Source organism: Streptomyces mobaraensis (assembly GCF_020099395.1).
In the GTDB taxonomy this organism is placed as follows: domain Bacteria; phylum Actinomycetota; class Actinomycetes; order Streptomycetales; family Streptomycetaceae; genus Streptomyces.
This window is the reverse complement of sequence record NZ_CP083590.1, coordinates 4,220,817-4,331,573: the sequence shown is the minus strand read 5'-3', so window position 1 is coordinate 4,331,573 and position 110,757 is coordinate 4,220,817. Positions and strand designations below refer to the sequence as shown.

General features: G+C 72.0%; 114 protein-coding genes and 1 pseudogene (1 of these 115 cut by a window edge). 39 read left to right on the top strand and 76 right to left on the bottom strand.

Features of this window, described 5'->3' with window-relative positions:
* Positions 1-41 precede the first annotated feature (41 nt).
* From K7I03_RS18995 to K7I03_RS18975, 5 genes are all read left to right on the top strand, one after another.
* Positions 42-404 (top strand): cupin domain-containing protein, encoded by a 363-nt coding sequence (locus tag K7I03_RS18995; RefSeq protein ID WP_185942545.1) that lies wholly within the window; start codon positions 42-44, stop codon positions 402-404.
* Positions 405-1,034: 630 nt separating this feature from the next.
* The gene (locus K7I03_RS18990; RefSeq protein ID WP_185942544.1) at positions 1,035-3,965 is read left to right on the top strand and encodes an AfsR/SARP family transcriptional regulator; all 2,931 of its coding nucleotides are present in this window, start codon (positions 1,035-1,037) and stop codon (positions 3,963-3,965) included.
* Between the two features lie 235 nt (positions 3,966-4,200).
* Positions 4,201-4,368, top strand: a complete 168-nt coding sequence (locus K7I03_RS18985; protein WP_185942543.1) for a hypothetical protein — start codon at positions 4,201-4,203, stop codon at positions 4,366-4,368.
* Between the two features lie 287 nt (positions 4,369-4,655).
* The gene (locus K7I03_RS18980) at positions 4,656-4,853 is read left to right on the top strand and encodes a hypothetical protein (protein WP_185942542.1); all 198 of its coding nucleotides are present in this window, start codon (positions 4,656-4,658) and stop codon (positions 4,851-4,853) included.
* A 678-nt stretch (positions 4,854-5,531) separates the two neighbouring features.
* Positions 5,532-5,882, top strand: a complete 351-nt coding sequence (locus K7I03_RS18975; protein WP_224347114.1) for a hypothetical protein — start codon at positions 5,532-5,534, stop codon at positions 5,880-5,882.
* Positions 5,883-6,103: 221 nt separating this feature from the next.
* Here the strand turns inward: K7I03_RS18975 and K7I03_RS18970 are convergent, their stop codons facing one another.
* The 3 genes from K7I03_RS18970 to K7I03_RS18960 all read right to left on the bottom strand — a co-directional run bounded on the left by K7I03_RS18970 (position 6,104) and on the right by K7I03_RS18960 (position 13,873).
* Entirely contained in the window at positions 6,104-9,355 is a 3,252-nt protein-coding gene (locus K7I03_RS18970) for an AfsR/SARP family transcriptional regulator (protein ID WP_185942535.1), read from the bottom strand.
* Between the two features lie 932 nt (positions 9,356-10,287).
* Entirely contained in the window at positions 10,288-12,750 is a 2,463-nt protein-coding gene (locus tag K7I03_RS18965) for an outer membrane protein assembly factor BamB family protein (RefSeq protein ID WP_185942534.1), read from the bottom strand.
* A 271-nt stretch (positions 12,751-13,021) separates the two neighbouring features.
* A complete protein-coding gene (locus K7I03_RS18960; RefSeq protein ID WP_185942533.1) occupies positions 13,022-13,873 on the bottom strand; it encodes a VOC family protein in 852 nt (283 codons plus the stop codon).
* A 440-nt stretch (positions 13,874-14,313) separates the two neighbouring features.
* On the opposite strand from K7I03_RS18960, the gene K7I03_RS18955 reads away from it, so the two are divergent.
* Entirely contained in the window at positions 14,314-14,961 is a 648-nt protein-coding gene (locus tag K7I03_RS18955) for a TetR family transcriptional regulator (protein ID WP_185942532.1), read from the top strand.
* A gap of 110 nt (positions 14,962-15,071) precedes the next feature.
* On the opposite strand, the gene K7I03_RS18950 is transcribed toward K7I03_RS18955, so the two are convergent.
* Together K7I03_RS18950 and K7I03_RS18945 are read right to left on the bottom strand one after the other, a co-directional pair.
* Entirely contained in the window at positions 15,072-16,256 is a 1,185-nt protein-coding gene (locus K7I03_RS18950) for a hypothetical protein (RefSeq protein ID WP_185942531.1), read from the bottom strand.
* Between the two features lie 489 nt (positions 16,257-16,745).
* Positions 16,746-17,309 carry an ATP-binding protein gene (locus tag K7I03_RS18945; protein ID WP_185942530.1) on the bottom strand — a complete coding sequence of 188 codons (564 nt, stop codon included), beginning with the start codon at positions 17,307-17,309 and terminating at the stop codon, positions 16,746-16,748.
* A gap of 305 nt (positions 17,310-17,614) precedes the next feature.
* Between K7I03_RS18945 and K7I03_RS18940 the strand changes: the two genes are divergently transcribed.
* The gene (locus K7I03_RS18940) at positions 17,615-17,899 is read left to right on the top strand and encodes a hypothetical protein (protein WP_185942529.1); all 285 of its coding nucleotides are present in this window, start codon (positions 17,615-17,617) and stop codon (positions 17,897-17,899) included.
* Here the strand turns inward: K7I03_RS18940 and K7I03_RS18935 are convergent.
* Positions 17,890-20,349: a protein kinase gene (locus tag K7I03_RS18935; RefSeq protein WP_185942528.1), complete on the bottom strand. Its 2,460-nt coding sequence runs from the start codon at positions 20,347-20,349 to the stop codon at positions 17,890-17,892. The genes K7I03_RS18940 and K7I03_RS18935 overlap by 10 nt on opposite strands.
* Before the next feature lie 828 nt (positions 20,350-21,177).
* Positions 21,178-22,072: pseudogene (locus tag K7I03_RS18930) on the bottom strand (serine/threonine-protein kinase); the annotation flags it as partial.
* A 114-nt stretch (positions 22,073-22,186) separates the two neighbouring features.
* Between K7I03_RS18930 and K7I03_RS18925 the strand changes: the two are divergent.
* Positions 22,187-23,323: a serine hydrolase domain-containing protein gene (locus K7I03_RS18925; protein ID WP_185942526.1), complete on the top strand. Its 1,137-nt coding sequence runs from the start codon at positions 22,187-22,189 to the stop codon at positions 23,321-23,323.
* Positions 23,324-23,336: 13 nt separating this feature from the next.
* Here the strand turns inward: K7I03_RS18925 and K7I03_RS18920 are convergent, their stop codons facing one another.
* On the bottom strand, positions 23,337-25,046 hold the full coding sequence (locus K7I03_RS18920) for a glycerol-3-phosphate dehydrogenase/oxidase (protein ID WP_185942525.1): 1,710 nt from the start codon (positions 25,044-25,046) through the stop codon (positions 23,337-23,339).
* A gap of 355 nt (positions 25,047-25,401) precedes the next feature.
* On the opposite strand from K7I03_RS18920, the gene K7I03_RS18915 reads away from it, so the two are divergent.
* A complete protein-coding gene (locus K7I03_RS18915) occupies positions 25,402-26,670 on the top strand; it encodes a nucleotide sugar dehydrogenase (protein ID WP_185942524.1) in 1,269 nt (422 codons plus the stop codon).
* A 189-nt stretch (positions 26,671-26,859) separates the two neighbouring features.
* Here the strand turns inward: K7I03_RS18915 and K7I03_RS18910 are convergent, their stop codons facing one another.
* From K7I03_RS18910 to K7I03_RS18890, 5 genes are all read right to left on the bottom strand, one after another.
* Positions 26,860-28,008, bottom strand: a complete 1,149-nt coding sequence (locus K7I03_RS18910; protein ID WP_185942523.1) for a rod shape-determining protein — start codon at positions 28,006-28,008, stop codon at positions 26,860-26,862.
* A gap of 138 nt (positions 28,009-28,146) precedes the next feature.
* Entirely contained in the window at positions 28,147-29,274 is a 1,128-nt protein-coding gene (locus tag K7I03_RS18905) for a GuaB3 family IMP dehydrogenase-related protein (protein WP_004955655.1), read from the bottom strand.
* A gap of 156 nt (positions 29,275-29,430) precedes the next feature.
* Positions 29,431-30,933, bottom strand: coding sequence for an IMP dehydrogenase (guaB, locus tag K7I03_RS18900; protein ID WP_185942522.1), 1,503 nt, complete (start codon positions 30,931-30,933; stop codon positions 29,431-29,433).
* A 198-nt stretch (positions 30,934-31,131) separates the two neighbouring features.
* Entirely contained in the window at positions 31,132-31,830 is a 699-nt protein-coding gene (locus K7I03_RS18895; protein WP_221902907.1) for a sigma-70 family RNA polymerase sigma factor, read from the bottom strand.
* Positions 31,831-32,308: 478 nt separating this feature from the next.
* A complete protein-coding gene (locus K7I03_RS18890) occupies positions 32,309-32,920 on the bottom strand; it encodes a response regulator transcription factor (protein WP_003948568.1) in 612 nt (203 codons plus the stop codon).
* Positions 32,921-33,364: 444 nt separating this feature from the next.
* Here K7I03_RS18890 and K7I03_RS18885 point away from each other — a divergent pair, with 444 nt between their 5' ends.
* The gene (locus tag K7I03_RS18885; protein WP_185942521.1) at positions 33,365-33,685 is read left to right on the top strand and encodes a WhiB family transcriptional regulator; all 321 of its coding nucleotides are present in this window, start codon (positions 33,365-33,367) and stop codon (positions 33,683-33,685) included.
* Between the two features lie 121 nt (positions 33,686-33,806).
* Here K7I03_RS18885 and K7I03_RS18880 read toward each other — a convergent pair whose 3' ends face one another.
* Entirely contained in the window at positions 33,807-34,742 is a 936-nt protein-coding gene (locus tag K7I03_RS18880; protein ID WP_185942520.1) for a LysR family transcriptional regulator, read from the bottom strand.
* A gap of 117 nt (positions 34,743-34,859) precedes the next feature.
* Between K7I03_RS18880 and K7I03_RS18875 the strand changes: the two genes are divergently transcribed.
* Positions 34,860-35,564, top strand: coding sequence for an MOSC domain-containing protein (locus K7I03_RS18875; RefSeq protein WP_185942519.1), 705 nt, complete (start codon positions 34,860-34,862; stop codon positions 35,562-35,564).
* 47 nt (positions 35,565-35,611) lie between these two features.
* Positions 35,612-36,385, top strand: coding sequence for an SDR family NAD(P)-dependent oxidoreductase (locus tag K7I03_RS18870; protein WP_185942518.1), 774 nt, complete (start codon positions 35,612-35,614; stop codon positions 36,383-36,385).
* A gap of 94 nt (positions 36,386-36,479) precedes the next feature.
* Here K7I03_RS18870 and groL read toward each other — a convergent pair whose 3' ends face one another.
* The 3 genes from groL to K7I03_RS18855 all read right to left on the bottom strand — a co-directional run bounded on the left by groL (position 36,480) and on the right by K7I03_RS18855 (position 39,736).
* Positions 36,480-38,105 carry a chaperonin GroEL gene (gene groL / locus K7I03_RS18865; RefSeq protein ID WP_185942517.1) on the bottom strand — a complete coding sequence of 542 codons (1,626 nt, stop codon included), beginning with the start codon at positions 38,103-38,105 and terminating at the stop codon, positions 36,480-36,482.
* Positions 38,106-38,224: 119 nt separating this feature from the next.
* The gene (gene groES / locus K7I03_RS18860) at positions 38,225-38,533 is read right to left on the bottom strand and encodes a co-chaperone GroES (RefSeq protein ID WP_004955293.1); all 309 of its coding nucleotides are present in this window, start codon (positions 38,531-38,533) and stop codon (positions 38,225-38,227) included.
* 315 nt (positions 38,534-38,848) lie between these two features.
* Positions 38,849-39,736, bottom strand: a complete 888-nt coding sequence (locus K7I03_RS18855) for a polysaccharide deacetylase family protein (RefSeq protein ID WP_185942516.1) — start codon at positions 39,734-39,736, stop codon at positions 38,849-38,851.
* A 78-nt stretch (positions 39,737-39,814) separates the two neighbouring features.
* On the opposite strand from K7I03_RS18855, the gene K7I03_RS18850 reads away from it, so the two are divergent.
* Positions 39,815-41,038: a class I SAM-dependent methyltransferase gene (locus K7I03_RS18850; protein ID WP_185942515.1), complete on the top strand. Its 1,224-nt coding sequence runs from the start codon at positions 39,815-39,817 to the stop codon at positions 41,036-41,038.
* A gap of 45 nt (positions 41,039-41,083) precedes the next feature.
* A complete protein-coding gene (locus K7I03_RS18845) occupies positions 41,084-41,731 on the top strand; it encodes a Uma2 family endonuclease (RefSeq protein WP_185942514.1) in 648 nt (215 codons plus the stop codon).
* Between the two features lie 30 nt (positions 41,732-41,761).
* On the opposite strand, the gene K7I03_RS18840 is transcribed toward K7I03_RS18845, so the two are convergent.
* The 5 genes from K7I03_RS18840 to tsaB form a co-directional block, all read right to left on the bottom strand.
* Entirely contained in the window at positions 41,762-41,923 is a 162-nt protein-coding gene (locus K7I03_RS18840; RefSeq protein ID WP_185942513.1) for a hypothetical protein, read from the bottom strand.
* Between the two features lie 64 nt (positions 41,924-41,987).
* Complete coding sequence (locus K7I03_RS18835) at positions 41,988-42,527, bottom strand: hypothetical protein (protein WP_185942512.1); 540 nt, start codon at positions 42,525-42,527, stop codon at positions 41,988-41,990.
* Positions 42,528-42,656: 129 nt separating this feature from the next.
* Positions 42,657-43,802: a tRNA (adenosine(37)-N6)-threonylcarbamoyltransferase complex transferase subunit TsaD gene (tsaD, locus tag K7I03_RS18830; RefSeq protein WP_185942539.1), complete on the bottom strand. Its 1,146-nt coding sequence runs from the start codon at positions 43,800-43,802 to the stop codon at positions 42,657-42,659.
* Entirely contained in the window at positions 43,795-44,310 is a 516-nt protein-coding gene (rimI, locus tag K7I03_RS18825) for a ribosomal protein S18-alanine N-acetyltransferase (RefSeq protein WP_185942538.1), read from the bottom strand. The genes tsaD and rimI overlap by 8 nt, the downstream gene beginning before the upstream one ends.
* Before the next feature lie 65 nt (positions 44,311-44,375).
* Positions 44,376-45,053: a tRNA (adenosine(37)-N6)-threonylcarbamoyltransferase complex dimerization subunit type 1 TsaB gene (gene tsaB, locus K7I03_RS18820; RefSeq protein WP_185942511.1), complete on the bottom strand. Its 678-nt coding sequence runs from the start codon at positions 45,051-45,053 to the stop codon at positions 44,376-44,378.
* A 178-nt stretch (positions 45,054-45,231) separates the two neighbouring features.
* Between tsaB and K7I03_RS18815 the strand changes: the two genes are divergently transcribed.
* Positions 45,232-45,816, top strand: a complete 585-nt coding sequence (locus tag K7I03_RS18815; protein ID WP_185942510.1) for a hypothetical protein — start codon at positions 45,232-45,234, stop codon at positions 45,814-45,816.
* 63 nt (positions 45,817-45,879) lie between these two features.
* Here the strand turns inward: K7I03_RS18815 and K7I03_RS18810 are convergent, their stop codons facing one another.
* Both K7I03_RS18810 and K7I03_RS18805 read right to left on the bottom strand, forming a co-directional pair.
* A complete protein-coding gene (locus K7I03_RS18810; protein WP_185942541.1) occupies positions 45,880-46,125 on the bottom strand; it encodes a hypothetical protein in 246 nt (81 codons plus the stop codon).
* A 74-nt stretch (positions 46,126-46,199) separates the two neighbouring features.
* Positions 46,200-47,120, bottom strand: a complete 921-nt coding sequence (locus K7I03_RS18805; protein ID WP_185942509.1) for an AraC family transcriptional regulator — start codon at positions 47,118-47,120, stop codon at positions 46,200-46,202.
* Between the two features lie 105 nt (positions 47,121-47,225).
* Between K7I03_RS18805 and K7I03_RS18800 the strand changes: the two genes are divergently transcribed.
* Positions 47,226-48,095: an NmrA family NAD(P)-binding protein gene (locus K7I03_RS18800; protein ID WP_224347113.1), complete on the top strand. Its 870-nt coding sequence runs from the start codon at positions 47,226-47,228 to the stop codon at positions 48,093-48,095.
* 3 nt (positions 48,096-48,098) lie between these two features.
* Here the strand turns inward: K7I03_RS18800 and tsaE are convergent, their stop codons facing one another.
* From tsaE to alr, 3 genes are all read right to left on the bottom strand, one after another.
* Positions 48,099-48,659 (bottom strand): tRNA (adenosine(37)-N6)-threonylcarbamoyltransferase complex ATPase subunit type 1 TsaE, encoded by a 561-nt coding sequence (gene tsaE / locus K7I03_RS18795; RefSeq protein WP_185942508.1) that lies wholly within the window; start codon positions 48,657-48,659, stop codon positions 48,099-48,101.
* 404 nt (positions 48,660-49,063) lie between these two features.
* Entirely contained in the window at positions 49,064-50,281 is a 1,218-nt protein-coding gene (locus K7I03_RS18790; RefSeq protein WP_224347112.1) for an alpha/beta fold hydrolase, read from the bottom strand.
* Positions 50,278-51,468 (bottom strand): alanine racemase, encoded by a 1,191-nt coding sequence (gene alr / locus K7I03_RS18785; RefSeq protein WP_185942507.1) that lies wholly within the window; start codon positions 51,466-51,468, stop codon positions 50,278-50,280. Before alr ends, K7I03_RS18790 begins: the two co-directional genes overlap by 4 nt.
* A gap of 207 nt (positions 51,469-51,675) precedes the next feature.
* Here alr and K7I03_RS18780 point away from each other — a divergent pair, with 207 nt between their 5' ends.
* The 3 genes from K7I03_RS18780 to K7I03_RS18770 all read left to right on the top strand — a co-directional run bounded on the left by K7I03_RS18780 (position 51,676) and on the right by K7I03_RS18770 (position 54,096).
* Positions 51,676-53,118: an NAD(P)H-hydrate dehydratase gene (locus K7I03_RS18780; protein WP_224347111.1), complete on the top strand. Its 1,443-nt coding sequence runs from the start codon at positions 51,676-51,678 to the stop codon at positions 53,116-53,118.
* A gap of 95 nt (positions 53,119-53,213) precedes the next feature.
* Positions 53,214-53,804, top strand: a complete 591-nt coding sequence (locus K7I03_RS18775) for a Uma2 family endonuclease (RefSeq protein ID WP_185942505.1) — start codon at positions 53,214-53,216, stop codon at positions 53,802-53,804.
* A gap of 31 nt (positions 53,805-53,835) precedes the next feature.
* The gene (locus K7I03_RS18770; RefSeq protein WP_185942504.1) at positions 53,836-54,096 is read left to right on the top strand and encodes a hypothetical protein; all 261 of its coding nucleotides are present in this window, start codon (positions 53,836-53,838) and stop codon (positions 54,094-54,096) included.
* Between the two features lie 21 nt (positions 54,097-54,117).
* Here the strand turns inward: K7I03_RS18770 and K7I03_RS18765 are convergent, their stop codons facing one another.
* The 5 genes from K7I03_RS18765 to K7I03_RS18745 all read right to left on the bottom strand — a co-directional run bounded on the left by K7I03_RS18765 (position 54,118) and on the right by K7I03_RS18745 (position 60,750).
* Entirely contained in the window at positions 54,118-57,402 is a 3,285-nt protein-coding gene (locus K7I03_RS18765; RefSeq protein ID WP_224347110.1) for an NACHT domain-containing protein, read from the bottom strand.
* Between the two features lie 330 nt (positions 57,403-57,732).
* Positions 57,733-58,143: a RidA family protein gene (locus K7I03_RS18760; RefSeq protein ID WP_398857488.1), complete on the bottom strand. Its 411-nt coding sequence runs from the start codon at positions 58,141-58,143 to the stop codon at positions 57,733-57,735.
* A gap of 50 nt (positions 58,144-58,193) precedes the next feature.
* Positions 58,194-58,562, bottom strand: a complete 369-nt coding sequence (locus tag K7I03_RS18755; protein WP_185942501.1) for a holo-ACP synthase — start codon at positions 58,560-58,562, stop codon at positions 58,194-58,196.
* Positions 58,559-60,406 (bottom strand): glutamine--fructose-6-phosphate transaminase (isomerizing), encoded by a 1,848-nt coding sequence (glmS, locus tag K7I03_RS18750; protein WP_185942500.1) that lies wholly within the window; start codon positions 60,404-60,406, stop codon positions 58,559-58,561. Before glmS ends, K7I03_RS18755 begins: the two co-directional genes overlap by 4 nt.
* Positions 60,407-60,462: 56 nt before the next feature.
* Positions 60,463-60,750: a hypothetical protein gene (locus K7I03_RS18745; protein WP_185942540.1), complete on the bottom strand. Its 288-nt coding sequence runs from the start codon at positions 60,748-60,750 to the stop codon at positions 60,463-60,465.
* A gap of 232 nt (positions 60,751-60,982) precedes the next feature.
* Between K7I03_RS18745 and coaA the strand changes: the two genes are divergently transcribed.
* The gene (gene coaA / locus K7I03_RS18740) at positions 60,983-61,990 is read left to right on the top strand and encodes a type I pantothenate kinase (protein ID WP_260630205.1); all 1,008 of its coding nucleotides are present in this window, start codon (positions 60,983-60,985) and stop codon (positions 61,988-61,990) included.
* Between the two features lie 151 nt (positions 61,991-62,141).
* Here the strand turns inward: coaA and glmM are convergent, their stop codons facing one another.
* The 4 genes from glmM to K7I03_RS18720 all read right to left on the bottom strand — a co-directional run bounded on the left by glmM (position 62,142) and on the right by K7I03_RS18720 (position 66,788).
* Positions 62,142-63,500, bottom strand: a complete 1,359-nt coding sequence (gene glmM, locus K7I03_RS18735; RefSeq protein ID WP_185942498.1) for a phosphoglucosamine mutase — start codon at positions 63,498-63,500, stop codon at positions 62,142-62,144.
* Between the two features lie 324 nt (positions 63,501-63,824).
* Positions 63,825-64,328, bottom strand: coding sequence for a 30S ribosomal protein S9 (rpsI, locus tag K7I03_RS18730; protein WP_004951313.1), 504 nt, complete (start codon positions 64,326-64,328; stop codon positions 63,825-63,827).
* A gap of 39 nt (positions 64,329-64,367) precedes the next feature.
* Entirely contained in the window at positions 64,368-64,814 is a 447-nt protein-coding gene (rplM, locus tag K7I03_RS18725; RefSeq protein WP_004951311.1) for a 50S ribosomal protein L13, read from the bottom strand.
* A gap of 354 nt (positions 64,815-65,168) precedes the next feature.
* Positions 65,169-66,788 (bottom strand): ABC-F family ATP-binding cassette domain-containing protein, encoded by a 1,620-nt coding sequence (locus K7I03_RS18720; RefSeq protein ID WP_185942497.1) that lies wholly within the window; start codon positions 66,786-66,788, stop codon positions 65,169-65,171.
* A 75-nt stretch (positions 66,789-66,863) separates the two neighbouring features.
* On the opposite strand from K7I03_RS18720, the gene K7I03_RS18715 reads away from it, so the two are divergent.
* A complete protein-coding gene (locus tag K7I03_RS18715) occupies positions 66,864-67,703 on the top strand; it encodes a hypothetical protein (RefSeq protein WP_185942496.1) in 840 nt (279 codons plus the stop codon).
* A 282-nt stretch (positions 67,704-67,985) separates the two neighbouring features.
* Here the strand turns inward: K7I03_RS18715 and K7I03_RS18710 are convergent, their stop codons facing one another.
* A complete protein-coding gene (locus K7I03_RS18710) occupies positions 67,986-68,861 on the bottom strand; it encodes a hypothetical protein (protein ID WP_224347109.1) in 876 nt (291 codons plus the stop codon).
* 478 nt (positions 68,862-69,339) lie between these two features.
* Here K7I03_RS18710 and K7I03_RS18705 point away from each other — a divergent pair, with 478 nt between their 5' ends.
* Positions 69,340-71,445, top strand: coding sequence for a glycosyltransferase (locus tag K7I03_RS18705; protein ID WP_185943970.1), 2,106 nt, complete (start codon positions 69,340-69,342; stop codon positions 71,443-71,445).
* Positions 71,446-71,449: 4 nt separating this feature from the next.
* Here the strand turns inward: K7I03_RS18705 and truA are convergent, their stop codons facing one another.
* From truA to rpsJ, 31 genes are all read right to left on the bottom strand, one after another.
* Positions 71,450-72,310, bottom strand: a complete 861-nt coding sequence (gene truA, locus K7I03_RS18700; protein WP_185943969.1) for a tRNA pseudouridine(38-40) synthase TruA — start codon at positions 72,308-72,310, stop codon at positions 71,450-71,452.
* 76 nt (positions 72,311-72,386) lie between these two features.
* Positions 72,387-72,854 (bottom strand): 50S ribosomal protein L17, encoded by a 468-nt coding sequence (gene rplQ, locus K7I03_RS18695; protein WP_004946630.1) that lies wholly within the window; start codon positions 72,852-72,854, stop codon positions 72,387-72,389.
* Between the two features lie 177 nt (positions 72,855-73,031).
* Positions 73,032-74,054 (bottom strand): DNA-directed RNA polymerase subunit alpha, encoded by a 1,023-nt coding sequence (locus K7I03_RS18690; RefSeq protein WP_004946635.1) that lies wholly within the window; start codon positions 74,052-74,054, stop codon positions 73,032-73,034.
* A gap of 115 nt (positions 74,055-74,169) precedes the next feature.
* Positions 74,170-74,574 (bottom strand): 30S ribosomal protein S11, encoded by a 405-nt coding sequence (gene rpsK / locus K7I03_RS18685; RefSeq protein ID WP_003948617.1) that lies wholly within the window; start codon positions 74,572-74,574, stop codon positions 74,170-74,172.
* Positions 74,575-74,641: 67 nt separating this feature from the next.
* On the bottom strand, positions 74,642-75,022 hold the full coding sequence (gene rpsM / locus K7I03_RS18680) for a 30S ribosomal protein S13 (protein WP_004946638.1): 381 nt from the start codon (positions 75,020-75,022) through the stop codon (positions 74,642-74,644).
* 203 nt (positions 75,023-75,225) lie between these two features.
* On the bottom strand, positions 75,226-75,339 hold the full coding sequence (rpmJ, locus tag K7I03_RS18675) for a 50S ribosomal protein L36 (RefSeq protein ID WP_003956441.1): 114 nt from the start codon (positions 75,337-75,339) through the stop codon (positions 75,226-75,228).
* A gap of 60 nt (positions 75,340-75,399) precedes the next feature.
* The gene (gene infA / locus K7I03_RS18670) at positions 75,400-75,621 is read right to left on the bottom strand and encodes a translation initiation factor IF-1 (protein WP_003956442.1); all 222 of its coding nucleotides are present in this window, start codon (positions 75,619-75,621) and stop codon (positions 75,400-75,402) included.
* 600 nt (positions 75,622-76,221) lie between these two features.
* Positions 76,222-77,061 carry a type I methionyl aminopeptidase gene (map, locus tag K7I03_RS18665; protein WP_185943968.1) on the bottom strand — a complete coding sequence of 280 codons (840 nt, stop codon included), beginning with the start codon at positions 77,059-77,061 and terminating at the stop codon, positions 76,222-76,224.
* A gap of 126 nt (positions 77,062-77,187) precedes the next feature.
* Positions 77,188-77,847 (bottom strand): adenylate kinase, encoded by a 660-nt coding sequence (locus tag K7I03_RS18660; protein WP_185943967.1) that lies wholly within the window; start codon positions 77,845-77,847, stop codon positions 77,188-77,190.
* On the bottom strand, positions 77,847-79,163 hold the full coding sequence (gene secY, locus K7I03_RS18655; protein WP_185943966.1) for a preprotein translocase subunit SecY: 1,317 nt from the start codon (positions 79,161-79,163) through the stop codon (positions 77,847-77,849). The genes K7I03_RS18660 and secY overlap by 1 nt, the downstream gene beginning before the upstream one ends.
* A 223-nt stretch (positions 79,164-79,386) precedes the next feature.
* Complete coding sequence (rplO, locus tag K7I03_RS18650) at positions 79,387-79,842, bottom strand: 50S ribosomal protein L15 (RefSeq protein ID WP_185943965.1); 456 nt, start codon at positions 79,840-79,842, stop codon at positions 79,387-79,389.
* Position 79,843: 1 nt separating this feature from the next.
* The gene (rpmD, locus tag K7I03_RS18645) at positions 79,844-80,026 is read right to left on the bottom strand and encodes a 50S ribosomal protein L30 (protein WP_004946653.1); all 183 of its coding nucleotides are present in this window, start codon (positions 80,024-80,026) and stop codon (positions 79,844-79,846) included.
* Complete coding sequence (gene rpsE, locus K7I03_RS18640) at positions 80,026-80,628, bottom strand: 30S ribosomal protein S5 (RefSeq protein ID WP_004946659.1); 603 nt, start codon at positions 80,626-80,628, stop codon at positions 80,026-80,028. Before rpsE ends, rpmD begins: the two co-directional genes overlap by 1 nt.
* Before the next feature lie 46 nt (positions 80,629-80,674).
* On the bottom strand, positions 80,675-81,058 hold the full coding sequence (gene rplR / locus K7I03_RS18635; protein ID WP_004946663.1) for a 50S ribosomal protein L18: 384 nt from the start codon (positions 81,056-81,058) through the stop codon (positions 80,675-80,677).
* Positions 81,059-81,061: 3 nt separating this feature from the next.
* Positions 81,062-81,601, bottom strand: a complete 540-nt coding sequence (gene rplF, locus K7I03_RS18630) for a 50S ribosomal protein L6 (protein WP_004946665.1) — start codon at positions 81,599-81,601, stop codon at positions 81,062-81,064.
* A 22-nt stretch (positions 81,602-81,623) separates the two neighbouring features.
* Complete coding sequence (gene rpsH / locus K7I03_RS18625) at positions 81,624-82,022, bottom strand: 30S ribosomal protein S8 (protein WP_004946667.1); 399 nt, start codon at positions 82,020-82,022, stop codon at positions 81,624-81,626.
* A gap of 245 nt (positions 82,023-82,267) precedes the next feature.
* A complete protein-coding gene (locus K7I03_RS18620) occupies positions 82,268-82,453 on the bottom strand; it encodes a type Z 30S ribosomal protein S14 (RefSeq protein ID WP_004946670.1) in 186 nt (61 codons plus the stop codon).
* Between the two features lie 5 nt (positions 82,454-82,458).
* Positions 82,459-83,019, bottom strand: coding sequence for a 50S ribosomal protein L5 (gene rplE, locus K7I03_RS18615; protein WP_171169724.1), 561 nt, complete (start codon positions 83,017-83,019; stop codon positions 82,459-82,461).
* Entirely contained in the window at positions 83,019-83,342 is a 324-nt protein-coding gene (gene rplX, locus K7I03_RS18610) for a 50S ribosomal protein L24 (protein WP_185943964.1), read from the bottom strand. Before rplX ends, rplE begins: the two co-directional genes overlap by 1 nt.
* 2 nt (positions 83,343-83,344) lie before the next feature.
* Positions 83,345-83,713 carry a 50S ribosomal protein L14 gene (gene rplN / locus K7I03_RS18605; protein ID WP_004946682.1) on the bottom strand — a complete coding sequence of 123 codons (369 nt, stop codon included), beginning with the start codon at positions 83,711-83,713 and terminating at the stop codon, positions 83,345-83,347.
* 102 nt (positions 83,714-83,815) lie between these two features.
* On the bottom strand, positions 83,816-84,097 hold the full coding sequence (gene rpsQ, locus K7I03_RS18600) for a 30S ribosomal protein S17 (protein WP_004950457.1): 282 nt from the start codon (positions 84,095-84,097) through the stop codon (positions 83,816-83,818).
* On the bottom strand, positions 84,097-84,321 hold the full coding sequence (gene rpmC, locus K7I03_RS18595; protein ID WP_030368408.1) for a 50S ribosomal protein L29: 225 nt from the start codon (positions 84,319-84,321) through the stop codon (positions 84,097-84,099). The genes rpsQ and rpmC overlap by 1 nt, the downstream gene beginning before the upstream one ends.
* The gene (gene rplP, locus K7I03_RS18590; RefSeq protein ID WP_106677952.1) at positions 84,321-84,740 is read right to left on the bottom strand and encodes a 50S ribosomal protein L16; all 420 of its coding nucleotides are present in this window, start codon (positions 84,738-84,740) and stop codon (positions 84,321-84,323) included. Before rplP ends, rpmC begins: the two co-directional genes overlap by 1 nt.
* 5 nt (positions 84,741-84,745) lie before the next feature.
* Positions 84,746-85,564, bottom strand: coding sequence for a 30S ribosomal protein S3 (gene rpsC, locus K7I03_RS18585; protein WP_071964543.1), 819 nt, complete (start codon positions 85,562-85,564; stop codon positions 84,746-84,748).
* Positions 85,564-85,911, bottom strand: coding sequence for a 50S ribosomal protein L22 (gene rplV / locus K7I03_RS18580; protein WP_004950444.1), 348 nt, complete (start codon positions 85,909-85,911; stop codon positions 85,564-85,566). The genes rpsC and rplV overlap by 1 nt, the downstream gene beginning before the upstream one ends.
* Before the next feature lie 42 nt (positions 85,912-85,953).
* Positions 85,954-86,235, bottom strand: a complete 282-nt coding sequence (rpsS, locus tag K7I03_RS18575) for a 30S ribosomal protein S19 (RefSeq protein WP_004950443.1) — start codon at positions 86,233-86,235, stop codon at positions 85,954-85,956.
* 12 nt (positions 86,236-86,247) lie between these two features.
* Positions 86,248-87,084, bottom strand: coding sequence for a 50S ribosomal protein L2 (gene rplB / locus K7I03_RS18570; RefSeq protein ID WP_004950440.1), 837 nt, complete (start codon positions 87,082-87,084; stop codon positions 86,248-86,250).
* Positions 87,085-87,123: 39 nt separating this feature from the next.
* Positions 87,124-87,447: a 50S ribosomal protein L23 gene (rplW, locus tag K7I03_RS18565; protein WP_058046827.1), complete on the bottom strand. Its 324-nt coding sequence runs from the start codon at positions 87,445-87,447 to the stop codon at positions 87,124-87,126.
* Complete coding sequence (gene rplD / locus K7I03_RS18560; protein WP_185943963.1) at positions 87,447-88,091, bottom strand: 50S ribosomal protein L4; 645 nt, start codon at positions 88,089-88,091, stop codon at positions 87,447-87,449. The genes rplW and rplD overlap by 1 nt, the downstream gene beginning before the upstream one ends.
* A gap of 8 nt (positions 88,092-88,099) precedes the next feature.
* Complete coding sequence (rplC, locus tag K7I03_RS18555; RefSeq protein ID WP_185943962.1) at positions 88,100-88,744, bottom strand: 50S ribosomal protein L3; 645 nt, start codon at positions 88,742-88,744, stop codon at positions 88,100-88,102.
* A gap of 13 nt (positions 88,745-88,757) precedes the next feature.
* On the bottom strand, positions 88,758-89,066 hold the full coding sequence (gene rpsJ, locus K7I03_RS18550) for a 30S ribosomal protein S10 (RefSeq protein ID WP_003948644.1): 309 nt from the start codon (positions 89,064-89,066) through the stop codon (positions 88,758-88,760).
* A 684-nt stretch (positions 89,067-89,750) separates the two neighbouring features.
* On the opposite strand from rpsJ, the gene K7I03_RS18545 reads away from it, so the two are divergent.
* Entirely contained in the window at positions 89,751-91,841 is a 2,091-nt protein-coding gene (locus K7I03_RS18545; RefSeq protein ID WP_185943961.1) for a PIG-L family deacetylase, read from the top strand.
* Positions 91,842-92,182: 341 nt separating this feature from the next.
* Positions 92,183-94,849 carry a helix-turn-helix transcriptional regulator gene (locus K7I03_RS33835; protein ID WP_185943960.1) on the top strand — a complete coding sequence of 889 codons (2,667 nt, stop codon included), beginning with the start codon at positions 92,183-92,185 and terminating at the stop codon, positions 94,847-94,849.
* Positions 94,850-94,941: 92 nt separating this feature from the next.
* On the opposite strand, the gene tuf is transcribed toward K7I03_RS33835, so the two are convergent.
* The 5 genes from tuf to K7I03_RS18510 form a co-directional block, all read right to left on the bottom strand.
* On the bottom strand, positions 94,942-96,135 hold the full coding sequence (tuf, locus tag K7I03_RS18530; protein ID WP_185943959.1) for an elongation factor Tu: 1,194 nt from the start codon (positions 96,133-96,135) through the stop codon (positions 94,942-94,944).
* 198 nt (positions 96,136-96,333) lie between these two features.
* Complete coding sequence (fusA, locus tag K7I03_RS18525) at positions 96,334-98,457, bottom strand: elongation factor G (RefSeq protein WP_185943958.1); 2,124 nt, start codon at positions 98,455-98,457, stop codon at positions 96,334-96,336.
* Positions 98,458-98,496: 39 nt separating this feature from the next.
* Positions 98,497-98,967: a 30S ribosomal protein S7 gene (gene rpsG, locus K7I03_RS18520; RefSeq protein WP_004950419.1), complete on the bottom strand. Its 471-nt coding sequence runs from the start codon at positions 98,965-98,967 to the stop codon at positions 98,497-98,499.
* Positions 98,968-98,969: 2 nt separating this feature from the next.
* Positions 98,970-99,341, bottom strand: a complete 372-nt coding sequence (rpsL, locus tag K7I03_RS18515) for a 30S ribosomal protein S12 (protein WP_003948652.1) — start codon at positions 99,339-99,341, stop codon at positions 98,970-98,972.
* Positions 99,342-99,749: 408 nt separating this feature from the next.
* Positions 99,750-100,211, bottom strand: a complete 462-nt coding sequence (locus K7I03_RS18510) for a helix-turn-helix domain-containing protein (protein WP_185943957.1) — start codon at positions 100,209-100,211, stop codon at positions 99,750-99,752.
* A gap of 270 nt (positions 100,212-100,481) precedes the next feature.
* On the opposite strand from K7I03_RS18510, the gene K7I03_RS18505 reads away from it, so the two are divergent.
* Positions 100,482-101,096, top strand: coding sequence for a hypothetical protein (locus K7I03_RS18505; protein ID WP_185943956.1), 615 nt, complete (start codon positions 100,482-100,484; stop codon positions 101,094-101,096).
* The gene (locus K7I03_RS18500) at positions 101,093-101,296 is read left to right on the top strand and encodes a hypothetical protein (RefSeq protein WP_224347108.1); all 204 of its coding nucleotides are present in this window, start codon (positions 101,093-101,095) and stop codon (positions 101,294-101,296) included. Before K7I03_RS18505 ends, K7I03_RS18500 begins: the two co-directional genes overlap by 4 nt.
* A 78-nt stretch (positions 101,297-101,374) precedes the next feature.
* Here K7I03_RS18500 and K7I03_RS18495 read toward each other — a convergent pair whose 3' ends face one another.
* Positions 101,375-101,632, bottom strand: a complete 258-nt coding sequence (locus K7I03_RS18495) for a hypothetical protein (protein WP_185943955.1) — start codon at positions 101,630-101,632, stop codon at positions 101,375-101,377.
* 218 nt (positions 101,633-101,850) lie between these two features.
* Here K7I03_RS18495 and K7I03_RS18490 point away from each other — a divergent pair, with 218 nt between their 5' ends.
* Entirely contained in the window at positions 101,851-102,528 is a 678-nt protein-coding gene (locus K7I03_RS18490) for a hypothetical protein (protein ID WP_185943954.1), read from the top strand.
* On the opposite strand, the gene K7I03_RS18485 is transcribed toward K7I03_RS18490, so the two are convergent.
* Together K7I03_RS18485 and K7I03_RS18480 are read right to left on the bottom strand one after the other, a co-directional pair.
* On the bottom strand, positions 102,509-102,718 hold the full coding sequence (locus K7I03_RS18485; RefSeq protein ID WP_185943953.1) for a DUF397 domain-containing protein: 210 nt from the start codon (positions 102,716-102,718) through the stop codon (positions 102,509-102,511). The two genes, K7I03_RS18490 and K7I03_RS18485, sit on opposite strands and share 20 nt — an antisense overlap.
* A complete protein-coding gene (locus K7I03_RS18480; RefSeq protein ID WP_185943952.1) occupies positions 102,702-103,550 on the bottom strand; it encodes a helix-turn-helix domain-containing protein in 849 nt (282 codons plus the stop codon). Before K7I03_RS18480 ends, K7I03_RS18485 begins: the two co-directional genes overlap by 17 nt.
* Before the next feature lie 115 nt (positions 103,551-103,665).
* Between K7I03_RS18480 and K7I03_RS18475 the strand changes: the two genes are divergently transcribed.
* The 12 genes from K7I03_RS18475 to K7I03_RS18420 all read left to right on the top strand — a co-directional run.
* Entirely contained in the window at positions 103,666-103,860 is a 195-nt protein-coding gene (locus tag K7I03_RS18475) for a hypothetical protein (protein WP_185943951.1), read from the top strand.
* The gene (locus tag K7I03_RS18470) at positions 103,857-104,147 is read left to right on the top strand and encodes a DUF6255 family natural product biosynthesis protein (RefSeq protein WP_185943950.1); all 291 of its coding nucleotides are present in this window, start codon (positions 103,857-103,859) and stop codon (positions 104,145-104,147) included. Before K7I03_RS18475 ends, K7I03_RS18470 begins: the two co-directional genes overlap by 4 nt.
* Positions 104,144-104,731 (top strand): methyltransferase domain-containing protein, encoded by a 588-nt coding sequence (locus tag K7I03_RS18465; RefSeq protein ID WP_185943949.1) that lies wholly within the window; start codon positions 104,144-104,146, stop codon positions 104,729-104,731. Before K7I03_RS18470 ends, K7I03_RS18465 begins: the two co-directional genes overlap by 4 nt.
* A gap of 140 nt (positions 104,732-104,871) precedes the next feature.
* Positions 104,872-105,276 carry a hypothetical protein gene (locus K7I03_RS18460; RefSeq protein WP_185943948.1) on the top strand — a complete coding sequence of 135 codons (405 nt, stop codon included), beginning with the start codon at positions 104,872-104,874 and terminating at the stop codon, positions 105,274-105,276.
* A 78-nt stretch (positions 105,277-105,354) separates the two neighbouring features.
* On the top strand, positions 105,355-105,939 hold the full coding sequence (locus K7I03_RS18455; protein ID WP_185943947.1) for a phage tail tube protein: 585 nt from the start codon (positions 105,355-105,357) through the stop codon (positions 105,937-105,939).
* Positions 105,940-106,017: 78 nt separating this feature from the next.
* Positions 106,018-106,308 carry a hypothetical protein gene (locus tag K7I03_RS18450; RefSeq protein ID WP_185943946.1) on the top strand — a complete coding sequence of 97 codons (291 nt, stop codon included), beginning with the start codon at positions 106,018-106,020 and terminating at the stop codon, positions 106,306-106,308.
* Between the two features lie 65 nt (positions 106,309-106,373).
* Positions 106,374-106,709, top strand: a complete 336-nt coding sequence (locus K7I03_RS18445) for a hypothetical protein (RefSeq protein WP_185943945.1) — start codon at positions 106,374-106,376, stop codon at positions 106,707-106,709.
* A gap of 40 nt (positions 106,710-106,749) precedes the next feature.
* Positions 106,750-107,352, top strand: a complete 603-nt coding sequence (locus tag K7I03_RS18440) for a hypothetical protein (protein WP_185943944.1) — start codon at positions 106,750-106,752, stop codon at positions 107,350-107,352.
* 18 nt (positions 107,353-107,370) lie between these two features.
* Positions 107,371-108,441, top strand: a complete 1,071-nt coding sequence (locus K7I03_RS18435; protein WP_185943943.1) for a phage tail protein — start codon at positions 107,371-107,373, stop codon at positions 108,439-108,441.
* 43 nt (positions 108,442-108,484) lie between these two features.
* The gene (locus K7I03_RS18430) at positions 108,485-109,627 is read left to right on the top strand and encodes a phage tail tape measure protein (RefSeq protein WP_185943942.1); all 1,143 of its coding nucleotides are present in this window, start codon (positions 108,485-108,487) and stop codon (positions 109,625-109,627) included.
* Between the two features lie 15 nt (positions 109,628-109,642).
* Positions 109,643-110,581 carry a phage distal tail protein gene (locus tag K7I03_RS18425; protein ID WP_185943941.1) on the top strand — a complete coding sequence of 313 codons (939 nt, stop codon included), beginning with the start codon at positions 109,643-109,645 and terminating at the stop codon, positions 110,579-110,581.
* 41 nt (positions 110,582-110,622) lie between these two features.
* Positions 110,623-110,757, top strand: partial view of a hypothetical protein gene (locus K7I03_RS18420; RefSeq protein WP_185943940.1) — the 5' end (the start) only. Its footprint extends 981 nt past the window's final position; only the first 135 of its 1,116 coding nucleotides appear in the window; it begins with the start codon at positions 110,623-110,625; the stop codon falls past the right edge of the window.

Genomic DNA, 110,757 nt, shown 5'->3' with positions numbered 1-110,757 from the left:
CCGGCCGGACACCCGAGGACCGACGAACCGAGGAGAGCGCCATGGCCGGTCTCATGCGGAAGAGTTTCGACGCCCCGGAGGAAGTCCGGCCGTTCGAGGACGGCAAGGGGCGGCTGGAGCTGGTGAGCCTGAGCACCGGACCGGTGGGCCGGGCGACGTTCGAGCCGGGGTGGCGCTGGTCCGCGCACGTCGGGCCGATCGCCGGCACCGACAGCTGCCAGGCCGCGCACACGTCGTACGTCGTCTCGGGCCGGATCAGGGTCGTGATGGACGACGGGCAGGAGGAGGAGTTCGGCCCCGGTGATGTGATGTCCTGCCCGCCCGGGCATGACGCCTGGGTCGTGGGCGACGAGGCGTGCGTGATCGTCGACTGGCAGGGGTTCACGGACTACGCGAAGCGGTGAGGCCGGGTGGCCGTCCCGGGCAGCGCCGGCCGGTGACGCGGGACGGCCACCCCGGACCGTGACGCGGGACGGCCACGCCCGACGGTGACGCGGGACGGCCACGCCCGACGGTGACGCGGGGCGACGACGAACCAGTCCTCCCCCCTCCCCCACCTGCCCCACCCACCCCCTGCGACTCTCGTCACCCTCCGGGCCCGGCCCCCTGGAGCATCGGACGGCGACATCCGGCCGTACGCCGCGTCCCACGGAAGCCCCCGCAACCGCCGCCCACCACCGGAGGGACCCCCGCCCGGCCCCCGGACCCCCGCGCCACGCCAGCACCGGCCCCGGCCCGCCGGCCACCCGACACCCCTCTCCCTGCGGGCAGTTGAGGAGACCGGCCCGCCCACATCCCCTGTTCACGTCGCTGCGGGCCCATGCCCCACCCCCCCGTACCCCCGCCCGCCGGAGCGGCGGCCCGGCGGACTCCGTGCCTCCGTCGGAGCGCCGCGCGGCCCCCGGACTCCCCCCGCCGGGGCCCGTCCACAGCGTTTGAAGGCCCTGTGGAGAGGGCCGGACCGGTGCTGACGCCGGGGCCCCGGACAGGGCAGACTGGCCGGTGCCACCGAGCAGGACGAGCAGGGGGTCACGATGGCCGGCGACACAGGGCACGGACAGCGACTGCGCTTCGCCGTGCTCGGGCCCGTCCGCGCCTGGCGCGGCGGCGAGGAACTGCGGACCGGTTCGCCCCAGCAACGGGCCCTGCTCGCCGCGCTGCTGCTGCGCGGTGGCCGGACGGCCACGGCGGCGGAGCTCGTGGACGCGCTGTGGGGCGACGACCCCCCGCACGCGGCACTCGCCGCGCTGCGCACCTACGCGTCCCGGCTCCGCAAGGCGTTCGGGCCGGACGCGGACGTGCTGGCCAGCGAGGCGGGCGGGTACGCGCTGCGGGCCGGCGTCGGCTGCCTGGACATCGACACCGCGGAACGCCTCGCCGCCGAGGCGGAGAAGGCCCGCGCCGCGGGCAACGGCACCCGGGCCAGGGCGCTCATCACGGAGGCGCTGGCCGTCTGGGACGGCGAGCCGCTCGCGCACGTCCCCGGCCCGTACGCCGACACCCAGCGCGCCCGCCTGGAGGAGTGGCGGCTCGGCCTGGTGGAGACCCGGCTCGACCTGGACCTGGAGCTCGGCCACCACGCGGAGGCGGTCTCGGAGCTCACCGCGCTGACCGCCGCGCACCCGCTGCGCGAGCGGCTGCGCGAACTGCTGATGCTGGCCCTGTACCGCAGCGGCCGGCAGGCCGAGGCGCTGGCCGTGTACACCGACACCCGGCGGCTGCTCGACGACGAACTGGGCGTCGAGCCGTGCGCCGAGCTCTCCGAGCTCCAGCAGCGCATCCTGCGCGGCGACGCCGACCTCGCCCCCCACCCCTCCGGCGACCGCGCCGGCAGTGGCCTGTCCTTCGTCCGCCCCGCCCAGCTCCCGGCCACCGTCCCCGACTTCACCGGCCGGGACGCGTTCGTCCAGGAGCTCAGCCACCAACTGGCGACCGCCGAGGGCCGGGTGATGGCGGTGTCCGCGGTGGCGGGCATCGGGGGCGTCGGCAAGACGACGCTCGCCGTGCACGTCGCGCACGCCGCCCGCGAGCACTTCCCCGACGGCCAGCTCTACGTCGACCTCCAGGGCACCGGGCCCGTCGTCGCCGAACCCGAGGCCGTCCTCGGCGCGTTCCTGCGCGCCCTCGGCGTCGCCGACTCTGCGATACCCGAGGGCCTCCAGGAACGCTCCGCCCTCTTCCGCTCCACCCTCGACGGCCGCCGCGTCCTCGCCCTCCTCGACAACGCGCGCGACGCCGCCCAGGTCCGCCCGCTGCTCCCGGGCACGGAGGGCTGCGCGGCCCTCGTCACCAGCCGCACCCGCATGGTCGACCTGGCCGGCGCCCACCTGGTGGACCTGGACGTGATGAGCCCCGAGGAGGCCCTCGTCCTCTTCACCCGCATCGTCGGCACCGAACGCGTCGCCGCCGAGCGCGACGCGGCCATGGACACCGTCGCCGCCTGCGGCTTCCTGCCGCTCGCCATCCGCATCGCGGCGTCCCGCCTCGCCGCCCGCCGCACCTGGACGGTCTCCGTCCTCGCCCGCAAGCTCGGCGACGAACGCCGCCGCCTCGACGAACTCCGCGCCGGCGACCTCGCCGTCAAGGCCACCTTCGAACTCGGCTACGGCCAGCTCGAACCGGCCCAGGCCCGCGCCTTCCGCCTGCTCGGCCTCCCCGACGGCCCGGACATCTCCCTCCCGGCCGCCGCGGCCGTCCTCGACCTCGACGTCGACACCACGGAAGAACTCCTGGAAACCCTCGTCGACGCCTCCCTCCTCGAATCCGCCGCCCCCGGCCGCTACCGCTTCCACGACCTCCTCCGCCTCTACGCCCGCTCCTGCGCCGAACGCGACGAACAGCCCCCGGCGGAACGGGAGGCGGCGATGTCGCGCCTGCTGGACTTCTACCTGTCGACGGCGGCGGGGGTGTACGTGCTGGAGCGGCCGGGGGACCAGCTGCTGAAGAACATCACGCCGACCACCCACCAGGGATTAACGTTCACGGACCGGGCCGCCGGCGCGGACTGGCTCTACGCGGAGGCGCCCTGCATGCTGGCGTGCGTCCGGCAGCACGCCCAGGACACCGGCGAGCCCCTGCGCAAGGCCGTCGATCTGCTGCTCGCGACGAACGACCTCACGGAGTCCGGCGCGTACTCCCGCCTGTACGCGAACGCGGCGGACGACATGCTGGCCGCGGCGCGGAGGGTCGGGGACTCCCGGGCGGAGGGGCGGGCCCGGACCGTGCTCGCCAACGTCCACAGCCTCTCCGGCCGGTTCTCCCAGGCGGACCAACAAGCCGCTGAGGCGCTTCGGCTGGCGCGGGAAAGCGGTGACATCCTTCCGCGGTGCATCGCGGCGAACATCCGCGCCATCGTCGCTATTTACCAGCAGCGCTATGGGGACGCGGAGACGTACTGCGAGCAGGCACTGGCCTCGTTCCGTGCGGACGGCAACCGTCCTGGTGAGGTCAGCGCGCTCAGCAACCTCTCACGCGTCCACGGCGAGACCGGACGGTCGGAGACCGCGGTCCGCCTCGCGGAACAGAGCCTGGCCATCTACCGTGAACTGCAGGTTTCCTGGCGGCTTGCCAACGGCCACTACGCCTACGGCATGGCACTCCGCGCCGCGCAGCGGCACGAGGACGCTTTGGCCCAGTTCGTCGAGGCGTTGTCTATCTTCCGGCAGAACCGGCAGCGGATGTGGGAGGGATGGAGCCTCGCGCGGATGGCGGAGGCATTCCACACCCTGGGCGACCACGCTCGCGGCGCCGCCCACGCCGAACAGGCCCTCGTCCGGTTGCGCGGCATCGGCGGCGAGTGGCGCCGGGGAGGCATCCTCACCGTGCTCGGCCACTGCCTCGACCGTCTTGGTCAGCGCGGTCGCGCGCGGGCCTGCTGGGCGGAGGCCCTACGGACGTTCGAGCAGTTGGGCAACGAAGGGGAGGCGGCGGAGGTACGCCGGCTGCTGGAGATGGCGCACACCTGACCCGGGGTACGCGCAAAGGCGTCATGTGCACGTTCATCGATCGTTTATCGCCAGGTGTCACTCTCATGGTTATCGATCCGTCGCGTCGGGGGGCAGGCGGGTCGCGGTGATGCATCGCCCACCGGGGTGCCCGATCCCGGTGTGCCCGTCCGGCGGTCCTCGGGGGAATCGCCGGACGGGTTTCTCCACCCCGTCGTATCGCACGACTCGCACCGTCCCACAGAGGTGAACGACCATGAGCGAAGAGAACAAGCTCGATCCCATTCCGCCCATTTCCCAGGACGGTTCGGTGGTGAGCGCCGTACCCGGCGTCGCCACCGCGCCGACCAAGCCCAAGGTCAAGAAGCTCGGGGACACACCCACGAGCCCTGACGACCATCACGCGGGCTCCGAGCCGGTCTGAGCATCGGACCGGCTGATCGGTTCGCAGGTGGGCGGGGGTTCCTGACACGTCAGGACCCCGTCCACCGATCCCGGCGGAACCCCAAGGCGCGGGGGAACAGGGGGCTTCGCCGAATGTTCGACAGCTCGGGGCCGGCAGCGGCGGCGGGGAGGGGGAGCCGCCGATGCCGGCCCTGTCCATGCCTACGGGCGGCCGGGACGAGGCCGGGATTTCGGCGCGTCCAGACACGGCCGTACCGCGGGATGCACCGACAACCCACCTCCGTATCCCGAGCAAGAGGAGTCCCCATGGGCCCGACCACCGACCGCGCCAAGAAGACGCTGGTAGCCCTTGCGATCGCCGGGGCGGCCACGGTCCTCGCGATCACGCCCGCCGCCGCCGACCTGCACGCCGGCAGCACGCCGACCTTGCAGAGCGCCGCCGCGTCGCCGCTCGGCGGCGCCGCCGACCACACCACCGGCGCGGACGACCACCACGTGTCATAGGCGTCTGACGGGCCTTCGGCCCACGACAAGGAGCTCCCCCGGCGCAACGGCCGAGGGAGCCCCTGGCCATGCCACGGCCTCCGCGTCATGCGTCGTCACCCGGCAGTCCGATACGGACGCCGCTCCCGGGTGTCAGGGAGCACGGTGGCCGCTCCCGCTTACGCCACACACCATCCGGCCCGCGCTGCCGGCCCGAGGCCCGCGTGGTGATCATCCCCACCGACCCCCGGCCGCACCCGGCCCTCCGGCCCACCAGACCGCACTCCGCCACTCCGCATCGCCACCCCCGATTCGCCGAAGCCGCCGGACCCGGCACGACGTCGTCGCGCCGGTGGCCGCCCATGCCGAACGCGCCTGTTGACGGCAGGCGGGAGCGTTGACGGCAGGGAGACCGGTCCGTTCCTGCTGACCAGTGCCTCCATTCTCATGGAAACCACTGACAACGGCCCCCTCGTAAGCCGAAGGCCGAGGCGCGGCCAGTGGGCCAATGCGCGCCACCTTCCCTACGGCCCGGCGCCTCCGCGATCGCCGTTCCGGTGCCGCCTGTTACCAACAACAACCGTCCTCAGGCCGGGAGTTGAGCCGTGACCGCTGGCTTTCCCTCTGCGTCTCTGCCAAGTTCGAACGCATCAGGTGCATCTGAGAACACCGCAGTCACACGCTTCTCAAGGGATACCCATGTCGCACAACAAACTCGGCCGCACGAAGAAAGCGTTCATCGTCCTCGGGATCGTCGGCGCGACCGCCGCCCTCGGCGCCGGTTCGGCTCTCGCGAGCGACCACACCGGCCGCGACGTCCGCATCGCCTCGGCCGCCCCGGTGGATGACCACGGCACGGTGGCCCCCGTCGACGACCACGGCACCGTCCCGCCCGTCGACGACCACGGCACCGTCCCGCCCGTCGACGACCACGGCACCGTCGCCCCGGTGGATGACCACGGCACGGTGGCCCCCGTCGACGACCACGGCACCGTCCCGCCCGTCGACGACCACGGCACCGTCACCCCGGCCGGCGGCCACAAGAGCTGACCCGGCACACCCGCTCACTACACAGCGGCGTGGCCCACCACGTTCTCATGGTGGGCCACGCCCCGTTCCCGGCCCGTCAGGGCCTCCGCCCGCCGAGCCGCGGGCGCGCGGACGGCGCCAAGGTGGCCGGCCGCGCGGATGCCGCCGCCCACGGCGGTCGGCTGCGGAAGGAGCCCCTCCGCACCGGCGCCGCGCTCGGGGAGCGTCGGGGACCGGACCCGTCACTCCCCCGTACCTGGACGCCCGATCGCATCGTGCAAGCCCTGCAGTTTCCGGTTCGTCACCGATGCCGCCTCGGTACGGCAGGCACGCGCCCGGTCGAAGTGCCCCACCTGTTCCAGGGCGTCGGCCAGGAGGAAAAGCAGTTCCCCTTCGACGCGGTCCGCACCCAGGGACCGCACCAGAGACAGCGCCGGTTCGGCGTGGCGCATGGCCTGAGCGGGCGACCCGTCGGCGAGGTGGACCTGGGCGAGCCGCCAGTGGGCCCATGCCTGCCAGCGTATTTGCCGGCAGTCCCGGAATATCTCCAGAGCATGGGTGAAGTCCCGGGCCGCCGCCCGGTACCGGCCGAGTCCCGCCAGGGCACGGCCGCGCGTGTAAAGGCTGTTCGCCCGGCGCCACGAGGAGCTTCCCGGCTCGCTGTGAATGGCCAGGGCTTGCTCGGCGAGATTCAGCGCGCGGGCGTCGTCTCCGCCTTTCGCATACGTCATCGCGAGATTGTTGAGCGCGCTCGCCTCACCGGGGCGGTCCCCTTGCTCCCGGAACGCCTTCAGGGCCGCCGTGAACCATCGCGTGGATTCGTCCAGGGCGCCTTGGTAATTGCTGATGATGCCCCGCACGTTCGCCCCATGGGACCGGGTCAGCATGTCGTTCTGCGGGAGGGACGATTCGAGGTACCGGTCGGCGTGTTCCACCGCCGCGACAAGGTCCCCCGCGACGGACAGATGGAGCGCCAGCGCCAGGCGCACCCGCCCCTCGGCGAAAGCGTCCTGCTCTTTCAGGGCGGCCTTGAGGACCGCCATGGCCGCTTCCAGGTAAGCACGCTGCCCGGGCCCGGATCCGGAGATGTCCCGAGCCGTGTACAGCAGGTCGGCCGCTCTTCGCAGAGTGGATCCCCGGGCCACCGACCGTACGCACGCCAGGATGCAGTCCGTCTCCGTGACGAGCCATTCGGCCGCGGCCGTCAGGTCGGCGGGCGCGGAGTCGGGCACCGGAGCCGGGGCGACATGGTCCGCCAGGCGGTCGCCCGGCCGCCCCAGCAGGTACACGTGCAGGGCCATGCCCTGGTAGAAGTCCAGCAGGCGGGAGCGGGCCGCGGTGCGCTCCGCGGCCGTCTCGTCCTGCTCGGCACGGGTCCGGGCGTACAGCCGTACCAGGTCGTGGAAGTGGAACCGGCCCGTCGTGACGGACACCAGGAGGGACGCGTCCACGAGGGACTCCAGTACGCGTTCCGCGCCGTGTGGCCGCAGTCCCAGTAGGGCCGCGGCCGCGTCGAGGGAGATGTCCGGTCCTTCGGCCAGGGCGAGGAGGCGGAAGGCACGGGCCTGGGCCGGTTCGAGGTGGCCGTATCCCATGCGGAAGGCCGCGGTCACCGTCAGGTTTCCCACGTGCAGTTCGTCCAGCCGGCGGTTTTCGTCGCGCAGGCGGCGGGCGAGGGTGCCGATGTCCCAGCAGGAACGGGCCACCAGCCGTGAGGCGGCGATGCGCAGGGCGAGCGGCAGCCGGCCGCAGGCCGCCACCACCTCTCGCGCGGCGTCGCGCTCCGCCGCCGCCCGCTCCTCGCCGACGATGCGCGCGAAGAGGTCGAACGCCTCGTCATGTGGCATGAGGTCCAGGTCGACGAGGTGCGCGTCCTCCAGGTCGACGAGCCGGGCACGGCTGGTCACGAGCACCGCGCTCTTCTCGGCCCCCGGCAGCAGCGGCCGTACCTGGGCGGCGTCCCGCGCGTTGTCGAGCAGGACCAGGACGCGGCGCCGGGCCAGCAGGGACCGGTAGAGCGCCGCCCTCTCGTCCGTTCCGCCGGGGACGGCCGCGTCGGGCATCCCCAGGGTGCGGAGGAAGGCCCCGAGCACCGTGTGGGGATCCGCCGGCTCGTTCCCGGCGCCGCGGAGGTCGGCGTGCAGCTGCCCGTCGGGAAAGCACTCGCGTACACCCCGCGCGGCGTACAGCGCCAGGGCCGTCTTCCCTACGCCTCCCACGCCGGAGACGGCGCACAAGCCGGGCCCGTCCGCGGTGGTCAGACGTGCTCTGATCTCGGCCGCCACCGACTCCCGGCCGGTGAAGTGCGCGGTGACCGCCGGGAGTTGCTCCGGCTTCACGATGGGTACGACGTCCACGGACCCCCTGGATCCGGCACCGGCCTGCTGGGGACCGGCGGTGAGCAGGCGGCGATGCAGCTCTGCCAGCCTCGGCCCTGGTTCGACGCCCAGTTCCCCGAGGAGGAGGCGCCGGGCGTCGGTGAAGACCGCCAGCGCTTCGCGTCGGCGACCGCTGCGATGGAGGGCGAGCATCAAGAGCTCGCGGAACCGCTCGCGGTAGGGGTGCTCGGCCACGAGGAGCGTCAGTTCGGAGACGGTGTCGGCGCATTGGCCCGACTCGACGTCCAGCTCCAGGCGGGACTCCAGGAGGGTGAGCCTCCACTCCTCCAGCCGTGCGCGCTGCGCCGCGGCGTACGGTCCCGGCACACCCGCCAGCGTCTCGCCGGTCCATAAGGACAGCGCGTCGGCGAACAGTGCGCGCGCCTCGCCCGGTACTCCGGCGTGAAACGCGCGCTGGGCCGCGACGGCCGCCTCCTCGGCGCGGTGGAGGTCGACGAGCCCGCGCCGGACGGGCAGCGAGTAGCCGCCCGAGTCGCTGAGCAGCACCGACCTGCCGCCCAGTGTCTTGCGCAGCCCCGATGCGTGGGTGCGGAGGGCCGCGACGGCGGACGGAGGAGCGTGTGCTCCCCAGAGATCACCGACGAGCTCCGCCGGGGTGGCGCTGCGTCCCTCGCGCAGGAGGAGCGCGGCCAGCAGGGCGCACCGCTGCGGCGGGCCGACGGGCGCCCACTCGGCGCCCCGGCGGTGCCGGACCGGGCCGAGTACCGCCAGCAGGGGTCCGTCGTCCCGACCGGTCCCGCTTCCGGTCCCGGTCCCGCCGGCCGCGGGCTTCGCCGACGAACCGTACGGCACGGCCGCCGTCACCGCGTTGTCGCCTTTCACGGCCGCCGCGTGCAGTGCTCGCGCTCTTCGCCACAGGCGGTCCTTCGCGCGGGCATCGGGCACCACGTCGTCGAGCACCTTCCGCAGGAGCGGAAGCGGAACCGTCCGTGCCCCGGAACGGTATTCGCTCCAGGCCGTCTTGCCGGCCGCGTACCGGGCGGCCAGCTGACGTACCGTCATACCCTCGGTGACGCTCCGCAGCAGTGCGGCGAGTTCGTTGGCTTCCGCGCTCCTTCCCTTCGGACCTTCCTGCGGGCGCCCGGCCTTTGCCACCTTCCGCCTCCCTGGGGGCGACTGTCCTGGGGCACCTCTGCATTGTCCGTCAATCGAGCAGCGTTGACATGCGAACGAGCACATTCGTACTGGCGGACAAACGCCGGTCCGGCGAGAGTCCTGTCCGGCCGTCCACCGGCCGCAGAAAGGAGTTACGCCGTGCGGCATTCCGCAGCACACTTCCCGATCGGCGCCGCGGTCTTCGCCATTCTGCCCACCCTCTGTTCGAGGGCGAGTGGAGGCCGGCGCCGTCGTCTCAGGACGCTGCGCCGGGCCCCCAGGTGGTTATGAACCGCACCGTACTACCGGGCCGTTGTCGTCGCCTTCCCGTATTGGCCGGCGATCCCGGCCTCGTGCGCCGTGAGAAACCGGACGCCGCTCACCGGTCGGCCGAAAACCCCACGTGCTCGTCACCGCCGCTACCGCGTACGGCGTCGCACCGCACGGCATTCGTCGTCATGCCGTTCCACCGCATCATGCTGCCTCCGCTCTTGGTTGCAGGCCGGGCCCATACCGCCCGCATCCGCCCACACTGAAGTCGCCTGTCCGCGCAGGCGCGAGAAGGGGATGTGAAGCGTCGGCCCGGAATCCGAATGGCCAGTACCCCCATCATGAGGGCCACCACTGACATCCGTCTTCTCTATTACGCCGAGCCGGAAGGACGCCTATGGAACGAATCCGTCACGGCACACGGTTTCACGGGGCATAACGATGGAGCCCCCGGAGAACACCGGTACCGGGACGGCGCGCCGGCATCACGCCCGGTTCACGCGGGCGGCACTCGGCACGCCACCACTTCCCCGTGGCCTGCCGGGCGCCGGAGTGCGGCGGGACCGCCGCCGGCCGACGTGGCACCGCAGTGAGCCGACGGCGGGTGGGGCGGCCCCTACGGAGGAGGCGACCCCACCCGCCGGAAACAGGACGGCAGCGCCTTACCGCCGCGCCTGCCCCGTCCCCTTCGCCGCGTCCAGGGCGTAGACGCAGCGGTCCTTGCTGCAGGCGTAGACCACGCCGCCCGAGGCCAGGGGGGTGCCCGTGATCTCTCCTCCCGTGGCGAGCTTCCAGCGGAGTTGGCCGCCGGTGGCGTCGAGGGCGTAGAGGCAGTGGTCGGCGGAGCCGAAGTGGACGCGGCCGTCGGCCACGACGGGGGAGCCGACGATGTCGCCGCCGGCGGCGAAGCGCCAGCGGGGGGTGCCGGTGACGGCGTCGAGGGTGTAGAGGGCCCCGCCGCTGCCGAGGTGGACGAGGCCGTTGGAGACGAGGACGGGCTCGCTGGACTGGCGGGCCTCGGTGGCGATGCGCCAGCGTTCCTGGCCGCCGGCGGCGTCGAGGGCGTAGACGGTGCCGAGGTAGTCGGCCGCGTAGACGCCGCCGTTGCCGACGGCGGGCGGGCTGAGGAAGACCGCGGGGGCCTCGAAGCGCCAGCGGACGTCGCCGCGGGCGGTGTCGATGGCGAGCAGGCGGGTGCCGGCGGCGACGTAGACGACGCCGTCGGGGGCGGCGTGCAGCCGGACGGGGACGCCGCCGCAGGAGCCGGTGTCGCCGACGGGGTAGCTCCAGCGCTCGGTGCCGGAGCGGGCGTCGAGGGCGCGCAGGCGGGCGTCGGACCAGAGGAAGACCGTGCCGTCCTGGACGACCGGGCCGCAGTCGGGGGTCTCGAAGTCGGTCTGGAGGCCGGAGGTCTCCCAGAGGAGTTCGCCGGTGGCCGCCTCCCACGCCTGGGCGCCGCCGCCGCGGGTGCCGGTGACGACCGTGCCGCGGTCGACGCCGAGCGAGTACACCCAGCCGTCGGTGGACAGCCGCCAGCGCTCGCCGCCGTCGGCGGCGTCGAGGGCGTAGAGCGTCGGGCCGTCGGAGGCGTGTATGCGGCCGTCGGCGACGGCCATCGCCCAGGCGACGTCGCGCGTCTTGAACTGCCGCCGCCCGCTGGCCACATCGAGCGCGTGCACCTCGAAGGAGGTGACGTACACCAGGTCGCCGGCGACGACGGGCGTGCCCCAGACGTCGTTGGACATCCGGAACCGCCACGGCCGCCAACGGGCCGGGTCCACCGTCGCGTTGGGGACCGGGTCGGCCGCCGCGGGGGCCGCGGTGCCGCCGGGCGGGCGGACCCAGCCGGTGGCGGTGCCGGCGGCCGAGGGCGCGTACGGCTCGCGGGCGTCGGCGACGCGCGGGCCGGGGCCGATCGGCAGCTGCGCGCCGGAGAGCCGTACCGAGCCGTCGTCGGCGTAGGCGGGCGCGGGCGCGGCGGCGTGCCGGCCCTGCGCCGGGGCCGGGAGGGGCGCGGACACGGGGGCGGAGGCCACGGCCGACGCGCCGCGCGGGTCGGGCGCGCCCGCGGGCCGGCCGTGGTGCGGGCCCGTCGCCCGGGCGTCGCTCCAGCTCGGCGGCTGGGCGGCGCGGGAGGGGTCGTACGGGGGCTCGGCCGGGGGCCGCGCCGGGGGCGGCGGGACGGCGGAACGGCCGGAGCGGCCCCGCGCGGGGGCCGCGGCGGGCCGCTGCCCGGCCCGGCGCCGCTCGATGAGCGAGACGGCGTCGGGCGGCAGCCAGGCGGACGCCGTGCCGCTGTCGTCGCCCCCGCCGGACGCGAAGAGGTGCGGGCCGAGCTGGGCCTGGAGGTCGGCCGGGCTGGGCCGGTGCTCGGCCGCCATCTGCATGCAGGAGTCGATGAGCGGGCGCAGCTCGTCGGGCAGGCCGGAGAGGTCCGGGCCCTCGCGCAGCAGCATGAAGACCGTCTCGACCGGGTTGGCGCCGTGGAAGGGCGCGTGGCCGGTGGCGGCGAAGACGAGGGTGGAGCCGAGCGAGAAGACGTCGCTGGCGCCGGTGACGCTGCGGGAGTCCCTGGCCTGCTCGGGGGACATGTACGCGGGCGTGCCGACGGCCACGTTGGTCATGGTCAGCCGGGTGTTGGAGACGCCGGAGGCGATGCCGAAGTCGATGACGCGCGGCCCGTCCTCGACCACCAGCACGTTCGACGGCTTGAGGTCGCGGTGGACGAGCCCGGCGCCGTGGATCGACTGGAGCGCCTCGGCGATGCCGGCCGCCAGCCAGCGCACCGCCTGGGCCGGGAGCGGCCCGCACTCGTTGATGATCTCTTCGAGGGAGGGCGCGGGGACGTACGCGGTGGCCAGCCAGGGCACGGCGGCCCGCGGGTCGGCGTCCACGACGGCGGCCGTGTAGAAGCCGCTGACCGCCCGGGCCGCTTCCACCTCACGGGTGAAGCGGACGCGGAAGAGCTGGTCCTCGGCCAGTTCCGTACGGACCGTCTTGATCGCGACCCGTCGGCCCGACGCCGAGCGGGCGAGATAGACCAGTCCCATGCCGCCGGCGCCGAGCCGGCCGAGCACCTCGAACGGGCCGATCCGTCTCGGGTCGTGCTGTGTGAGCTGCTCCAACTGGCCTGCCACCTCCCCGTGGGGGCTCGAAAGGATTGTTCCGGCCCCGTGCAGCGTCTCACCGCGAATTATCCCGGGGTACGCCCCCTGATTCTCCCTGGCCCGGGCGGTGGTTGCGAACCCGGGTCGTGCTTCGGCGTGTCCATGCCGAAAGCGGAAGTTCCGCCCCCGCGCGGGTGGCCTTTCCCAGCCGTCACAGGGGGCTGTTCCGCCTCTCCGCGCACAGGAGCACCAAGCGTTCAGGGCGGCTTACCGGCGGGCGGCGCGCCCCTCAGCCCTCCCCCGGCCGCGCCGGATCGACGACCGCGAAATCCGCCCCCTGATCGTCGGTCAGCACCGCGAACCGCCCGTACGCCGAGTCCCGCGCCTCGCGCCGGATCCGGCCGCCCAGCCGCCGCGCCGCGCGGCACGCCTCGTCGCAGTCGGCGACGACGAAGTAGACGAGGAAGTGGGCGGGCATCGCCGCCGGGAAGGACGCCTCGTCCATGACGGCCCGCCCGCCGACCGCGTGCTCCGGCGCCAGCGGCTCCCCGGCGGGCGTCCAGACGGCGTAGTCGAACCCCGCAGCCTCACCCGCATCCCCCGGCTCCCCCGGCTCACCTGACTCCCCCGACTCCCCCAGGTCGTGCGCCGTGAGCCCGAAGACCCGTTCGTAGAAGGCGTCGACGGCCGCCGGCTCGCGCGTGTACACCTCCGCCCAGCCGTAGGCCCCGGGGGTGCCGCGCTTGCCGAACCCCCGGTGGGCGGCGGCCTGCCAGACGCCGAACACGGCCCCGCCCGGGTCCGCGGCGAGCAGCAGCGTGCCGTACGGGCCCGCCTGGGCCGGTCCGGTGACGACCTGTCCGCCCTCCGCCCGGATCCGCTCGGCGGTGGCCTCGGCGTCGGGCGAGGAGAAGTAGACGCACCAGGCCGTGGGCATCCGCCCGTCCGGCTTGGGCGCGAGGGCCGCGACCTCCGCGCCCTCGTGCAGGGCCCGCGCGTACGGCCCCGCCTCCGGGTCGCCCTCCTCGAAGGTCCAGCCGAAGAGCCCGCCGTAGAAGCGCTTGCCCGCCTCGACGTCGGGCAGGGTCACGTCCGCCCAGCACGGCGTGGTCCGCGGGGCTCCGTCCGTCGCTGCGCCCATGGCGCCCGCTCCCTTCCCTCCGCACCGCACCGGTCCGCCCGCGCGGGCCGGATGGCCGGGCGGGGTGTCGCACCGGCCACGGTAGCGACGGACGCCCGGTCCCGCGCGGCCGCCGACGGAGCCCGTACCGCGTTCCCCCCGCCGCCCCCCGTACGGACCAGCGGGGCCCCGGCGAGCCACCGGACGGGCCCGTACGGCCCCGGAACCGGACCTCGGCACCCCCCGTCCCGACCTCCCGCGCGGCCCCCGCCGCACCGGGCCGGGCGGTCGGATCCACGACTTGTCGATAAGACAATTCACCGGTACGGGCCAATCCCCGACCACCCGGAAATTGGCCCTCCGAAACGCCTCTGACCTGCTTATCCACCCCTATTCACACCCCCGCCCCCATTTGCATGCGACCGAATCGCGCTCCGATCACCCCTCGGTAAGCTGACGGCATGACAGGACAAGTACGCACCGTCGACGGCCGGGTGGCCGGCCGCCGAGGACAGGCGACGCGACAGAAGCTGCTCGACTGCCTCGGGGAAATGCTCAGCTCCTCCCCCTACCGCGACGTCAAGGTCATCGACGTCGCCCGGCGGGCCGGCACCTCGCCCGCGACCTTCTACCAGTACTTCCCGGACGTCGAGGGCGCCGTTCTGGAACTCGCCGAGGAAGTGGCGAAGGAAGGCACGGGCCTCAGGGAACTCGTGGCCGGCCGTTCCTGGGCGGGCAAGGCCGGCCGGCAGGCCGCCGAGGAATTGGTGGACGGATTCCTCGCCTTCTGGCGGCGGAACGACGCGATCCTGCGCGTGATCGACCTGGGCGCGGCCGAGGGGGACAAGCGGTTCGCCAAGATCCGCATGCGGATCCTCAACGCCGTGACCGACTCCCTCACCGAATCCGTGAAGGAGCTCCAGGCCAAGAACAAGGTGGACAAGGACGTCAGCGCCGCCGCCGTGGCCGGCTCGCTGGTCGTGATGCTGGCGGGCGTCGCGTCCCACCAGAAGGGCTTCCAGGGCTGGGGCGTCAAACAGGCCGAACTCAAGCCCAACCTGGCGCTCCTGGTGCACCTGGGCATCACCGGCAAGAAGCCCGCGCGGTAACCGCACGGCGCACACCCGTCCTGTCAGCAACGGCGGCGGGTCACCGGGGCACGGCCAGCCCGCCCGGTGACCCGCCGTTCGCGCGTCCGGGGACCGGCGCGGCCCGGGGCTCAGCCCTTGGACCCGTGCGTCTTCTTCAGCATGTAGCGCTTGCCCGACCCCTGCTTGCCGATCTCGTGGAAGATCCGCGGCTCCTTCGCCGTGCCGCCGACGCTCCAGTTCTTCTCGTACCGCCCACAGGCGTCGATCTTCAGCCCGACGCCCACGACGGCCCCGCTCTCCTTCACCGGGGTCCAGCTGCCGGAGCCCTTGCAGTCCTGGATCCGGTCGTGGCCCATGCCGTCCCAGTCGAACGTGTCGAGCCCGTCGGCGACCGCGCTGCCGTCCTCCTTCAGCCGGACGGTGCCGCCCCGGCCGTCGTTCCAGACGCCGGCGATGTCGGAGCGGTGCAGCTTCGGCGGCTCGTAGACGGTGGCGAGCCCGGTCCCGTACGCGGTCGCGCCGATCGCGCCGACGAGCAGCCAGGCGAGGACGCCGTCCCTGGCCACCCGCCGGGCCACGCTCCCGGGGCGGTCCTCCCGCACCCGGCGGGCGGCGCGGCGCGCCGCGAGGGCGGGCGGCAGCAGGCCGACGGTGAGGGCGCCCCACCAGATCAGGTACTTGAGGGAATGGGCCGGCGCGAGGGCGCCGAGCGCCGCCACGGCACCGAAGACGATCACCAGTGCGGCGGCCACCGCCGGCACCGCGCCGACCGTCCACCACCGGCCCTCGGGCCGGCCGGCGCGCGCGGCGGCGCGGCGGGAGAGTTCCAGCGCGGGCATCACGGCCGCCGCCGTGACGAACCCGCTGAGCAGCACGGTGAGCAGCAGCGCGCCGAGCGCCACGGCGACCGCGAGGGCGGGGGCGGTGGGCAGCCCCTGGTGCTCCCGCGACAGCAGGACGAGGACGCCGACGCTGGCCGCGACGACGACCTCGGCGCAGAGCGCGGCCATCGAGGCGCAGAACGCGGCACCGAAGCCGTCCGGGTGGCGGGGTGCGCGGGCCCGGTCCGACGGGCCCTGCCCCTCCGCGCGGGCCGCGCGGCCGTCGCGGTCCGCCAGGTCCTCGCGATCCGCCCGGCCCTCGTGATCCGTCCGGTCCGACGGGCCCTTCCCCTCCGCAGAGGCCGAGCGGTCCGAGCGGTCCGAGCAGTCCGAGCGATCCCGGTCTCCGGCGCCGTCCGCCCCGGCGGAGTCGTCGGGTGCGGCCGCCGGCGCCTCGTCCGGTATCGCGCCCGGCTCAGCTTGCTGTGTCATATCCGCCCCTCTCTCCAAGAATGATTCCCTCAGAGGCCAAGAGGTTCCCTGGCAAAGGGTCGTTACCGCGAAATGCCCGTTTTGCTCCGAGTGGCGGCCCGAGGGCCCGACCCGGCCCCCGACGGGCACCTCACCCCGAGGCGGCCGGGAAACCGTTCCACCGGGAAGGACCGCATCGGCCCCCATCCGGACGGCAACCGCCCCGAATCTGTGACGCGGTTCACTCCTGGAGGTTTGGATGGACGGATACGGGCCATCCGCGGAGACGAGCCGGCGGCGGCGCCTCGATGCGCACCCCGAGCACGGCACCGCACGCCGCCGCCGCCCAGCTCCGGCGCCTGAGCCCTGTCGTCGCGCCGGACCGCGACCCGTACTCGCCAAGTCGTCCGGGGTCACCTGGGCGTCTCGACGTCCCCTCGCAACGAATCGCTTCATCCAAGGGTGATCAGGTGAACACTTCCCGTCAACACCTGGTCTGGACTTTGCCTCCTACGCCCCATTTGTGAGGGCGTGTTGTGGCTCGAAAGCACCGTTCCAGCGGGGCAGCGCCCGCGCCGGTACGGGACCCCGGTCGATCTCGCACCAGATGCGCTTACCCGAGCCCTCCTGCTGCCAGCCCCAGCGGTCGGCCAGCCCGTCCACCAGCTCCAGGCCCCGGCCGCCCGTCTCGTCACCCCTGGCGCACCGCCGGCGCGGCGGCCGGGCGCTGATGTCCACGACCTCGACGCGGACCGTGCCGGCGCCGCAACCGCCCGCCGCCGCCCCCGCGCCGGCCGAGCCCCCCGTCGCCCCCGCCACCCCAGCGGCCCCCGGTCCCCCCGGAGCCCCCGGAGCCCCCGGAGTCCCCGGAAAGAACATCCGCAGCACGGCCGGACAGCCCGTGTGCACCACCGCGTTGGTCACCAGCTCGGAGATCAGCAGGATCAGCGTCTCGGCCAGCGGCTCGTCGAGCCCTATCCCGGATCCCGCCAGCCGCGACCGCGCCCATCTGCGGGCCCGCCCCACCTCCGCGGGGTCGACCCCGACCTCCATCTGCATTTGAAGCACCTGCACCGCTCACACCATCCGAACCGGCGGACACAACGCCTCGCGTCTCCAGGGGATCACGCACCGTGACTCCCCTCCCGTACAGCATGGTTGACCCACAGTTACCCCAACAACCACTTCAGGGATATTCCGGCGCAAAGGAGTATCTGCGCCACGCGGCGTGCGAAGCACACCGCGCGAACTCGAACACGGGGGAATCGCGACCTCCATGCCGATACGAGCACGGGACATTCCAGGGAGAGTACCCGAGGCGAACCCTACTCCGATGCGTGACGAGTTCCATGGAGAACACAACTCGATATCAACACAGCGTGATCATTCCGAACGCACCACCCGGGCATTTCCCGTTCCCGATTACGGTGTGCATTTCCGTCGCTCAGAATTTCGCCCGAGCGAATTTCCGGACCATTACCACCCGTGTTCGGCCGAAGGGCCTTCCGGGCGGGACGACGCCTTCTGGCGGCCGGATCACCACGAGCCCGTCGTTCGATTTCCCGGAGATCCACACCCGGCACCGCGGACTTCCGGCGACCGCCGCACGAGCCGCACCGGAAATAGGCGCCACAGCACGCACGGTGACGACGCGTCAGCCGTGACCGGCACGGTACGTAGCGGTCGCCTGATCGAAGAAACCGTCCACCGAGCGCTGCCCGTCCATCGGTCCCAGCACCTGGATCACGTGGTAGCGCCCGTCGCGGATGACCGCCGAGTTGCGGACGTACACCTGGCGTCCGCTGCCGTCGTTCCAGTTGAACGTGCCCTCGGCGCCGGCCGTGCGGCCCACGTCCACGCGCCGCAGCCCGGACGAGGCGGACCAGGAGGACGACCGGAAGGCGGCCAGTTCCGGCTCCTTCTCCTGCTGGTACGCCATCGGATCGGCCCCGAACTCGGACACCTTGTCCCGGCCCGGCACCACGATGAGCTCGAAGTCCCCGTCCGCGTAGACGACCTGGCCACGGTCGTTGTCGCCCCGGCGCTGCCACTCCCGGGCCACGGCGACGGTGAACCCCTTGGGGTCGCGGCGCAGCGTGAAGCCCTTGGCCGCGCCGCCGGTTTCGGCGGTCGGCCCCTCCTCCCGAGGCACGTCCGAGCGGCCGGCCGTGCCGCCCGCACCAGGCGCCGCGCTCAGCGCGTCGGCCGTCCGCCGCGTCCCCTGCCCGGCGCCCGCGCTCTCCGAGGCGCGTGGCATGAACAGCAGCGCGTAGAGCACCGCGCCGACGAGCAGCAGCAGGACGGCGCCCAACAGGAGCCGGCCGAGCCGGTGGGCGGGCGGGGCCGCGTAGACGTGCTGCTCCTGGAGGTGTCCGGTGGCGGCGGCGACGCCCGGCACCTGTGGTCTGCCGCGGTCGGCCCGCTTGTGCCGGCCGTGCGCCGGGGGCGCGGCGGCGGCCCCACGTCCCCGGCGGCGGCGCACGAGTTCGCCGCGGCGGCGGACGATCGGCAGCCGGGCGCCGCCCTTGGCGGCCGGCGCCGCCGCCGGGTCGCCGGGCACGGGCGGCGGCACGGTGACCGTACGGCTGCCGACGTCCGGCTCGGGGGCGGACCGGATCAGGGACCGCAGCCAGCCGCGCAGTTCCTCGAAGTCCGGCCGCTCCTCGGGGTCCTTGCGCATCAGCGACTCGACGACCGGGCGCAGGGCGCCGCACTCCTCGGCGTAGGCCGGGGGTTCGGAGCAGACGATCCGGACGAGCTCGGCGGCGCTCTCCTCGGGGTACGGCGCGTGGCCCTGCACCGCGCGGAACAGCAGGGCGCCCAGCGCCCAGAGGTCGGCGGCCGGACCGACGGGCGGGGCCAACTGCCAGTCCTCGCGCACCGGCCACGCCTGTTCGGGCGCCCAGCGCTCGGTGACCGGCCCCACCACGAGCATCCGCGCCTGCCGGGCCCGCTCGGCGGCGAGCGCCCCGGCGGAGCCGGCCGTCTTCCCCCACGAGGAACACGAGGAAGGGGCCGCGGCTTCGGCGGACGGCGAGGTTCCGCCCGCTTCTCCGGTACGCGCGGCGGGTCCCGGCACCGCGCCGCCCACCAGCGCGTCGGCGCTCCAGGGCGCGGCGGTGCCGGGGGCCGGGGCGGTGCCGCTGGCGGCGCTGCCGCCGCCCCAGGTGGAGGCGCTCGTCGGGGGGCGGCCGGCGCGGGCGGCGGCGAGGGTGCCGGCCCGGTACGCGGCGATGGCGTCGGCGCGCGGCCCGCGCCGGGCGCCGTGCGGGACGGGCCGCCCGTCACCGGGGAGCCCACCGCCGGGGGACCCGCCACCGGAGGGCCCGCCCCCCGGGGATCCGCCGCCGGGACCCGTACCGCCGGCCCCCGGTCCCGTACCGCCCGTCCCCGCACCGCCTGTTCCGGCACCGCCCGTCCCCGTACCGCCCGCGCCCGCCCCGGCGCCCGCGTTCTCGCCCGCGCCCGCACCCGCGCCCGGCTGCCCGTCCCGCCCCGCGGCCCCCGCCGGCACCGGGTCGTAACCGCAGAGCGCCTCCTCCGCCGCGCCGGCCGCCAGACCGGTCAGGACGGCCCGGCCGTCCTCGCAGATGAGGACCGTGCGGGTGGTGATGTTCCGGTGGGTCCAGCCCTGGGCGTGCAGGGCGCGGAGGGCCGTGAGTACGTCGGCGGCGACCTCGGCCGCCCGGTGCGGGGAGAGGGTGCGCTCCGCGAGCACCGCGGCGAGCGGGCGGGCGGGGACCAGTTCGCTGACGATCCAGAGGCTGCCCGCTTCGGCGAAGACGTGGAAGACCTGGTCGAGGCGGGGGTGGTCGGGGATCCGCGCGGCGGCCGTCGCGGCGTCCAGCGCGCGGCGCACCGCCGGGTCCGAGGCCCCGGCGACCGTCCGTCCCGGCTGCCGGCCCGTCCCGCCCGCGCGGCCGGGCGCGGGCGGGACGGGCCCGCCCTCGACGAGCTCCGCGTCGACCACCTCCGGCAGCGGGATCTGCCGGACCAGCACCTCCTGGCCGCTGTACGTGTCGAACGCGCGCGTCTCGACCAGCTCGAACGCGTCGGACGGCGGCAGCGGAAGGCGGTACCGGTCGGCGAGCACCCGGCCCGCATAGTCGTCCACGACGCCTCCCCAAAGCGCGCGATCCCTGCACCCGACGCCCGACCCGGCCGCCGCCGACGGGCACTTGGCGGTGCCGCACGGCTGCGTTCCGTCCCCGGCCCTTCACGATACGTGCCGAACACGCCACGGCGGGCGCGTACCGCTCAGATCGTCGGACCTGATGAACCCCACCGAACACGGGCCCCTCACCCGGCCGTTCGGTCTCCGTACACAACACCGGTCACCGGTCCGGACCTTCCCGCCCCGAACCCCGCGTTGTCCGAGGACGACGCCTACGGGCAACGGCTACGGGCGACGGCTACGGGCGACGGCTACGGACAAAGACGGTGGACCCGCCGGAAGCGGGACGCCGGTCTCGCTACTTCTGGACGACGAGGGCGATGACCGTCCCGATGACCGCCAGGACGACCACCGCCACCACCAGGAGCAGCACACGCTTCTGCACCGGAGGGCGCATCCGCACCAGCGTCTCGGTGTAGCCGCCGCCCATCGGTTCCGGCTCGGTGCGTGCCGTGGCCGCGGAGCCGGAGAGGGGCGCGTCGCGCAGCGGCCGGAAGGCGCTGCCGGACGTCTCGCCGCTCCCCTGGGCCCCCGCAGACCCTCTGGAACCTCTGGAACCCGCCGCACCCGCGGCACCAGGGGCCCCGAAGCCCCCGCCGGGCCGCTCGGAGGACGCCGAGGCGGCGACGGGCTTCCGCGCCGCCTTCCCGGACGCGGGCCGCTCGGGCCGCGCCGTCCGCTCGGTCCGCTCGCCACCGGCGGTACCACCGGAACCACCGGCCCGGTCGGTGCCCCGAGCGGCGGCGGACCCGGCGAGTCCCTTGGGCACGGCGATGGCCTGCGTGGCGTCCGTGGCGGGCGTCCGGGCGGGCAGCCGCTCGTCGGGCGCGTTGACGGCCTCCGTCAGCAGCGCCCGCGCGCCGGCCTCGTCCAGCCGCTTCTGCGGGTCCTTGGCGAGCAGCCCGTACATGACACCCTCCAGCGGGCCCGCGTTCTTCGGCGGGCCCAGCGGCTCGGTCATGACGGCGGTCAGGGTGGCGATGGCCGACCCCTTGTCGTACGGCGGGGCGCCCTCGACGGCCGCGTAGAGCAGTCCGCCCAGCGACCACAGGTCGGCCGGCGGACCGGGCTTCTGGCCGCGCGCCCGCTCCGGGGATATGTACGAGGGGGCGCCGACGAGCATGCCCGTCGAGGTGACCGAGGGGTCGCCCTCGACCTGGGCGATGCCGAAGTCGGTGAGGACGACGCGGCCGTCGTCGGCGATGAGCACGTTGGACGGCTTCACGTCGCGGTGCAGGATGCCCTGGAGGTGCGCCGCGCGCAGCACGTCGAGGACGGCGAGGCCGACCTCGGCGGCACGCCGCCACTTCAGCGGCCCGTCCTCGCGGATGACGTCGGCGAGCGAGCGGCCCTCGATGAGCTCCATGACGATCCAGGGGCGGTCGTCCTCGTGCACCACGTCGAAGACGGTGACGGCGCCGGCGCTGCGGATCCGGGCGATCGCCTTGGCCTCGCGCAGGGTACGGGTGATGAGGCGGCGCTTCTCGTCCTCGTCGATGTTGGCGGGGAAGCGCAGCTCCTTGACGGCGACGACGCGTCCCAGCGTCTCGTCGGTGGCCCGCCAGACCGTGCCCATGCCACCCCGGCCGAGCACGTCGCCGAGGCGGTAGCGCCCGGCGAGGAGGCGCCCGGTCGTGCCCTGCGTCTGCTCCGCGTCCGACATGCGTCCCCTCTGGCATTCAGCTCTGCGACCAACCGACCCCGGCCGAGGGACCATTGTCTCTCATCCGCCGACCAGAGGAAGGCCAGGGTCCGGGCGACCATGGATGATGAGCGCATGCCGACGCGCAGTGCCTTCTCGCGCCTCACGGCGGCCATGACCGCGCTGTGCTGCACCGTCACGGCCCTGACGACGGCGTGCGATGGCGACCCTGCCCGCTCCCCTGTACAGGACATCGTTGCACGAGGACCGGTTCCCGGCGCCGCCGAGCTGTCACAAGATGCTCACGGTGTCTCCCGGTTCACCACCGCGGGGGTGGCGGACCTGCGCACCGGGCGGCGCATCGGCCGCATGGACCGCTTCCGGGCCGGCAGCATCACCAAGACCGTCGTCGCGACCGTCGTCCTCCAGCTGGCGGCCGAGGGCCGGCTGCGGCTGGACGAACCGGTGGCCGGGCTGCTGCCGCGGCAGGCCGCGGCCTGGCTGTGGAGGACGGAGCGCCCGATGGAAAGCGGACGGAACGTCACGATCCGCCAACTCCTCACCCATACCAGCGGTCTGTACTCCTATACGGACGACGCGGCGCTGCTCCGTTCGTCCTTCGGTACGGGGTTCGCGGGCCACCGTTTCGAGACGCACCCGCCCGAGGCATTGGTACGGACCGCGCTCGGCCACCGCCCGTACGCCCCGCCCGGCACCCGCTACCACTACTCGAACACCGACTACGTCCTCCTCGGTATGGCCATCCGTCAGGTGACGGGCCGTCCCTACGCCGACGAGGTACGCCGCCGCGTCATCCGGCGCCTCGGCCTGACGGGCACCAGCCTCCCCGGCACCCGCGTCACCCTGCCCGAGCCGCACGGCCGCGCCTACTCCCCGACGCCCCGGGGCGGACCGGCGGACGTCACCGACCTCAACCCCTCGGTCGCGGGCGCGGCCGGCGAGCTCGTCTCGACCCTCCCGGACCTCAACCGCTTCTTCGCCGCCCTGCTGAGCGGCGAACTCCTCCCCGCCGGCGCCCTCCGCCTGATGCGTGACACGGGCGCCTCGCGCGGCCGGTACGGCATGGGCCTCTTCCCGGTGCGCCTCCCGTGCGGGGTGACGCTGTGGGGGCACAACGGCGAGATCAACGGCTCGTACGCGGGCACGATGGGGACGGCGGACGGGCGGCACGTCCTCACCTACCGCGCCAACTCGGACGCGGGCGTGGACGCGGCGGCGGAGGAACGGCTGCTGCGCGCGGAGTTCTGCTGACGAGCTCTCCCCTTCATGCCAACGGCTGGATCTCCGGCGCCCCCAGCCGCGCCGCGTCCGCCGTCCGGTCGTCGGGCTGGAGCTGCGACTCCCGCTCCGCCTCCACCCGCTTCTCGTAGTGCGCGATCTCCTTCTCCACCTGCTCCGCGTCCCACCCCAGCACGGGCGCCATCAACCCGGCCGCCTCCCGGGCGCACCGCGTCCCCCGGTCGAAGGTCTCGATGGAGATCCGGGTGCGCCGGGTGAGGACGTCGTCCAGATGCCGGGCACCCTCATGGGAGGCGGCGTAGACGACCTCGGCGCGCAGATAGTCCTCGGCGCCGCCGAGCGGCCGCCCGAGGGACGGGTCGGCGGTCACCAGGTCGAGGACCTCGCCGACCAGCGAGCCGTACCGGTTGAGCAGGTGCTCGACGCGGGCGACGTGCAGACCGGTGCGCCGGGCGAGCTGCGCGCGGCCGTTCCACAGCGCCCGGTAGCCCTCGGCGCCGGCGAGCGGCACGTCCTCGGTGACGCAGTCGGCGACCTTCTGCGTGAGCCCGTGCACCGCCTCGTCCACCGCGTCCTTGGCCATCACCCGGTACGTGGTGTACTTGCCGCCCGCCACGACGACGAGCCCCGGCACCGGATGGGCGACGGTGTGTTCGCGGGAGAGCTTGCTGGTCGCGTCCGACTCCCCGGCCAGCAGCGGGCGCAGGCCGGCGTAGACGCCCTGCACGTCGTCCCGTGTCAGGGGGACGGCGAGCACCGAGTTGACGTGCTCCAGCAGGTAGTCGATGTCGGCGCTGGACGCGGCGGGGTGGGCCTTGTCCAGGTCCCAGTCGGTGTCCGTGGTGCCGATGATCCAGTGGCGTCCCCAGGGGATGACGAAGAGGACGCTCTTCTCGGTGCGCAGGATGAGCCCGGTGGTGGAGTGGATGCGGTCCTTGGGGACGACGAGGTGGATGCCCTTGGACGCCCGGACGTGGAACTGCCCGCGCTCGGCGATGAGCTGCTGGGTGTCGTCCGTCCACACCCCGGTCGCGTTGACGACCTGCCGGGCCCGTACCTCGTACTCGCCGCCCTGCTCCAGGTCGCGCACCCGCGCCCCGACGACCCGTTCGCCCTCGCGCAGGAAGCCCACGACGCGCGCCCGGTTGGCGCAGGCGGCGCCGTACGCGGCGGCGGTGCGCACCAGGGTGGTGACGTAGCGGGCGTCGTCCATCTGGGCGTCGTAGTACTGGAGGGCGCCGACCAGGGCGTCCTTGCGCAGGCAGGGCGCCACGCGCAGGGCGTGCTTCCGGGTGAGGTGCCGGTGGACGGGCAGTCCGCGGCCGTGGCCGGAGGAGACGGACATCGCGTCGTAGAGCGCCACGCCGGAGCCCGCGTAGAGCCGCTCCCAGCCGCGGTGCTGGAGGGGGTAGAGGAACGGCACGGGCTTGACGAGGTGCGGGGCGAGCCGCTGCAGCAGCAGGCCGCGCTCTTTCAGCGCCTCGCGGACGAGGGCGAAGTCGAGCATCTCCAGGTAGCGCAGGCCGCCGTGGATGAGCTTGCTGGACCGGCTGGAGGTGCCGGCGGCCCAGTCCCGGGCCTCGACGAGCCCGGTGGCCAGGCCGCGCGTGGCGGCGTCCAGCGCGGTGCCCGCGCCGACGACGCCGGCGCCGACCACCAGGATGTCGAGTTCCCGTTCCGCCATCCGGGCGAGCGCCTCGCCGCGCTCGGCCGGCCCGAGTGTCGCTGTCCTCACCGCTGCCTCCCGCTGCCGCGTCCGCCGCGTGTGCCGTCCGTCCGCCGGTACCTGCCGGCCACCGCCGGTCCCGCCGGCGTCACCTCCGATGCTGCACCAGATCCGGCGGCCCGGCTGTGCCGGATACCCGCCCGGGCGGAAGTCATCCCGCGCCGCACCGAACCCTCGGGCCGCCTCCCGCCACACCCGTGACACGAATGGCGACGCCTGACGCGACAATGCCCGGAATATGTCGTATATCCCCTTAACCTGATCTACGACATCCGGCTACGTCGTACTTCATCATTCGGGGATCGGTCCGGCGTCCCCGCCCGCAGGACCCCACGGCTCCTCACCGGGAAAGGACCGCTCGCACATGCCCGCAGACCTCGCCGTCATCGGCCTCGGCCACCTCGGCCTTCCGCTCGCCCAGGCCGCCACCGCCGCCTCCCTGGTCACCATCGGCTACGACCCCGACCCGCACACCGTCGCCGAGCTGCGCGCCGGCCGCCCGCCCGCCGAGGACGGCGGTACCCTCACCGCAGCCGAGCTCCGCCGGATGCTCGCCGCCGGCTTCCGCGCCACGACGGAGGACGCCGAGCTCGGCAGGGTCCGCACGGCCGTCATCTGCGCCCCCACCCGGCTCGGCGAGAACCGGGCGCTGGACCTCGGGGCCGTCGAGGACGCCGCCCGCGCCCTGGCCGCCCGGCTCCGGCCGCACACCACCGTCCTCCTGGAGTCCGCGGTCCACCCCGGCGCCACCGAGGACGTCGTCCGCCCCCTGCTGGAAACGGGCTCCGGCCTGTGCGCCGGCCGCGACTTCCACCTCGCCTACTCCCCCGGCCGCGCCGACCCCGGCAACCGGGACCGGGGCGTCGCCCGCGTCCCCAAGGTCGTCGGCGGCCTCACCCCCGCCTGCACCGAGGCCGCCGCCGCCTTCTACGGCCGCTTCTGCGAGAAGATCGTCCGCGCCCGCGGCCCCCGCGAGGCCGAGACGGTCCGCATGTGGGAGACCAACTACCGGCACGTCAACATCGCGTTCGCCAACGAGATGGCCGTCTTCTGCCACGACATCGGCGTCGACCTCTGGGACGTCGTCCGCTGCGCCGAGACCAAACCCTTCGGCTTCCAGGCCTTCCGCCCCGGCCCCGGCGTCGGCGGCCACGGCACCCCCGTCGACCCCAACTACCTCTCCTACCAAGGCCGCAGCCTCGGCTACCCGCTCCGCATGGTCGAACTGGCCCAGGAGGTCAACGGCCGCATGCCGCGCTACATCACCCAGCGCTGCGCCGCCCTCCTCAACGAACACGGCAAGTCCGCCCGCGGCGCCCGCGTCCTCCTCCTCGGCGTCGGCTACAAGGCCGACATCGGCGACCAGGAGGGCTCCCCCGCCCGCGAGATCGCCTGCCGCCTGATGGAACTCGGCGCCCAGATCGGCTTCCACGACCCGTACGTCCCGCAGTGGCGCGTCATGGGACGGCCCGTGCCACGAGTGGACTGCCTGTACGAGGCGGCGGCCGCGGCCGACCTCACCGTGCTCCTCCAGCACCACCGGACGTACGACTTGCAGGGCTTGGCCGTGAAGGCGCAGCTCCTGCTGGACACGCGGGGCGCCAGTCCGGCGGGGGCGGCGTACCGGCTGTGAGGTGCCCCGGTCCCGCCCCTTCGCCGATTCCTGGGGGGGGCAAGCCCCCAGACCCCCTTGTCCTCAAGTGCCGGACGGGCTGGAAAACCAGCCCGTCCGGCGCTTGAGGACAACCGCGCGGAGCGCGGTTTCGGGGGTGCGGGGGCGCAGCCCCCGCAAGAAACGGTGAAAGGGCGGGGCCGGGGCCTCCTACAGCCGGCCGGAGGCCGGAAGCCGCGGCTGCGCGTCGAGCAGCGTCCGCAACTTCGCGAAGTCCTCGACACACCTCCCCGTCCCGACCGCGACGCAGTCAAGAGGCTCGTCCGCGACCAACACGGGAATGTCGAGCTCCCGACTCAACCGCACATCCAGCCCCCGCAACAACGCACCCCCACCCGTCAGCACGATCCCCCGGTCCATGATGTCCCCGGAAAGCTCCGGCGGCGTCTCGTCCAGCGTCTGCCGCACCGCCATCACGATCGCGTCCACCGGCTCGCTCAGCGCGTGCCGGATCTCGTCGGCGGTCAGCGACAGCGTCTTCGGCAGACCACTCACCTGATCCCGCCCCCGGATGGCGAACCGGTCCGGAGGCAGCAACCCCTGAGTCTCCTCGGGATCACCACCCCCGTCAGCCTCCGGATGCTTCTCCAACTGCCGGGCGACGGCGGCGAGTCCGGCGGCCGTCCACTTCCCGGTGGGCGCCGCGGAGCCGATGCTCAGCTTGATCTCCTCGGCGGTGCGCTCGCCGATCGCGAGCGCGTACTCCTTCTTCACGTAGGAGATGATCGCCGCGTCCATCGCGTCGCCCGCCGTCCGCACGGACCGCGCGGTGACGATGCCGCCCAGGGAGATGACGGCGACCTCGGTCGTACCGCCGCCGATGTCGACGACCATGCAGCCGGTGGGCTCGCTGACGGGCAGGCCCGCGCCGATCGCCGCCGCCATGGGCTCCTCGACGAGGTGCACGGCGCGCGCCCCGGCCTGCGAGGCGGCTTCGATGACGGCCCGGCGCTCGACGCCCGTGATGCCCGACGGCACGCACACCACGACCCGCGGCCGGGAGAACCGCCGGTTGCCGGTGACCTTCTTGATGAAGTGCCGCAGCATCCGCTCGGCTATCTCGAAGTCGGCTATGACGCCGTCGCGCATCGGGCGGATGGCCACGATGTTCGAGGGGGTGCGCCCGATGGTCTCCTTGGCCTCGGAACCCACGGACAGCACACTGCCGTCATCAGCGTTGACGGCCACGACCGAGGGCTCGTTGAGCACCACTCCCTTCCCCCGCACGTACACCAGCGTGTTGGCGGTGCCGAGGTCGATGCCCATGTCCCTGCCGCTGAACGACTTACTTTGCGCCATAAGTCGCCAGTATTCACCATCCCCGAACCTTTATACGGAGTTGACGGCGGAGACCGGCCGCTCCGCAGACCGCTCCGCACACGCCGAAGGGCCCGGTCACCACCGTGACCGGACCCTTCGGCGTCGTCCGACGAAACGTCAGCGGTTGTCGTGCTGCGACGGCGCGACCGTCACCTCGACCCGCTGGAACTCCTTGAGCTCGCTGTAGCCCGTGGTCGCCATCGCCCGGCGCAGCGCGCCGAAGAAGTTCATCGACCCGTCGGGGGTGTGCGAGGGGCCGAGAAGGATCTCCTCGGTGGTGCCCACGGCGCCCAGGTTCATGCGCTTGCCGCGCGGCACGTCCTCGTGGACGGCCTCCATGCCCCAGTGGTGGCCGCGGCCCGGCGCGTCGGTGGCGCGGGCGAGCGGGGAGCCCATCATCACGGCGTCGGCGCCGCAGGCGATGGCCTTGGGCAGGTCGCCGGACCAGCCCACGCCGCCGTCGGCGATGACGTGCACGTAGCGGCCGCCGGACTCGTCCATGTAGTCGCGGCGGGCGGCGGCCACGTCGGCGACCGCGGTGGCCATCGGGACCTGGATGCCCAGCACGTTCCGGGTGGTGTGCGCGGCGCCGCCGCCGAAGCCGACGAGGACGCCCGCCGCGCCGGTGCGCATCAGGTGCAGGGCGGCGGTGTACGTGGCGCAGCCGCCGACGATCACCGGCACGTCGAGCTCGTAGATGAACTGCTTGAGGTTCAGCGGCTCGGCGGCGCCGGAGACGTGCTCGGCGGAGACGGTGGTGCCGCGGATGACGAAGATGTCCACACCGGCGTCGACGACGGCCTTGGAGAACTGCGCGGTGCGCTGCGGGGAGAGCGCGGCGGCGGTCACGACACCGGAGTCGCGGACCTCCTTGATGCGCTGCCCGATCAGCTCCTCCTTGATCGGCGCGGCGTAGATCTCCTGCATCCGCTTGGTGGCGGCGTGCTCGTCCAGCTCGGCGATCTCCGCGAGCAGCGGCTCCGGGTCCTCGTACCGGGTCCACAGGCCCTCGAGGTTGAGCACGCCGAGGCCGCCCAGCTCACCGATGCGGATGGCCGTCTCGGGGGAGACGACGGAGTCCATCGGCGCGGCCAGGAACGGCAGCTCGAAACGGTAGGCGTCGATCTGCCAGGCGATCGAGACCTCCTTCGGGTCACGGGTGCGCCGGCTGGGGACGACGGCGATGTCGTCGAACGCGTACGCCCGGCGTCCGCGCTTGCCGCGCCCGATCTCGATCTCAGTCACGTGTGTGGCCTTTCCTTCTACGTCTGCCGCACTCCAGTATCACCGACACGCGCACCACTCAGCCCGTCCGGCGTCCAGGGGGGTGCGGGGGCCGTCCCCCGCGGGAAACGGGAAGGGGCGGGGCGGGGAGAGACCCCCCACCCCGCCCCCACGGGTTCACCGCCGCGAGTAGTTCGGCGCCTCGACCGTCATCTGGATGTCGTGCGGGTGGCTCTCCTTGAGCCCCGCCGAGGTGATCCGCACGAAGGTGCCCTTGTCCTTGAGCTCCTGCACATTGGCGGATCCCACATATCCCATGGACGCCCGGAGTCCACCGATCAGCTGGTGGGCGACGGAGGACAGCGGGCCGCGGTAGGGCACCTGGCCCTCGATGCCCTCGGGCACCAGCTTGTCCTCGGAGAGGACGTTGTCCTGGAAGTAGCGGTCCTTGGAGAAGGAGCGCGCCTGGCCGCGGGACTGCATCGCGCCGAGCGAGCCCATGCCCCGGTAGGACTTGAACTGCTTGCCGTTGATGAAGACCATCTCGCCCGGCGACTCCTCGCAGCCCGCGAGCAGCGAGCCGAGCATCACCGTGTCGGCACCGGCGGCGATGGCCTTGGCGATGTCGCCGGAGTACTGCAGGCCGCCGTCGCCGATCAGCGGGACGCCGGCCGCGTGGCACGCCTGGGCGGCCTCGTAGATGGCGGTGACCTGCGGGACGCCGATGCCGGCGACCACGCGGGTGGTGCAGATGGAGCCGGGGCCGACGCCGACCTTGACGCCGTCCACACCGGCGTCGATCAGCGCCTGGGCGCCGTCGCGGGTGGCGACGTTGCCGCCGACGACGTCCACGTCGATGTTGGACTTCACCTTGGAGATCATGTCGAGGATGCCGCGGCTGTGGCCGTGGGCGCTGTCCACGACGAGGAAGTCCGCGCCGGCCTCGACGAGCGCCTGGGCCCGCTCGTACGCCTCGGCGCCGACGCCGACCGCCGCGCCGACGACGAGGCGGCCCTCGGCGTCCTTGGCGGCGTTGGGGTACTGCTCGGCCTTGACGAAGTCCTTGACCGTGATGAGGCCCTTGAGCACGCCGGCGTCGTCCACCAGCGGCAGCTTCTCGATCTTGTGGCGGCGGAGCAGCTCCATGGCGTCCTCGCCGGAGATGCCGACCTTGCCGGTGACCAGCGGCATCGGCGTCATGACCTCGCGCACGGCGCGGCTGCGGTCCGTCTCGAAGGCCATGTCGCGGTTGGTGACGATGCCGAGCAGCTTGCCCGCCGGGTCGGTGACCGGCACACCGCTGATGCGGAAGCGGGCGCACAGCGCGTCGGCCTCGGCCAGGGTGGCGTCCGGGCGGACGGTGATCGGGTCGGTCACCATGCCGGACTCGGAGCGCTTGACCAGGTCGACCTGGTTGGCCTGGTCCTCGATGGACAGGTTGCGGTGGAGGACGCCCGCGCCGCCCTGGCGGGCCATGGCGATGGCCATCCGGGCCTCGGTGACCTTGTCCATGGCGGCGGAGAGCAGCGGGATGTTGACCCGGACGTTGCGGGAGACACGGGAGGAGGTGTCGACCGCGTTCGGCAGCACCTCGGAGGCGCCCGGCAGCAGCAGGACGTCGTCGTAGGTCAGACCGAGCATCGCGAACTTGGCGGGCATCCCGGCGGCGTGGTCAGTCATGACACCTTCCCAAATACGGAGTTCTGCGGGCGGGGCCGGGCGGGGCCGTCACCGGCGGCTGCCGCCGCGGGACCCGGAACCCCCTTGCCTCAGCGAGGACTCCCATGCTAACGGCCGCCGCAGGTGTCCCATTCCACGATCGGTGAGGATCGCGTCACTTGGGTGTTCCTACGAACCCTTTTGCGAAGGCGTCGGCGCTCACTGTTCGGCGAGCGCCCGCAGCCTGCTCAGCGCCCGGTGCTGGGCGACCCGGACCGCGCCCGGCGACATGCCCAGCATCTGCCCGGTCTCCTCCGCGGTCAGCCCCACGGCGACCCGGAGCAGCACCAGCTCGCGCTGGTTCTCCGGGAGGTTGGCGAGCAGCTTCTTGGCCCACTCCGCGTCGCTGCTGAGCAGCGCCCGCTCCTCGGGGCCGAGGGAGTCGTCGGGCTGCTCGGGCATCTCGTCGGAGGGGACGGCCGTGCTGCCGGGGTGGCGCATGGCCGCCCGCTGGAGGTCGGCGACCTTGTGCGCGGCGATGGCGACGACGAACGCCTCGAAGGGCCGGCCGGTGTCCCGGTAGCGGGGCAGCGCGCAGAGCACGGCGAGGCAGACCTCCTGGGCGAGGTCGTCCACGAAGTGCCGGGCGTCGCCGGGCAGCCGCGACAGCCGGGTGCGGCAGTAACGCAGCGCCAGCGGGTGCACCAGGGCGAGCAGGTCGTGGGTGGCGCGCCGGTCGCCCTCGACGGCCCGGGTGACGAGGGCGCCGATCTCGCCCGGCCCCGTCGCCGCTCCGGACGCCGCACCGGCGGGCGCTCCCGCGGGTGTGCCGGTGGCCGGGCCCGTGCCGGGGCCCGTCGGGGGGGCTGCGGCCGGACCCGTGGCGAGGAGCGGCCCCGGGGTCTCGTCGTCGCGCATCGGTCCATGGTGCCTGGGTGTCCGACGATCCACGGCACCGCCTTCATAGTTGTGCGTCGAACCGTTACGCGTCGGTGTCCTCGCACTCACGTCTCGCGTCGCCCCCTTCCGGGTATACCCGCCCCGCGCCCACGACTCCGCCGATAGCTTGGGCCCGTGCCGTCCGGCGTCCGGCCGTACGACCACGGGCTGCGCCTGTCCGTCATGAGGTCTCTTCTGGCCGAGCGAGAAGAGCCGGCCTCTGGCGGGGAGGAGTCACACCTCAAGGATGCGGCATCCGTCGGGCTTTCGGCGCCGGGCGTCGGCGCCGCGGGGTCGCCGTGCGCGTCACCCGGCACCGCGCCGACCCGGGACGCCCCGCCCGCGCGGGGTCCGTCCGGTTCCTCTTTTCCGGCGACGGCCCTGCCGACACCGGCCGTCGTCGCCCGAGGTGTGACCACGCGCCGCGACCGCGCGGCGCCGCGTACCCGCTCCGCCGCTAGCGGACCAGGCCCCAGCGGAAGCCGAGGGCCACGGCGTGCGCCCGGTCGGAGGCGCCCAGCTTTTTGAACAGCCGCCGGGCGTGCGTCTTCACGGTGTCCTCGGAGAGGAAGAGCTCGCGGCCGATCTCGGCGTTGGACCGCCCGTGGCTCATACCCTCCAGCACCTGGATCTCCCGGGCGGTGAGGGTGGGCGCCGCGCCCATCTCGGCCGAGCGCAGCCGCCGGGGGGCGAGCCGCCAGGTGGGGTCGGCGAGCGCCTGGGTCACCGTGGCGCGCAGCTCGGCGCGCGAGGCGTCCTTGTGCAGGTAGCCGCGGGCGCCGGCGGCGACCGCGAGGGCCACCCCGTCCAGGTCCTCGGCGACCGTGAGCATGATGATGCGGGCGCCGGGGTCAGCGGAGAGCAGCCGGCGCACCGTCTCGACGCCGCCCAGACCGGGCATGCGTACGTCCATCAGAATGAGGTCCGAACGATCGGCGCCCCAGCGGCGGAGGACTTCCTCGCCGTTGGCCGCCGTCGTCACGCGCTCGACGCCGGGCACGGTCGCCACCGCACGCCGGAGCGCCTCTCGGGCAAGCGGGGAGTCGTCGCAGACGAGGACGGATGTCATGGCCGTCCTCCGCAGCTGATGCGCGTCACCTTGAGCCTCCAGGCTGGTACTGATCGTCACCTGCGCGATTGGCGAGACACCTGCTGAGCAGACCGCCGCGGACCATCTCGGACACCTGCCCGACCGCTGCATTCGCCAACCGCCTCCGCACTCTCAACGACGGTCACCCGAAAGAGTTACGGGCTTGGTCGGCCGTGTTCGGCACTCTACGTGAGGGCCCGGATACGGAGCAGGGCGCACGGGGGGCGCTCGTCAGATCGTTCGAGTCGTGCCCCATTTGCCCGCTTGGAGCCGTTTTTCTTCACATTCGTGGACAACTGTGGCTAGATTCGCAATGAGTCATATTTTCATCTGCTCATAGGGATCCTGACGGGCCCGCCGGTACCACCGCGGTCCCACCACCGTCGCATCGATGCGCTTCGATCCGTTTCGAGGGGACACGCAATGGCAGATTTCTCCCGGCTCCCCGGCCCCAACGCCGACCTGTGGGACTGGCAGCTGCTGGCCGCCTGCCGCGGCGTCGACAGCTCGCTGTTCTTCCACCCGGAGGGCGAGCGCGGCGCCGCCCGCAGCGCCCGCGAGACCTCGGCGAAAGAGGTCTGCATGCGCTGCCCGGTGCGCGCGGAGTGCGCGGCGCACGCGCTGGCGGTCCGGGAACCCTACGGGGTGTGGGGCGGACTCACCGAGGACGAACGCGAGGAGCTCATGGGCCGGGCGCGACAGCGGCCGGTACCGGCGGGCGGCACGAGCCCGATGAGCGCGTGAGGCCGGCGGGGCGGCCGGGCGCCGGCCGTCCCGTGACGGAGGGTGAGGCACACTCGGGCCGGTCACGGAGCGTGTTCGGCCTGCGAGGGGGCGTGTACGCCCACGGCCCCCGGGCCCGCGCTCAGCGGCGCGCCGCCGCCGCCAGCCGGTCGAGCATCTCCGCGACGGCCGGCACCCGCGCCAGGTCCGGCAGGGTCAGCGCCACGACCTCCCGCTCCACGGCCGGCTCCACCGGCACCGTCCTCGCCCCCCGGTGGCGTACCGACTCCACCGCGAGCTCCGGCATCACGGCCACCCCGAGACCGGCGCCGACCAGGCCGAACACCGCCGGGTAGTCGTCCGTCGCGAAGTCGATCCGCGGGGTGAAGCCCGCGTTCTCGCAGATCTCCACCAGGTGCCGGCGGCAGCGCGGGCAGCCCGCGATCCACGGCTCGCCGGCGAACTCGTCGATGCCGATCCGCTCAGCGTCCGCCAGCGGGTGCCCCTCGGGGACCACGCCGACGAGGCGGTCGGTGAGCAGCGGCCGGACGACGAGGTCGTCCTTGCCCCAGCCCCCGTCGGCCTCCGCGTCCGCGCCCGCCGGAGAGCCCGGGCCGCGCGTCTCGGGGTAGCGGAAGGCCAGCGCGATCTCGCAGTCACCGGCCCGCAGCATCTCCACCGAGCGCGGCGGCTCGGCCTCCTCCAGGGAGATCTGGATCCCGGGACGGGCGGCGCGCATCCCGGCGAGGGCGGTGGGGACCAGCGTCGAGCTGCCGCTGGGGAAGGAGACCAGCCGCACCCGGCCCGCGCGCAGCCCGGCGATGGCGGCGATCTCCTCCTCGGCGGCGGTGAGCCCGGCGAGAATGCCGGCGGCGTGCCGGACGAGCGCCCGGCCCGCCTCGGTGAGCCGCGTCTCGCGGCCGGTGCGGACGAGCAGCGGGGTGCCCGCGGACTGCTCCAGGGCCTTCATCTGCTGGCTGACGGCGGGCTGGGTGCAGCCCAGCTCCCGGGCTGCGGCGGAGAACGAACCGGTGGTGGCCACGGCGCGCAGCACGCGCAGGTGGCGGGCCTCGATCATAGAAAAAGCATAAGCGGCGCTTGGAGGAGACCGGAAATACCGGTCAGGACCTTTGGGGCGGCCGGGGGCGGCGGCCGGGGCGGCCTTGGGCCGGTGCCCACCGCCTAACCTCGTCGGATGCGCATCCTCTCCGTCAACGTCGGACGTCCCCGTACCGCCGCCGACCGCTCCCTGCCGGACAGCGCCTTCGCGGCCGGCCTCGCCTCCGGCATCGACAAGCGGCCCGTGGCCGGGCCGGTGGCGGTGGCCGCGCCCGGGCCCAAGGGCGAGGCCGGCAGCGGGCTCGCCGGTGACGCGGTCGTCTCGTGGAAGCACCACGGCGGGAACGACCAGGCGGTGTACGCCTTCGCCCGGGAGGACCTCGACCGCTGGGAGCGGCAGCTGGGCCGGACGCTGCCGGACGGTTCGTTCGGCGAGAACCTCACCACGTCCGGGGTGGACGTGAGCGGCGCCCGGATCGGGGAGCGGTGGCGGGTCGGCGGCCGGCTGCTGCTGGAGGTCACCTCGCCGCGCGTCCCCTGCCGGACGTTCGCCGACTGGCTGGGCGAGCGGGGCTGGATGCGGCGGTTCACCGAGGAGGCCGCCCCGGGCGCGTACCTGCGGGTGCTCGAACCGGGGGAGGTCCGTGCGGGTGATCCCGTCACCGTCGTCCACCGCCCCGGTCACGAGGTCAGCGTCGCCTTCGCCTTCCGCGCCCGGACGACCGAACGGGCGCTGCTGCCCCGTGTTCTGGCGGCCGGCGACGGGTTGCACCCCGACCTGCGGGCGAAGGCCGAGCGGTACGTGGCGTCGCCACCGGCCGCCGAGGAGGTACCGGCCTGACGGAAGGCAAGCCGCCACGCGGTGGCGCCGGGCACTAACGTTCCCGTATGACGACTGCACTGATCACGGGAGCGACGGCCGGCATCGGCGCGGCCTTCGCGCGACGGCTGGCCGCCGAGGGTCACCACCTGGTGCTCGTGGCCCGCGACGAGAAGCGGCTGGGCGAACAGGCGACCGAACTCCACGACCGGCACCGGGTGGAGGTGGAGGTGCTGCGGGCCGACCTCTCGACGGAGGACGGCATCGCCGCCGTCGAGGAACGGCTCTCGGACCGCAAGCAGCCCGTCGATCTGCTGGTCAACAACGCCGGGTTCGGCAACAAGGGCCGCTTCCTGGAGGTCACCGTCCAGGACGAGCTCACCATGCTCAAGGTGCACTGCGAGGCGGTGCTGCGGCTGACCATGGCGGCCACGCGCGGGATGCGGGAGCGGCGGCGCGGCGGGGTGATCAACGTGGCGTCCGTCGCCGCGTTCGTGCCGCGCGGGACGTACGGGGCGAGCAAGGCGTGGGTGGTGCAGTTCACCCAGGGCGCGGCGCGGGACCTGGCGGGCAGCGGGGTGCGGCTGATGGCGCTGTGCCCGGGCTTCGTCCGGACGGAGTTCCACGCGCGGGCCGGGATGGGGACGGACAACATCCCGGGCTGGATGTGGCTGGACGCGGACCGGCTGGTGGACGCGGCGCTGAAGGACCTGGCGCGCGGGAAGTCCCTGTCGGTGCCCGATCCCCGGTACAAGGCGCTGACGGGTCTGTCGAAGCTGATGCCGCGGGGTGCGGTCGCCCGGGTGTCGTCCTCGACGGGCCGCCGGTACGGGCCCAACTGACGCGCCCCGCACCGGACATGCCGGAGGCCCGGCACCCCCGCGGACGGGGGTGCCGGGCCTCGGCGGTGGTGCCGGTGCCTCGGTGGGCGTGGCCTCAGTGGGCGTGGCCGTGACCGTGGCCGTGGCCGGCCTCGGGCTCCTCTTCCTTCTTCTCGACGACCAGGGTCTCGGTCGTGAGCAGCAGGGAGGCGATGGAGGCGGCGTTCTCCAGGGCGGAGCGGGTGACCTTCACCGGGTCGATGACGCCGGCGGCGACCAGGTCGCCGTACTCGCCGGTCGCGGCGTTGAAGCCCTGGCCCTTGTCGAGCTCGGCGACCTTGGAGGTGATGACGTAGCCCTCCAGGCCGGCGTTCTCGGCGATCCAGCGCAGCGGCTCGACGGCGGCGCGGCGGACGACCGCGACACCGGTGGCCTCGTCGCCGTCCTTGCCCAGGTTGTCGTCCAGCACCTTGACGGCGTGGACCAGGGCGGAGCCACCACCGGAGACGATGCCCTCCTCGACCGCGGCGCGGGTCGCGGAGATGGCGTCCTCCAGACGGTGCTTCTTCTCCTTGAGCTCGACCTCGGTGGCCGCGCCGACGCGGATGACGCACACGCCGCCGGCGAGCTTGGCGAGGCGCTCCTGGAGCTTCTCGCGGTCCCAGTCCGAGTCGGTGGTCTCGATCTCGGCCTTGATCTGGGCCACGCGGCCGGCGACCTCGTCCGAGTTGCCGCCGCCGTCGACGATGGTGGTGTCGTCCTTGGTGATGGTCACGCGGCGGGCGGAGCCGAGCACGTCCAGGCCGACCTGGTCGAGCTTGAGGCCGACCTCCTCGGCGACGACGGTGGCACCGGTGAGGGTGGCCATGTCGCCCAGCATCGCCTTGCGGCGGTCGCCGAAGCCGGGGGCCTTGACGGCCACGGCGTTGAACGTGCCGCGGATCTTGTTGACGACGAGGGTGGAGAGGGCCTCGCCCTCGACGTCCTCGGCGATGATCAGCAGCGGCTTGGAGCCACCGGCCTGGATGACCTTCTCCAGCAGCGGGAGCAGGTCGGCGATGGCGGAGATCTTGCCCTGGTGGATCAGGATGTACGGGTCGTCGAGGACGGCCTCCATACGCTCCTGGTCGGTGACCATGTAGGGCGAGAGGTAGCCCTTGTCGAAGGCCATGCCCTCGGTGAAGTCGAGCTCCAGGCCGAAGGTGTTGGACTCCTCGACGGTGATGACGCCGTCCTTGCCGACCTTGTCCATCGCCTCGGCGATGAGCTCGCCGACCTGCTTGTCCTGGGCGGACAGCGCGGCCACGGCGGCGATGTCGGACTTGGAGTCGATCGGACGCGAGGTCGCGAGCAGCTCGTCGGAGACGGCCTTGACCGCGGCGTCGATGCCCTTCTTCAGGGCGGCCGGGGAGGCGCCGGCGGCGACGTTGCGCAGACCCTCGCGGACCAGCGCCTGGGCCAGCACGGTCGCGGTGGTGGTGCCGTCACCCGCGATGTCGTTGGTCTTGGTCGCCACCTCCTTGACGAGCTGGGCGCCCAGGTTCTCGTACGCGTCCTCCAGCTCGACCTCGCGCGCGATGGTGACGCCGTCGTTGGTGATGGTGGGGGCGCCGAACTTCTTGTCGATGACGACGTTGCGGCCCTTGGGACCGATCGTCACCTTGACCGTGTCGGCAAGCTTGTTGACGCCGCGCTCGAGGGCGCGACGGGCGTCCTCGTCGAACTTCAGGGTCTTCGCCATGGGTTACGTATCCTTCGCCGTGTCTCTCAAACGAACTGCGCCCCCGGCGCCCGGTTGTTGGACGCGGGTACCAGGGGCACAGAACAAAAGCCTCGAGAATTCGAAAGCTTCGGGGTGAACTACTTCTCGATGATCGCGAGGACGTCGCGGGCCGAGAGGACGAGGTACTCGTCGCCGTTGTACTTCACCTCGGTGCCGCCGTACTTGCTGTAGAGCACGACGTCGCCGACCTTGACGTCGAGCGGCAGGCGCTCGCCGTTCTCGAATCGGCCCGGGCCCACGGCGAGGACGGCACCCTCCTGGGGCTTCTCCTTCGCGGTGTCCGGGATGACCAGGCCAGAGGCCGTGGTCTGCTCGGCGTCCAGCGGCTGGACCACGATGCGGTCCTCGAGCGGCTTGATGGCAACCTTGGAGCTGGCGGTCGTCACGATCCGACCTCCCCCTTCGGAGATCTCACGGGGTCAATTGTCTGAGGTGGCGACCAGGTGGATCCGTCGTCGCGGGTGCCGGACCTGCCCGTCGCTGTGTTTGGCACTCGCCGGTGGAGAGTGCCAACGGAGCCGAGACTATGACGCGCTTAGCACTCGGTCAAGCGGAGTGCCAATTTGCGGGTGCGCGCCGGGGGCGTCCGGGCGCGTCGCGCGCCCCTCCGCCCGGTGCCGGACCGGCCGTCGGAGCCCGTGCCGCACTCCCCGTCGGAGCCTGTTCCGCAACCGCCGTCGGAGCCCCTGCCGCACCCGCCGTCAGACGTAGTCCTCCAGCCGCGCCACGGTGAACCCCTGCCGCTGCACGCTGCGCACCATGTTGGCGACCATCCGCGTCATCGTCGTGCCCTTGAGCTCCGCGGGACCGCGGAAGTGCGCGAGCACGATGTCGCCGGGACGAAGCTTCCCCGCTTCGGCGTACCTCATGTCATTGATCTGCATCGTCGCCTCCCACAGCACGACGGCCTTGATCCCGCAGGAGCCGGCCGCCGCCAGGGTGGCGTCGTTGTAGTTGCCGTACGGCGGACGGAACAGCTCCGGCCGCTTGCCGAACCGCTTCTTCAGCGTCTCCTGCTGCCCGCAGATCTCCCGCTTCTGCGCCTCGGGGGACAGGGTGCGCAGGTTGGGGTGGGTGAGCGTGTGGTTGTGCACGCCGTTGCCGAGGGCGCGCAGCTCGTCGAAGTAGCCGTAGCCGCGCCCGGCGCGCGCGGCGCTGTCCGTCAGGAACATGCTGAACGGCAGCTTGAGGTCCTTGGCCATGCGCGGGAACGCCGGGTCCTTCTCGGCGCCGTCGTCGAAGGTCAGGAAGACGACCTTGTCCTTCGTCGGCACCCGCCGGACGATCTGCGGCGTCCCGCCCTTGTGGTGCTCGGTGAGCCGGGTGCCGGGCGGGGCCGGGGGCGGGGCGAGTGGCTTGTCGAGGCCCCAGCGGCGGTAGGCGGCGGCGTCGGGGGTGGAGGTGCTCCGCTTCTCCCTGGGCTGCTCGGTGGCCTTCGCGGTGCCGGTGGCCGTCCCGCCGCTCCCGTGCTTCTTGCCGTCCGACCCCGAGGAGCACCCGGAGAGCAGCAGGGCGGCGGCGCAGAGCGGGACGAGGGCGAGACGGGCGGAGCTGCGTATTCGGCTTCGGCCGGTTCCAGACGGAGTCACAGGAACGATTCTTGTTCATCAGTTCGGGTGATCGCACAGCGGAGGAGGCGAACGCGCGCGGTGCACGAGAATGGTCAGGTGCCCGCTCCGAACACCCAGAACGCCCCGAACACCGATACCAGCGCCCCCACCGCCGTCGACGGCTTCGCCGCCCTCCTCACCGACGAGGGCCGCCGGCTCCTGGACGAACTGCGCGACCACGACCCGGCCCGGGAACTGGCCGTCGCGACCCGGCTGCGCCGCGACCACCCCGCCGAACTGGTCTCGGCCGCCCTCGGGCAGGCGCGGCTGCGGCAGCGGGCGGTGGCGAAGTTCGGTACCGAGGACGCGTACCGCATGTACTTCACGCCGAACGGCGTCGAGCAGGCCACCCGCGCCTCCGTCGCCACGTACCGGGCCCGCCGCTTCGCGGACCTCGGCGTACGCCGCCTGGCCGACCTGTGCTGCGGCATCGGCGGCGACGCCATCGCCCTGGCCCGGGCCGGCGTCTCCGTCCTCGCCGTGGACCGCGACCCGCTGACCTGCGCGGTGGCCCGGGCCAACGCGGCGGCGCTGGGCCTGTCGGACCTGATCGAGGTGCGCTGCGCGGACGTGACGGAGGTCGACGTCTCCGGGTACGACGCGGTCTTCGCCGACCCGGCGCGGCGCGGCGGCCGGGGCCGCATCTTCGACCCCGAGGCGTACTCCCCGCCCCTGTCCTGGGCCGTCGAGGCGGCCCGCACGGCCCCGCACGCCGCCCTGAAGATCGCTCCGGGCGTCCCGCACGAGGCGATCCCCGAGGACGCCGAGGCGGAGTGGATCTCGGACGGCGGCGACGTGAAGGAGGCCGTCCTGTGGTTCGGCACCACCCCCGGCACCCGCCGCGCGACCCTCCTCCCGGCCGGCACCACCCTGACCGGCACCGGCCTCCCCGACCCCGCGGTCCGCCCGGTCGGCCGCTACCTGTACGAGCCCGACGGCGCGGTCATCCGCGCCCACCTCGTCGCGGACGTCGCGGCCGAGGTGTCGGGCAGCCTGATCGACGAGACGATCGCCTACATCACCTCCGACGAACTCCGCCCCACCCCGTACGCCTCCGCGTACGAGATCACCGACGTCCTCCCCTTCAACCTCAAGAAACTCAAAGCCCTCGTCCGCGAGCGCGGCATCGGCGTGGCCGTCATCAAGAAGCGGGGCTCGGCGGTGGAGCCGGAGGAACTGCGCAAGAAGCTGAAGCTCGAAGGAGTGAACTCTTGTGTGATCGTCCTTACGCGGGTGGCGGGCGCCCCGACGATGCTGATCGGGCAGGAGATCCGGGCGTAGCACCGGCCGTGAGCGGCCGGCCGACGAGGACCAGGGAGGACGGCGATGGACCCCCATCCCCTCACCGAGCCGGGGGACGGGCCGCGCGGGCAAGGCCCCGGTGAACAGGACCCCGTCGATCTGCTGATCGCGTTCGAAGAAGCGTCCGAGGCGCCGATCCGGCCGGAGTACCTGGAGGGGACGGTGATCGTGCCACCGCCGCCGGACTACGGCCACGGCAAGGCGCGGCTCGAACTCACCCGTCAGCTGTACTCGGCCGGGGTCCGGTGGGCGGGCACGGGAATGGGCTTCCGCGAGGGCCTGGGCGGGGACGGCGATGGCGGGACCCGCACCCTGGTCATCCCCGACTTCCACATCCTGAAGCACTCGCCCACCGAGCAGGACGAGGCGCACTACGCGGCCCACAGGGGCTGGTACCCGATGGGCCTGCTCGCCCTCGTCGGCGAGGTGACGTCCGACCACCACGAGACGGACACCGGCCCCAAGTACCGCGGTTACGCCGCCGCGGAAATCCCGGTCTACGTGCTCGTCAACCGGGAGGACGGCCGGGTGTACGTCCACTCCGAGCCCGGCGAGGACCCACAGCGGCCGGGCCGGAGCCGCTACCGGACCACCACGAGCACCGAGCTCGGCGGAAAGCTCGCGCTCCCCGCTCCCTACCCCGTACTGGACACCTCCGCCCTGCTTCCCTGACGCCGGCGGGACCAGGCGGACCTCCGTGGGTCAGGTGTTCCGCGACTGCCACCGCGCCGCCTTCACCCGGGCCTCGTCGAGTGTCAGGCCGGCGACCTGCGACAGCGGGACGTCCTTCAACGGGCAGTCCGCGTAGTGGGTGTCCCGCTCGCTCGGGGCGGCGTCGCACGCGGGGCACTGGCGTGGGGGCATGGTGCTCCTTGTCGCTGTGTCGGTCGGGTCGTGAACGGGCGATCGGGCGGCCGGTCCGTCGCCCTCAGCTCCGCAGTACGTCACGTAAGAAGCGCACCGCCCAGGTGAGGAGCACGGCCGCCACCGGGGCGGCCGCCGTCCCCGCGGCGCACCACCGCCACGCGGGTGCCGCCGCGTGGGCCGGCGGGGCCAGGGCCAGGCTGCTTCCCGCCGCCAGGCACAGGAGCCCGGACGTGTAGCAGAAGTCGGCGCGGCCGGCCAGCCTGGCCCAGGTGGAGTAGTGCTCCCGCTGGTCCTGGATGAGCTCCGCGTGCCGGCTGTCGGGCATCTCGGTGAGCGGGCCCCACCACGCTTCGACGTCGCCGCGCGAGTAGAGGTACTGCCGGGAGCGGACTCCCCAGACCACCGCCATGACCATGAAGAGCGCGGTCAGGGCGAGGGCGAACAGCGTGGGGTCCGGCCAGCGGAACCTCTCGCGGTCCGTGATGACGAGCCCCAGCAGGGTGATGCTCGCGCCGCCCAGGAGGGGCGCCGCGGTCGTGTACTGCCCTTCGCGCGCGGCCGACCAGCCCAGCGGCGCGGGCTTGCGCCAGGAAGGATTCACGCTGCCCCCTCGACACCGGGTAAAGGTACAGCGCGGCGGCTCGGGGCGGAATGCCGCGAACGGGCCGACGGAGGCGGGCCGTTGGGTCGGCGGGCGCGTGAGTCCGTGACGCGCCCGCCGGGTGGCGGGCTAGGCGTCGTACAGGTTCTGCTTGCTCAACTCGTGGACGTGGTCGTGGGAGTGGGAGTGGCCATGTCCATGGGAGTGCGCGTGGCCGGCCGGCTCCTCGTGCGTGCCCGGCACATGCGGCTCCGTCACCGGCAGGGACGAGTCCGCCGGGAGGTCCCAGGAGGAGGCGGCGCGGCCGCGGGCGACCATTTCGGCGCCGAGGGCCGCGACCATCGCGCCGTTGTCGGTGCAGAGCTTGGGGCGGGGGACGCGCAGGGTGATGCCGGCGTCCTCGCAGCGGCGTTCGGCCATGGCGCGGAGGCGGGTGTTGGCGGCGACGCCGCCGCCGATCATCAGGTGGTCGACGCCGTGGTCCTTGCAGGCGCGGACGGCCTTGCGGGTGAGGACGTCCACCACGGCCTCCTGGAAGGAGGCGGCGACGTCCGCCACCGGCACCGTCTCGCCCGCCGCGCGCTTCGCCTCGATCCAGCGGGCGACGGAGGTCTTGAGGCCGGAGAAGGAGAAGTCGTAGAGGGGGTCGCGGGGGCCGGTGAGGCCGCGGGGGAACCGGATGGCCTCGGGGTCGCCCTCGCGGGCGTAGCGGTCGATGACCGGGCCGCCGGGGAAGCCCAGGTTGAGCACGCGGGCCACCTTGTCGAACGCCTCGCCCGCCGCGTCGTCGATGGTCGAGCCGAGGGGCCGGACGTCGGAGGTGATGTCCGGGGCGAGGAGGAGCGACGAGTGGCCGCCGCTGACCAGCAGGGCCATCGTCGGCTCGGGCAGGGCGCCGTGCTCCAGCTGGTCGACGCAGATGTGCGACGCGAGGTGGTTGACGCCGTAGAGCGGCTTGCCGAGGGCGTAGGCGTACGCCTTCGCCGCCGAGACGCCGACGAGGAGGGCGCCGGCGAGGCCCGGGCCCGCGGTGACGGCGATGCCGTCGAGGTCCTTGGCGGAGACGCCGGCCTCCTTCAGCGCCCGCTGGATGGTGGGGACCATCGCCTCCAGGTGGGCCCGGGAGGCCACCTCGGGGACGACGCCGCCGAAGCGCGCGTGCTCGTCCACGCTGGAGGCGACCGCGTCGGCGAGCAGGGTGTGACCGCGGACGATGCCGACGCCCGTCTCGTCGCACGAGGTCTCGATGCCGAGGACGAGCGGTTCGTCAGTCAGTGGAGCCATGGGTCATTCCCTCTTGCACTGCGTTGGTGTCCGCGGCGGGGCCGCCGTCGGATTCCGTTTCCGTGGGCAGGCGCATCACGAGCGCGTCGACGTTGCCCGGCTGGTAGTAGCCGCGCCGGATGCCGACGGGCTCGAAGCCGAAGCGCTCGTAGAGGCGCTGGGCGCGGGTGTTGTCCACCCGGACCTCCAGCAGCACCTCGCGGCACTCGAAGGCGGTGGCGGCGGCGAGCAGTTCGCGGAGCAGCCGGGTGCCGAGGCCGGTGCTCCAGTGGTCGGTGGCGACGGCGATGGTCTGCACGTCACCCGTGCCGTCGACGGCCGCGAGGCCCGCGTAGCCGACGACGCGCCCGGCCGTGTCCTGGGCGACGAGGTAGCGCCGGTTGGCGTTGGCGCCGCGCGCGTGCGCCAGCTCGGACCAGAACAGCCCCTTGGACCAGGCGTCCTGGGGGAACAGCGCGCGTTCCAGCTCCAGCACGGCCGGGATGTCCCACCAGCGCATCTCACGGACGCGCACGGTCTCCGTTCCGGGATCCGAGGGGCCCGCGGACGGGCTCGCTGAAGGGCTCACTTCGGTGTGACCACCTTGTAGTTGGCCGGCACCTGGGCGTCCGGGCGGCGCAGGTACAGCGGCTGGACGGGCAGGAACCCGGCGTCCGGACCCTCCGTGCGCAGCTTCTCCGCGGCGAGCGCGGCCAGCGCCGCCGCCGACTGGTGCTGCGGCAGGTCGGCCCGGACGTCCGTGAAGGCGTCGGCGTACAGGACGGCGCCCGCGCCGACGGCCGTCAGCCCGGCCAGCGGCTCGGTCAGCTCGGCGGGCCGGTCGACGGCGGGCTCGGTGACGCGGGTCCGGGCGTCGGCGTAGCGCGCCCAGTAGACCTCCTTGCGGCGGGCGTCCGTGGCCACCACGAACTCGCCGGCCAGCCCGGCGGCCCCGGCCGCGTAGGCGATGCCGTCCAGCGAGCACAGGCCGTGCACCGGCACGTCGAGCGCCGCGCCGAAGGTCAGGGCCGTGACGATGCCGACGCGCAGGCCGGTGTACGGGCCGGGGCCGACGCCGACGACGACGCCGGTGAGCTCGTCCAGCGTGCGGCCGGCCTCGGCGAGCACCCGGTCCACGGCCGGCAGCAGGAGCTCCCCGTGGCGGCGGGCGTCCACCTGGTGGGACTCGGCGACGGCGGAGTCCCCGTCGTGGAGGGCTACGGTGACGGCGGGCGTGGCGGTATCAAGAGCGAGCAGCAGCACAGTGACAAGCCTACGGCGCGCCGTGGGGCCGCCGGTGCCCGCGTGGGCCCGGTTCAGAGGTATCCCAGGGGCGCCCCGGAGGCGCCTCGGGGGCGCGGCGGGGGCGCGCCCGAGTGCTACGGTCGGGGCGGATGACCGTACGCCGCATGGCCGTACGGAGGACGAAAGGGTGCGCAGGGTGGCACGCAGCAGCTCCGGGATCTTCGTGACCGGGCTCACCGCGGCGGCACTGGCCGTGGTGGGTTACCTCGCCTACGAGGCGTCGGCCGCGCCCCACCGCGTCCACCGTTCGTCCGCCGCCGCCTCCGCGACGCCCGGCGACGCCAAGGGCCCGGGCAAGGACGACAAGGGCAAGGGCGGCACGCGCAAGGACGCCCCGCCGGCCGTGCCGAGCGGCTCGGGCACGGGCAAGCGGGTCGTCTACTCGGTGGGCCAGAAGCGGGTGTGGCTGGTGAGCGGCGACACCAAGGACGTGCGGTCCTTCGAGGTCACGCCCAGCACGGTCAACCCGCAGCCGGGGACGTACGCGGTGACCTCCCGCGACCTCAACGGCCCCGGGTCGGACGGCGTGCGCCTGGAGCACATCGTGCGCTTCCTGCGGGACGCGAACGGGGTCGTCTTCGGCTTCAGCGCCGCCGTGGACGGCTCCCCGCCGCAGCCGGACCCGACGAAGAAGACGGGCGGCGTCCGCGAGAAGCCGGCCGACGGGCTGGCCATGTGGGAGTTCGCGCCCAAGGGCACCAAGGTGGTCGTGGTCCCGTAGCGGCAGGGGCCACTCGGCATCAGGCCCTTCGCGTCAGACCGCAGCGTGTCAGACCGCTTCGCGTCAGGCCGCGGCCCGGCGGTGCGGGCCGTCCGGCTCCCCCTCGTCGTCGACGTCCGCGTCCGGTACGGGACCGGGCGCCGGTGCCCGCGGCGGTGTGGAGACCGCGTCGGCGGCGGCGCAGGCGGCCAGGAGGTCGCGCACCGAGGGCGTCCGCTCGTCGCTCCCTCGATCGTCCATGGCCGCTGAGGGCTGGGGCTCGTGGGCCGACATGAACGCCTCCTCGGGCAGCCGGTCAAGGTCAGGCATGCCTCACCATGTCTCTGCCTCCATGTCACCACGCCCGACGGCAACATCGCAACATCTTCCCGACACCTTGTCGGTTACTTCTCGCGGGCCGGCTTTGACGCCCGCGCGAGCCGGGCCAGGGGAGACGGCAGGACCGACGACGGTTCGAGCTCCGCCCGGTGGGCACTCGGGCTCACACCCCTCACCCGCTTGAACGCCGCGCTGAAGCCGAACGGATCGGCGTAGCCGACGCGCCGGGCCACGGCGGCCACCGTCATGCCGGGCTCGGACAGCAGGTCGGCGGCCAGCGCCATGCGCCATTCCGTCAGGTAGGTCAGCGGCGGCTCGCCCAGCAGCGCCTGGAAGCGCTTGGCGAACGTGGAACGGGACACCCCGGCGACCGCCGCCAGCGACGGCAGGGTCCAGGCCCGCTCCGGGGCCTCGTGCATCGCGCGCAGGGCGGGGCCCACCACGTCGTCCCCCAGCGCCAGGTACCAGGCGGGCGGGGCGGCCCCGGGCCGGTCGAACCACTGGCGCAGCGTGCACACCAGCAGCCAGTCGAGCAGCCGGTCGACCACGATCTGCCGGCCGGGCAGGCCGGTGGTGAGCTGGGCCTCCAGGTAGCCGCGCATCGCGGCGCAGTCGTGTTCGTCGGGGACGACGGCGACCGGCGGGAGGGCGCACAGCAGCCTGCGCGGCACTTCGCCGGGAACGCGGTAGGCGCCGGCCAGGAGCATGGCGGGACCGTCACCGCCCCCCGCGTCCTGGCCCGTCCCGGGATCGTCCGTGAAGGCGAACGGTTCCAGCCCGCGCACGATCGCGGCCTCGCCCGTGCGCAGCGGCTGCGGCTCCCCGCCGTCGTCCCGGACGATCCAGCCCGTCCCGCTCAGGGGGACGCACAGGGTGAGGTAGGCGTCCTCGGTGAAGCGCAGCGTCCACGGCGGTGTCAGCACCGAGCCGGCGAAGACGGCGCCGTTGGCGCGGACGCCGCGCAGCAGGTCGTCGAAGGGGTCCATGATCGGCACGATATGCGGAGCCGCGCGGTCGGCGCGGACGACCGGACATGGAGTGCGGATGACCGCCTATGTCCCGTGCGGCGGGCGCCGGGTTGACTCGTCCGCATGACCAACAGTCTTATGTCTTCCACCGACATGTCTTCCACCGACCCGCGCCCGGTCCTCGTCCTCGGGGCGACCGGCAAGACCGGCCGCCGCGTGGTGCGCGAGCTGCGCGCCGCGGGCGTACCCGTCCGGGCCGCGTCCCGCTCCGGCGAGGTCCGCTTCGACTGGACCGAGCCCGCCGGCTGGTCCGGCGCCCTGGACGGCGCCTCGGCCGTCTACCTGGTCGCCCCCGACGAGGGGTACGAGGCGGTACCGGAGTTCACCGCCCAGGCCGTACGGGCGGGCGTCGGCCGGTTCGTGGCCCTCTCGGGCCGGGGCATCGAACACGTCGGCCCCGACTTCGGACAGGGCATGGCCACGGCCGAGGAGGCGGTGCGCGCCTCCGGAGCGGAGTGGGCCGTCCTGCGGGCGAACAACTTCAACCAGAACTTCGACGAGGACCTGTGGCGGGGCCCGCTGCTCGACGGCCGCCTGGCCCTGCCGATCGGGGACGTCCCGGAGCCGTTCATCGACGCGGACGACGTCGCGGCGGTGGCCGCCGCACTGCTCACGCGCACCGCGCACACGGACGGCGTGACCGAGGTGTCCGGCCCACGCCCCCTGACGTTCGACGAGGCCGTGACGGTGATGGGCCGGGCGGCCGGCCGGGAGCTGGCGTACGTGGAGCTGACCCCGGCGGAGTACCGCGCCGAACTGCTGGCCGCCGGCCTCCCGGAGCCGGCGGTCAGGGCCCTGGACGCGCTGTTCGCCCTCCACCGGGAGGGGCACACGGCCACCGTGACCGACGGGGTGCGGCAGGTGCTGGGCCGTGAGCCGGTGGACTTCACGACGTACGCGGAGCGGGCCGCGGCGGCGGGGGCGTGGAAGTAGGCGCTAAGAGAAGGCCAGCGGAGACAGATCGGCCCCGGCCCAGCGCTCGCCCACGCCGCTCACCGTGACCGTACGGACGTCGTCTGCCTCGGCACCGGCGTCGTCACCGTCCGGCGCGGGCGCCTCGGCGCCCACCGCGCGTTCGATGACGACGCGGAGGCGGTCCTCCGACAGGTCCTCGACCTTGCCGTCGCCCCACTCCACGACCGTCACCGACTCGGGCAGCGAGACGTCGAGGTCCAGGTCCTCCATCTCGTCGAGCCCGCCGGACAGCCGGTAGGCGTCGACGTGCACGAGGGCCGGCCCGCCGGTCAGCGACGGGTGCACCCGGGCGATCACGAACGTCGGCGACGTGACGGCCCCCCGGACCCCCAGCCCCTCCCCGAGCCCCCGCGTCAGCGTCGTCTTGCCCGCCCCCAGCTCACCCGAGAGCAGCACCAGATCACCGGCACGCAGCAGCCCGGCGAGCCTGCGGCCCAGTTCCCGCATGTCCTCGGACGTCCGGACGGTGAGCTGCGCGGCGGTCGTAGGGGTCGCGCCGGTGGAATGGAGCGGGGCGTTCATACCGCCCGATGGTACGGGGTGTGGGGGGCTCAGCCCGTCCGGCGTTTGAAAGCTTCTTCGGCGAAGCCGCACACTCAGCCCGTCCGGCGTTTGAGGACCTCGCGGCGCAGCCGCGATGCGGGGTCCGGGGCGGAGCCCCGGGAAACGGTGAAAGGGCGGGGCCGGGGCAATCCCCCCGTCACCGCGCACGCGTGCCCGGGGATCGCTCGCGCCGGGAGCGCGTGAGGCACGTGCGAGGGCGGTGCCCCAGTCCCGCCCCTTCGCCGATTCCCGGGGGCAAGCCCCCGGACCCCGAAACCGCGCTCCGCGCGGTTGTCCTCAAGCTCCCCCAGAGGGGGCACCCCCAACGGGCTGAGCGTGGGCGCGCCGGGACGTCCCCGACCACCGGACAGGGGCGAGCCCCCTCAGCCCTCCCCCCACACCCCCGCCGCGTCACGACGCCCCGCGCCGCCCACGCCCGCCGCGGCGAGGAGATCGGCCAGGCGCGCGTCGACCGTCGCGGGCTGTTCGAGCATCACCAGATGACCCGCCCCGGGGACGAGGACGAGCTCCGCGTCGGGAAGCGCCGCGGCCATGGCCTCGCTGTGCGACGCGGGAGTGATCAGATCCTTCTCGCCGGCGAGCACAAGCACCGGCACCCCGCGGAAGACGTCGAGCGCCGCCGTCTTGTCGTGTTCGGCGAACGCCGGGTAGAACTCGGCGACGACGTCGACCGGGGTGCTCTCCAGCAGCCGCTCGGCGAACCGGGCCACCCCCGGGTCGACGTCCCGGGCGCCGAACGAGTAGCGCCGGTAGACCCCGGCAAGCAGATCGGCGCTGAGCCGGCGCCCCTTCTCGACCAGCTCCGTCTGGGCGGTCATCAGCCGGAAGGCGCCGGGCAGCACGCGCCGCACGACGTTGATGCCCAGGGCGGGCAGCCCGAAGGTCACTTCGGCGAGCCGGCCGGAGGACGTGCCGACGAACGCCGCGGCGGCCACCCGCTCCTCGATCAGCCCGGGGTACTGGGAGGCCAGCGCCATCTGCGTCATCCCGCCCATCGAGTGCCCCACCAGCACCAGCGGCCCCTCGGGCGCCGCCGCCTCGATGACGGCCTTGAGGTCGCGGCCCAGCAGGTCGATGGAGACCGTCCCGGCGCCGTCGCGCTGCCCGCGCCCCCGCTCGGAGCGGCCGTGGCTGCGCTGGTCCCAGTAGACGGCGCGGACGGCGCCGCGCAGGGCGGCGCGCTGGAAGTGCCAGGAGTCCTGGTTGAGGCAGTAGCCGTGGCTGAAGACGACGGTCACGGGCGGCCCGCCGGACCCTGGAGCGGCGTCCGCCGCCTCCTCGACCTCGTAGTACAGCTCGGTTCCGTCGTCGGCGACGGCCGTTCCCGGGGTGCCGCGCAGCGTCCCGTAGGGGCCCGTCGAGTCCAGGGCCAGCCGCGCCTTGCGGCGCATGCCGCGGCCGACGGTCAGCCGTTCCACGGCGACGCCCGCCGCCGCGCCGGCCGCGAGGACGCCCACGGCCGCGCCGGCGACCCCGGCGCCGCGCAGCCAGCCGGACGTGCCGGCCCGGCCGGGGCGGGCGGCCGCGGCGGCTACGGCGCCGAGGGCGGCCGGGTCCGGGACGCCGCCCGCCTCGGTCATCCGGCCGCCCCCGGCTCGACGGGCGGCGTACCGGCCCCGTCCGGAGTGTCGTCCGCCCCCACGTACACCCGCGGCACCCGCTGGGTGATCCGCGTGATGACCTCGTACCCGATCGTCCCGGTCGCGCGCCCCCAGTCCTCCGCGGTGGGCTCGCCCCGGTCGCCGGGGCCGAAGAGGACGGCCTCGTCGCCCGCCTCGGCCGTGTCGTCGCCGAGGTCGACCACGAACTGGTCCATCGCGACGCGCCCCGCGATCCGCCGCCGTCGGCCGCCGATCAGCACCTCGCCGGTGCCGGAGGCGGCGCGCGGGATGCCGTCCGCGTAGCCGAGGGGGACGAGGGCGAGGGTCGTCTCGCCGGGGGTCGTGTACTGGTGGCCGTACGACACGCCCAGCCCCGCGGGCACCCGCTTCACGGACGCCAGGGAGGCGGTCAGGGTCATCACGGGGCGCAGCCCGAAGTCGGCCGGGGTGCCGATCTCGGGGCTCGGGGATATCCCGTAGACGGCCACCCCGGTGCGGACCAGGTCGAAGTGGGTCTCGGGGAGGGTCAGGACCGCCGGCGAGTTGGCGATGTGCCGCACCTCGGGGTCGAGGCCCTGGGCCTCCGCGTACGCGACCGCGTCCCGGAAGACGTCGAGCTGGGCCCGGATGGACGGGTGCCCGGGCTCGTCCGCGCAGGCGAAGTGCGACCAGACGCCGGTGACGCGGAGCGCGCCGCCGATCTCCGCCTCGCGGGCGGCGGCGACCAGCTTCTCCCAGTCGCCGGGGGTGCAGCCGTTGCGGCCGAGGCCCGTGTCGATCTTCAACTGGACCCTGGCCGGGCGGCCGGCGGCGCGGACCGCCGCCAGCACCTCCTCCAGGGCCCACAGCCCGCTCACCGAGATGTCGACGTCGGCCTCGACGGCCTCCCGGAACGGCCCGCCCGGCGTCCACAGCCAGCACAGCAGCCGGCCTCTGTCGCCCGCCGCGCGCAGCGCCAGCGCCTCCGTGGGCAGGGCCGCCCCGAGCCAGGCCGCTCCCGCCCGGCGGGCCTCCCGCGCACAGGGCACCATGCCGTGCCCGTACGCGTTCGCCTTGACCACTGCCATCAGCTGCGCCTTGGGGGCGAGGGCCCGCAGAACGCGCACGTTGGCCCGCAGCGCGGCCAGATCGACCACGGCACGGGCGCGCATCGGTGTCTCGTTCATCCCGGCCAGTGTCTCAGGCCACGGCCCCGGCGGGCGCGGTCCGGGGCCCGCCGGGGGCGGACCGGGGACGGAAGGACGCCCGGGAAGGGGCCGGGCAGACGCCGCGGGACGGGCCGGAGCCGGTCCTCCCGACGCGGCTCCGACGCGGTCCCGACGCCCCTTCCCCCCGATGGCCGCTCCACCCCGCCGCCGGGGACACTGGACGGCATGAGAACCGGCTTCCGCGTGGACACCGTACGGGCCGCCGAGCGAGCGCTCATGGCCGAACTCCCCGAGGGCGCTCTGATGCAGCGCGCCGCCGCCGGCCTCGCGGCCGCGTGCGCGGGGCTGCTGGGGCGGGTGTCGGGGGCGCGGATCGCGCTGCTGGTGGGCAGCGGGGACAACGGGGGCGACGCCCTGTACGCCGGTGCCCGGCTCGCACGGCGCGGGGCCGGGGTGACCGCCGTGCTCCTCACGCCGGAGCGGGCGCACCAGGGCGGCGTACGGGCGCTGCTGGCCGCCGGAGGGCGCACGCGGGACGCCGGCCCCGCGGGCATACGGGCCATAGAGCGGGCCGAGCTCGTGCTGGACGGCATCGTCGGCATCGGCGGCAAGGGCGGCCTCCGCCCGGACGCGCTGCCGCTGGTCCGCGCGGCCGAGGGCGCCCTCGTCGTCGCCGTCGACCTGCCCAGCGGGGTCGACGCGGACACCGGCGAGGTGCGCGGCGACGCGGTCCGGGCCGACGCGACGGTCACCTTCGGCACCTACAAGCCCGGCCTCCTCGTCGATCCGGCCCGCGAGCACGCGGGGGCGCTGCGCCTGGTGGACATCGGCCTCGGGCCCCACCTGCCCGCCGTCCCGGACGTCGAGGCGCTCCAGCACGCGGACGTCGCCCGGCTGCTGCCGCGTCCCGCCGCGGAGAGCGACAAGTACCGGCGGGGCGTCGTCGGCGTGGTCGCGGGCTCGGCCCGCTACCCGGGCGCGGCCGTGATGTGTGTCGCGGGCGCGCTGCACGGCGGCGCGGGGGCGGTCCGCTACGCCGGTCCCGGAGCGGACGCGGTGATCGCCCGCTTCCCCGAGACGCTGGTCACCTCCGGCCGCCCGGCCGACGCCGGCCGCGTCCAGGCGTGGGTCGTCGGCCCGGGCCTGGGCGACGGTTCGGAGGCCCGCCGGGCCCTCGACGACGTGCTGTCCTCCGACGTCCCGGTCCTGGTGGACGCGGACGGGCTGCACCTGATCACCCCCGACGCGGTCCGTGCCCGCCGCGCCCCGACCGTCCTCACCCCGCACGCCGGCGAGGCCGCGGCACTGCTCGGCACGGCGCGCGAGGAGGTCGAGGGCGCCCGCCTCGCCTCCGTCCGCGCCCTGGCCGAGCGGTACGGCGCGACGGCGCTCCTCAAGGGCTCGACCACCGTCGTCGCCACCCCGGACGGCGGCCCGGTCCGGGTCAACCCCACCGGCACCCCCTGGCTCGCCACCGCCGGCAGCGGCGACGTCCTCAGCGGCCTCACCGGCTCCCTCCTCGCCGCCGGCCTCCCCGGCCACGACGCGGCCGCGGTGGGCGCGTACCTCCACGGCCTCGCGGCGCGCTCCCTGGGCGAGGCGCCGATCACGGCGATGGGTGTGGCGGAGGAGCTGCGGGGGGTGTGGGAGGACGTGGCGGCGGGCTGAGGACCCCGCACGAAGCCCGGCCTGGGCAGCCGAACACCGGTCCGGTACCGGCGTCTTGGCCGCTGGGGCCGGGGCGGCGCGGATAGACTGGGATCGTGAGCCTTGACGAGGTCTACCGGCACCTCCGCGAGTACCGAGATGAACTCGTGCCGCCACCGGGGTTCGCCCAGCCGGAGATCAGCGGCGGACAGATCCTCATGATGACGAGCCCGTCCCGGGCCCATGACCTCAACGCCCTGAGGATCCGCCGCCAGCTCGACTCCCAGCTCACCGGAGACCTCGTCGCCGTCAACCTGGGGGACGTCGAGGACGTGTCCCTCGGCAAGCTCCGGCGCCCGGACGTACTCGTCGTCCCGGAGTCGGCCTTCGAGGCCGACAGCAGCGCGGAGGACGCGCGGGGCATCGACCCCCATGTCGCCCGGCTCGTCGTGGAGATCGTCTCCCCCACCAGCCCGGAGAACGACTACGAGGGCAAGCTGCGGGACTATCCGGCCATGGGCGTGCCGCACTACCTGATCGTGGACCCGCGCCAAGGCGCGTGCGTCCACCACTGGCACATCGGTGTCCGCAACGGCGTCCCCGTATACGAGGGCACGGCTCCTTACACCTTCGGCGACAAGATCACCCTTGGTGAGTGGACTCTCGACACAAGCGAACTGCGCCGCTACCGGCCGGAGAGCGCGTAGCGGCCGGTTCACCCACCAAAGGGGAAAGCCCATGCCCGACGCCCACATCCCCGTCCCGGCCGAGACCCGGGACCGCCTCACGGCGGCCGCCGCGGCGGAGGGCCTGTCGCTGCGCGCGTACCTCGTGCGCCTGGCCGGCGGCACCGCCCGCCTCACGCGGGACGACGCCCGGGCGCACCGGGTCCGGGAGGCGCTGCGCGCCTGGAACGGCTACGACCCGGATCCGGAAGAGGAGGCGCGGCTGGACGCGGAGCTGGACCGCCGCCTCGCCGAAGCCGGCGCCGCCGGGTGACGCGCCCGGAGGGGCGCGCCCTCACTCCCCCCGATACGTGAGAAACCGCCCCCGCACCGTCTCCTGATACCCCGTCAGCAAGTGCGCGTTCATCACCGGCCCCGAGTGCTTGATGTACACCTCCACCCCCCGCAGCTCCCGCAGGAACGACAGGTCCATCAGCTCGCCCGTGCCCTCGGGTGTGTGCAGGGTGAGCACCTTGAGGCAGGGGTAGGCGGACGGCAGGTGGGAGAGGCCGGTGAGGGAGTCGAGGCCGAGGGAGAGGTGGCGGACGCGGGGCAGGGGTTCGGCACGCTCCAGGAAGCGCGGGTCCTCGCCCATGATGCTCAGGGTGTGCAGGCCGCGCAGTGTGGCGAGCGCGGCGCGGGCGTCCGCCGGGAAGAGGGCGTACTCGAAGGAGAGCCGGCGCAGGCGGGGGTGGCCCTCCAGGCGGACGGCCTCCGGTTCCCAGGCGGAGGCCCAGCGGCCGAGGACCAGTTCCTCCAGGCCGTCCGGCAGCCGCAGGGCCGGCGGCTCGCCCTCCGGCTGGAGCCAGTCGAGGTGGAGGGAGCGCAGCCGGGCCATGCCGGGCAGCCGCTCCAGCCCGTCGGGGCGTTCCCGCAGCGAGAGCCGGAGGCGTTCGAGGGCGCCGCTGGGGACGGCCCCCAGGTGGGTGACGCGCCGGGTGTCGGCGATCCGCAGGGACCGCAGCGGCGGGGCGTCGCGGAGGAAGCGGAGGTCGGTGTCCTCCGGCCCTTCCCGCAGGGACAGGTCCCGCAGGACGGGCGTCACCGCCTCCCGCAGTTCCTCGGGCCGCCACACCCCCCGGCACCACACCTCGGGCCGCCCGCCCAGCCGGGCCAGCTCCCGCAGGTGCGCGACGCTCTTGGCGACGAAGGCGAGCCCGTCGTCGTGGGAGAGTTCGCCGATGACGGCGTCGACGTAGTGCCGGGTGTCGAAGTTGTCCCAGGACCAGGCGAGTTGGGCGCGCACCTGGCGGAACGGGTGCCGGGCGTAGCGGGCCAGCAGCGGGATCGCCCGGTCGTCGGCGACGGCCGTCGCGGTGACGACGACCGCGTGCGCGACCTCGTCGCTCAGCCCGTCCGGCCCCGGCAGCAGGTCGAGGACGACCTGCCCGGCCTCCGCGAGCGCCTTCGCCGCCTCCGTGTCGCGCGGCGGCACCAGCTCGGCGGCGGCCCGCTCGACGCGGTCCCGTACGTCCGGGGCGATCTCCGTCGCGTGCTCCAGGCAGGCGGCGGCGAGCAGCCGCAGCCGGTGCCGGTGGTGCGCCTCGCGCTCGCCGCGGTCCAGCAGCATCCGCAGCAGCTCGCCCCGCGCCCGGGGCGGGGCGTGGCCGACGGCCATCCGCAGGACGTCCTCCCACTGGTCGTCGTGGGCGTTGTTGACGAGCAGGTCGAAGTCCCAGTCGTCGACGGCGGCCTGGGCGCCCAGGAAGTCCTGGAAGGTGCGGTGGATGAAGTCCAGCGTCTCGGCCGTGGGCTGCCGCAGCAGGCCGCTGCGCAGCACCAGGTGGCGCAGGATCTCCTCGGCGCTGCCGCGCGCGGCGACGGCGGGCATGGCGGGCAGCGCCCGGTCCAGGATCTCCACGGCCTTGTGCCACTCGATCTGCGAACGCCCGTTGCGGATCAGCCAGTAGGCGATCTTCTGGAGCAGCGCGGGCTGCGCCTGCTCCAGCTCGGGGCCCTCCAGCCCCACCGCGATGTCCCGCTCGCGGTCGCGCCGGATCAGCAGCAGGTCCAGGGCCGCGCGGTACAGCTCCATCCGCCCGTGCGGGAGGTAGCCGCGCCGGGACCGGTTGAGGGCGCAGATCAGGGCGCACATCAGCGGGTTGGTGGCCAGCCGGCCGAGGTCGCGTTTGGTGACGACGGCGGCGGCGAGCGCGTCCCGGAAGCCGCGCAGCCGCTCGTCCCGCGCCTGCCCGGCGGCCGTGTGCCAGCGGTCGATGAAGGCGAGGACGTCGGCGCGGCCCATCGGGAGCAGTTCCAGCTCGACGAACCCGGCGTCGGCGAGCCAGCCCTCGCGGACCGCCGACGGCCGCGTGGTGATCATGTAGCGGGCCTCGGGGTACGCGGCGAGCAGGTCCTTCACCCAGGCCAGCGTGCGTCTGCGGTCCGCCTCGGGGACCTCGTCCACCCCGTCGATCAGCAGCAGCACCGTGCCCTCGGTGAGCCGGCGGGTCACCCAGCCCTGCGCGGCCGGCAGCCCGGCCAGCGGACGGGCCGCGGCGGCCAGGAACTCCTCCGGCTGCGGCGGCTCCCCGCCGCGGACGAGGTTCCGCAGCGGCAGCAGCAGCGGTAAACAGCCGCTCAAGTGCCCCAGCCCCGGCGGCAGATCACCGCGCGCGGTGACGGTCGCGAGCCACTGGAGCAGCGTCGTCTTGCCCGAACCGGCCGCGCCGCGCAGCAGCACCCGCCGGTGCCCGGCCAGCGCCTCCTCCGCGCGGCGGGGCGTCGGCTCGGCGCGGTCGGGCGGTTCGACGGCCGTCCGCAGCCCGAACCCGTCCCGGCGCGCGTCCCGCGCCCGGCCGACGAGCTCCAGGCTGAGGTACGCGGTGTCGAGCGGCCACGTCTCGGCCTCGCCGTCGGAGAGCGTCAGCCCGATGATCGTCAGCTCGCCGGACTTCTCGATCACGTACTCGCGGAACCGCCGCTCGAACTCCTCGGTCTCCAGCTGCCGGGGCGACGCCAGCGACCGCGACTCCGGCTTGTGCCCGGCCAGCAGGCACTCGCTCAGGAACCGGAAGTCCGCCCACAGCGTGGCCGACGGCGTCACCGTCAGCCGCCCGTGCCGCCAGCCGGCCGGGTCCGCGCACACCACACCGGCGAGCAGCCCGTCCACGAACACGCCGGCACCCGACATCCCGGCCCACGGCGAACCGCCGCCGCCCGGCGGCTCGGGCGCGCCGTACGCGCAGTCCAGGACGTGCCGCCCGCTGAGCAGATTGCTGCCCGGCTTGAGCGTGCCGAGCAGCTGCTCGGTGTCCAGCTCGCCGTGCCCGTCCCGCTGCACCTGCGGAAACCCGATCGCCTGCGCCCCGGCCCAGGCCCGCAGGTCGTACGCCCGCCCCCAGACCAGCGGCTCGAAGCCGTCCGCCACGTCCTCCGGCACGACGTCCCGCTCCGCGACGAGCAGCGCGGCGTCACACCGCCGGCTGTCGTCCCGCGCCCACACCACCCGACAGCCCACCTGCCCGACACCACCGGGCACGATCACCCGAGGCGCGTCGCAGTCGCCGACGACGTGGGCGGCGGTGAGGACGACCCGGGGGGTCAGCAGGTATCCGCTGCCTTGCGTGCTTCCGAACACCGCGGCGATGCGTTCCTTTGCGGGGTGCACATCCGTCCCTTTCCGCGCCTGGGCATCAACGCCGACGATACGCGCGGGAGATGGGCGCGGGAACGCGAACGCGCGGATCGGGTGGGGTGCCCCGGTCCCTCCCTTTCACCGTTTCTTGCGGGGGCAAGCCCCCGCCCCCCCCGAAGCGCCCTCCGGGCGCTGTCCTCAAACGCCGGACGGGCTGAGTGGCGCGCCCAGGCACCATTCAGCCCGTCCGGCGTTTGAGGACGAGCGGCGAAGCCGCGACAAGCGGGGTCTGGGGCGCAGCCCCAGGAAAGGCGAAAGGGAGGGACCGGGGCCTCACACCATCGCCAATGCCTCCACCTCGATCAACAACTCCGGCCGGAACAAGGCCACGACCTGGACGGCCGAACTCGCCGGCAGGCGCCCCGCGTCCACGAACTCGTCCCGCACCTCCCGTATCACCGGCAGATGCGCCACGTCCGTCAGGAAGTACGTCAACTTCACGACGTCGTCGAAGGAAGCCCCCGCCCCCGCCAGACACCGCCGCAGATTCTCGAAAACCTGCCGCGTCTGGGCGCGGATGTCCCCCTCCCCCACCACCCGCCCGTCTTCGTCGAGCGCGACCTGCCCCGAGACGGCGACCAGCCGCCCGGTCCCGATCACGACGTGGCTGTAGCCGCCGGCGGGGGCGACCCCTTCGGGGGCCGCGATGTGCGTGAGGTGCGTGGCATCCGTCATGCGCCGCATCCTGCCCGTGCCCGCGGCGCCCCGCCAGCGCCAAGATCACAGCAACAGGCTCACGCCTCCGCGATCACCACCGCCGAAGCCACCCCCGCGTCATGGCTGAGCGACACGTGCCACGACCGCACGCCCAGCAGCTCCGCCCGCGCCGCGACCGTCCCGGAGACGGTGAGCCCGGGCCGTCCGTGCTCGCCGGTGGTCACCTCCGCGTCCGTCCACAGCAGTCCGGGCGGCGCGCCCAGAGCCTTCGCCAGGGCCTCCTTGGCGGCGAACCGCGCGGCGAGCGAGGCGATCCCGCGGCGGTCGCCGCTCGGCAGGTACAGCTCGCGCTCGACGAAGAGCCGTTCGGCCATCCCGGGCGTGCGCCGCAGCGCCGCGTCGAAGCGGTCGATCTCGGCGACGTCGATACCGACTCCGACGATCATTCGACGGTCACCGACTTCGCCAGGTTGCGCGGCTGGTCGACCTCGTTGCCGCGGGCGGTGGCCAGTTCGCAGGCGAAGACCTGCAACGGGACGGTGGCGACGAGCGGCTGGAGGAGCACCGGGGTGGCCGGGATCTCGACGAGGTGGTCGGCGTACGGCCGGACCGCCTCGTCGCCGCGCTCGGCGATGACGATCGTCCGCGCGCCCCGGGCCCGGATCTCCTGGATATTGGAGACGATCTTGTCGTGCAGGACGGACCGGCCGCGCGGCGACGGGACGACGACGACCACCGGCAGGTCGTCCTCGATCAGCGCGATCGGCCCGTGCTTGAGCTCGCCGGCGGCGAAGCCCTCGGCGTGCATGTAGGCGAGCTCCTTGAGCTTGAGCGCGCCCTCCAGGGCCACCGGGTAGCCGACGTGCCGGCCGAGGAAGAGGACGGTGTTCTTGCCGGCCAGCGAGCGCGCCAGCTCGCGCACCGGCTCCATGGTCTCCAGGACCTCCTCGACCTGCGTCCCGATGCCGTCCAGCTCCCGGATCACGGACTGGATCTCGTCGCCCCACTTCGTCCCGCGCACCTGCCCCAGGTACAGCGCGACCAGGTAGCAGGCCACGAGCTGCGTCAGGAACGCCTTCGTCGACGCGACGGCGACCTCGGGACCGGCGTGCGTGTACAGCACGGCGTCCGACTCCCGGGGGATCGTCGAGCCGTTGGTGTTGCAGATGGCGAGCACCTTCGCGCCCTGCTCGCGCGCGTGCCGCAGCGCCATCAGCGTGTCCATCGTCTCGCCGGACTGCGAGATGGCGATCACCAGCGTGCGCTGGTCGAGGATCGGGTCGCGGTAGCGGAACTCGCTGGCCAGCTCGGTCTCGCAGGGGATGCGGGTCCAGTGCTCGATCGCGTACTTGGCGATCATCCCCGCGTGGTACGCCGTCCCGCACGCGACGATGACGACCTTGTCGACCTCGCGCAGCACGGACGCCGGGATGCGCACCTCGTCCAGCGTCAGCGACCCCGAGGCGTCGATGCGCCCCAGCAGGGTGTCGGCGACGGCCTTCGGCTGCTCGGCGATCTCCTTGAGCATGAAGTAGTCGTAGCCGCCCTTCTCGGCGGCGGACGCGTCCCAGTCCACGTGGTACGCGCGGACGTCCGCCGGCGCGCCCTCGAAGTCCGTCACGGTGACGGCGTCCCGGCGCACCTCGACGACCTGGTCCTGACCGAGTTCGAGGGCCTCGCGGGTGTGCGCGATGAACGCGGCGACGTCGGAGGCGAGGAACGCCTCGCCGTCGCCGACGCCCACCACCAGCGGCGAGTTGCGGCGGGCGCCCACGACCACGTCGGGATCGTCGGCGTGCACCGCGACGAGCGTGAACGCGCCCTCCAGGCGGCGGCACACCTGCCGCATGGCCTCGGCGAGGTCGCCGCAGGAGGAGAACGCCTCGGACAGCAGGTGCGAGACGACCTCCGTGTCCGTCTCGGAGGCCAGCGCGTGCCCGCGCTCGGCGAGCTCGGCGCGGAGGGCGGCGAAGTTCTCGATGATGCCGTTGTGGACGACGGCGACCCGCCCGGGGTTGTCGAGGTGCGGGTGGGCGTTGGCGTCGGTGGGGCCGCCGTGGGTGGCCCAGCGGGTGTGGCCGATGCCGGTGGTGCCGGAGGGCAGCGGCCGGTCGGCGAGCTCCTTCTCCAGGTTGGCGAGCTTGCCCGCCTTCTTGGCCGCGGCGAGCCCGCCGTCGGCGAGCACGGCGACCCCGGCCGAGTCGTAGCCGCGGTACTCCAGCCGGCGCAGCCCGGCCAAGACGACGTCGAGGGCGGACCGCCCTCCCACATAACCCACGATTCCGCACATGGACTGCAGCGTACGGCCCCGGTGTCACCCCTCGCCGGTCAACGCCGACGCCCGGTTCACCGTCCGCGCTCGATGCGGTCGATGGCCTCCTGGACGAGCTCCAGGTACTCGACCTCCTCGCAGCGCGGCTTGCTGCCGAAATGGTACTGGTCGAGGCAGTCCCCCAGGTCCTGGCCGAGGTCCTCGTCGGGCAGGTCGTCGCAGAGCTCGGCCCGCACCCGTTCGGCGAAGGCGTCACTCGTCTCGTGCGCCCCCGGGCGTGCGCCGGGTACACCGGCGCGGGGGCGCGTGACGCGGTGGAAGGTCTTGCGGATGAGCCGGAGCACGAGCCGGAGAACGAACACGGGGGGTCCCTCGCAGGATGCCGGGGCGGCCGGAGGGTGGGACCGTATTCCTGACCCGTGAGTAGGTACAGGGCCCGCGCCGGATCTTCACTCCCCCGCGCCGCCGGGTCCCCTACGGGTACCCCGCGGACCTCAGAAGATCCCTACGGTTTCCGCCGGGCACCTCACCGACACCCCGCCAGTCCCCCGAACCCCACACCCCGCAGTGATCGCCCCGCGCCACCCGCGCACAATGGGCCCCGTGCCGACCACCCCAGAGCAGCCGCAGCAACGACGCCGCACGGCTCACTCGCCCACGCACCAGTCGTCGCTCTTCGTCGACCTGACGCGTGCCGAGTGGAGCGCGCTGCGCGAGAACACCCCCCTCCCGCTCACCGCGGAGGAGGTCGAGCGCCTGCGCGGGCTGGGCGACGTCGTCGACCTGGACGAGGTCCGCGACGTCTACCTGCCGCTCTCCCGGCTGCTCAACCTCTACGTGGGCGCCAGCGGAAGCCTGCGCGGCGCGCTGAACACCTTCCTCGGCGAGAAGGGCGCCCAGCGCGGCACGCCGTTCGTCATCGGCGTCGCCGGCAGCGTCGCGGTCGGCAAGTCGACCACGGCCCGGCTGCTGCGCGCCCTGCTGGCCCGCTGGCCCGAGCACCCGCGCGTCGAACTGGTGACCACGGACGGCTTCCTGCTGCCCAACGCGGAACTCCAGCGCCGCGGCCTGATGTCCCGTAAGGGCTTCCCGGAGTCGTACGACCGCCGGGCCCTGACGCGCTTCGTGGCGGATGTGAAGGCCGGGAAGGACGAGGTGTCCGCGCCCGTCTACTCCCACCTGATCTACGACATCGTCCCCGACGAGCGCCTCACCGTGCACCGCCCGGACATCCTGATCATCGAGGGCCTCAACGTCCTCCAGCCCGCCCTGCCCGGCCGCGACGGCCGGACCCGGGTCGGGCTCGCGGACTTCTTCGACTTCAGCATCTACGTGGACGCGCGGGCCGAGGACATCGAGCGCTGGTACTACTCGCGGTTCAAGAAGCTCCGCGAGACGGCCTTCCAGGACCCCGACTCGTTCTTCCGCCGCTACACCCAGGTCTCGGAGGAGGAGGCCCTGGACTTCGCCCGCCGCAACTGGCGGACCATCAACAAGCCCAACCTCCTGGAAAACGTGGCCCCCACCCGAGGCCGCTCCAGCCTCATCCTCCGCAAGGGCCCGGACCACAAGGTGCAGCGCCTGTCGCTCCGCAAGCTGTGATCAGCCTGTTGGGGGTGCCCCCTCTGGGGGAGCTTGAGGACGCGCACCGCAGGTGCGCTCGGGGGTGCGGGGGCGGAGCTCCCGCAAGAAACGGGAAGGGGCGGGACAGGGGCACCCCCCATCCCGCCCCCGGCGGCACCCGCACCCGGCGCTACCCGAGCGCCGACTTCACCACATCGGCAAGCCGCTGAGCCACAGCCCGAGCCTGCTCGATATCAGCGGCCTCCACCATCACCCGCACCAACGGCTCCGTACCGGAAGACCGCAGCAGCACCCGCCCGGTAGCACCAAGCTCCCGCTCCGCGTCCGCCACAGCCTCGGCAAGCTCCTGCGAAGACCCGACCCGCGACTTGTCGACGTCCCGGACGTTGATGAGCACCTGCGGCAGCCGCTCCATCACCCCGGCCAGCTCCCGCAGCGGCCGCCCCGTCGCCGCGACGCGAGCGGCCAGCATCAGCCCGGTCAGCGTGCCGTCGCCGGTCGTCGCGTGGTCGAGGGCGATGACGTGCCCGGACTGCTCGCCGCCGAGGGCGAAGCCGTTGGCCTTCATCTCCTCCAGGACGTAGCGGTCGCCGACCGCGGTCTGGACGAGCTGGACGCCCTCCCGCTCCATGGCGAGCTTGAAGCCCAGGTTGGACATGACGGTGGCGACGACGGTGTTCTTCCGCAGCGAGCCCGCCTCGCGCATGGCGAGCGCGAGGACGGCGAGGATCTGGTCGCCGTCGACCTCGGCACCGGTGGCGTCCACGGCGAGGCACCGGTCGGCGTCACCGTCGTGGGCCACACCGAGGTCGGCACCGTGCTCGACGACCGCGGCCCGCAGCTTGTCCAGGTGCGTGGAGCCGCACTCGTGGTTGATGTTGAGCCCGTCGGGGTCGGTGCCGATGGTGACGACCTCGGCGCCGGCCCGCGAGAACGCCTCGGGCGAGACGCGGGACGCGGCACCGTGCGCGCCGTCGATGACGACCTTGAGGCCGTCGAGGCGGTTGGGCAGGACGCCGATCAGGTGGGCGACGTAGTTGTCGAAGCCCTGGTCGTAGTCGCGGACGCGGCCGACGCCGGCGCCGGTGGGCCGGTCCCAGGGCTCGCCGGTGGCGTGCGCCCGGTACGTCCGCTCGATGCGGTCCTCCAGCTCGTCGGCGAGCTTGTGGCCGCCGCGGGCGAAGAACTTGATCCCGTTGTCGGGCATCGCGTTGTGGCTGGCGGAGAGCATGACGCCCAGGTCGGCGCCGAGCGCGCCGGTGAGGTACGCGACGGCGGGCGTCGGCAGCACGCCGACCCGCAGCACGTCGACGCCCGCGCTGGCCAGTCCGGCCACCACGGCGGCCTCCAGGAACTCCCCGGACGCCCGCGGATCGCGACCGACCACCGCCACCGGGCGATGGCCCTCGAACGTCCCCGCCTCGGCGAGCACGTGCGCCGCGGCGACCGACAGGCCGAGCGCGAGCTCGGCCGTCAGATCGGCGTTGGCGACGCCGCGCACACCGTCCGTACCGAAGAGTCGTCCCACTGGTGTCCTCCGAAAAACGCGGGAGTGCGGGGCCCTGGAGGGAGCCCCTTGTCCTTGAGCCTTGTACTTGAGGTGTCGAGCCCTGGGCCAAAGCGTTGCCGCCAGGTGACCGAAGTCTCCCAGGTATACGGGGTACCCGCCCCGAGTGGCCCGTACGAGTGACCCCTGACCCGTACGGGTGACGCGTGGCCATGGACGCCATGGATGCCATGGACGCCACAGAGACCACGGACGCCACAGAGCGACCGGTGCCACATAGCCGAACGCCCCGGCAGCACGGATCGTGCCGCCGGGGCGTTCGAGCAGAAGCAGCGAACCGCCGGATTAGCGCTTGCTGTACTGCGGGGCCTTGCGGGCCTTCTTGAGACCGGCCTTCTTGCGCTCGACCGCACGGTCGTCGCGCTTGAGGAAGCCGGCCTTCTTCAGCGGGCCGCGGTTGTTGTCGACGTCGGCCTCGTTGAGGGCACGGGCCACGCCGAGGCGCAGGGCGCCGGCCTGGCCGGAGACGCCGCCACCCGAGATGCGGGCGATGACGTCGTAACGGTCGTCGAGCTCGAGCACCTTGAAGGGCTCGTTGACTTCCTGCTGGTGCACCTTGTTGGGGAAGTAGTCCTCAAGGGTGCGACCGTTGATCTTCCACTTGCCGGAGCCCGGAACGATCCGGACACGGGCGATGGCGTTCTTGCGACGGCCCAGGCCGGCGGCCGGCTGCGGGTCGCCAAAGCGGGACGCGAGGGACTCGGAGGTGTACTCCGACTCCACGACCTCGGTCTCGGTGGTGTACTCCTCGACGCCCTCGACCGGCATCTCGGCGGTGGTCTCAGCCACGATTCTCCTCAGACTTTCTGGTTCGGCGGTGGCCGGGACTTAGCCCTGCTTGACCTGGGTGATCTCGAACGGCTGCGGCTGCTGGGCGGCGTGCGGGTGCTGGTCGCCCGAGTAGACCTTCAGCTTCGAGAGCATCTGACGGCCGAGGGAGTTCTTGGGCAGCATGCCCTTGATCGCCTTCTCGACGGCCTTCTCCGGGTTCTTGTCGAGCAGCTCGTCGTAACGGACGGAGCGCAGACCACCCGGGAAGCCAGAGTGGCGGTAGGCCATCTTCTGGGTCTTCTTGTTGCCGGACAGGTGGACCTTGTCCGCGTTGATGATGACGACGAAGTCACCCATGTCCATGTGCGGGGCGTACACGGGCTTGTGCTTGCCGCGCAGCAGGGAGGCGGCCTGAGAGGCCAGACGGCCCAGGACGACGTCCTGCGCGTCGATGATGTGCCACTGGCGCTGGACATCGCCGGGCTTGGGGCTGAACGTACGCACGGTCGTAGCCTTCGCTTCTTCAGTGAGTGTGGGTCCTGACACGGTCCGCATGGACGATCACGCGGGCTTGGCCGCACAACGGGGACGCAACCCGTGTGCCGGCCGCCGGCGATCAACCTGGCGGACAAGCGTAAGGGCCCCTCGCGTGAGAACGACCAAGCCAATACGCATAACGAACTCGTAGAGTACCGGGCGCCCACCCACGGGGTCAAAACACATGGTCCCACCGGCGGCGGACCCCAGGCCCCCCACCGGCCTCACCCACCCGCGCGACCCGCTTCTCATCCACCGCGCCCTCCCGGGGGACACCCCCCGACCCCCCGGCCGACCGCGCGCCCCCGTCCGCCCTCACCCTCACCGCACCCGCGCGACCCGCTTCTCGTCCCACACCGGCTCCGAAGCCTCCCGCACCCGCCCGTCACTCCCGAAGACCAGAAAACGATCGAACGCACGCGCGAACCAGCGGTCGTGGGTGACGGCGAGCACCGTCCCCTCGTACGCCTCCAGCCCCTGCTGCAACGCCTCCGCGCTCTCCAGGTCCAGGTTGTCCGTCGGCTCGTCCAGCAGCAGGGCCGTGGTGCCCGCCAGCTCCAGCAGCAGGATCTGGAAGCGGGCCTGCTGCCCGCCGGAGAGCCGCTCGAAGAGCTGGTCCCCCTGCTGGTCCAGTTCGTACCGGCGCAGCGCGGACATCGCGGCGCCCCGGTCCCTGGCGTGCTCCGTCCACAGGATGTCGACGAGCGTGCGGCCCATCAGCTCGGGGTGCGCGTGCGTCTGCGCGAAGTGACCGGGGACGACGCGGGCGCCCAGCTTCCACTGCCCGGTGTGCGCGACGTCCTCCCCCGCCAGCAGCCGCAGGAAGTGCGACTTCCCCGACCCGTTCGACCCGAGGACGGCGACCCGCTCCCCGTAGAAGACCTCCAGGTCGAACGGCTTCATCAGACCGGTCAGCTCCAGCCCCGCGCAGGTCACGGCCCGTACGCCGGTCCGGCCGCCGCGCAGCCGCATCCGGATGTCCTGCTCGCGCGGCGGCTCGGGCGGCGGGCCGGCCTCCTCGAACTTGCGCAGCCGGGTCTGGGCGGCGGCGTAGCGGGAGGCGAGCTCGTGGCTGATGCTGGCGGCCTGCCGCAGCGAGATCACCAGCTTCTTCAGCTGGGCGTGCTTCTCGTCCCACCGCCTGCGCAGCTCCTCGAAGCGGGCGAAGCGCTCCTTGCGGGCCTCGTGGTACGTGGCGAAGCCGCCGCCGTGCACCCAGACGTCGCTGCCCGCCGGCCCCGGCTCCACGCTGATGATCTTCTCGGCGGAGCGGGCGAGCAGCTCGCGGTCGTGTGAGACGAAGAGAACCGTCTTCTTCGTCTCGCGCAGCCGCTCCTCCAGCCAGCGCTTTCCGGGGACGTCGAGGTAGTTGTCCGGCTCGTCCAGCAGCAGCACCTCGTCGGTGCCGCGCAGCAGCGACTCCAGCACCAGGCGCTTCTGCTCGCCGCCGGAGAGGGTGCGCACCTGCCGCCACTGGGCCTGCTCGTACGGCACGCCGAGCGCCGCCATGGTGCACATGTCCCACGTGGTCTCGGCCTCGTAGCCGCGCGCCTCGGCCCAGTCGGACAGGGCCTGGGCGTACGCCATCTGCGCGGCCTCGTCGTCGACGGTCATGATCGCGTGCTCGGCGGCGTCGACGGCCGCGGCGGCCTCCCGGATCCGCGGCGGCGCCACGGAGACGAGCAGGTCGCGCACGGTCCGCTCGTCCCGTACGGACCCCACGAACTGCGGCATCACCCCGAGCCCGCCCCCGACGGAGACCGTCCCGCCGTGCGGCTGGAGATCCCCGGCGATCAGCCGCAGCAGCGTCGTCTTCCCGGCACCGTTGGCGCCGACCAGCGCGACGGCGGCTCCTTCGCCGACCCGGAAGGACACGTCCCCCAGCAGCGGCCGGCCGTCCGGCAGGTAGTACTCGACGTGCGCGACCTCGACATGCCCCATAGCGCGCATTGTGTCGGCTTTCCGGGACGCCACCAACCGGTTTACCCGGCGGGCGCCCGGTCTACGATGCGCCCCATGAGCTTTGGGCAGGGGGGACCGGGCGGAGGAACGCCGGACTGGGCGGCGCTCGCCGCGGACACGGCGGCGCGTGACCGCCGCCGGAAGCTGCTGATGATCGGCGGCGGGATGCTGGCCGCGGGCGGGGTGGCGGCGATCGTGGCCACCGCGATCGTGCGGTCCGACGGCAACGGGGGCGGGGGCGGGACCGGCGGCAAGCAGGCCGCCGGCGCCTCCGCGCCCGCCTCCTCCGGATCCCCCGGCACCCCCGAACCCACCTTCGCCCCGGTCGCCCCGCCCCCGCCCCAGGACCCGCGGGCCTTCATCTCCAGCGCGGAGAAGGACAAGGCCCCGCTGACCACCGGAACGCTGTTCCCCGACGCCAAGCCCACCCTGTCCGGCCGGACGTACGAGCGGACCGCCACCGCGGCCACCACCGACTGCGCCTCCGTCACCCAGGGCGCCCTCGGCTCCGTCCTGTCCTCCAACGGCTGCCGCCAGGTGCTGCGCGCCACGTACGTACGCGACGGGGTGGCCGTGACGGTCGGCGTCGCCGTCTTCGACACCAAGGCCGCCGCGGACAAGGCGAAGGCCCAGTCGACGGGCAACATCGCCGCCCTGCCCGGCGACGGCGCCGCCGCCTTCTGCCGGGCGACGGCCTGCCGGCTGACGGCGAACGCGGAGGGGCGGTACGCGTACTTCACGGTCGCGGGGAACGCGGACAACAGCCCGGTGACCGCGGGCGAGCGCAAGGCGCTCGATGCCGGTCGGGACGTGTCGACGTACGCTTTCGGCCGCATTCTGGCCCGGGGGCGGGCGGCGGCTGCGGCAGCGGCGGCGTCGTCCGTCACCCACTGACGGGGGCGCCTGCGGCGGGCTGGTGCCCCGGTCCCGCCCTTTCTCCCCCAGCTACCGCTGGGAGGTGCCCCCAGTTTCTTGCGGGGGCAAGCCCCCGCACCCCCGAAACCGCGCTCCGCGCGGTTGTCCTCAAGCGCCGGACGGGCTGATTTCAGCCCGTCCGGCGCTTGAGGACGAGCGGCGCGGCCGCGAAAAGGGGGTCTGGGGGCTTGCCCCCAGGAATCGGCGAAGGTGGGGGTACCCCCTCTGGGGGAGGGACCGGGGCACAGCCCGCCGCAGGCGCTACCCCTCGTCCCCCTGCGGCAGCACCCCCACCCCACCGGCCCCCTTGCCATCGGCGGCACCCGCCGGCCGCAACCCCGCCTTCTCGACCCTCCCCACCTGCGCCACCACCAACCGCTCCGGAATCTCCGCCCGCCCAGGATCCCCAAGGCTCGTGGCGAAGAACATGGACAGCACCTCCCCCGACCGCACCACAGTGATCAGCGTCGGCGCTTCCTCCACCGCGTTGGTGAGCCGGTAGGCGGCCGCCTCGTCCCCCAGCCGGGGCGCCGTCACGTTCTCGACCGCGTCGAACACCTGCCGTTCGCCCTCGCCCGTCCGCATGGTGAACCCGCCCGCGCAGCCCGCCGCCGCGTCGCGCAGCCCGCGGAGGGTGGCCGCGGCCTCGCCGGGCCGGTACTCGGCGACTCGCACGGTGCCGAGCAGCCCCTCGTCGGGTCCGTCCTGTTCGCCCGCGAACGTGGACATCACCGACTCCAGCGGCCGCGGCCGCGGCTGCGAGCCCAGTGCCGTGGCCAGCGGCCGGCACGCGGCCCGGTCGGCGGTGGGCGTGCCGCGGCCGGCGGAGCCCGGCGGCGCCTGTTCGATCACCAGCCCGGACACCTCGTCCTTGGCGAGCTCGACGCCGCCGAGCCGCCCGGCCCGCCGCCCGTCACCGGCCTCCTCGGACGCACCGAGCGACGCACCGGGCGACGCACCGGACGCCTCGCCGGACGCCTCGCCCGCCGCCGGCCCCCGATCCCGCGCGTCCCCGGCCCCCACCGAGCGCTTCCCGTCGTTGCCGCGGCCGTCCCCGCCCCCCGCGCAGCCGGCCACCGGCACCAGCATTCCCACCGTCACGGCCGCACACAGCGCGGCCGCCGTTCTCGCCTTCACGTCCCCCACCCTTCCAGTCGCCGGGGGCCGGGGCCCGTCACGCCACACCGGCGTCGCACCGGCACCCCCCGCGGTTCCGCGTCCCGCACCCCGGCCACCGGCGGTCATTCCGGTGTCGGGTCCCCCGGGGGACGTCTCGATCTTGTCGAGATCCCAGGATGAGCGGACGGCGCCACGATTGACGCACGGGGACATCACGACGCGAACACGAAATGCGAACGCACATACGAATAGAGGGCGCCCGGCGGTCCACCGGCACGCCCCCGGTTCACCCCCGGCACGGTCCCCGCCGACCACCGCCCGATGGGTGACAGAGGCCACAATGTAGGCTGCCCAGGCAACCGAACCCCCCGTCGGCGGTCTCATCCGGTACAGACCGGTCGTCCACGACCGGCCGGCAGGGGACGGACCCCGAGTACCCAGGCCAGGGGGAAGGACGGACGCGGCGCCGGCAGAGGCGTGTCGCGCACACACCGCCATGAAGATCTCTTTCCTGTTGCAGAACGCGTACGGCATCGGCGGCACCATCCGCTCCACGTTCAACGTCGCCAGTGCGCTCGCCGCCCGGCACGACGTGGAGATCGTGTCGATCCTGCGGACCGGCAAGGTCCCCCGGCTGCCGCTCCACCCCAAGGTCAAGCTGGTCAACCTGATCGACACCCGTGAGGACCACGGGGCCGACCGCGGCGACCCGCTTCTGTCGCAGGACAGCGCCTACATCCCGCCCAAGGAGGCGAAGGGCGCCCACTTCAGCGCCCTCACCGACCGCCGGGTGGCCGACCACCTCGCCGAGACGGACGCCGACGTCGTCGTCGCCACCCGCCCCGGCCTGGTGATGTACCTGGCCGGTTTCGGCCAGGACCGCTACCTGAAGATCGGCCAGGAGCACCGGATCTACGGCACCCACGAGCCGAACATCCGCGCCGCCCAGGACCGCGCCATCCCGCACCTGGACGCCCACACCACCGTCTCCGAGGCGGACGCCCGCACCCACCGCGAGCAGTTCCCCGACGTCAAGACGAAGATCATCTGCATCCCCAACGGCTGCCCGCCCAGCGAGGTCGAGCCCGCCGACCCGGCCACCAAGCTCGTCGTCGCCGCCGGCCGCCTGATCCCGGTCAAGCGCTACGACCTGCTGGTCGCCGCCTGGGCCACCGTGCACGCCAAGCGCCCCGACTGGAACCTGCGCATCTACGGCCGCGGCCCCGAACTGGCCAAGCTCCGCGCCCAGATCGACCGCCTCGACCTCACCGAAACGATCACTCTCATGGGCGCCCACTCGCCCATCGAGACCGAGTGGGCCAAGGGCTCCATCGCCGCCGTCACCTCCCGCGAGGAGTCGTTCGGCATGACGATCGTGGAGGCCATGAACTGCGGCGTCCCCGTCGTCGCCACCGACTGCCCGCACGGCCCCGGCGAGATCATCACCGATGGCAAGGACGGCCTCCTCGTCCCCGTCGGCGACAGCGAGGGCATCGCCAAGGGCCTGCTCCGGCTCATCGAGGACGACGAGCTGCGCCGCACCATGGGCGCCGCCGCCCAGGTCTCCGCCCAGCGCTACGCCCCCGAGCAGATCGCCGACGCCTACGAGGACCTGATCCGCAGCCTGGGCGTGGACACCACCCCGCGCTCCGCCGACGCCGCGGCCGCCCCGGACAAGACCGTCCCGCTGGGCCAGAGCCTGCGCCGCACCATCGGCAAGGTCATCCGGCCGCTGCGGCACCGCCCGGTCGCCCAGCCGGCCCGCAAGCCGGTCTCCGAGGCGCTGAAGGAGATAGTCCGCCGACCGCTCAAGGCCACCGCCTCCACCCGCGTCGACGCCGACGGCAACATCGTCGTCTCCGTCGACGGCAAGGGCCTGGCCGGCGACGACCTCTCGCTGACCGTCACCCGCCGCAAGGAGGGCAAGCCGGTCAGCGTCCCCCTCGCCACCCCCGCCACTCCGGGCGCGCCTTACACGGCCGTCCTGGACCGCGCCAAGCTGCGGCTGGGCGAGGGCCGTTGGGACCTGCACGTCGTCCGCGACGAGGACAAGGCGCGCCGCCGCGTCGTCTCCCACCTCGCCGAGGGCAAGAACCTGCTGGGCCTGGAGCCGCTGCCCGGTTCCCCGTTCACCTGGATGATCGCCTACCCGACCGTGGACGGCTACCTGGCGCTGCGCGCCTGGCACCGCCCCGCGCACGCCGAGGCGCTGTCGATCCGTCAGACGGAGACGTCGATCACGGTCCAGGGCCGGCTCTACGGCACCTCGTTCACCGAGGACACCAAGCCGTTCGTCATCGGCACCCCGCGCGCGGAGTCCGCGGCCGACATCTCGGCCGAGGTCACCGTCCTGGACCCGACGTCCTTCCGCTTCACCCTGCGCACCTCCCAGCTCAAGGCGGCCCGCGGCGACGAGGGCGCGATCTGGGACCTGGCGCTGCGGCTGGCCGGCGACGCCGAGCCGGTGCGGATCGGCCGGATCGTCGGGGACATCGTCGACCGCAACAAGACCGACATCTACCCGACGGTCGGCGGCGTCCGCCCGTACCTCACCGTCAACAGCGACCTGGCCGTCAACTGCCCGGCCGCTGAATCCGCGTGACGGTCTAGCAGCAGCCGCCGGAACGCCCGGGGAGCGTGCGCTTGTTGCGCGCTTCCCGGTTGCGGGCCGCGAGCTCCGAGTCGGCCGGGTAGCCGACCTCCTCCAGGGTCAGCCCGTGCGGCCGCACCACGTGCACCGCCGAGTCCCGCACCCCGGCCGCCAGCACCTTCCCCGGCCAGTCCACCGGCCGGTGCCCGTCGCCGACGAACAGCAGCGCGCCGACCAGCGACCGCACCATGTTGTGGCAGAACGCGTCGGCCTTCACGGTCGCGGTGATCACCCCGTCCGCGTCCCGCTCCCAGTCGAGCCGCTGGAGCGTACGGATGGTCGTGGCGCCCTCGCGCTTCTTGCAGTACGCGGCGAAGTCGTGCTCCCCGACGAGCCGTTCGGCCGCCGCGTTCATCGCGTCGACGTCCAGCGGCCAGTCGTGCCACAGCACGTGCCCGCGCAGCAGCGGGTCGACTCCCGCCGGGTGGTCCACGACCCGGTACGCGTACCGCCGCCAGATCGCGGAGAACCGCGCGTTGAACCCGGCGGGCGCCTCCGCGACCCGCCACACCCGGACGTCGTGCGACAGCCGGCCGGCCAGCCGGCGCAGCAGCTTGTCCTCGTGCTCGGCCCACACCTCGACGGGCAGATCGACGTGCGCGACCTGGCCCCGGGCGTGCACCCCGGCGTCCGTCCGGCCGGCCACCGTCAGCTCGTACGTGGTCTTGGACCGCGTCACGGTCCGGATCGCGTCCTCCAGCTCACCCTGCACGGTGCGCTGGCCCTCGCGCTGCTTGGCCCAGCCGGAGAAGTCCTTGCCGTCGTACGACAGGTCCAGCCGCACCCGGACGTATCCGGGCTCCACCTCGTCACTCACCGAGTGCTTCCTCTCAGAATGCGGGACGGGCCCGCCCCCGGAAAGGGGCGGGCCCGTCACTGACACGTCAGACGCGTCAGGCGTCCTTCGACTCCTCGGCCGCCTCGGCGGCCTTGGCCTCGTCGGCCTCCTTGACCGCACGCTTGGTGGCGGCCTCGGCCTCGGCGACGGTCGCCTTCTTGGCGATCTCGCCCTCGACCAGCTCGATCACGGCCATGGGCGCGTTGTCGCCACGGCGGTTACCGATCTTGGTGATCCGGGTGTAGCCACCCGGACGCTCGGCGTAGCGCGGAGCGATCTCGGTGAAGAGGGTGTGGACGATGCCCTTGTCGGTGATCGTCTGCAGCACCTGGCGACGGTTGTGGATGTCGCCCTTCTTCGCCTTGGTGATCAGGCGCTCGGCGACCGGGCGCAGGCGACGGGCCTTGGCCTCGGTGGTGGTGATGCGGCCGTGCTCGAAGAGCGAGCGGGCGAGGTTCGCCAGCATCAGCTTCTCGTGCGCGGCACCGCCGCCCAGACGGGCACCCTTGGTGGGACGCGGCATGGTGTTTCTCCTTGGTGTCTGCCCCGGCCGTATCAGGTACCGGAGTCAGTATCCGAGCGGGCGGACGCCCGTCGGAGATCCGGGACGCCTCGAAGAGGCGCCCGGAAGGGGCGCGGGGAACTGCGCGACAAGCCACAGCGCACCCGCACCCAAGATCCGTCAGTCGGACCCGAGCTCTCAGTACTGCTCGGTCTCGACGAACCCGGCATCCGCGTCGTCGTCGGCGCCGAAAGCGTCGGCGGCGGCGGTCGGGTCGAATCCGGGCGGGCTGTCCTTGAGGGCCAGGCCCATACCGGCCAGCTTCGCCTTGACCTCGTCGATCGACTTCGCACCGAAGTTGCGGATGTCGAGCAGGTCGGCCTCGGAGCGGGCGACGAGCTCACCCACGGAGTGGATGCCCTCGCGCTTGAGGCAGTTGTACGACCGAACGGTGAGCTCCAGCTCCTCGATCGGCAGCGCCAGGTCGGCGGCCAGGGCGGCGTCCGTCGGGGACGGACCCATGTCGATGCCCTCGGCGTCGATGTTCAGCTCGCGGGCGAGACCGAACAGCTCGACCAGGGTCTTGCCGGCGGACGCCATGGCGTCGCGCGGGCGCATGGCCTGCTTGGTCTCGACGTCGACGATCAGCTTGTCGAAGTCGGTGCGCTGCTCGACTCGGGTCGCCTCGACCTTGTAGGTGACCTTGAGGACCGGCGAGTAGATGGAGTCGACCGGGATACGGCCGATCTCCTGGCCCACCTGCTTGTTCTGGACGGCGGAGACGTAGCCGCGACCGCGCTCGACGGTCAGCTCCATCTCCAGCTTGCCCTTGGCGTTCAGCGTCGCCAGGACCAGGTCGGGGTTGTGCACCTCGACGCCGGCCGGCGGGGCGATGTCCGCGGCGGTGACCAGGCCGGGGCCCTGCTTGCGCAGGTACATCACTACCGGCTCGTCGTGCTCCGAGGAGACGACCAGCTGCTTGATGTTGAGGATGAGGTCGGTGACGTCCTCCTTGACGCCCGGCACGGTGGTGAACTCGTGCAGGACACCGTCGATGCGGATGGACGTGACCGCCGCACCCGGGATCGAGGAGAGGAGCGTACGACGCAGGGAGTTGCCGAGGGTGTAGCCGAAGCCCGGCTCCAGCGGCTCGATCACGAACCGCGAGCGGAACTCGTCGACGACCTCTTCGGTCAGCGAGGGACGCTGAGCGATCAGCATGCGATGAATCCTTCAGTCAGGGGCACCCACTATTTGATGCCCTGAATTACAAGGGTACGGGCGATACGGCTCCGAAGAGCCGTACCGCCCGGATCCTCAAGTCGAACGACGTGCGTCAGACGCGGCGACGCTTGGGCGGACGGCAGCCGTTGTGCGGCGTGGGCGTCACGTCCTGGATCGAGCCGACCTCAAGACCGGTCGCCTGGAGCGAACGGATGGCGGTCTCACGGCCGGAGCCCGGACCCTTGACGAAGACGTCGACCTTGCGCATGCCGTGCTCCTGCGCGCGGCGAGCGGCCGACTCGGCGGCCATCTGCGCGGCGAACGGGGTGGACTTGCGCGAGCCCTTGAAGCCGACGTGGCCGGCGGAGGCCCAGGAGATCACGTTGCCGGTCGGGTCCGTGATGGACACGATCGTGTTGTTGAACGTGCTCTTGATGTGCGCGTGGCCGTGAGCGACGTTCTTCTTTTCCTTGCGGCGCACCTTCTTGGCAGCGCCCTGACGACCCTTGGGGGGCATCTCTTACTCCTACAGGGAGGTGGTCGGTCCTACAGCGAAGACCGCGTGGTCAAGCGTCCGCTGAGGACTACTTCTTGCCCGGCTTCTTCTTGCCGGCGATGGCGCGACGCGGGCCCTTGCGGGTACGAGCGTTCGTGCTGGTGCGCTGACCGTGGACCGGCAGGCCACGACGGTGACGCAGACCCTGGTAGCAGCCGATCTCGACCTTGCGGCGGATGTCGGCCTGGATCTCGCGACGGAGGTCACCCTCGGTCTTGAGGTTGGCGTCCACGTACTCGCGGATCTTGACCAGGTCCTCTTCGGCCAGGTCACGAACGCGGGTGTTCGGGTTCACACCGGTCGCGGCGAGGGTCGCCTTCGACTGGGTGCGGCCGATACCGAAGACGTAGGTGAGTGCGACCTCCACGCGCTTGTCACGCGGGATGTCGACACCGGAAACGCGTGCCATTGAATGGCTCCAGATGTTCGTCGGAGGTCTTCCACAGGACCGCTCCCAGCCGCCGTCCCCTTCGCCATGGCGAAGGGTTGGTACGGACTGGGTCCCCGGCCTCCGAAACCGGGGGTGTCGCCCTCCTTACAGAGAGGGACGGGCCCTGCGTATGTACGTTGCTCGCGTCGCGCGAAGAACTGCGGAGTGCGGTTCGGTGTGCGTCAGCCCTGGCGCTGCTTGTGGCGCAGGTTGTCGCAGATGACCATGACCCGGCCGTGGCGGCGGATCACCTTGCACTTGTCGCAGATCTTCTTGACGCTCGGCTTGACCTTCATGGGATGTGAGGTTCTCCGGGTCAGTGCCACCACCCCGCCGGAGCGGGATGCCGACAAGATCTACTTGTAGCGGTAGACGATCCGTCCGCGCGTCAGGTCGTACGGAGAGAGCTCCACCACGACCCGGTCGTCGGGAAGGATACGGATGTAGTGCATCCGCATCTTGCCGCTGATGTGCGCGAGGACCTTGTGACCGTTCTGGAGCTCCACCTTGAACATGGCGTTCGGCAGAGACTCGATCACGGTGCCCTCAATCTCGATGGCACCTTGCTTCTTGGCCACGCTTCGCCTTTCGAATCGGCTACCTTGATCGACTCAGGGATTCGTACCCCCGCGCGAACGCGGGCATGCGGATACACGAGAGCCGACGCATCAGTCTACGTCAGGGCAACCGGAAAGACTAATCCAGGGGTGCTTGCCCAGCCGCAGTGATCCTTAAGCGGCGGCTCGACGGCGGGACGGAACCGTCCCGCCCGGCCTCCGACCGGCAGGGCCTGGCGCACAGGCCGCCGTCAGCGCCCCGCTCAGCCCAGCGGATCCGGCGCCGCCGTCACACCCAGCTCCGCCAGCTTCGCCTTGCCGCCGCAGGCTCCTCACAACGCCGCCCTCGCGGGATCGGCGCCGAGGGCGCCTCACAAGCTTCGAGCGGCTGCGCCGGCCTCCGACCGGCGGACGGGGCGGTGGCGGCCGCCAGGCCCTCGATTCAGCCCAGCGGATCCGGCGCCGCCGTCACACCCAGCTCCGCCAGCTTCGCCTTGCCGCCGCAGGCTCCTCACAACGCCGCCCTCGCGGGATCGGCGCCGAGGGCGCCTCACAAGCTTCGAGCGGCTGCGCCGGCCTCCGACCGGCGGACGGGGCGGTGGCGGCCGCCAGGCCCTCGATTCAGCCCAGCGGATCCGGCGCCGCCGTCACGCCCAGCTCCGCCAGCTTCGCCTTGCCGCCGTCCACGGCGGTGAGCACCAGCGGGCCCTCCTCCGTCAGGGCGACGGAGTGCTCCCAGTGCGAGGACCAGGTCAGGTCGTCGGTGAGGACCGTCCACTCGTCCTCCAGGACGTGCGTCCGCGGCGTGCCCAGCGACACCATCGGCTCGATCGCGATGCAGAAGCCGGGGACCAGCTTCGGGCTGCGGCCCCGCTTGCGGGAGACGTAGTTCAGCAGGTGGGGGTCCATGTGCATCTCGGAGCCGATGCCGTGCCCGCCGTAGTCCTCGATGATCCCGTACTTGCCGGTCGCCGGGCGCGGCTGGCGGCGGATGTACGTCTCGATGGCCCGGGAGACGTCCACCAGCCGGTTGCCGTTCTTCACGGCCGCGATGCCGGCCCACATGGACTCCTCGGTCACCCGGGAGAGCTCCACCAGCTCGGGCGCGTGCCCGCCGCCCACGAAGGCGGTGAAGGCCGCGTCGCCGTGCCAGCCGTCGACGATGGCGCCGGCGTCGATGGAGATGATGTCGCCGTCCTTCAGGACGGTCTCCGCGCTCGGGATGCCGTGCACGACGACCTCGTTCACCGAGGTGCAGATCGTCGCGGGGAAGCCGCCGTAGCCGAGGAAGTTCGACTTGGCGCCGTGCTCGGCCAGCACCTTGCGGGCGACGTCGTCGAGGTCCTTGGTGGTCGCGCCGGGAACGGCCGCCGCAGCTGTGGCGGCGTGAATGGCGGCGACGACCAGCCCCGCCTCGCGCATCTTCGCGATCTGGTCCGGGGTCTTGATCTCTACCGCCATGGGGGCCTTCCTCGGCTCGACGACATATTTCGACAGAACGCGCGCAGGACCGCGCGCAAAACTGGTTCAAACAACACTACGGCCGCGATCCCCCGAAGGGCATCGCGGCCGTACACCACCGGTGGCTCAGGCGCCGTCCCGTGCGGGGAGCGCCTCCATGGCCCGCTGGGTCACCTCGGCGACCTTGCCGAGCGCGGAGATCGTCACCACCAGGCCCTGGGCCTTGTAGTAGTCGATGATCGGCTCGGTCTCGCTGTGGTAGACCTCCAGCCGCTTGCGGACCGTGTCCTCACGGTCGTCGTCGCGCTGGTAGAGCTCGCCGCCGCAGACGTCGCAGACGCCCTCGGTCTCCGAGCGGTTGTAGATCACGTGGAAGACGTGGCTGCTGTCCGCGCGGCAGATCCGGCGGCCGGCGATCCGCTTGACCACCTCGTCCTCGGGGACCTCCAGGTCCAGGACGGCGTCCAGCGTCAGGCCCTTGCCGTTCAGGTAGGCGTCCAGCGCCTCGGCCTGGCCGATGTTGCGCGGGAAGCCGTCCAGCAGGAAGCCGCCGGAGGCGTCGTCCTGGTCCATCCTGTCCTCGGCCATGCCGATGGTCACCGAGTCCGGGACCAGCTGGCCGGCGCGCATGTACTCCTGGGCCTGGACGCCCAGCGGGGTGCCCTGGCTGATGTTCGCCCGGAAGAGGTCGCCCGTCGAGATGTGCGGGATCGCGAGATTCTTGGCGAGGTACGCGGCCTGCGTACCCTTGCCGGCGCCGGGCGGCCCGACGAGGACGATTCGCATCAGCGGAGGAACCCTTCGTAGTTGCGCTGCTGAAGCTGGCTCTCGATCTGCTTCACCGTCTCCAGACCGACACCCACGATGATCAGGATGCTGGTTCCCCCGAATGGGAAGTTCTGGTTCGCGTTGAGTGTGACCAGCGCCACGGTGGGCACCAGGGCGATCACGCCCAGGTAGAGAGAGCCCGGCCACGTGATGCGGTTCAGCACGTAGCTCAGGTACTCCGCGGTGGGACGTCCCGCCCGGATGCCCGGGATGAACCCACCATACTTCTTCATGTTGTCTGCAACTTCTTCGGGGTTGAAGGAGATGGCGACGTAGAAGAAGGCGAAGAAAACGATCAGCAGGAAGTAAGTGACCATGTAGATCGGGTGGTCGCCCTTGACCAGGTTGGCCTGGATCCACTGCGCCCAGCCCGAGTCCTTGGAGTCGGTGAACTGCACCAGCAGCGCCGGGATGTAGAGCAGGGACGAGGCGAAAATCACGGGGATGACGCCCGCCTGGTTCACCTTGAGCGGGATGTAGGTCGACGTCCCGCCGTACGAGCGCCGGCCGATCATGCGCTTCGCGTACTGCACGGGCACGCGCCGCTGCGCCTGCTCGACGAAGACCACCAGGCCGACCATGGCCAGGCCGCAGAGGATGACGAGGCCGAACTCCAGCCAGCCGCCCATCAGCTTGCCCTGGAGCTTGATCGCCCACAGCGCGCTCGGGAACTGCGCGGCGATCGAGGTGAACATCAGGATCGACATGCCGTTGCCGATGCCGCGGTCGGTGACGAGCTCACCGAGCCACATGATCAGCGCGGTGCCCGCGGTCATGGTGACGACCATCGTGATGGTCGTGAAGATCGAGTGGTTGGGCACGATGTCGGAAGCGACCGGGCAGTTGCCGAAGAGCGCGCCGTTGCGCGCGACGGCGACGAGACCGGTGCCCTGGAGCACGGCGAGCGCGATGGTCAGATAACGCGTGTACTGCGTGATCTTGGCTTGGCCGGACTGCCCTTCCTTCTTGAGGGCTTCCAACCGGGGGATCACGACCGTGAGCAGCTGCAGGATGATGCTCGCCGTGATGTACGGCATGACCCCCAGCGCGAAGATCGTGATCTGCAGCAGCGCGCCACCACTGAACATGTTCACGAGGCCGAACAGGCCCTGACCACTCTTGGCCTGGTCGACACACGTCTGGACGTTCTGGTAGTTGACCCCCGGGATCGGGACCTGCGACCCGAGCCGGTAGAGCACCATGATGCCCAGCGTGAACAGCAGCTTCTTGCGCAGGTCGGGCGTCTTGAACGCCCGGGCGAACGCGGTGAGCACGGTGCCTCCTGCGCCTCTCACGCACCCACGTGAGAGGTAACGGTCTTGAGGATCGACGAATACATATCAGTCGGCCGTACGGGCACAGTCCGCACGACCCGGGGGTGATTCCCCCCATGGGTACAGCAACAGTCCACGCCACCTTACCGGCGACCGTGCCCGGCTAGGAACGACCAACCGGGGATGCCCCTATGGGACATCCCCGGTTGTCGGGTCAACGAACTCAGATGAGTTCGGTGACGGTGCCGCCGGCGGCGGCGATCTTCTCCTTGGCGGAACCGGAGACGGCGTCGACCGTCACCTGGATCGCCACGGAGATCTCGCCCTGGCCCAGGACCTTGACGAGCTCGTTCTTGCGCACCGCGCCCTTGGCGACCAGGTCGGCCACCGTGACCTCGCCACCCTGCGGGTAGAGCGCGGCCAGCTTGTCCAGGTTCACGACCTGGAACTGCTTGTGGGCGGGGTTCTTGAAGCCCTTCAGCTTCGGGAGGCGCATGTGGAGGGGCATCTGCCCACCCTCGAAGCGCTCCGGAACCTGGTAACGGGCCTTGGTGCCCTTGGTACCACGGCCGGCCGTCTTACCCTTCGACGCCTCACCACGACCCACACGGGTCTTGGCGGTCTTGGCGCCGGGGGCCGGACGGAGGTTGTGGACCTTCAGCGGGTTCTGCTCCGCCATGTCAGTCGACCTCCTCGACCGTGACGAGGTGGCGGACGGTGTGCACCATGCCGCGGATCTCGGGACGGTCTTCCTTGACAACCACGTCGTTGATCTTCTTGAGACCAAGCGAGCGCAGGGTGTCGCGGTGGTTCTGCTTGCTGCCGATGTAGGACTTGGTCTGCGTGACCTTGAGACGAGCCATTACGCACCCGCCCCCGCACGCGCACGCAGCAGGGCGGCGGGCGCGACGTCCTCGAGCGGCAGACCACGACGGGCGGCGATCTCCTCGGGACGCTGCAGTCCCTTGAGGGCCTCCACCGTGGCGTGCACGATGTTGATCGGGTTCGACGAACCGAGCGACTTCGACAGGATGTCGTGGATGCCGGCGCACTCGAGCACCGCGCGCACCGGGCCACCGGCGATAACACCGGTACCGGGGGACGCGGGCTTGAGCATGACGACGCCGGCCGCCTTCTCGCCCTGGATCGGGTGCGGCACGGTGCCCTGGATACGGGGGACCTTGAAGAAGTTCTTCTTGGCCTCTTCCACGCCCTTGGCGATGGCAGCCGGAACTTCCTTGGCCTTGCCGTAACCGACACCGACCGTGCCGTCACCGTCGCCCACCACGACCAGCGCGGTGAAGCTGAAGCGGCGACCACCCTTGACAACCTTGGCGACGCGGTTGATCGCGACTACGCGCTCAACGTACGCGGTCTTCTCGGCGGCAGCGCCACCGTCGCGACCCTTCCGGTCCCGCCGCTCGCCGCCACCGGCACCGCTTCCGCGGCGCTGGGGTCCAGCCATTGGAATTACCTCTCTCTGTTACGTCCGCTAGCTCCGGAACCGGGGCTTAGAACTTCAGCCCGGCTTCGCGGGCGGCGTCCGCCAGAGCGGCAATGCGCCCGGCGTACTGGTTGCCACCGCGGTCGAACACGACGGCCTCGACACCGGCGGCCTTGGCACGCTCGGCGACCAGGGCGCCAACCTTCTTGGCCTGGGCGCTCTTGTCACCCTCGCCACCGCGGATCGACGCGTCCAGGGTCGACGCCGACGCCAGGGTGTGACCCTTGATGTCGTCGATGACCTGGGCGGTGATGCCACGGTTGGAGCGCGTGACGACCAGGCGGGGGCGCTCGGCCGTACCGGAGATCCGCTTGCGGATGCGGATGTGGCGGCGCTTCGCGGCGGCGCGCTTGTAGGCGTCGCCCTTAGCGATCTTCACACCGTATGCCATGGCTTACTTACCCGCCTTTCCGACCTTGCGGCGGATGACTTCGCCCTCGTACTTGACGCCCTTGGCCTTGTACGGGTCGGGCTTCCGCAGCTTGCGGATGTTCGCGGCGACCTCGCCGACCTTCTGCTTGTCGATGCCCTCGACCGTCAGCTTGGTCGGGGACTCCACCTTGAAGGTGATGCCCTCGGGCGCCTCGACCAGGATCGGGTGGCTGTAGCCCAGGGCGAACTCCAGGTTGGAGCCCTTCGCCTGGACGCGGTAACCGACACCGCTGATCTCGAGCTTCTTGCTGTAGCCCTGGGTCACGCCGGTGATCATGTTCGCCACCAGCGTGCGCGACAGACCGTGCAGGGCCTTGTTCTGACGCTCGTCGTTCGGGCGGATGACGTTGAGCACGCCGTCCTCGCCCTTAGCGATAACGATGGGCGCCGACAGCGTCAGGTTCAGGGTGCCCTTGGGACCCTTCACCTGCACGTCACGGCCATCGATGGTGACGTCCACACCAGCGGGAACCTGGATGGGCAGCTTGCCAATACGCGACATTAGCTATTCCTCCGTTCCCGGGTTACCAGACGTAGGCGAGGACTTCCCCACCCACGCCCTTCTTGCTGGCCTGCTGGCCGGTCAGGAGACCGTGGGACGTGGAGATGATCGCCACGCCCAGGCCGCCGAGGACCTTCGGCAGGTTGGTGGACTTTGCGTAGACCCGCAGGCCCGGCTTCGAGATCCGCTTGATGCCCGCGATGGAGCGCTCACGGTTCGGGCCGAACTTCAGCTCGAGGATCAGGGACTTGCCGACCTCGGCGTCCTCGACCTTCCAGCCGGTGATGTAGCCCTCCTGCTGCAGGATCTCGGCGATGTGCGCCTTGATCTTGCTGTGGGGCATGGCCACGGTGTCGTGGTAAGCCGAGTTCGCGTTCCGCAGACGGGTCAGCATGTCTGCGATCGGATCGGTCATGGTCATGTTTGGCCTTCGGCCTCTCTCGCCGGGGTTTCCTATCTGCGCCATCCCTCTCCCCGAGCTTGTCGGAGCGGGTGCGGTGCGGGGACCTACGGCGTAGTAAGCGACGTTATGCGGCCCGCACAGAGGTGCGGGACACGTGCGGTCATGGGCGGCGGGCGCCCAACCCCTCAACTCTACGGGAGAGCCGGGGGCGGGTACCCGCCGTCCATTGGCTTACCGAGAGCCCTGGTTACCCAAGTGGGTGATTACCAGGAGCTCTTGGTCACGCCCGGCAGCTCGCCACGGTGAGCCATCTCACGAAGGCACACGCGGCAGAGGCCGAACTTGCGGTAAACGGAGTGCGGCCGGCCGCAGCGGTTGCAGCGGGTGTACGCGCGGACCGAGAACTTCGGCTTGCGCGCGGCCTTCGCGATCAGAGACTTCTTCGCCATCTCGGTCACGCCTCCTTGAAGGGGAAGCCGAGGTGACGAAGGAGGGCGCGGCCCTCGTCGTCGTTGGTCGCCGTGGTGACCACGGTGATGTCCATACCCCGGACGCGGTCGATCTTGTCCTGGTCGATCTCGTGGAACATGACCTGCTCCGTGAGACCGAAGGTGTAGTTGCCCCGGCCGTCGAACTGCTTCGGGGACAGACCACGGAAGTCGCGGATGCGCGGGAGCGCCAGCGACAGGGTGCGGTCCAGGAACTCCCACATGCGGTCGCCGCGGAGGGTGACGTGGGCACCGATCGGCTGGCCCTCACGCAGCTTGAACTGCGCGATGGACTTGCGGGCCTTGGTCACGGCGGGCTTCTGGCCGGTGATCGTGGTGAGGTCGCGGATGGCGCCCTCGATCAGCTTGGAGTCGCGGGCGGCGTCGCCCACACCCATGTTGACCACGATCTTGGTCAGGCCGGGGACCTGCATGACGTTCTCGTACGAGAACTCCTCACGCAGCTTGCCGATGATCTCTTCGCGGTAGCGCTGCTTGAGGCGCGGTGCGTTGGTGGTGGCAGTCATCAGATGTCCTCACCGGTCCGCTTGGCAACGCGGATCTTGTTGCCGTCCTCGTCGAAGCGGTAGCCGACGCGGGTGACGACCTTCTTGCCGTCCTTCTCCACGACGAGCTGAACGTTGCTCACGTGGATGGGGGCCTCGGTCGTGACGATGCCGCCGGTCTTCGAACCACGGGCGGTCTGGCCGGCCTTGGTGTGCTTCTTGACCCGGTTGACACCCTCGACCAGGACGCGGTCGTCGGCGGGCATGGCCTGGATGACCTTGCCCGTCTTGCCCTTGTCCTTGCCGGTGATGACCTGAACCAGGTCGCCCTTCTTGATCTTCATGCTTACAGCACCTCCGGCGCGAGCGAGACGATCTTCATGAACTTCTTCTCGCGCAGCTCTCGGCCCACGGGGCCGAAGATACGGGTGCCGCGGGGGTCACCGTCGTTCTTGAGGATGACGGCCGCGTTCTCGTCGAAGCGGATGTACGAGCCGTCCGGACGGCGGCGCTCCTTGACGGTGCGAACGACGACGGCCTTGACGACGTCGCCCTTCTTCACGTTGCCACCGGGGATCGCGTCCTTGACGGTGGCGACGATGACGTCACCGATGCCCGCGTAGCGGCGACCCGAGCCACCGAGAACACGGATGCAAAGGATCTCCTTGGCACCAGTGTTGTCGGCGACGCGAAGTCGCGACTCCTGCTGGATCACGTCTATCTCCTGATCGTCTGCCGGTTCCCGGCGGGGGCCTCACGGATGAGGCCCCACGCCGAGCCTGGCGGAACTTACCTGGGGGCTAATGCCCTCAGGTGATTACTTGGCCTTCTCGAGGATCTCGACGACGCGCCAGCGCTTCGTCGCGGACAGCGGCCGGGTCTCCATCAGGAGGACGCGGTCGCCGACACCCGCGGCGTTCTGCTCGTCGTGCGCCTTGAGCTTGTTGGTACGGCGGATGACCTTGCCGTACAGCGCGTGCTTGACGCGGTCCTCGACAGCGACGACGACGGTCTTGTCCATCTTGTCGCTGACGACGAGGCCCTCACGGGTCTTGCGGAAACCGCGCTCGTTCGTCTCAGTCATGTTCTTCTCGCTCATCAGGCGCTCTCCACCGTCTCGATGCCGAGCTCGCGCTCCCGCATCAGGGTGTAGATCCGGGCGATGTCCTTACGGACGGACTTGAGCCGACCGTGGTTCTCAAGCTGCCCGGTCGCCGCCTGGAAGCGGAGGTTGAACAGCTCTTCCTTGGCCTCACGGAGCTTCGCGACGAGGTCCTCGTCGTTCAGCTCACGCAGCTCGGTCGCCTTGATACCAGCGGCCATCACGACTCACCTGCCTCGCGCCGAACAATGCGGCACTTCATCGGAAGCTTGTGAGCGGCGCGGGTCAGCGCCTCACGAGCGACCTTTTCGTTCGGGAAAGACAGCTCGAACATCACCCGACCGGGCTTGACGTTCGCGATCCACCACTCCGGAGAACCCTTACCGGAACCCATGCGGGTCTCGGCCGGCTTCTTCGTCAGCGGACGGTCCGGGTAGATGTTGATCCACACCTTGCCGCCACGCTTGATGTGACGGGTCATGGCGATACGAGCGGACTCGATCTGCCGGTTCGTCACATAGGCCGGGGTCAGGGCCTGGATGCCGTACTCACCGAACGCCAGCTCGGTGCCACCCTTGGCCATGCCGTTCCGCTTGGGGTGGTGCTGCTTGCGGTGCTTGACCCTGCGAGGGATCAGCATGTCGGTCAGGCCTCCGTTCCGGTGGACTCAGCCGGAGCAGCGGTGGCCTCGGCCTTGGGGGCCTCGGCAGCCTGCTGCGGCTTGCGGCCGCGGCCGCCACGCTCGCCGCCGCGGCCACCACGGGCCGGACGGTCGCCGGCGCCACGGGACGGGCGGTTGCCCGCACGGGCGGCGGCGTTCTCGGCGCGGACCTCGGCGATGTTCTTGACGTCGCCCTTGTAGATCCAGACCTTCACGCCGATGCGGCCGAAGGTGGTCTTGGCCTCGAAGAAGCCGTAGTCGACGTTGGCGCGGAGCGTGTGCAGGGGCACACGGCCCTCGCGGTAGAACTCCGAGCGGGACATCTCGGCGCCGCCGAGACGGCCACCGCACTGGATCTTGATGCCCTTGGCGCCGGCCTTCATCGTCGACTGCATGCTCTTGCGCATGGCGCGACGGAAGGAGACGCGGGAGGACAGCTGCTCGGCGACGGCCTGGGCCACCAGCTGAGCGTCCACCTCGGGGTTCTTGACCTCGAGGATGTTCAGCTGGACCTGCTTGCCGGTCAGCTTCTCCAGCTCGCCACGGATGCGGTCGGCCTCGGCGCCGCGGCGGCCGATGACGATGCCCGGGCGGGCGGTGTGGATGTCGACGCGGACGCGGTCGCGGGTGCGCTCGATCTCAACCTTCGAGATACCGGCGCGCTCCATGCCCTTCGTCATCATGCGACGAATGGCGACGTCTTCCTTGACGTAGTCCTTGTACAGCTTGTCGGCGTACCAGCGGGACTTGAAGTCCGTGGTGATGCCGAGGCGGAACCCGTGCGGGTTAACCTTCTGGCCCATTACCGGGTTCCTTCCTTGCTGCTGACGACCACGGTGATGTGGCTGGTCCGCTTGCGGATCCGGTAGGCGCGGCCCTGGGCGCGCGGACGGAACCGCTTCAGGGTCGGGCCCTCGTCGACGTAGGCCTCGGAGATGTAGAGGCTGTCGACGTCAGAGTGGTCGTAGTTGTGCGCGGCGTTGGCAATGGCGCTGTCCAGCACCTTGCCGACCGGCACGCTCGCGGCCTGCGGGGCGAAACGCAGGACCGCCTGAGCCTCCGTGGCGTCCATGCCACGGATGAGGTCCACCACGCGGCGGGCCTTCATGGGCGTGACGCGGATGTACCGCGCCTGGGCCCTGGCTTCCATGGTTGTCCCTTCGGTGTCAGTCATAGTCGTTCACACCCCGCGTTAGCGGCGCTTCGACTTCCGGTCGTCCTTGACGTGGCCGCGGAAGGTGCGGGTCGGCGAGAACTCGCCGAGCTTGTGGCCGACCATCGACTCGGTGACGAACACCGGGACGTGGGTCTTGCCGTTGTGCACCGCCAGCGTGTGGCCGAGCATGGCCGGCACGATCATGGAGCGGCGGGACCAGGTCTTGATGACGTTCTTGGTACCAGCTTCGTTCTGGGCGTCCACCTTCTTGATGAGGTGGCCGTCGACGAAGGGTCCCTTCTTGAGACTACGCGGCATCTAAACCCGCTCCTAGCGCTTCTTGTTCGTCTTGCGGCGGCGGACGATGTACTTGTTGCTCGCCTTCTTGGGAGAACGAGTACGACCCTCCTTCTGACCCCACGGGGAGACCGGGTGGCGACCACCGGAGGTCTTGCCCTCACCACCACCGTGCGGGTGGTCGACCGGGTTCATCGCGACACCGCGGACGGTCGGGCGGACGCCCTTCCAGCGCATGCGGCCGGCCTTGCCCCAGTTGATGTTCGACTGCTCGGCGTTGCCGACCTCGCCGACGGTGGCGCGGCAGCGGACGTCGACCAGGCGGATCTCACCGGACGGCATACGAAGGTGGGCCATCGTGCCCTCCTTCGCCAGCAGCTGCACGGAGGAACCGGCGGAGCGGGCGATCTTCGCACCGCCACCGGGACGCAGCTCGATGGCGTGGATGGTCGTACCGACCGGGATGTTGCGCAGCGGCAGGTTGTTGCCCGGCTTGATGTCGGCCCCGGGGCCGTTCTCAATACGGTCGCCCTGGCCGAGGCCGCGCGGCGCGATGATGTAGCGCTTCTCGCCGTCCACGTAGTGGAGCAGCGCGATGCGCGCGGTGCGGTTGGGGTCGTACTCGATGTGAGCGACCTTGGCCGGCACGCCGTCCTTGTCGTGACGACGGAAGTCGATCACACGGTAGGCGCGCTTGTGGCCACCGCCCTGGTGGCGGACGGTCACACGACCGGCGTTGTTACGGCCGCCCTTGCTGTGCAGCGGGCGGACCAGCGACTTCTCCGGCGTGGACCGCGTGATCTCGACAAAGTCGGCGACGCTGGAGCCACGACGGCCCGGGGTCGTCGGCTTGTACTTGCGGATACCCATTTCTCAGTCCTCGTCCGATTCCGGACGACTCGGACTCCGTTAGGAGACCGGGCCGCCGAAGATGTCGATACGGTCGCCCTCGGCGAGGGTCACGATGGCGCGCTTGGTGTTGGCGCGCTTGCCGAAACCGGTCTTGGTGCGCTTGCGCTTACCCTGACGGTTGATCGTGTTGACCCCGGTGACCTTGACCGAGAAGACCGCCTCGACGGCCTGCTTGATCTGGGTCTTGTTGGCGCGCGGGTCGACGATGAACGTGTACTTGTTCTCGTCCAGCAGCGCGTAGCTCTTCTCGGAGACGACCGGCTTGACCAGGAGGTCACGCGGGTCCGAGAACGTCTTGCTGGTGACGACGGCCTCAGTCATCAGGCTTCGCTCCCTTCAGCGGCCTTGGGGCCAGACACGAAGGACTCGAAAGCGGCCTGGGTGAAGACCACGTCGTCGGAGACGAGCACGTCGTACGTGTTCAGCTGGCCCGGCTCCAGGATGTGCACCTGGGGCAGGTTGCGGGCGGACAGCCACGCGGCCTCGTCGGACCGGTCGGCGACCAGGAGCACGTTCTTGCGCTCGGAGATCTTGCCGAACAGGTTCTTGGCGGCCTTGGTGGACACCGCGCCGTCGACCACGCCGGAGACGACGTGGATGCGGCTGTGGCGGGCCCGGTCCGAGAGGGCACCGCGCAGGGCGGCGGCCTTCATCTTCTTCGGGGTCCGCTGCGAGTAGTCACGCGGCACGGGACCGTGCACGACGCCACCACCGGCGAACTGCGGCGCGCGGGTCGAACCCTGACGGGCGCGACCGGTGCCCTTCTGGCGGTACGGCTTCTTGCCACCGCCGCGGACCTCGCCACGGGTCTTGGTCTTGTGCGTGCCCTGACGGGCAGCGGCCAGCTGCGCGACGACGACCTGGTGGATCAGCGGAACGCTGACCTTCGCGTCGAAGATCTCCGCGGGGAGCTCGACGGTCCCGGCCTTGTCGCCTGCCGGCGAAAGGATGTCAATGGTGCTCATCGGTTACCTCAGGCCCCCTTGGCCGCGGTACGGACCAGGACGAGGCCGCCGTTCGGACCAGGAACCGCGCCCTTGATGAGGAGCAGGCCCTTCTCCGCGTCAACGGCGTGGACGGTCAGGTTCTGGGTGGTGACCCGCTCGTTGCCCATGCGGCCCGCCATGCGGAGGCCCTTGAACACACGGCCCGGGGTGGCGCAGCCACCGATCGAACCGGGGGAGCGGTGCTTGCGCTGGGTGCCGTGCCCGGCGCCGAGGCCACGGAAGTTGTGGCGCTTCATGACACCGGCGAAGCCCTTGCCCTTGCTCTTGCCCGTGACGTCAACCTTGACGCCGGCCTCGAACACGTCCGCGGTGATCTCCTGGCCGAGCGTGTACTCGGCGGCGTCGGAGGTGCGGATCTCCACCATGTGGCGGCGGGGGGTCACGTCGGCCTTGGCGAAGTGGCCCTTGAGGGGCTTGTTCACCTTGCGCGGGTCGATCTCGCCGAAGGCGATCTGGACCGACTCGTAGCCGTCGGCGTCGTTGGTGCGGACCTGCGTGACAACGCAGGGGCCGGCCTTGACAACGGTGACCGGGACGACACGGTTGTTCTCGTCCCAGACCTGCGTCATGCCGAGCTTCTCGCCCAGGACGCCCTTGATCTGCTTAGCCATCTCGCGCGTCACCTCAGAGCTTGATCTCGATGTCGACGCCCGCCGGCAGGTCGAGGCGCATGAGCGAGTCAACCGTCTTCGGCGTGGGGTCGAGGATGTCGATGAGGCGCTTGTGCGTGCGCATCTCGAAGTGCTCGCGCGAGTCCTTGTACTTGTGCGGCGACTTGATGACGCAGTACACGTTCTTCTCAGTGGGCAGCGGCACCGGGCCCGCGACCGACGCACCAGTGCGGGTCACCGTCTCGACGATCTTCTTCGCCGAGGAGTCGATGACCTCGTGGTCGTAGGCCTTGAGCCGGATGCGGATCTTCTGTCCCGCCATGGCTACTTCGTAGTCCTGTCTCTCGTAACGCTCTGGGACTCGGCCGGGCTGCGCGCTCCTCGCGGAACATCGCGGTCCGTTCCCACTCACCTCCGACCCACGCGGTCGGGCGTGTCGCCCCCCTTCCAGCAGATCTCCCATAGCGGAGATCCCTGCTCAAGGGGTTCGTGGGGGAAGGACACCCACCGAGTGCCTGGCTGGCACCCCGCTGACACTTCCCGGAAGATTCCCGTACTTCCACCTCTGAGAAGAGGTGACGAGTACTGCGGGACTCGCTTCCAGTCCTCCCGGCGGGAGGCGCGCAGCATCGGCACTCAACCGAGCAACCTGAACAGTGTGCCATACGGGACGGAAGCCGCGCCAATCGCAGCCGATGAACGTACCCCGACCGGCGCAGATGTCAAACCGCCCTGCCGAGTTTATGCGGACATTCGGGGTGGAACGGTCAATGTTCACCATGGCGCGGTGGTGTGCAGGTGTCGTGCACGCCACAGTGGCCGAAAACCGCCAGGCCGCGCGAAGGGGAAATCAGGCTTTGTAGCAAGTTGGGCAACCCGCCGGGCCACTTCCCCGTCCCTTTTCACACTGGGGGGCGCTGGACAATGAAGCGGAGTCAGGTAGTTGAACATCTCACAGCGCAGAACCGTTCCGTTCCAGAACGCTCGTCCGGTCGGACGTCGGTCTGTGCTCGCCGGGATCGCGGCCGTCACGGCCGCCGTGGCGACGGGATGCAGCGACAGCGGTTCCGAGAAGTCCGCCCCCTCCGCCTCCCCCGTCCGCGCCGTGGACCCGCGCACCACCCAGCCCTTCGGTGACGTACGCGGCCCGCTGCTGCTCCAGGTGCTGGCGCACCCGGACGACGACCTGTTCTTCATGAACCCGGACGCGCTGCACATGGTCCGCGCCGGCGTCCCCGTGGTCTCCGTCTACGTCACGGCCGGCGAGGCCATAGGACAGAACTGGGTGGAGGGCATGCCGCGCAAGGAGCGGCAGCACCACGACAAGGCGGCCTACTCCTCCGCCCGCCACCAGGGCCTGCGCCAGGCGTACGCGCGGATGCTGGGCAAGCACCCGTTCACCCCCTGGAAGAAGTCCGTGCTGAGCCTGCCGGGCGGGGTGAAGGCCGAGACCGACGAGCTCGTGGCCGGGGACCGCCGGGCCCGCCTGATCTTCCTCAACATCGCCATGCTCTCCGAGCACAGCGTCCGGATGCCGCAGCTCTGGGACCAGCCGGGGGCGGAGGCGAAGTCCCTGGTCGCCAAGGGTTCGCCCTGCACCGAGGTGAGCACCTACCGGCACAGCACGCTGGTGGACGCCCTGGCAACGATCATGGACCGTTTCCGGCCGACCGTGGTCCACACCATGGACCCGGACCCCGACTACCAGGTCCACGACGCCACGCACCCCAAGGACAACGACTACGGCGCGTGCTCGGACCACCGCGACCACACCCCGACCGCCCTCTTCACCTGGAAGGCGCTCTCCCAGTGGTCGGCGGACACCACCCGCCGCGAGAAGCACCCGCCACGCTTCGTGACGACCTCCTACCGCGGGTACTACAACCAGCGCTGGCCGCACAACCTCCCGCACGAGATCGTCGCCCAGAAGCACGAGCTGGTGGAGGCGTACGGCGGCGCGCCCGACTGGCACTGCGGCAACGACGGCGGCTGCGGCGACTACGGCCAGGGCGGCGACCGCCCGCTGAAGAACCGCAAGGGCTGGATCCGCTCCACCCACTACCGCCACCCGGGCGCCACGCCGACGGTGGACAGCGACCGCGGCGGCCGCCTGGAGGCGTACGGGGTCCTCGGCCTGCACGCCGTGCGCTGGCGCGAGACGTCGGCGGGCAGCGGCCGTTGGGGCGCCCCCGAGAACCTCGGCGGCGGCCCGCTGGCCCCCGCCCTGTCCACGGTCAGGGACGCCGACGGCCGCCGCCTGGTCTTCGCGCTGCGCTTCTCCGCCCTGGAGGGCGAGGGCCGCAAGAACACCCGCGAGGTCGTCGTCCTGGGCCAGCGCACCCCCGACGGCCCGTTCACCGGCTGGACCGGCCTCGGCAACCCCGAGCACGACCCCGACCGCGGCCGCCGGGTGGGCATCCCGGTGGCGGTCACCGACACCGACGGGCGCGTCCACCTGTTCGTCCGCAACGCGGGCAAGGGCGTCTCCACCCGGGTGCGCGAGCGGAACGGCAAGTGGGGCAAGTGGCGCAACCTCGGCGGGCAGGACGTCCAGGAGGGCCTGACCGTCGCGCTGGACGGCGACCGCCGGATCCACGTCCTCGGCGTCGGCCGCGACACCGTGCACCACTGGAGCCAGGACGGCCCCGGCAAGCCGATGCGCTTCCTCCCTCTGGACGACCTCCCGAAGCCCGCGGGCGACCCCGTCGCGGCCCACCCGGGCGACGACGGGAAGCTGGTGATCGTCTACCGCCAGCCGGCCCAGAGCCGCCCCGAGGCGTACCGCCTCACCGGCGACACGGCCACGGAGAAGCTCAAGGACTCCGCGGTCCGCGACCTCGTCGGCTACGGCCCGCTCACCGCCCGCGCCCTGCCGCAACGCGGCCACCGGGACGCCCTGATGGTCCTGAGCAAGGACCTGGAGGGCCGCGCCCAGGTCCTGGACGCCGCCTCCGACGACGCCCACCCCACGGTCGCCGACCACCAGCCGATCCCGGTGGCCACCCCGGCCCTCCACACGGACGGCGCCCACCGCCTGTGCGTGGTCGGCCTGTCCCCGGACGCGAGCCCATGGATCTGGCGCCCGGACCTGAGCTAGCTCCTCCGGTGCTTGACGCCACCCCACCCACCCCCGCCCCACCCAGCCCGTTGGGGGTACCCCCTCTGGGGGAGCTTGGGGACAACCGCGCGAAGCGCGGTTGCGGGGGCGCGGGGGGCTGGCCCCCGCAAGAAACTGGGGGCACCTCCCAGCGGTAGCTGCGGGAGAAAGGGCGGGACCGGGGCAACAAACCGCGCGCAGCGCGAAAGCGGGGCCCGCGGGGGCGCGGCCCAAGCAGGAAACGGCGAAAGGGCGGGACCGGGGCAACCCCCCACCCACCTTGCTATCGTGCTGCCCCCGCCGTACCGGAGGCCGCCTCACCGGGGGAAGGGCGCACCCACATGCTCGTCGACCGCGAAGCCGAACTCGCCACCCTCTCCGCGGCCCTGGCGGAAAGCGCCCGCGGCACCGGCGCCTTCGCGGTCGTCCACGGCGCGACGGCCCTGGGCAAGACGGAACTGCTCCACGCCCTCCGCACCCGGGCCACGGAACACGGCTTCACGGTCCGCACCGCACTCGGCAGCCGCACCGAACAGCCCTTCCCCTACGCGCTGATGGACCAGCTGGTCCCCGAACTGTCCCTCCTGGGAACAGAGTTCGACCAGACAGACCCCCAACACACCGTCCCCCCGCACACCCTCCGCCGCATCTACCACACCACCCTCACCCTCGCAGCGGACCGCCCCCTCCTCCTCTGCGTGGACGATCTCCACTACGCGGACCACGCTTCCCAGCAGTGCCTCCTCTATCTGGTCCGCAGGCTGCGCACGGCCCGAGCCGCCCTGGTCGTCACCGAGGCCCCGCACGGCACGGCACACCGCACCCTGCTGGCCGAACTCCAGTACCAGCCCCGAACACGCCACCTGATCCTCGCGCCGCTCAGTCCCCGCGGGATCGCCGGCCTCCTCACCCACCACCTCGGCGAGCCGGCCGCGGCCCGCCTGACCGCGCACGTCCACCGCCTGACCGGCGGCAACCCGCTCCTCGTCCGCGCCCTGCTGGACGACGCCGCCGCCACGGCGGACACGATCCCCGCGCCCGGCGCGGCGTACCGGAGCGCGGTGCTCGCCTGCGCCCACCGCGGCGGCGCCGACGCCCTGGCCGTGGCCCGCGCCATGGCCGTCCTCGGCACCGCGAGCGCCCCACGCCCGGACATCCCCGACGCTCCCGAGACAACCCCCCTCACGAACCCCGGCAGCCCCGCCAGCCCCGACACCGCCCTCCTCGCGGCCACCGCGGCCCTCACCCTCCGCGCCGTCCCCCCGGCCCTGGCCGCCCTCACCGCGTCGGCCCTCTACGACGACACCCACCGCCCCCGCCACCCGGCCGTGGACGAAGCCCTCCTCGCCGACCCGGGCCTCTCCTCCGCCGCCCACACCGCCCTGCGCGCCCGCGCGGCCCGGGCGCTGCACGCCCAGGGCGCCCCGGCCGTCGCGGTGGCCGCGCAGCTGCTGGCGGGTGCCCCGCTGGGCGAGAGCTGGGAGGCGCCGGTGTTCCGCGCGGCGGCCGAGGAGCACCTGGCGGCCGGTGACACCATCCTCGCCGCCCGCTACCTCCGCTGCGCCGTCCTCCGCGCGGACGACTCCCCCCAGGGCCTGGCGGACCGGCTGGCCACGGTGGCCGTCGCCTGGCGGCTCGACCCGCCGGGCGTGATCACCCAGCTCAGGGCGCTCGCCGGGCACGCCCGTACCGGCCTGCTGCCGCCCCGCGCGACCCTGCACATCATCCAGGCCCTGCTGTGGCACGGCCGCGAGGAGGACGCGATCACGGCCGCCGAGACGCTGCCGGCCGAGGACGCGGACCCCCGCTACGCCACCGAGCTGGCCGTCACCCGCCTCCGGCTGACCCACACCTATCCCGGCACCCTCCCCTGGATGCCGGCCGTGCTCCGCCGGCCCGCCCCCGAGCCCGCCCCCGACGGCCGGCCGGAACCCGTGGAGGTGGCGGCGGCGCGCACCCTGCACACGGCGCTGACCGGCGCCGAGCCCGACGACGTGGCCGCGGCGGCGGAACGCGTCCTGCGCTCCCCCGGCATCATCGACCACCGCCCGGACGCTGTCGTCGTGGCCGTGCAGTCCCTGGTGCACATCGACCGTCTCGACGCGGCGGACGCCTGGTCCGAACGGTTCCTCGCCCCCCGCCCGGGGTTCCCGGCCCCGACCCCCGTCCGGCAGGCCCTGCTGCACCAGACCAGGTCCTTCGTCCTCCTGCGCCGGGGCGAGCCGGCCGCCGCCCTCGAACACGGCACCCGCGCCCTGGACCTGATGCCCGAGGCGGGCTGGGGCACCGCCCTCGCCTTCCCGCTCGCCGTCCTCGCGGAGGCGCACACCGCGCTGGGCGAGCACGACCGGGCGGCCGAGGTGCTGAACCGGCCGCTCCCCGAGGCGACCCACCGGACGATCTTCACCATCCACCACCAGCACGCCCGCGGCCTCCACCACCTCGCGCTGGACCGTCCGCGCGAGGCGCTGGCCTGCTTCGTCTCGTGCGGCGAGACCCTGCGCTCCTGGGGCCTCGACACCCCGTCGCTGGCGCCCTGGCGGATCGGTGCCGCCGAGGCGTGGCTGGCCCTGGGCCGCCCGGAACGGGCCGTCCGGCTGCTGGACGACCGGCAGGCCGCCCCCGTCCACCGCCGTCCCCGCCCCCGCGCCGGCGCGCTGCGCGTGCTGGCCGCCACCGAACCGCCGGAGCGCCGCGCGGCGACGCTCGCCCGCGCCCTGGAGCTGTACCGCGTCTGCGGCGACCGGCTCGGCATCGCCCGTACCCTCGCCGACCTGGCCACCGCCGTGGAGAAACGTTCCGTACCCGCCCCGGCCCCCGGCGTCGTCCTCACCACCGCCGAGCACCGGGTGGCCGTCCTCGCGGCGCGGGGCCTGTCCAACCGCGAGGTGGCGGCCGAGCTGTCGATCGCGGTGAGCACGGTCGAGCAGCACCTCACCCGCGTCTACCGCAAGTACCGCATCAGACACCGCCGCGACCTGCGCACCCGCCTGGCCACCGGCACCTGAACGTCCCCGTACACAAAGCGAGCGGGCCCGCACATCCGAAGATGTGCGGGCCCGCTCAGAGCCGTAAGGCTCAGACCGGCAAGTAAGAGGACTTACTTGTTGATCTTGGTGACCTGGCCGGCGCCGACGGTGCGGCCGCCCTCACGGATGGTGAAGCGCAGGCCCTCCTCCATCGCGACGGGCTGGATCAGGGAGACGGACATCTCGGCGTTGTCGCCGGGCATGACCATCTCCGTGCCCTCCTTGAGGGTCACGACACCGGTCACGTCAGTCGTACGGAAGTAGAACTGCGGACGGTAGTTGTTGAAGAACGGGGTGTGACGGCCACCCTCGTCCTTCGACAGGATGTAGGCCGTGGCCTCGAACTCGGTGTGCGGGGTGACCGAACCCGGCTTGATGATGCACTGGCCGCGCTCGACGTCCTCGCGCTTGATGCCACGGAGGAGCAGACCGACGTTCTCACCGGCCTGGCCCTCGTCGAGCAGCTTGCGGAACATCTCGATACCGGTGACCGTGGTGGTGGTCTTCTCGGTCTTGATGCCGATGATGTCGACGGTCTCGTTGACCTTCAGGACACCACGCTCGATACGACCGGTGACGACGGTGCCACGACCGGTGATCGTGAAGACGTCCTCGATCGGCATCAGGAACGGCTTGTCGACGTCACGCTCGGGCTGCGGGATGTTCTCGTCGACGGCGTTCATGAGGTTCATGACCGACTGGCCCCACTCGGCGTCGCCCTCGAGCGCCTTCAGCGCCGAGACCTTGACGACCGGAGCGTCGTCGCCCGGGAACTCGTACTCGTTGAGGAGCTCACGGACCTCGAGCTCGACGAGCTCCAGGATCTCCTCGTCGTCCACCATGTCGGCCTTGTTCAGGGCGACGACGATGTACGGAACGCCGGACTGGCGGGCCAGGAGCACGTGCTCCTTGGTCTGCGGCATCGGACCGTCGGTCGCGGCGACCACGAGGATCGCGCCGTCCATCTGGGCGGCACCGGTGATCATGTTCTTGATGTAGTCCGCGTGACCCGGGCAGTCGACGTGGGCGTAGTGACGCGACTCGGTCTGGTACTCGACGTGCGCGATCGAGATGGTGATACCGCGCTGCCGCTCCTCAGGCGCCTTGTCGATCTGGTCGAACGGCGTGAAGGGGTTCAGCTCCGGGTGCGCGTCGTGCAGCACCTTGGTGATCGCCGCGGTAAGAGTGGTCTTACCGTGGTCGACGTGACCGATGGTGCCGATGTTGACGTGCGGCTTAGTCCGCTCGAACTTCGCCTTCGCCACTGGGGTCCTCCTGGGAGTGGTTCTGTACGCCTTACGTTACGGCGCCAGGGATCTTTGCTGGGGTGCCGCCCGGCGGGGCACCCGCCGCGCGCCGGGAGGTGGCCGGTAGGACCGGGTTCCTCACGATTCGCGGCGGTATGCCCCGACGGTCGGTGTCAAGCCTAAGGCGTCAGCCCCGTCTGTGGAGACGGGAGCCGGTTACTCGCCCTTGGCCTTCGCGATGATCTCCTCGGCGACGTTCCGGGGAACCTCGGCGTAGGAGTCGAACTGCATCGAGTAGCTTGCGCGACCCGACGTCTTGCTGCGGAGGTCTCCGACGTAGCCGAACATCTCCGACAGCGGAACCAGGCCCTTGACGAGCTTGGCGCCGTGACGGTCCTCCATGGCCTGGATCTGGCCACGGCGGGAGTTGATGTCACCGATCACATCGCCCATGTAGTCCTCGGGGGTGGTGACCTCGACGGACATCATCGGCTCGAGCAGAGCCGGCGACGCCTTGCGGGCACCCTCCTTGAACGCCATGGAACCGGCGATCTTGAAGGCGAGCTCGGAGGAGTCGACGTCGTGGTAGGCACCGTCGAGCAGCGTCACCTTGACGCCGGTCAGCGGGTAGCCGGCCAGCACGCCGAACTCCATGGCCTCCTGGCAGCCCGCGTCCACCGACGGGATGTACTCCCGCGGGATGCGGCCACCGGTGACCTTGTTCTCGAACTCGTAGCCGTCGCCCTCAAGAGGCTCGATCGCGATCTGGACCTTCGCGAACTGACCGGAACCACCGGTCTGCTTCTTGTGGGTGTAGTCGATGCGCTCGACGGCCTTGCGGATCGTCTCGCGGTACGCGACCTGCGGCTTGCCGACGTTGGCCTCGACCTTGAACTCACGCTTCATACGGTCGACCAGCACGTCGAGGTGCAGCTCGCCCATACCCGCGATGATGGTCTGGCCCGTCTCCTCGTCCGTGTGGACCTGGAAGGAGGGGTCCTCCTCGGCCAGGCGCTGGATGGCGACACCCAGCTTCTCCTGGTCGCCCTTGGACTTGGGCTCGATCGCGACCTGGATGACCGGCGCCGGGAAGTCCATGGACTCCAGGATCACCGGGTTCGCGGCGTCGCAGAGGGTCTCACCGGTGGTGGTCTGCTTCAGACCCATGACGGCGACGATGTCACCGGCACCCACCGACTCGATCTCCTCACGCTTGTTCGCGTGCATCCGGTAGATCTTGCCGATGCGCTCCTTCTTGCCCTTGACGGAGTTCTGCACCTGGGTGCCCGCCGTCATGCGGCCCGAGTAAACCCGGACGAAGGTGAGCTTGCCGAGGTGCGGGTCGCTCATGATCTTGAACGCGAGGCCCGCGAACGGCTCGTCGTCGGACGGCTTGCGCTTGACGACCTCGTCGGGGTCGTTGACCGCGTGGCCCTCGACAGCCTCGATGTCCAGCGGCGACGGCAGGTAACGGACCACGGCGTCGAGCAGGGGCTGAACGCCCTTGTTCTTGAACGCGGTACCGCAGAACACCGGGGTGACGGTGACGGAGTCGCCGCCGCCACGCGACGCGAGGGTGATGCGGCGGATGGCCGCCATCAGCTGCTCCTGGGTGGGCTCGGTGCCCTCCAGGAACAGCTCCATCATCTCTTCGTCGTTCTCGGCGACGCCCTCGAGGAGCTTGCCGCGCCATTCCTCGGCAGCCTCGATGTGGGTGTCCGGGATGTCGACGACGTCGTACATCTCGCCCTTGGCGGCCTCGGCGGACCAGACCAGCGCCTTCATCTGGACGAGGTCGACCACGCCCTTGAAGTCGGCCTCGGCACCGATCGGCAGCTGCATGACCAGCGGAACCGCGCCCAGGCGGTCGACGATCATGTCGACGCAGCGGTGGAACTCGGCACCGGTACGGTCCAGCTTGTTCACGAAGCAGATGCGCGGCACGCCGTAACGGTCGGCCTGACGCCAGACCGTCTCGGACTGCGGCTCAACACCGGCGACGCCGTCGAACACCGTCACGGCACCGTCGAGGACGCGCAGCGAGCGCTCCACCTCGACCGTGAAGTCGACGTGGCCCGGGGTGTCGATGATGTTGATGGTGTGGTCGACATTGTCCAGCGGCCAGTGGCAGGTCGTCGCGGCAGACGTGATCGTGATGCCGCGCTCCTGCTCCTGCTCCATCCAGTCCATCGTGGCAGCGCCGTCGTGGACTTCACCGATCTTGTACGAGACACCGGTGTAGAACAGGATCCGCTCGGTGGTGGTCGTCTTGCCCGCGTCGATGTGGGCCATGATCCCGATGTTGCGGACCTTGGCCAGGTCAAGCGAAGTGGTGGCCATATGGCTCAGTCTTCTCTCGGTTCTCGATGGGGGTAGCGACTACCAGCGGTAGTGCGCGAAGGCCTTGTTGGACTCGGCCATCTTGTGCGTGTCCTCACGCTTCTTGACCGAGGCGCCGAGACCGTTCGAAGCGTCCAGCAGCTCGTTCATGAGGCGCTCGGTCATGGTCTTCTCGCGACGGGCGCGGGAGTAACCGACCAGCCAGCGCAGCGCCAGGGTGGAGGCGCGGCCCGGACGGACCTCGACCGGCACCTGGTAGGTGGCGCCACCGACACGGCGGGACTTGACCTCGAGGGCGGGCTTGACGTTCTCAAGCGCGCGCTTCAGCGTGATGACCGGGTCGTTGCCGGTCTTCTCGCGGAGACCCTCCATGGCGCCGTACACGATGCGCTCGGCGGTGGAGCGCTTGCCGTGCAGCAGGATCTTGTTGATCAGGGACGTGACCAGAGGAGAGCCGTAGACCGGGTCGATGATGACCGGGCGCTTCGGGGCGGGGCCCTTACGAGGCATTCTTACTTCTCCTTCTTGGCGCCGTAGCGGCTGCGAGCCTGCTTGCGGTTCTTGACGCCCTGGGTGTCGAGCGAGCCACGGATGATCTTGTAGCGAACGCCCGGCAGGTCCTTCACACGGCCGCCGCGCACGAGCACGATGGAGTGCTCCTGCAGGTTGTGGCCCTCACCCGGAATGTAAGCGGTGACCTCGATGCCGCTGGTCAGACGCACACGCGCGACCTTACGCAGGGCCGAGTTCGGCTTCTTCGGGGTGGTCGTGAAAACACGCGTGCAGACGCCACGACGCTGGGGCGAACCCTCGAGGGCGGGCGTCTTGTTCTTCTCGACCTTGTCCTGCCGGCCCTTTCGGACCAGCTGCTGGATCGTAGGCACCGTTTCTCCGGTTTCTGTGTGCCGATCACGATAAAACTAACCTGGGACTACTCCCGACCCACGCGGTCGGGTGTGTCGAGGGCTGCACACCCCCGCCGACGGGCGGTTCGGCGCAGATTTCGGTGTCTTTGAACCGTTCGGGACCACGGAGGACCGTCCGGACCCGGCCTCTTGCGCGGTTTGAAGGCACGCACAAGAGCCCAGGGACACCCCAGGCACAAGGTCAGAGCGTACCTACCGCATGGGCTGCGGTCAAAACAAATGCACACGCGGAGGACGTACCGATGTGCGTTGTATGTCCAGTATGGATGACCGGTGAGTGCGAACGAGCAGCCCCCGTAACACCAAGGCGCCCCCAGAACGCCCTGAGCCCCACCCTCCGCCCCCCTCCGGCGCCGCTTCCGGCGGTCAGCGCGCGGAAGCGTCCCGGCGCCCCCCGTGCCGGCCACCACCGACGGGCCGCGCACCGCTCACCGTCATGATCATCTCGGTCATCTCGACGAACTGCCGCCGGTGGCTTTCCGGAATCCCCAGCAGCTCGCCGGCCTCCTCCGGGGTCACCCGCCGCCCACCGCCCGCCGGCCGCGCCGCGTCCGGCAGCGGCAGGTCCTCGGCGGTCGCGCGGCCGGACTGGATCAACATGTCGCGGAGCCCCACCCCCAGGACGCGGGCCAGCGCGCGCATGGTCTCCAGGTCGGGGAGGCTCTGCCGCTGCAGCAGGCGGGTGACCGCCGCCCGGTGCACCCCGGCGTCCTCGGCGAGACGGGACCTGCCTCCGCCGCGCGGGCTGTCGATGTCATAGCCCCGGCGCCGCATCAGCTCCTCGACCCAGCTCGCGAACCGCTCCGTGTCCGAATTCCTGCCGTCCATCTACGCGCTCCCTCCGCCCATCAGAGCCTACCGCTCGCTCGCGCACGCAATAGACAGCATGCGGGGTGCGGCCATCCGGAGCCATGCCGGCGGCCACTTTGGCCATAGTCCGCCCCCAGTGTGCGGAATTCGCCACCACACTGCGGCGTGATTTCGCTGTGCAACATGTTGCGCGCTCGCACGGGACTTGCTTAGCGTTGCGAGCACGCAACGTCTACGCGGATGTTCGCTCCCGCGCCTCCTTTTCGCTCAGCACCCGTAGGAGCAGCCATGCCCGACGACCACCCCAGCCGCCCCGACCGAGCCGCCCTCTGGCTGGGCGTCCTCCTCCGCCGCTTCCCCGAACTCGCCCGGGAACTCGCCCCTTCCCGCACCACGTCCCCCTCCCCCACCGGCCGTTCCCCCCGCTCCGAGGCGGCCCTCCCGATCCGGCTGTTCGTCTCCGACACCATCCGGGACATCACCGACGGGGTGATCGAACTGGACGAGGCGGTCCACGAGAAGCTGCGCTTACCCCGTCCCGGCCGCGCCCGGGTGGAGGAGCGGCTGCTCCGGCTGCTCGGCCTGCTCGACCGGATCGCCGGCCACCCCCTCCTCGCCGCACACGTGACGGACGAGGCGAGACGCATGGCGGAACGGTGCGCGGTCGCCCTGGGCGAGCCGGACGTCCTGGTCCGGGTGCGGGGCCGCTGCGAGTTCTGCGGCTCCGTGTCCCTGCGCGTCTTCACCCGCGCCGAGACCGTGCTCTGCGTCAACCCCGCCTGCCGCTGCTCCGATCCGTCCTGCCCCTGCCGGACGGATTCCCGGCACCGGCACACCTGGGTCCGGGCCGACTGGGAACGCCGGGCCGACCCGGCCGGCACCGGCGAGGAGGGCACCCGGTGACGTCCTCCGGACCGCCCCTGACGACAGCCCTGATCACCACCGCCACGGCTGCCGATGAGGCCGCCGTGACCCAGGAGGTCATCCGCAAGTGGGTCCAGCTCGGTCACCTGGTCCCGGCGGGCCGACAGGGCCGGAGGCTCCTCTTCCGGCTGGAGGACGTCTTCGCCGCGGAGCGGGCGCTGCACCGCCGCGCGGGGTGAGGCCCCGTTCGGGCGCGCACCCGCCGAGAGGCGCCCGGGCCGCGGTCCTCACGGGCCGCCCCCAGTCCTCGGGGGCCGTCAGTCCTCGGCCTTCGGCATCCGGTAGACCTGGGCCCCCGTCTGCTCGCTGGTCTGCACGACCCGTATCGCCTCCTGCCAGCCGCTGACGAAACCGTTCACCTCGGCGGATTCGACCGCCCGGTCGGCGATCTTGCTCACGAGAGCCGTCAGTGTCCGCGCCACCTCATCGGTGAAGGCGCCCGCGCGCGCGGACTCCGCCGCCACCTCCACCGCTGCCGCGACGACGCCCGCGAGCTGCTCGCTGTCCGTTCTCATCCCACCCCCCGGCGTCGGCCTCCATGAGCTCCCAGGTGACGCGCGGCGCGCGCCTTACACAGAGCACTCGGGAGTACGTTCGATCCATAACCTAACCCGTTCCCCTGACACTCCGTCTTCAGCGGCGAACGGTGTGCGATGGCCCGTCCTGCGAGCGGCGGTCATAGGATCCGAACCGCCGTGCGGGGACGGGCCATCGAAGGGGCGGGAGGCCGGACATGTGGGGGCGGAAGCGACGGCTGGCCGACGCGGAGGTGCGTCTCGCCGCCGCGATGGAGGAAGCGGCGGAGGCCCACGGCCGCCTGGCGGAGCTGACCGACCGCATCGACGGCCTCCACCGCGCGGTCCAGGCGACCTGCGGGCACGGGGACGGCATGCCAACGAGCTCCACGCGGGAGGCGCTCGCGGAGGTTCCTGGCACCCTGGACAGTTGCCGGCACCTGCTCGCCGACTATCTGCGGACACGCGACGAATGGGTGCGCTCGGAGGTCTCCGACCCGGACCATCTCGACCGCGCCGCCCATCACTTCGCCTCCTGGGCCGAGCAAGCCGGAGAACCCACGGAACATCTGGAGGAGCTGCTGGCCGCTCTGACGGAGGTCCAGGCCAGGCTCTACGAACTCCGGATCGCCCTCCCACCCGTCCGCGCCCGCGCCCACGCGGCAGTGGCGGCGGCCCGCAACGACCTGCTCTGGGCGCGGAACCCGCTCCCCGGACGGTTCGCCCTGGAGGCGCGGCTCAACGCCCTCGGCGACCGGCTGCGCGAACTGGACGCGGGCCGCGTCGAACTCGTCGAGGACGGGGACGAGGTCACCGACTGGTACCGCGAGGTGGAAGCGGGGGCGGCGGAGGTCCGCGACGCGGTGTCGCTACCGCTCAGCTTCGGAGATCGGTGAGGAAGGCGGCCCAGGCGGGGGCGGGTATGAGGAGGGCGGGGCCGTGGGGGCGTTTGGAGTCGCGGACGGGGACAACATCGGGGATGTTGCCGGCAACTTCGACGCAGTCGGGAGCCCCCTGGCCGTTGCCTCCGCCGCTGTGCCTGCTCTTCCGCCAGGCCGCAGAACTCAGGTCATGGTTGCTCTTCATCTGTGTACCTTTCCGCCACCGACTCGATGAGGTCCAGGGAAGCACGTGGCGAGAGGGCAGCGGCCCTGACAAGGTCGTAAGCCAACTTGCAGCGGGCGACCTGATCGGGTTCATCCAGGATGTTCCCGCTCTGAACGCCTTCCGTATACGCCACAGGGGGAGCGTCCGCAAAGTCCATCAGCTTGAGCAAGGCATCCACCGGCGGTGCGCCAGCTCCGTACGGCAGCACCTGCACAACCATGCGACGGCAACGTGCGAGCGAGGCGACTCGCAGCAACTGCTCACTCATCACCATCGGTCCGCCGACCGGCCGGCGGAGGACGCTCTCGTCGAGCACCGACCACAACATGGGCTTTGTTGGGTGCTCCAGGAGGCCCTGCCTGCCCAGCCGAGCATCAACCCAGTTCTGGAGCTCCTTGTCGGTTGCGAAGGGATAGCCGGCCAAAAAGACGGCACGAGCGTAGGCAGCCGTCTGGAAGAGGCCCGGCACAAAGGTCGGAGCGTAGCTCCGAATGACCGTCGCCTCCGCCTCCAGGCACAACACCCCCTCGAACCAATCGGCGTTCGGTGACCCCTCAATCAGCTCGTCGTACACACGCTTGAAGTAGCCACCCGTCTTCAACACCTCGTCGATCCGCTCGGCGATGGCCAGCTGGGGCCTGCGGATCCCCTTCTCGAACTGCCCGATATACGAGCCGGAGCAGAACACCAGGCTGCCCAGGGCCTCCTGCGACAGGCCGGCAGCTTCGCGATGGATCTTCAGCTCGTTTCCGAAGAACCCCCAGCCGAACCGGGGATTACTGGGCTTCGTTGACCCACCAGCCTTGGCCATGGCTTAACTCCGTTTCCCGACAAGGGTGTTGTAGCGGCGGTCCCCCTTCCGAGCCTAGTGAGGACCCACCACCCTGGAAGCCGCATCGGTATGGACAACGCGAAGGGAACCCTCCATGACGTACCGCGAAGGCGCCTACGTGGTGGACACGCGGAGCGCAAAGCTCGCACAGGTCATGGCCCACGCGGGCCACCGCGTCTACGTCAGACCGCCCCGCGGCGGCCGGGAGTGGGAGGCGCCGGTGGAGGCGCTGCGTCTGGCGACGCGGGACGAGCAGGCCGCGGCGGGTCTGGCGCGGAGGCCGCGGTGAGCGCGGGCGGCGTCCGGACGGCGACGGGCCGGCTCGTACGGAACTGCGCGCACCGGGAGGGCTGGGCGACGGCCCCGGACGGAACCCGCCGCTGCGTCGAGTGCGGCGTCGAGCGGTACGGCGCGTACGCGCCGCTGCGGCTGCCGGAGGAACGGAACCCGCTGACCGTGAAGACCGGCGCCGAGAGGGCGGTCGCGGCGGCAACGGCCATCGCGACACTGGGGACCCGCTTCCTGGAGGAGCGCGCCCGCCTCCTCCGACACCGCCGACCGGCGGTGGCCGCATGACCGCCGTCACGCGCGCCGTCACGTACGCGGACGTGTCGGCCGTCCGCCCCGGCGCGATACTCGTCGCGCCCTGGCGGACGCCGTTCAGCGAGCAGCAGGCGCTCGTCACCCTGACCGTCGCGCCGGACGGCAAGAGCGCGGAGGGCCGCTTCTCCCTGCCGGGGAGAAACCCGGACCCCCTCGGCACGGCACCCCCGCCGGCCGTGGACGTCACCACCCTCGGGGACATCTCCTCGACTCGCCTCACGGAGGCGGAGTTCAGCGCCGCGACGTTCGCCCTGGGCATCAAGCTGCGAGGCATCCGCCAACAGGCGGACGCCAGACGCCGCTACGGAAGAGCGATCTGGCTCCAGGGGCCGGACGGCGACCCGTCCTGGGCCTGCACCCTCTTCCGGGCCGAGCCCGGCCTGACGACGCTCGTCTGGCAGGGCGGCCCGCGCCGCCTCTGGGACGAGGCGGAGGCGGCATACGGCTGGTGGGCCGCGCTGGGCGAACCGGCGCCGGACCGCTTCGGGCTGACGGTGGACGGCGCGGGCGGCCGGGTCTGGCTGGACGAGCCGGGGAACGTCGTCCGGAGCCTCTGATTGCGAGCGGGAAACAACTGGTTGCGCTCGCGCACGAGTTGGTTCACAATAAACGCAGCGGCGGAGCTGTGCCCTCGACGAGGAGCGCGGCGTCCGCCGTTTCGCATGCACGGGCGCTCGCCGAAAGGAGCCCACATGTGATGGCAGCTTCGATCACGTTCCCCGACGTGGAACGCCTCATCATCGACAACCTCCGATACCGGTCCGAGTTCACCGGGGTGATCGTCGACAACCGTCCGCCCGCCGGGTTCGACGGGACGCAGAAGGCGGTGCTGGTCTCCCGGACCGGCGGCGCCTGGGTCGACGACCTGCACCTCGACCAGCCGCTGGTGGAGCTGGAGGTGTTCGGGCCGGACAAGACGGCCGCGCACACGCTCTCGCTCCTGGTCCGCACCGCGCTGCTGCAGCTGCGCGGCTCGACGTACGCGAACGCGGTCGTCGCGGACGTCGTGGAGACCGAGGCGGTGCGGTGGTTCCCGGACTTCAACCGGCCGGCCGGCAACCGCTACCGCACGACGGTGTGGTTCGCGCTCCGCCCGGCGTAAGCGCGGATCCACCCGCACCCATCAGGGCCCTGCCGACGGACGGCGGGGCCTTTCCCGTACCCCTAGGAGAACCCACTCATGCCCGGAATGAACCCGAACGAGGTCCGCGTCGCCGGCACCGGCCGCGTCCTCATCGCCAAGGTCGGCACCGACGCCCCGGCCGACACCACCACCGACTGGTCCGCCAACTGGCGGGACCTGGGCTACACGACGACCGACGGCGTGAAGTTCGGCCGGAAGGGCAAGACGGCGGTCGTCGACACCTGGCAGTCGCTCAGCCCGGCCCGGACCATCTTCACCGAGCACGAGCTGACCCTGAAGTTCAGCATGCTCCAGCTCAACAGGGACACCCTGCCGTTCTTCTTCAACGGCGGCGACACGGCGGAGACGGCCGCCGGGTCCGGCGTGTTCAAGTACGAGATCCAGGCGGACCCGGGCGAGGACGAGCGCGCGCTGGGCCTGGAGTTCAGCGACGGCGCCGAGATCCGCTACCGCCTCGTCGTCCCACGCGGACTCGTGACCGTGAACGACGACGTGGACTTCAACCGCAAGGGCGCGGTGAAGCTGGGCGTCACCTTCACCGCCATGTCGGCGAAGCACGGGGCGCCGCTGGCGACCTGGCTGATGAAGGACAAGGCGTACGCGGCGGCTTCGCCGAAGTAGTCACGCCCGGTTCCGTGGGGCGCCGCCGCCGGCGGCGCCCCTCCCTTTCCCCTCCCTCCCGCAGAAGGAGCCCGCACCATGCCCGGATTCGACGTCAACGCCGCCCGCGCGCAGCGCCTTGAGGCACACGGCCGCTCGTGGCAGTTCACCCTGGACGGCGACACGTTCCAGCTCCCCACGGAGATCGGCCACCGCACCGCCCGCGCCCTGCGGGACCTCGACGACAGCGACGTGGACGGCCTGCTGTCCCTGCTGCTGGGCGAGGACCAGTACCAGCGCTTCGCCGAGCACGACGTCACCATGCAGGACATCGCCGCGATCCTGGAGGCGTACGGCAAGGAGACGGGGCTGGGCCTGGGGGAAGGCTGAGCCTCGACGCGTTCGCGGAGGAACACGCCGAGGCTCTCGAAGCGGATCTGCTGCGGCATTACGGCGTGGACTTGCTCGACTGGCACCGCGGGACGCTCTCGTCACGACGCCTCGCGGTGCTGGTCGCGCACCTGCCACGCGACAGCGCGGTCAACCGCGCCCTGCACGGCGAGGCGGCGGACTGGGACGCGTCCACGCACTTGCTGGCGGCGGTGGTGGACCACTTGGCGGTCGCCAACTGGCTGACGGCCACCTTGGCGGGCGACGAGGACGCGGATCCGCTCCCGTACCCGGAGCCAGTTCCCCGGCCGGGAGATGAGGAGACGCCGGACGAGCCGTCCGGACCCGGCGAGCCCGTCGAGCCCGACCCGCCGGAAGCGCTTGCGCGCCTCTTCGCCTGAAGCGATTCGGCGGCAACGCCACACATCGCGAGGATGTTTCATGGAAAACCGTTACCCGGTACCCAGCCCGCTCGACCCCGTAGAAGACGCGTTCAGGCGCGACATCGAGGGTATGAAGCGCGCAATTCAGGACCTCGCACGCGGCAAGTACCTCGACGCCGTGGCATCGAAGCTCAACCATCCCGAAAGCGGCATAAACGCCTCCAGCCAAAAGGTCTACTGGAGCACTCAAGCACTCAAGGGCGACTTCTCTTTCGGTACCGCCTCCTTCGACGCGATCAAGCTGAGCGAATCGGGGGCGTCCGCTTTGGGTGTCCAGATCTGGACACCCAAGTGGCAGAGCGCGATGGAGGAGCGGCTACACAAGATCACTGGGGGGAGGCTGGGCACCGAGGCCAAAGCCTCGGCCGCGACGGTCGAGAAGCACGGAATCGTCCTGGCCAAACACCAGGAAGCGATCAGTCATCTGTTGACGGCCCGCCACCGGGACCTCAGCCGCCGCCTGGAGAAGGCGGACCAGCCCAGACGGATAAGGATGCCCGGCAGGAAAGGCCAAGCCGGCACCGAGGAGCTGAGGGCGGATACGGCAGAGGTGAGGAAGTTGAAAGACGAAGTCGCCGCCTTGAAAAAGGAACTCGCCTGACCGAAGCAGGGGAGCACCATGTCTCTCGTAAGCTCTCTCCGCAGCGCCACCAACGCCGCTCGCTCCTTTAAAAGCGCGAGCGACAGCTCCGCCAAATCCACCGGCACCCTAGCCAAACAAACCGGCTCCGTAAAATCCGGCGTAAGCCAGATGAAAGGCTCGCTCACCCAGACCTCCCGCGAGCTCAAAAACGTCCAGACCGGCGCCGACAAAGCAGCGAAGTCGGTTGGCAAGGCCGGCAAGGAAGCCGGGAAGTCCGGCACCTCCATGGGCAAGTTCGAAACCGGCCTGAACAAGGCCGGCAGCGGCTTCAAGGGCCTGAACAAGGCCATGAAGGGCAACGTCATCGGCCTCCTGCTGACGCTGCTCGCCCCGCTCATCGCGAAGATCGTCGACATGGCGATGCAGTCCAAGACGATGCAGCGCATCATGAACACCGCGTTCAACGTCATCGGCCGCGTCATCCGGACCGTCATGACCGCCGTCGGCCCCCTGGTGCGCACCACCGGCCGGATCATCGCCGGTGTGTGGCACGGGATCATGTCGGCGATCCAGCCCGTCGCGCGCTGGATCGGGTCGGCGCTCCCCGCCGCCTTCCGGGCGGTGAAGAACGCCCTGTCCAGCGCCTGGGGCGGCCTGTCGCACTTCGCCGGCTCGGTCTTCAACGGCATCAAGGGCGCCGTCCGCGGCCCGCTCAACGGTGTGATCGGCCTGATCAACTCCGCGATCCGGGCCCTGAACGGCATCCACATCACCCTGCCGAGCATCCTCGGCGGCAAGTCGTTCGGCATCAACCTCCCCACGATCCCCATGCTCGCCACCGGCGGCATCGTCATGCCGCGCAGCGGCGGCGTGCCGGCGATCCTCGCGGAGGCGGGCGAGGCCGAAGCGGTCATGCCGCTGTCGAAGCTCGACCGGCTGCTGACCCGCACGGCGGTGCAGGCCCGCCTGGAGACGGCCCCGCTCACCGCCGGGCGCCGTGCGCCCGACCGCGCCGGCTTCCACATCGAGAACTACTACGCCGCGCCCGACCGCGACCCCAAGGAGACGGCCATGGCGCTGATGTTCCTGGCCAAGGCCCGGGGATGACGCGCGGCGGCAGCGAACCGCCACGGCGGAGAGGAGGAGCCCCATGGCCACGAGAGGCGACCCGCTCGCCGGCACCGCACCCGCGTTCTCCCGGTTCGGCGCGGCACTGCGCGGTCTCACCCAGGCCGTCCGGGCCGAACAGCGGTCCGTCGTCACGGCCGCCCGGGCGCTGGACGGCGTCCAGCGCACCACCGGTCAGGCGGCCGGTGACGTCAAGCGCTGGGGCACGGGCGCCGAGGCCGCGGGCCGGGCCACCGCGAACCTCAACCGGCAGGCCGGAGCCGCGCGGGCGGGACTGGGCAAGGGCCTGGGCGCCACCCGCGCGTCCGGTGCCCTGCTCAAGAACCTGAACCGGCAGTTGACGGGCACGGCCTCCGCGGTCGCCCTCGTGGGGAAGGGCGCCGGGATCGCGGGGAAGCTCAGCGGAGCACTCGGCATCGGCCTGAAGGTCGGGAGCGGCGTGATGCAGGCCGTCAACCTGGCGATGAAGGCGAGCCCATGGGGGCTGGTCCTCTCACTCCTGCTTCCCCTCGCCGTCGAGTTGATCGACCTGGCGCTCAACTCCCAGACGGGACAGCACATCCTGGAGCAGGTCTTCAGCGCGGCCGGGCAGGCCTTCAAGGCAGCCCTGACCGTGATCGGACCGGTGGTCCTGGCCTACCTCGCGATCGTCAGGACGGAGTGGAAGATCCTCCGCGCCGTCGTCGGCACGGTCCTCTCCTGGATCACGGGCGGACTGCCGCGCACGCTGCGCTCGGCGGGCTCGGCGCTCCAGGGCGCGTTGCGGGGGGCCGGGGACTTTCTCATCAGCGCCTTCCACACGGCCGTCACCGTCATCAAGGCCCCGGCCAACGGTCTGATCTCCCTCGCCAACTGGATCATCGACCGCATCAACGGCATCAAGGTCCTCGGCAAGCACGTCTTCCCGCACCTGCCGAACATCCCGCAGCTCGCGGCGGGCGGCATCGTCGGCCCGCGCCGCTCCGGCGTGCCCGTTCTGCTGGCCGAGGCGGGGGAGGCCGAGGCCGTGATCCCGCTGCCGACACTCCGCCGCCTGCTCGCCCGCACCGCCGCCGTGGCCGCCCGCCGGCCCGGGCGGACCCGCCGGCTGACCGACTACCACGAGCCCGAGGGCCGCGGCGCCCACGGCATCGCCGAGGACCTGCTGTTCCTCGCGTACACCTGAAGGTGAGGCAGCTCCATGCCACCGACACCGACGCTCCCCCTCCTGCCGGACGCCGGCACCGACCAGTCCCCGGGATCGCTGATCACCCAGGACGGCCAGGTGCAGTGGGCCGGCATCCTCTTCGGCCCCGGCACCGACTACCCGATCGCCGACAGCGGTCTGACCGGCTGGGCCGATCTCCCCGGGCTGGACAGCGGCGACGTCCTCCGCCCCGACCAGCACGGTGCATGGCCGGGCGCGCAGTGGGCCCAGTCCCGTATCGTCTCCGCGCCCGTCTGGCTCCTGCCCGGCTCCCTCGACCTGACGGCGGAGGTGGTACGGCGCTTCCGGGCGGCCACCGCCGTCGACAGCACCGAACGCTGGCTCGCCGTGCGCCTCCACGGTGAGACGCTGGCCTGCCGGGCCAGGGTCAACCAGCGCGTCATCCCGCACGACCGGATGTTCGTGACGCGGGGTACGGCCAAGGCGACCGTGCAGTGGGTGTGCGCCGATCCCCGACGGCTGACGGTCGAGGAGCGGGCCGCCACCACGGGCCTGCCGGTCGCGGAACGCGGTCTGGCCTGGGGCAAGGGGCTGAGCTGGCCCCTGCAGTGGGGCCAGGCCGGCTCCTCCGGGCTGATCACGGTGGTGAACACGGGCGACGCCCCCGCCAGTCCGGTCGTCACCTTCCGAGGGCCGCTGCGCCTGCCCTCGCTCACCCGCATCGACGACGGCACGCGCCTGGAGTACGACATCGCCCTCGCCCCGTCCGACACGCTCACCGTGGACACCAGCGCGGGCACGGTCCTCCTCAACGGCAGCGCGTCCCGTATCCACACGGCCACCACCTATTCCGCGCCGGAGCAGACCTTCCTGCTCGCCCCGGGCGACACCGCGTTCGCCTTCCGCTGCGCTCCCGAGACGGGCGGCACCGGCGCGTCGGTGACTGTCACCTGGCGCAGCTCCCACTGGTAAGCCCCTCGCCCCCGCCCGTATCAGACCACCTGGAGAACAGCATGAACGTCCGCAGCGCATGGCTGCTCAACAGCAGCGACAGCAGCACCGGTCAGAGTCGGCAGGACACCCGGTTGAGCCCCCTCGGCACCATGAACCCCACCGGTCCCCTCACCTCGCGAGGCGGCGTCATACCG

Excerpts from the sequence above, each read along its gene's own strand:
- rpsM (WP_004946638.1), bottom strand. The coding sequence starts at position 75,022 with ATGGCACGCGTTTCCGGTGTCGACATCCCGCGTGACAAGCGCGTGGAG.
- K7I03_RS18895 (WP_221902907.1), bottom strand. The coding sequence starts at position 31,830 with ATGCGCGACGACGAGACCCCGGGGCCGCTCCTCGCCACGGGTCCGGCC.
- K7I03_RS18870 (WP_185942518.1), top strand. The coding sequence starts at position 35,612 with ATGACGACTGCACTGATCACGGGAGCGACGGCCGGCATCGGCGCGGCC.
- K7I03_RS18425 (WP_185943941.1), top strand. The coding sequence starts at position 109,643 with ATGCCACCGACACCGACGCTCCCCCTCCTGCCGGACGCCGGCACCGAC.
- K7I03_RS18720 (WP_185942497.1), bottom strand. The coding sequence starts at position 66,788 with ATGGGGCATGTCGAGGTCGCGCACGTCGAGTACTACCTGCCGGACGGC.
- K7I03_RS18990 (WP_185942544.1), top strand. The coding sequence starts at position 1,035 with ATGGCCGGCGACACAGGGCACGGACAGCGACTGCGCTTCGCCGTGCTC.
- K7I03_RS18890 (WP_003948568.1), bottom strand. The coding sequence starts at position 32,920 with ATGACATCCGTCCTCGTCTGCGACGACTCCCCGCTTGCCCGAGAGGCG.
- K7I03_RS18510 (WP_185943957.1), bottom strand. The coding sequence starts at position 100,211 with ATGGACGGCAGGAATTCGGACACGGAGCGGTTCGCGAGCTGGGTCGAG.
- rplQ (WP_004946630.1), bottom strand. The coding sequence starts at position 72,854 with ATGCCGCGTCCCACCAAGGGTGCCCGTCTGGGCGGCGGTGCCGCGCAC.
- K7I03_RS18845 (WP_185942514.1), top strand. The coding sequence starts at position 41,084 with ATGGACCCCCATCCCCTCACCGAGCCGGGGGACGGGCCGCGCGGGCAA.
- K7I03_RS18780 (WP_224347111.1), top strand. The coding sequence starts at position 51,676 with ATGAGAACCGGCTTCCGCGTGGACACCGTACGGGCCGCCGAGCGAGCG.
- K7I03_RS18840 (WP_185942513.1), bottom strand. The coding sequence starts at position 41,923 with ATGCCCCCACGCCAGTGCCCCGCGTGCGACGCCGCCCCGAGCGAGCGG.
- K7I03_RS18980 (WP_185942542.1), top strand. The coding sequence starts at position 4,656 with ATGGGCCCGACCACCGACCGCGCCAAGAAGACGCTGGTAGCCCTTGCG.
- groL (WP_185942517.1), bottom strand. The coding sequence starts at position 38,105 with ATGGCGAAGACCCTGAAGTTCGACGAGGACGCCCGTCGCGCCCTCGAG.
- rplD (WP_185943963.1), bottom strand. The coding sequence starts at position 88,091 with ATGAGCACCATTGACATCCTTTCGCCGGCAGGCGACAAGGCCGGGACC.
- K7I03_RS18950 (WP_185942531.1), bottom strand. The coding sequence starts at position 16,256 with ATGACACAGCAAGCTGAGCCGGGCGCGATACCGGACGAGGCGCCGGCG.
- rplW (WP_058046827.1), bottom strand. The coding sequence starts at position 87,447 with ATGACTGAGGCCGTCGTCACCAGCAAGACGTTCTCGGACCCGCGTGAC.
- K7I03_RS18690 (WP_004946635.1), bottom strand. The coding sequence starts at position 74,054 with ATGCTGATCGCTCAGCGTCCCTCGCTGACCGAAGAGGTCGTCGACGAG.
- K7I03_RS18960 (WP_185942533.1), bottom strand. The coding sequence starts at position 13,873 with ATGGGCGCAGCGACGGACGGAGCCCCGCGGACCACGCCGTGCTGGGCG.
- K7I03_RS18995 (WP_185942545.1), top strand. The coding sequence starts at position 42 with ATGGCCGGTCTCATGCGGAAGAGTTTCGACGCCCCGGAGGAAGTCCGG.
- rplR (WP_004946663.1), bottom strand. The coding sequence starts at position 81,058 with ATGGCATACGGTGTGAAGATCGCTAAGGGCGACGCCTACAAGCGCGCC.
- glmS (WP_185942500.1), bottom strand. The coding sequence starts at position 60,406 with ATGTGCGGAATCGTGGGTTATGTGGGAGGGCGGTCCGCCCTCGACGTC.
- rplE (WP_171169724.1), bottom strand. The coding sequence starts at position 83,019 with ATGACTGCCACCACCAACGCACCGCGCCTCAAGCAGCGCTACCGCGAA.
- K7I03_RS18620 (WP_004946670.1), bottom strand. The coding sequence starts at position 82,453 with ATGGCGAAGAAGTCTCTGATCGCGAAGGCCGCGCGCAAGCCGAAGTTC.
- K7I03_RS18770 (WP_185942504.1), top strand. The coding sequence starts at position 53,836 with ATGCCCGACGCCCACATCCCCGTCCCGGCCGAGACCCGGGACCGCCTC.
- K7I03_RS18485 (WP_185943953.1), bottom strand. The coding sequence starts at position 102,718 with ATGAAGAGCAACCATGACCTGAGTTCTGCGGCCTGGCGGAAGAGCAGG.
- K7I03_RS18985 (WP_185942543.1), top strand. The coding sequence starts at position 4,201 with ATGAGCGAAGAGAACAAGCTCGATCCCATTCCGCCCATTTCCCAGGAC.
- rpsE (WP_004946659.1), bottom strand. The coding sequence starts at position 80,628 with ATGGCTGGACCCCAGCGCCGCGGAAGCGGTGCCGGTGGCGGCGAGCGG.
- alr (WP_185942507.1), bottom strand. The coding sequence starts at position 51,468 with ATGAACGAGACACCGATGCGCGCCCGTGCCGTGGTCGATCTGGCCGCG.
- fusA (WP_185943958.1), bottom strand. The coding sequence starts at position 98,457 with ATGGCCACCACTTCGCTTGACCTGGCCAAGGTCCGCAACATCGGGATC.
- rimI (WP_185942538.1), bottom strand. The coding sequence starts at position 44,310 with ATGCGCTGGTGGGACATCCCGGCCGTGCTGGAGCTGGAACGCGCGCTG.
- K7I03_RS18450 (WP_185943946.1), top strand. The coding sequence starts at position 106,018 with ATGCCCGGATTCGACGTCAACGCCGCCCGCGCGCAGCGCCTTGAGGCA.
- K7I03_RS18465 (WP_185943949.1), top strand. The coding sequence starts at position 104,144 with ATGACCGCCGTCACGCGCGCCGTCACGTACGCGGACGTGTCGGCCGTC.
- K7I03_RS18915 (WP_185942524.1), top strand. The coding sequence starts at position 25,402 with ATGCCCGCAGACCTCGCCGTCATCGGCCTCGGCCACCTCGGCCTTCCG.
- K7I03_RS18790 (WP_224347112.1), bottom strand. The coding sequence starts at position 50,281 with ATGACCGAGGCGGGCGGCGTCCCGGACCCGGCCGCCCTCGGCGCCGTA.
- K7I03_RS18435 (WP_185943943.1), top strand. The coding sequence starts at position 107,371 with ATGTCTCTCGTAAGCTCTCTCCGCAGCGCCACCAACGCCGCTCGCTCC.
- rpsJ (WP_003948644.1), bottom strand. The coding sequence starts at position 89,066 with ATGGCGGGACAGAAGATCCGCATCCGGCTCAAGGCCTACGACCACGAG.
- rpmJ (WP_003956441.1), bottom strand. The coding sequence starts at position 75,339 with ATGAAGGTCAAGCCGAGCGTCAAGAAGATCTGCGACAAGTGCAAGGTG.
- K7I03_RS18805 (WP_185942509.1), bottom strand. The coding sequence starts at position 47,120 with ATGGACCCCTTCGACGACCTGCTGCGCGGCGTCCGCGCCAACGGCGCC.
- K7I03_RS18975 (WP_224347114.1), top strand. The coding sequence starts at position 5,532 with ATGTCGCACAACAAACTCGGCCGCACGAAGAAAGCGTTCATCGTCCTC.
- K7I03_RS18460 (WP_185943948.1), top strand. The coding sequence starts at position 104,872 with ATGGCAGCTTCGATCACGTTCCCCGACGTGGAACGCCTCATCATCGAC.
- K7I03_RS18910 (WP_185942523.1), bottom strand. The coding sequence starts at position 28,008 with ATGGCGCAAAGTAAGTCGTTCAGCGGCAGGGACATGGGCATCGACCTC.
- K7I03_RS18800 (WP_224347113.1), top strand. The coding sequence starts at position 47,226 with ATGACCAACAGTCTTATGTCTTCCACCGACATGTCTTCCACCGACCCG.
- rpsH (WP_004946667.1), bottom strand. The coding sequence starts at position 82,022 with ATGACCATGACCGATCCGATCGCAGACATGCTGACCCGTCTGCGGAAC.
- rpsK (WP_003948617.1), bottom strand. The coding sequence starts at position 74,574 with ATGCCCCCCAAGGGTCGTCAGGGCGCTGCCAAGAAGGTGCGCCGCAAG.
- K7I03_RS18715 (WP_185942496.1), top strand. The coding sequence starts at position 66,864 with ATGAGCTTTGGGCAGGGGGGACCGGGCGGAGGAACGCCGGACTGGGCG.
- K7I03_RS33835 (WP_185943960.1), top strand. The coding sequence starts at position 92,183 with ATGCTCGTCGACCGCGAAGCCGAACTCGCCACCCTCTCCGCGGCCCTG.
- K7I03_RS18430 (WP_185943942.1), top strand. The coding sequence starts at position 108,485 with ATGGCCACGAGAGGCGACCCGCTCGCCGGCACCGCACCCGCGTTCTCC.
- guaB (WP_185942522.1), bottom strand. The coding sequence starts at position 30,933 with ATGACTGACCACGCCGCCGGGATGCCCGCCAAGTTCGCGATGCTCGGT.
- K7I03_RS18455 (WP_185943947.1), top strand. The coding sequence starts at position 105,355 with ATGCCCGGAATGAACCCGAACGAGGTCCGCGTCGCCGGCACCGGCCGC.
- K7I03_RS18495 (WP_185943955.1), bottom strand. The coding sequence starts at position 101,632 with ATGAGAACGGACAGCGAGCAGCTCGCGGGCGTCGTCGCGGCAGCGGTG.
- rpmC (WP_030368408.1), bottom strand. The coding sequence starts at position 84,321 with ATGGCCGCTGGTATCAAGGCGACCGAGCTGCGTGAGCTGAACGACGAG.
- rpsG (WP_004950419.1), bottom strand. The coding sequence starts at position 98,967 with ATGCCTCGTAAGGGCCCCGCCCCGAAGCGCCCGGTCATCATCGACCCG.
- coaA (WP_260630205.1), top strand. The coding sequence starts at position 60,983 with ATGGGCCCCGTGCCGACCACCCCAGAGCAGCCGCAGCAACGACGCCGC.
- K7I03_RS18760 (WP_398857488.1), bottom strand. The coding sequence starts at position 58,143 with ATGCGGCGCATGACGGATGCCACGCACCTCACGCACATCGCGGCCCCC.
- K7I03_RS18440 (WP_185943944.1), top strand. The coding sequence starts at position 106,750 with ATGGAAAACCGTTACCCGGTACCCAGCCCGCTCGACCCCGTAGAAGAC.
- K7I03_RS18885 (WP_185942521.1), top strand. The coding sequence starts at position 33,365 with ATGGCAGATTTCTCCCGGCTCCCCGGCCCCAACGCCGACCTGTGGGAC.
- K7I03_RS18490 (WP_185943954.1), top strand. The coding sequence starts at position 101,851 with ATGTGGGGGCGGAAGCGACGGCTGGCCGACGCGGAGGTGCGTCTCGCC.
- K7I03_RS18660 (WP_185943967.1), bottom strand. The coding sequence starts at position 77,847 with ATGCGAATCGTCCTCGTCGGGCCGCCCGGCGCCGGCAAGGGTACGCAG.
- K7I03_RS18480 (WP_185943952.1), bottom strand. The coding sequence starts at position 103,550 with ATGGCCAAGGCTGGTGGGTCAACGAAGCCCAGTAATCCCCGGTTCGGC.
- tsaE (WP_185942508.1), bottom strand. The coding sequence starts at position 48,659 with ATGAACGCCCCGCTCCATTCCACCGGCGCGACCCCTACGACCGCCGCG.
- rplB (WP_004950440.1), bottom strand. The coding sequence starts at position 87,084 with ATGGGTATCCGCAAGTACAAGCCGACGACCCCGGGCCGTCGTGGCTCC.
- K7I03_RS18705 (WP_185943970.1), top strand. The coding sequence starts at position 69,340 with ATGAAGATCTCTTTCCTGTTGCAGAACGCGTACGGCATCGGCGGCACC.
- K7I03_RS18505 (WP_185943956.1), top strand. The coding sequence starts at position 100,482 with ATGCCCGACGACCACCCCAGCCGCCCCGACCGAGCCGCCCTCTGGCTG.
- rplX (WP_185943964.1), bottom strand. The coding sequence starts at position 83,342 with ATGAAGATCAAGAAGGGCGACCTGGTTCAGGTCATCACCGGCAAGGAC.
- rplF (WP_004946665.1), bottom strand. The coding sequence starts at position 81,601 with ATGTCGCGTATTGGCAAGCTGCCCATCCAGGTTCCCGCTGGTGTGGAC.
- rpsS (WP_004950443.1), bottom strand. The coding sequence starts at position 86,235 with ATGCCGCGTAGTCTCAAGAAGGGACCCTTCGTCGACGGCCACCTCATC.
- K7I03_RS18925 (WP_185942526.1), top strand. The coding sequence starts at position 22,187 with ATGCCGACGCGCAGTGCCTTCTCGCGCCTCACGGCGGCCATGACCGCG.
- rplO (WP_185943965.1), bottom strand. The coding sequence starts at position 79,842 with ATGGCGGAGCAGAACCCGCTGAAGGTCCACAACCTCCGTCCGGCCCCC.
- K7I03_RS18755 (WP_185942501.1), bottom strand. The coding sequence starts at position 58,562 with ATGATCGTCGGAGTCGGTATCGACGTCGCCGAGATCGACCGCTTCGAC.
- rplC (WP_185943962.1), bottom strand. The coding sequence starts at position 88,744 with ATGGCTAAGCAGATCAAGGGCGTCCTGGGCGAGAAGCTCGGCATGACG.
- K7I03_RS18875 (WP_185942519.1), top strand. The coding sequence starts at position 34,860 with ATGCGCATCCTCTCCGTCAACGTCGGACGTCCCCGTACCGCCGCCGAC.
- K7I03_RS18955 (WP_185942532.1), top strand. The coding sequence starts at position 14,314 with ATGACAGGACAAGTACGCACCGTCGACGGCCGGGTGGCCGGCCGCCGA.
- rpmD (WP_004946653.1), bottom strand. The coding sequence starts at position 80,026 with ATGGCTCGTCTCAAGGTCACGCAGACCAAGTCCTACATCGGCAGCAAG.
- rpsQ (WP_004950457.1), bottom strand. The coding sequence starts at position 84,097 with ATGAGCGAGAAGAACATGACTGAGACGAACGAGCGCGGTTTCCGCAAG.
- map (WP_185943968.1), bottom strand. The coding sequence starts at position 77,061 with ATGGCGGTAGAGATCAAGACCCCGGACCAGATCGCGAAGATGCGCGAG.
- K7I03_RS18880 (WP_185942520.1), bottom strand. The coding sequence starts at position 34,742 with ATGATCGAGGCCCGCCACCTGCGCGTGCTGCGCGCCGTGGCCACCACC.
- rplP (WP_106677952.1), bottom strand. The coding sequence starts at position 84,740 with ATGCTGATCCCTCGCAGGGTCAAGCACCGCAAGCAGCACCACCCCAAG.
- K7I03_RS18475 (WP_185943951.1), top strand. The coding sequence starts at position 103,666 with ATGACGTACCGCGAAGGCGCCTACGTGGTGGACACGCGGAGCGCAAAG.
- rpsC (WP_071964543.1), bottom strand. The coding sequence starts at position 85,564 with ATGGGCCAGAAGGTTAACCCGCACGGGTTCCGCCTCGGCATCACCACG.
- K7I03_RS18810 (WP_185942541.1), bottom strand. The coding sequence starts at position 46,125 with ATGCCTGACCTTGACCGGCTGCCCGAGGAGGCGTTCATGTCGGCCCAC.
- rplV (WP_004950444.1), bottom strand. The coding sequence starts at position 85,911 with ATGGAAGCCAGGGCCCAGGCGCGGTACATCCGCGTCACGCCCATGAAG.